This is a genomic window from Streptosporangium longisporum, from assembly GCF_039534895.1.
GTDB lineage: Bacteria > Actinomycetota > Actinomycetes > Streptosporangiales > Streptosporangiaceae > Streptosporangium > Streptosporangium longisporum.
Map to the genome: position 1 here is coordinate 513,729 of NZ_BAAAWD010000007.1, position 113,733 is coordinate 627,461.

Consider the following 113,733-nt stretch of genomic DNA (forward strand, 5'->3'; position numbering starts at 1 on the left):
CCCCCCTGCTGTTCATCGTGTTCCAGACCCGCTACCAGCTCCCCCTGGAGATGCTCGGCCGGCTGGTGCTGCTCAACTTCGCCACCCAGCTCGTCACCGACGTCGTGGCCGTGAGGTTCGTGGACCGGACCGGCTACCGCGTCCCGCTGGTGCTGGCCCACGTGCTCTCGGTGGCCGGGCTGGTGCTGCTGGCGCTGGCCCCTGCGCTGGCACCCTCCCCCTACGCCGGGCTGTGCGTGGCGATTGTCGTCTACGCCGTCGGCGGCGGCCTGCTGGAGGTCCTGGTCAGCCCCGTGGTGGACGCCCTGCCCAGCCCGCAGGAGGGCAAGGCCGCGGCGATGAGCCTGCTGCACTCCTTCTACTGCTGGGGACAGGTCGCGGTGGTGGCGGGCAGCACGCTGCTGCTGGCCTGGATCGGCCAGGACGCCTGGCAGGTGCTGCCCCTCGCCTGGGCGCTGGTCCCGCTGGTCAACATGGTGGCCTTTTTGAGGGTTCCGCTGCCCGCCACCGTGCCCGACGAGCACCGCACCTCGCTGCGCGCGCTCTTCTCCGCCCCCGCCTTCGCCGCCGCGATGGTGCTGATGCTCTGCGCCGGGGCGGCCGAGCTGACCATGTCGCAGTGGTCCTCGCTCTTCGCCGAGCAGGGGCTGGGCGTCTCCAAGGTCTGGGGCGACCTGGCCGGCCCGTGCCTGTTCGCCGTCCTGATGGGCGTCGGCCGGATCGTCTACGGGTTGTGGGGGGAGCGGATCCCGCTGGTGCCGGCCATGGCCTCCTGCGGCGCGCTGGCGACGGTCTGTTACCTCGTCGCCTGCCTGGCCTCCGACCCGCTGGTGAGCCTGATCGGCTGCGCGGTCTGCGGCCTGGCGGTCAGCCTGCTCTGGCCGGGGACCTTCAGCCTCGCCGCCGCCCGTTTTCCCCTGGGAGGCGCGGCCATGTTCGGGGTGCTGGCCGTCTTCGGTGACGCCGGGGGCGCGGTCGGCCCCTGGATCGCCGGAGCGGCCGCGGACGCCACCGCCTCCGCCGAGGGTCTTCTGGGGGGCCTGGCGGCCCTGCTCCCGGACGACGGCGGTTCGGGACTGCGCGCGGGGCTCCTCGTCGCGATCGTCTTCCCGGTGGCCGTCGTCGCCGTCACCCTCGCGTACGGTGCCTCGGCCGGGCGCGCGGCGGTGGCCTCCCGGGCGGGGGAGCACCTCGGCGGGTGATTCCGGGCGCGATGTCATCACCATCCTGCTCGGAAGGCATCCTTTTTCCTATTGCATCCGAAAGTATGGGGTCGACCGCAATCGTGCGGTCACCTCGGCGTACGCGCGGCCGGATGATCGGGGGCGCCGTCCTCATCAACCGCTTTAGTGACAGTGGGTAAACACCCCTGTCGAGCTGCGGGATCGCCGGGTCCGTGACCCCGGCGGGCGGCGTCCGGGGAGGCGCCGGGACCCGGCCGTCTCCCCGTGCGCGTCCGGTGCCGGGACGAGGGGCGGGAGCGCGCGTCCGGTGACGACGACGCGGAGCCGGGTTCCCGGTCCTCGCCGCGCTCTCCCCGGCCGGACCTGCCCGGACCTGCCTGGACCGGCGCGGACCTGCCCGGCCGGTGCCCGGAACCGGATCGGCGTCCGCTCAGGAGACTCCCGGGGACGACGGATCCGGACCGGGGCCGGGGCCGCGCCGTCACCGGGACGGGACCCGGCCCGCGAGGCCCGGACGCCCGCGCGTGCCGTCACGGCGGCCCGCGTCGCCGGACGGCACCGGACGCCACCGGGGCCGTGCCGTGCCCGGACGGGACACGTGTGACCCCCGGCGAAGGCGGTACCGGAATCACCGGAGAAACGCATATGTCGTTCCCGGAATTTCATCGGTCATATTCCCGGAGAAAGCCCGTACCCGGAAGACGGAAATGGCCGCGGAGGGCGTCGTTCTCCGGGCGCCGGGCCCCACGGTTCGCCGAAGATTTGAAATTGCCATTCTTTGCTATATCAAAAATAAGCAGTAAATGGTTCGTCGATAATGTTGTGCATCTCTGCCGTTGCCACCGCGAGTTTTCGGCGGTATACCGCACCGGCCGCCCGGCGACCCGGACGGGAATTCCTCCGCCCGGGAGCCTTCCGCGCGCCGCCCGCCCGTCGCCCGTGGCGTCACGGGGTCGCGGCCCGGTGCCGCACGGCCCCCGGGACGCGGCCGGTCCCCGGGCCGTCGTGAGGGAGGCGGCGTGGGCCCGCCGGGGATCCCGCGCCGTCCGTGCCGGCCGCTTCCTGCCTGGTGACGGCCGTCCGGGAGACGCGGGGCCGGCTCGTGCCCCCGTCCGCGGGCTCGCGTGCGGACCGCGAGGGGAGGGCCCGCGGAGTGTCCGCCGGGACGGCCCGCGGGGCGGTGGGCGACGGCCGCGGGCCCCCGCGGGTCGCTATGGATTTCACATCGATGTGGCCGGTCGCCACACCCGTCTGGACAGAACGTAAATTTCCTGTTAACTGCAGTTTTATCGAGCGTCAGGGCCTTATAGCGGCCTTTCGCCGGAAGTCAAGGTCTTGTAGATCGCTATTGATGCTGATAGTCAGTCTGGAGAGATAAGAAGCTGAACCGGCTCTCCGATAATCGGTTCTCCGAGAAGGGCTGTGCAGATGCGCGCACTCCTGCCGTACGGGATGGCGGACTTCGAGCGACGTGGTTTCCGGACCGATCGCCCGGAGGCGCGGGCGGTCCTGGAGGGGCGGGCCAGAAGTTTTCTCGACGGCTTCAACCTCGCCCTCTCCCGATGGGGGGACGTCCACGCGGCGCTCGCCACGGTGCCCGAGGAGAACCGGGGCTTCGCCTACGAGGGTGCGGGCATGTACGCGGCCTACCGGGACGTGACCGCACGCGGGCGGGACACGGCGCTGCGCCGGCTGCTCGACGGTCCCGGACAGGGCTACGTCCACCTGATCCACGTCGGCGCGGGATGGGGGCTGAGCCCGGCGCGGCTCCCCGCGCCGTTCCGGCTGCCCGGCACGCCGCTGCTGCGATGGCTGGCCCTGGACGGCGCCGGCTTCGGCGAGGTGTTCTTCGGGGGGACGCGCGCGCTGGAGCGCCGCGCCCGCCGCGCGCCCACCCCGCGAGGGGCCGCCCGCCTGGCCGGTTGCGGCCGCGCGCTCTGGTTCGCCGAGTCCGCCGACGTCACCGGGGTGACGCGGGTCATCGGCCGCCAGCCGGTCGCCGCCCGCGCCGAGCTGTGGAGCGGGATCGGCCTGGCGTCCGCCTACGCGGGCGCCACCACTGAGACCGGCCTGGAGGCCCTGGTGACCGCGGCCGGCCCGGCCGCGCCCGCCTACGCCCAGGGCGTCGTCTTCGGGGCCACCGCCCGGTTCCGCTCCGGTGTCGTCCCCGACCACACCGTCCTGGCCTGCCGCGTGGTGCTCGGCACCGACCCCGGGACCGCCTCCTCCTGGGCGGACGACACCGCCGCAGACCTCGAACACTCGCCGGACATCGCCGCCTACCAGGAATGGCGGACCCGGCTACGCGGCATCACGGCCGCCCGGCACGCCGCCTGATGCCCCGATCGGAGAACGGAATGGTCCAGACCGTCCTGCGCAAGAGCCTCCCCGCCGTGGTCGCGGTGCTGCTCTGCGGCACCCTGGGTTTTCTCACCATACGGCCGGGCATCGCCGCCGGAGAGGCCGAACGGCTCGCCGGGCGCTACGCGTTCCAGAGCGTGGCGCTCAACTCCGCCCCGGCAGGAGCCCGCACCGAACGCGTCGTCGCGCCGGGCCTGCAGAGGATCCGGGGCTGGATCTCGGCCGTCGGCGCGGCCGTCGCCCTGACCGACCTGCGCGGGCTCGGCCACGCCGGTGACGTCTGCCTGGTCGACCCCCGCGACGACAAGGTCACGCTCCGGCCGGCACCCCAGTCCGGCGGCACCTCCTACGCGCCGGTCGAGCTGCGCCCCTCGGGCGCCGTGCGCTACGACGCGACGATGGCACCGATGGGGTGCGTCCCCGCCGACCTCGACGAGGACGGCGACACCGACATCCTCGTCTACTACTGGGGCCGCTCGCCGGTGGCGTTCCTCAACACCGCACCCGGCGTCCCGTCCGCCGCGGGGTTCACCGCGACCGAGCTCGTCCAGCCCATGCAGGTGTGGAACAGCACGGCCCTCAACGTCGCCGACGTCGACGGCGACGGCCACCTCGACGTCCTGGTCGGCAACTACTTCCCGGACGGGGCCAAGGTGCTCGACCCGGCCGCCGCCGGCGACAGCCGCATGCAGATGCAGCACTCGATGAGCATGGCCCGCAACGCCGGCGTCAACCGGATCCTGCTCGGACGCCCCTCCGGCGCCCGCGACACCCTCCCGGCGTTCACCGACGCCAGCGACGCCTTCGGCGACGACGTCGCCCGCTCGTGGACCCTCGCCTTCGGCCTGCAGGACCTCACCGGCGACCTGCTGCCCGAGATCTACGTGGCCAACGACTTCGGCCCCGACTTCCTGCTCGCCAACGAGTCCACCCCCGGCGCGGTCAGGCTGCGGGCGGTGCCCGGCACCCGGACGCTGACCATGCCCAAGTCCAAGGTGCTCGGCCACGACTCGTTCAAGGGGATGGGGGTCACGTTCACCTACCCGGACGGGACCGGCCTGCCGATGATGATGGTCAGCAACATCACCGACGAGTTCGCGCTGCAGGAGAGCAACTTCGCCTTCGTGCCGACCGGCCCGCCCGGTGAGCTCGCCTTCCGCGACGACAGCGAGGACCTGGGCCTGGCCCGCAGCGGCTGGGCCTGGGACGTCAAGTCCGGCGACTTCGACAACGACGGCGTCGACGAGATGCTGCAGGCCACCGGATTCCTCAAGGGCGAGCGCGACCGCTGGCCCCAGCTGCAGGAACTCGCGATGGGCAACGACGACCTGCTCGACCTGGCCGGGGCGTGGCCGAACTTCGGGCCCGGCGACGACCTGTCCGGCCACCAGCACAACCCCTTCTGGGTCCGTACCGCGCAGGGCCGCTACGCCGACCTGGCCCCCGCGATCGGCATCGACCAGCCCGACGTCACCCGGGGCCTCGCGCTGGGCGACGTGAACGGCGACGGGCGGCTGGACGCCGTGGTCGCCAACCAGTGGGAGAACTCCAGGGTGCTGCTGAACCGCTCCGCCGGACCACCCGGCATCGACCTGGAACTCGCCCTTCCGGCCGCGGGCGGCGGGACCAGGCCGGCCGTGGGCGCGCAGGTCGAGCTGACCGGCGCCGTACGGCAGAAGACCCAGCTGTACCCGGCCAACGGGCACGCCGGCGCCTCGGCGTCGCGGGTCCACCTGGCGGCACCCGGCGGCACCGTCACCGGGACGGTCACCTGGCGCGACGGCGCGGGCCGGCACCAGGCCCCGATCTCGCTGACGGCCGGTCGGCACACCCTCCTGCTCAGCCCAGACGGAACGGCGGTAACGCGATGACCACCACGCTTCCCCAGCCGGGGGTCGAGACCCCGCCCCCGCCCCCGGCCGTGCCCGAGCAGGCCGCCCCCAAGGTCGACGTCCGCCTCAAGGCGCTGCGGCGGTTCGCCCTGTCGATCACCGTCCTCACCGTCGTGGGACACGCCGTGCTCGGCTTCGAGCAGGCGCCGATCACGCCGATCGTGGCCGTGCTGACCGCGTACGTCACCGAACTGCTGATGGAGACCGTCACCGCGTGGTCGCGCGGGCGCCGCCCCGGCTACGCGGGCGGCTGGAGGGCGCTGGTCACCTTCCTGCTGCCCGCGCACATCGTCGGCCTGGCCTGCGCCATGCTCCTGTACGGCAACGAATCGGTCTGGCCCTACGCCTTCGCCGTGGCGGTCGGCATCAGCCTCAAGCACCTGATCAAGGTCAGGGTGAACGGCTCGCTGCGGCACTTCCTCAACCCGTCGAACACCGGCATCGTGATCACCCTGCTGCTGTTCCCCTGGGTGGGGATCGCCCCGCCGTACCAGTTCACCGCGAGCGTGAGCGGCGCGGTGGACTGGCTCGTCCCGCTCGGCATCCTGATGCTCGGCACCATGCTGAACGCCAAGCTCACCGGGAAGATGCCGCTCATCGCCGGATGGGTGGGCGGCTTCATCGCCCAGGCGTTCCTGCGCTGGCTGATCCTCGGCCACTCCCTGCCCGGCGCGCTGCTCCCGCTGACCGGCGCGGTCTTCGTGCTCTACACCAACTACATGATCACCGACCCGGGGACGACCCCGGTCAAGCCGCGCAACCAGATGGTCTTCGGCGCGACCATCGCCGCGGTCTACGGCGTGCTCGTCAGCGTCGACGTCGCGTTCGGCCTGTTCTTCGCCCTGGTGATCACCTGCATGCTGCGCGGAGCGGTCCTCGTGCTCGCGCGCCGCCGTACCCCGGCGGTGGCGTGATGACCCCGGCGTCATCACCGGGTACGCGCGACACACAGGGCACAGGAACGGGCACGGGAACGGGCATGGGAACGGGCACGGGCACGGGCGGGCCCGGCGCGCGGGCCCCGCGGATCGCCGTCGTCGGGATGGCCTGCCGCTACCCCGACGCGGTCAGCCCGGGTGAGCTGTGGCAGAACGTCCTGGGCGGGCGGCGGGCCTTCCGCCGCTTCCCCGAGACGCGCCTGCGGGTGGCCGACTACGGCGGCGAGGGACCCGACTCGACCTACGCCGGTCAGGCCGGCCTGCTGCGCGACTGGGAGTTCGACCGCAGCCGCTTCCACATCTCCGGAGGGCTCTACCGGGCGGCCGACCACACCCACTGGCTCGCGCTGGAGACCGCGGCCGACGCCCTCGCCGACGCGGGCTTCCCCGGCGGCGACGGCCTGGACCGCGACTCGGTGGGCGTCGTCCTGGGCAACTCGCTGACCGGCGAGTTCAGCCGCGCCGCCTCGCTCCGGCTGCGCTGGCCCTTCCTGCGCAGGGCGGCGGTGGCCGCGCTGGCCGGCAGCGGCCTGGAGGGGGACGCCGTGGCCGGTGTCCTCGGACGGCTGGAGGACCTGGTCAAGGAGCCGTTCCCCGAACCCGGGGACGAGACGCTCGCCGGGGCGCTGAGCAACACCATCGCCGGGCGGATCTGCAACCACTTCGACTTCCACGGCACCGGCTACACCGTGGACGGCGCGTGCTCCTCCAGCCTGCTCGCGGTGATGACCGCCTGCCGGGCGCTGGCCGACGGCGACCTCTCCCTGGCCCTGGCCGGGGGCGTGGACCTCAGCCTGGACCCCTTCGAGCTGGTGGGCTTCGCCCGGGTGGGCGCGCTGGCCCGCGGCGAGATGCGCGTCTACGACGCCGACCCGACCGGCTTCCTGCCCGGCGAGGGCTGCGGCGTCGTCGCGCTCATGCGCGCCGAGGAGGCCGAGCGGCGGGGCCTGCGCGTCTACGCGTACGTGACCGGCTGGGGCAGCTCCTCCGACGGCGCGGGCGGGCTCACCCGTCCCACCGCGCCGGGACAGGCCCTGGCCATGCGCCGCGCCTACCGCCTCGCCGGGCTGGACCCGGCCGAGGTCGGCTTCGTCGAGGGCCACGGCACCGGGACCGCCGTCGGGGACCGCGTCGAGATCGAGGCCCTGACCGACGTCAGGGGAACCGGCGCCGCGGCCGCGGCCCTGGGCAGCGTCAAGGCCAACATCGGGCACACCAAGGCCGCGGCGGGCGTCGCCGGGCTGATCAAGGCCGCCCTGGCGGTGCACCACCGGGTGCTGCCGCCCTCGACCGGAACCCGCGAGCCGCACCCCCTGCTCGGGCGGGCCGGGGTGCCGCTGCGGCTGCTCGCCGAGCCCGAGCCGTGGGACCGGCCGGTGCCCAGGGCCGCGGTCTCCTCCCTCGGCTTCGGCGGGATCAACGCGCACGTGGTCCTGGAAGGACCCCGGCGCACCCCGGCCAGGTCGCTGTCGGCGTCCACCCGCCGCTGGTCCGCGCCGGTCCCCGAGCACCACGTCGTCGCCGTCGGCGCCACCGGCCCCGGCGCGCTGGCCGCGCGGCTGCGGCAGGTGGCGGACCTGGCCCCCGTGCTCAGCCTCGCGGAGCTGTACGACCTGGCCTGCACCTCGCAGGCGGACTTCGGCGGCGGCGCCGCCCGCGCCACCCTGGTGGCCGCGACCCCCGACGAGCTGGGCCTGGCCGCGGAGGCCGCGCTGGCCGGGATCGGCGCGTGGGACGGCGGGCTCCTCGTCGACGCGAAACGCGGCTACGCGCTCGCGTCCGGGCCGCCCGCCCGGGTGGGCCTGATGTTCCCCGGGCAGGCCGCGCCGGTCCGCGCCACGCTCCCGGCCTGGGCCGCGGGCCTCGGCGTCCCCGGCTCACCGGTCACGCTCCGGGACGGCGACGCCGACACCGCGGTCGCGCAACCGGCGATCATGCGCCAGTCGCTCGCCGCCCTGGCCTGGCTCGACGCGATCGGCTGCGAGCCGGTGGCGGCGATCGGGCACAGCCTCGGCGAGATCGCCGCGCTCGGCTGGGCCGAGGTCCTCACCCCCGGCGACGCCCTGCGCCTGGCCGCGGCCCGCGGCCAGATCATGGCCCGGTACGGCACGGCAGGCACCACGATGGCGAGCCTCGCGGCCCCGCCGGAGACGGTCGCCGACCTGCTCGCCGGGACCGAGGCGGTCGTCGCCGCGTTCAACGGCCCCGCCCAGACCGTCGTCGCCGGGCCGGTCGCGGACGTGCACGCCGTGGTGGAACGTGCCCGCGCCACCGGGATCGACGGTGTCGTCCTCGCGGTCTCGCACGGTTTCCACAGCCCCGCGATGCGCCCGGCCGAGGCGCCGCTGCGCGAACTGCTGGACACGATCACCACGGACGTGCCGCGCCGCAGGGTCATCTCCACCGTCACCGGCCGTCCGTACGGCGGCGCCTCCCCCACTCCCGACGGTGCCTTGTACGAGGCCTCGGAGATCGTCTCCGACGACGCGGTGGAGTCGCTGGTCGGCCAGCTCACCCGGCCGGTCAGGTTCGCCGAGGCGCTCGCACGCCTCGCGGACGAGTGCGACCTGCTGGTGGAGGCGGGGCCGGGGAGCATCCTGTCCGGCCTGGCCGCCCACCTGCCCGCGGTCGCGCTGAGCATGGACTGCGGCGGGGATCCCCGGCGCCAGGCCGTGGTCACCGCCGCCCTGGCGGTGTCGGGCAACGCCGACCTGACGGCGTGGGCCGCCGGGCGCGCCTACCGCCGCCTCCCGCTGGACAGCTCGCCGACCTTCCTGGCCAACCCGTGCGAGGCCGTCGCCGCGGACGTGCCGGTCACCGACGTCCCGGCCTCCCGGCAGGCGGCCGGACCCGTCCCGGCGGACCGCTCCGATCGGGTGAACGGGGCCGGCCGGACGGGCGGGCCGAACGGGTCGAACGGCGTGAACGGCGTGAACGGGTCCGGTGGGACCGGCGCGACGCCCGCGACCGTACCGGGTACCGAGCTGAGCCCCCTGGAGTGCCTGCGCGCGGAACTCGCGGCCGGGCTCGAACTGCCGCTGGAGACCGTCCGGCCGTCCAGCTCGTTCCTGGGCGACCTGCACCTGAACTCGCTCCAGGTCGTGCGCATCGTCAGCCGGACCGCGCAGGCCCTGGGGCGGCAGCTCCCCGCCGTCCCGCTCTCCCTCGCCGAGGCGTCGGTGGCCGAGGCCGCCGAGGTGCTCGCCGGCCTGCCGTCGGCGACCGAGGAGGGCGCGGAGGAGATCGAGGGCGTCGGCGGCTGGGTACGCGCCTTCCGGCACGAATGGGTCCCCGCGGGACCGTCGCCGGCCGCGGACGCCGGGACACCGGTGTTCTCGCTGGCCACCGGTGCCGGCCCCGAGGACGTGGCCGCCCTGCTCACCGAGATCACCGCTCGTTCCCCCGAACGGCTCGTCCTGCGCCACGACGGCCATCCCGCGGCCGAGGCCGTCGGCCGCAGCCTCGCGGTCGAACTCCCGCGCACGTCCGTGACGGTGCTGCGCGCCCCCGGCGACGACGGCCCCGCGGGCGCCGTCGAGCACGGGTACGCCGAGCTCAGACGGCTGCCGGACGGCTCGGTGGAGCGCCGCCGCACCGTCCCGTACACGCTGCCGGCACAGGACGGGGCGGCGCCCATCGGCGACGGCGACGTCTGCCTGGTCACCGGCGGCGTCACCGGCATCACCGCGCACAGCGCCGCGGCCCTGGCCGAGCGGACCGGATGCGTGCTCGTCCTGCTCGGCCGTACCCCCGCCGAGGACCCGGCGGTCGCCACCGCCCTGGCCGACCTGCGCTCCCGCACCCGCGCCGTCTACCTGCGCTGCGACGTCACCGACCCCGCGCAGGTCCGCGTCGCGCTCGCCGCCGCCGCCGGGCACGGCCCGGTACGCGGCCTGATCCACGGCGCCGGTGTCAACGTCCCGAGGCGGCTGGCCGCCGTGACCGGGGAGACGCTCCGCGCGCACCTGCGTCCCAAGGTGGACGGGCTGCGTGTGCTCCTCGACGAGGCGGGCGAGGACCTGAGCATGGCCGTGGCCTTCGGCTCGATCATCGGCAGGCGCGGTCTGGCCGGGCAGTCGGAGTACTGCCTGGCCAACGACTGGATGCGGCACCTGGTCGAGGACTGGGCGGCCGATCACCCCTCCTGCCGTACCCACCTGCTGGAGTGGTCGGTCTGGTCGGGGGTGGGGATGGGCGTCCGGCTGGACACGATCGACGCCCTCCGGCGCCAGGGCATCACCGCCATCACCCCCCGGGAGGGCGCCGACCTGCTGCTCGGTGTGCTCGGCGACGCGCGGGCCCCCGTCACGCTCCTGCTGACCGCCCGCTTCCCGGCCGGTCCCACCCTCGTCGTCGAGGGGCCGTCCGCCCCGCTGCTGCGGTTCACCGAGCGTGAGCTCGCCCGGACCTCCTGGGTGGAGGCCGTCTACGAGGCCGACCTGGGTGCCCGCACCGACCCCTACCTCGACGACCACCGCATCTCCGGCACCCGGGTGCTGCCCGCCGTCGTCGGCCTGGAGGCGATGGCGCAGGTCGCCACCGCCGTGGGCCACGACGGCGCGGCGCCCGAGCCGTCCTCCGGGGGAGCGCCCGGCGAGACCGCGGGGCCGTACGGCGGGTCCGCGGGGGGATGGTCCTTCGCGGACGTCCGCCTGCGCGCGCCCGTCATCGTCGAGGGTGACGCCCCGCACCCGGTGCGGGTGGCCGCGCTCACCGGGCCGGACGGCACCTCCGTCGTGCTGCGCGACTCGGCCGACGGCTTCACCACCGACCGGTTCACCGCCCGGCTGGTGCCCGCCGCGCCCGTCCCCCGGGACGACGGCCTCGGACGCCTCCCCGCGGATCCCGCACCGGCCGGGTTCGTGCCGAACGGTTCCGGGCCGAACGGTTCCGGGCCGGGGCCCGTCGCGCACGGCTTCTACGACAACGGCCTGTTCTTCCACGACGGCCGGTTCCGGCGGGTCGCCTCGTACGGGCTGCTGACCGCGTTCCGGGTGGAGGCGGTGATCGAGGGAGCGCCCGGGGACGGGACGGGGAGCTGGTTCTCCTCCTTCCACTCGCCCGAGCTGCTGCTCGGCGACCCGGGGCTGCACGACGCCACCATCCACGCGCTGCTGGCCTGCGTCCCGCACCGGGAGGCGCTTCCCGTCGGGATCGACAGGTTCACGGTCTGGCGACCCCCGGTGGGCCGCTGCCTGGTCCGCGCCCGGGAACGCGAGCACCACGCCGGCGAGTACGTCTACGACGTCGACCTCGTCTCCGCGACCCCGGGCGACCGGGACGTCCTGGCCCGCTGGGAGGGACTGCGGCTGCGCGCCACCGGCCCCCGGACGTGGCCAGGAGCGCTGCCGATGTCGCTGGCCGGGCCGTGGATGTCGCGGCTGCTCGACGAGAACGGCCTGGCCCGGCACGTCGAGCTGGCCGCCGTCCCCGGGCGCAGGGAGGACGACGCCGCCGCCGGTCTCGCCGCCCTGCTCACCGGTGACGCCGTACGGCACGACGCGCGCGGCGCGCTGCGGACCGGGCAGGGGGGAGTGAGCGCCTCCTACACCGCGGGCCACGTCCTCGTCGGGGTGGCCGACCACCCGATCGGGATCGACTGGCAGGACGTCTCCGGCATCGGCGACACCGAGTGGCCGGCTCTCGTCGGCGAGCGCGGCACCGCCGTCACCGAGGCCCTGGTGGCCAAGACCGGCGAGGACCCGGGCCTGTGCGCCGCGCGGGTCTGGACCGCGAGGGAGGCGCTGGCCAAGGCCGGGGCCTCCGTCGACGAACCGCTCCGCGTCCACGAGGTGGGCCACCACGGCCTGGTCGCGCTCACCGCGGGCGGCTGGTGCGTGGCCACCGCCTCCGTACCGGGAACCGCGGTCATGGTGGCCACCGCGCTCCCCGAGGAGGCCTGATGCGCGCCTACCGTCACGTCCACACCGTCACGTTCGACGAGACCAACCTGGTGGGCAACGTCTACTTCGCCCACTACCTGCACTGGCAGGGGCACTGCCGGGAGCACTTCCTGGCCGAGCACGCCCCCGGGGTGCTGAAGTCCCTGGCCGACGGCACGCTCGCGCTGGTGACCCTCGGCTGCGACATGACCTACTACGAGGAGTGCTTCGCGCTCGACGAGGTCGAGGTGCTCATGACGCTCTCCGCGGTCAGCGGCAACCGGATCTCGATGGACTTCGACTTCCGCCGGGACGGCGTCCAGGTCGCGCGCGGCTCCCAGGCGATCGCCTGCATGCGCAGGACCCCCACCGGCGTCGCCCCCGTCCCCATGCCCGCCGAACTGGCCACGGCCCTGCACGCCTTCGCCTGATCCGACGGAACGCCCCCCGCCCACCCACCCCCCGGGTCACGAGAGGTCCGACATGACATCGCTCAACACCACCTGGCACCGCCCCGCGCTCTTCGCCTTCCTGGCGATCGTGCTCGCGCACTGGGCCGAGCACATCGCCCAGGCCGTCCAGATCTGGGTCCTGGGCTGGCCGATCCCGCAGGCCCGCGGCGTGCTCGGCCTGTGGTTCCCCTGGCTGGTCACCTCGGAGGTGATGCACTACGGCTACGCCGTGATCATGCTCATCGGGTTCGTGCTGCTGCGCAGGGGCTTCACCGGACGGTCGCGGACCTGGTGGAACATCGCCCTGGGCGTGCAGGTGTGGCACCACTTCGAGCACCTGCTGCTGCTCCTGCAGGCGGTGACCGGCAACCACCTCCTCGGGCGGCCGGCGGTCACCAGCATCGCCCAGCTCGTCTTCCCCCGGGTCGAGCTGCACCTGTTCTACAACACCATCGTCTTCCTCCCGATGGTCGTCGCCATGGTGCTGCACCTGAGGCCCAGCCAGGCCGAGTACGACGCCATGCTCTGCTCCTGCGCGGTGCCCGCGCGGCGCGAGGCGGTCGCGGCTTGAGCACGGCGACGGCCCCGGCCGGGACCGTACCGGTCAGGAGGCCGTCGGCGTTCTTCGCGGTGCTCGCCACCCTCGTGGGGCTCGGGCTGCTCGCGCTGACCGTGCCGAGCCTGGGCCCCACGATCCGGGCCGCCCGCGCCGACGGGGCCAGGGGCACGTTCACCGCCGCCGACCTCAGGTGCGTGAACCACGGGGCTCACGAGTCGTGCTCCTGGTACGGGCGCTTCGCCCCCTCCCGCGACCCGGCCCGGGAGGTCTACCTGTACGGCAGCGACCGCGGCATGCTCCGCGCGGGGGAGCGGACCGCGGCGGTGGACGTCGGCCGGGGCAACCGGGTCTACGGGCCCGGCGGTTCACACGAGTGGGTCTTCGTCGGGCTGCTCGCCCTGACCGGTCTCGGCCTGCTTCTCCTGGGAGGACGGTCCGCCACCCGGCTCCGCGCGCGACGCCGCGAGTGGCGCCGTGAACGAGGCCTGAGCGACGCCGCGGACGACGCCGTGAACGAGGTCGTCGGTGTCGCCGGAACGAGGTCGTGAGCAAGGTCGTGGACGCGCGGACGAGGCCCCCGGCCGCTCCCGCCCGCACGCGCGGTGCCGTACCGCCGCACGCGCGGGCGGGGAGCGTCCGGGGACCCGGACGAGGGTGACCGCTGCGGGCGGTCGCTCTCGTCAGGAGACGCCGGTGGAGTCGCGTTCCGGCCGGGCCGACAGCCCCATCAGCTGCGTGCACCGCAGCACCGCCGCCGGGTCGCCCTCGAGCGACAGGCCGCCGGTGACGACGGCGTCGAACGGGCTGATCAGCTCGGCGCCGATCCGGACGAACGTCTCGGCGCTCGTCCGCACCACGATGACCGGCTTCTCCGCGGGGCCCCGCTGGGCCGCCGCCTTGCCGTCGGCCACGACGATGTGGAAGACGTCGTCGTCGATCCGGAACTCGTAGGACTCCCGCACGTCGGGCACGGGCCGTCCCTGGATCATGGCCTGCAGGGCGAAGAACCCCCAGGCGCTGCTGGTCATCCCCGTCTTGGCGTCCTCGTCGGTGAGGAAGCGCATCCCCCACCGGGAGAAGTACAGCAGGGGCTCGCGGAGCTGCTCCCCGACCGGGGTGAGCCGGTACCGCTTCCCGCGCGCGTCCCCCGGGACGGGCTCGGCCTCCAGGATCCCCCGCGCGCCGAGCGCCTTGAGGCGGTCGGTGAGCAGGTTCGGCCCGATCCCCGGAAGGTGTGACTGGATCTCGTGAAATCGCGCCGGAGCTATGATCAGCTCCCTGACGATCAACAGCGTCCAGCGCTCCCCGATGATGTCTAGTGCGGCGGCCAACCCACAGAACTGTCCGTAGTGCCGCTTGTCGGACGTAAGCACGCGCTCGTGCCTTCCTATGATTTTTTATAGTGACAGCGCGTCCGTCTCCCCTGCCGGACGCGTCGGGGTCAGGTCGGGACCGTTCGGGGCCCGCCGTCACCCGTTCCCGGGACGGCGCCGCACCCCGGTAACCGGAGGGCGGTCGTGCCAGGGCCCCGATCCCGGGCGGGGGTCCTGTGGTCGGAGCTCGCGGTCGTCATGAGGGCATCACCTCGTGGGGCCTGGATTCACAATCATTTTCGCCGAGTCGCTATGCACATTCAAATTATATTCCCATCAGAGCTGGGATGGGCTGATGATTTTTAATACTTCACTATAAGAAAAAATAGTGTCATATGCACTGCAGGGTGTGCCGGGGAGAGGGGGCGCGTTCGTGACGGAGAGGCCGCGGGCGGGGTCCGTCTCCCCGGGGCGAGGTCCGGTCCGGCCGGAGCGCGAAGGAGCGGACCAGGACACGGCGGGCGGAATCGCCCGGTGCCGGTGGTTCGGAAGGGTCACATGGGTATGACCAGCCATGTGCTCAGCTCTCTGCCCGCCTCCGCGCCCCGTCCCACGCCCTGCTCAGGGCCCCGTCCCACGCCCTGCTCAGGGCCCCGTCCCACGCCCCGCCCCGGGCTCCACAGGTCCGGGGAGGAAGGATGAACGAGCTTCACGAGCGGCTCCGCGCCGCCCTGCACGCCGAGCTGCCGGCCGCCTTCGAACTGCGCCGGGAGCTGCACGCCGAGCCGTACGTCTCCGGCAAGGAGGAGCCGACGCTCAAGCGGATGCTGGACGCGCTGCCCGAGGGCAGCGCGATGGAGCGGGTGGCGACCACCGGCGCGCTGCTGCGCGTCGGTGGTGAGGGCCTGGCCGTCGGCGTGCGGGGAGAGTTGGACGCCCTGCCGATCCTGGAGGAGACCGACGTCCCCTGGGCCTCGCGCAACGGCGCCATGCACGCCTGCGGCCACGACGTCCACCTCGCCGCGCTGGCCGCCCTGACCCGGGCGGTCGACCGGGTGCGGGCACCCGCGCCGATGGTCGCGGTGCTGCAGCCGCGCGAGGAGACCCACCCCTCGGGCGCCCGGGACATCGTCGAGTCCGGCGCGCTGCGCAGGAACCGGGTCGGCGCGATGATCGCGGCACACGTCCAGCCGGTGCTCGACGCGGGGGAGACGGCATGCACCCCCGGCGCGGTCAACGCCTCCGCCGACGAGTTCACCGTCGTGGTCAGGGGCCAGGGCGGGCACGCCGCCTACCCCCACCTGTCCCGCGACCCGGTCCTCGCGCTCGCCCAGATCATCGTGGCCGCGCAGCAGCTGGTCAGCCGGGACGCCGACCCGATGACGCCGACCGTGGTCACCTTCGGGATCGTCTCGGCGGGCACCGCGCCCAACGCCATCCCGGGGGAGGCCACCGCGCGCGGCACCCTGCGCACCATGTCCGAGCCCTGGCGCCACCAGCTGCACCACCGGTTCCGCGAGATCGCCGAGGGGATCGCCCGGGTGCACGGCTGCCAGGCCGAGGTACGGGTCATGCACGGCGAGCCGGTGCTCGTCAACGACGCCCGTCTCGCCGAGGAGACCGGCTGCATGCTCGTCGAGGCCGCCCACCACATGCCCGCCACCCTGCGCTCCTGCGGCGCCGACGACTTCGCCCACTTCGCCTCGGTGGTGCCGTCGCTGATGCTGTTCGTGGGCACCGACACGGTCTCCGGCCTGCACAGCCCGTACTTCCTGCCCGGGGACGAGACCGTGACGGCGGTCGCCGAGAGCCTGCTCGCCGCCTACCTGGCCGCGGCCCGGGTGATCGGCGCCGGGACGGGCTGACGGCGTCCCCGGTCAGTGTCCCGGTCAGTACCCCGTCGCGGGGTCGATCACCCCCTCCAGGGGGAGCCCGGCCCGCAGGTTGCGCACGTTCCGCTCGACCCGTTCGCAGAACATCCGGGCGACGTACTCGGCGGAGTCGGCGCAGTGCGAGGTGATGAGCACCCTGGGGTCGTCCCAGAGCGGATGCCCCTCGGGGAGCGGCTCGGGGTCCGTCACGTCCAGGCCGGCCGCGGAGATCGACCCCGCGCGGAGGGCCTCGACGAGCGCGTCGGTCCGGATGTGCCCGCCGCGGGCGACGTTGACGACGACGGCGTGCTCCGGCAGCAGCGCCAGCTCGGCCGCGTCGACGACGTGCGTGGTCTCCGGCGTCAGGGCCAGGGCCAGCACCAGCACGTCGGTGTCGGGCAGCACGGCGTGCAGGGCGGTGGGCGGCAGCGTCTCGCCGGCCCCCTCGACGCCGTCCGGGCGGCGCCGGATCACCCTGATCCGGCAGCCGAACGGCTCCAGCAGCCGGATCAGCTCGACGGCTATGCCGCCGCCCCCGAGGATCGTCACCCTCCGGCCGTGCAGCGACCTGGGGTCCACCGGATTCCAGCAAGGCGTCCGCGCCTGCCGCGAGACGCTGCGCAGGCAGGCCAGGATCAGCATGAGCGCGTGCTCGCCGACCTGCCCGGCGAACGACCCCTTGGCGCAGCTGAAGACCACCGGGAGGCCGAACACGCCGGACGGGACGAACTTCTCCACCCCGGCCCAGGGGAACTGCACCCACCCGATCCCGGGGTTGGCCTCCAGCGTCTTCCGCAACACCTCGGGCTCACCCGGGACGAGCCAGACCAGGCCGTCGGCCCCGGCGGGCGGGCCGACGGCACCGCCACCGGCGGACACGGCCCGCTCCACCATGGAGCGCAGATCGGCAAGACGGGGGGAGGCGGGGCGGCCGTGCGCCGCCCACACCTCCTCGGAGGGGAGGATCGCGATTCGGGCTTCCATAAACCATATTCTGTCGCGCCCCGCCGGTCGCGTGCCATGACCGCGCGCGATCCGTCCCGTTCCCGGTTTTCCGCCGGAGCGGGAATCGGAGGGCCTGCGCCGGCCGTACGGGAATCGCGTTCCCGGGCCGGTCGCGGCCCAATTCGATTTGACGGCAGGAACGGAACGCGGACCCGTCCGGCCCGCGGGCGGCGGCGCATTCGGCGTACGTGCCCGCTGGGGAAAGGCATGAATCATACCGCTCCGGCCTGCGTAAACGTCCGCACAAGACGCCGGTGCTCGGGGGACGCTACATTTTTCCCGGGGACCCGGGCATTCTGGAGGAGCGGATCGTTTTGAGCAGAGGGACGATCATCGGCGGACGCTACGAGTTGGACCCTCTGTCCCGCCGTACCGGTGGAATGGGAGAGGTCTGGTTCGGCTACGACAAACGGCTCGACCGGAAGATCGCTATCAAATTCATCAAAGTCGACAGGTTTCCCGACGGCCGGCCCGACGAGGAACTCGCCAGGCGCTTCATCCGCGAGTCGCGGATCACCGCGCGGCTGGAACACCCCGGGGTCCCGACCGTCTACGACTGCGGGCCGCACGGTGACGACCTCTACATGGTCATGCAGCTCGTCAAGGGCTGCCCGGTCTCGGCGCTGATCGACGAGACCGAGATGCCGGTGGCCTGGGCCGTGGCGATCGCCGCCCAGGTCTGCTCGGTCCTGGCCGTCGCCCACGCGAACTCGCTGGTCCACCGCGACCTCAAACCGAGCAACCTGATGCTCTGCCCCGACGGCACGGTCAAGGTGCTGGACTTCGGCATCGCCGCCGCGCTCGCCGCCGCCGACGCGACGAGCCTCACCCGGACGGGCGAGGTGCTGGGCACACCCGCCTACATGGCACCCGAGCAGGCCATGATGGGCGGCGCGGACCCGCGCAGCGACCTGTACTCCCTCGGCGTGATCCTGGACGAGATGCTCACCGGGAAGAACCAGTTCGCCGCGCCCACGGCACTGGCGGCGATGCGCAACCACACCGACGTGCCGCCCCGCCCGCTGCGCACCAGGCGGCCCGACGTCCCCGAGGGGCTGGAACGGCTCGTCCTGTGGATGCTCGCCAAGTCACCGGACCGGCGGCCCGCCGACGCCGGCGTCATCTGCGAGCGGCTGCTGGACTTCTGCCACGACCTGCCGCCCCTGCCCGGCTACGTGAACCTGGACACCCCCCACCCACTGCGGATGTACGCCACCGTCGTCGGCCGCATCACCTCCTCGGGGGAGCGTCACCGGCGGTCGGCCCACCACCAGCGGCCCACGCGGATCAGGAACATCGGGGGGCTGGCCCAGATCGAGCGCGCCGACCTGGAGCGTGCCCGCAGGGACGCCGAGGTCCTCAAGGTCCAGGGGCGTTTCAGCCAGGCGGCGGACCTGCTGGCGGAGGTGGCGGGCCCGGCCGCGAGCTCGTTGGGCGCGACCGCCTCCACCGTGATCGAGCTGCGGATCGAGCTCGCCGAGCTGCTCTTCCTCGCCGGGGACCACCGCCGGGCGGCGCCGGAGTTCCACCGGCTGGCCGTCGACGTCGCCGCGGTGGAGGGCCCGGACAACAACCTCGCCCTGCGCTGCCGGTTGATGGAGGCCGGCTGTCACGCGGCCACCGGTGACAGGAAACTCGCCCTGGCCCAGCTCCAGCGGCTCCTGGCCGACGAGCGGCGGTTCGGCGCGAGCGAGGAGCGGCTCCTCGAACTGCGCCGCAAGATCGGCATGGTGGAGCTCGACGCGGGCAACCGGGTGCGGGCCAAGCGGGTGCTGGGAGAGCTGCTGCCCGACCTGGAACGCAGGTACGGCCCGCAGCACGACGACGCGGGCGAGGTCCGGGCGATCCTGCGATCCCTCACCGGCCAATGACGCGCGGGGGACGTCAGGGGGTGACGACGACCTTTCCGCGGGTGTGTCCCCGGTGGAGGTAGCGGATCGCCTCCGCGGCGTCGGCCAGCGCATACGTCCGGTCGACGACGGGCGTCACCGTGCCCGCCCCGACGAGCTCTCCCAGCAGCGCGAGGTCCTCCCGGTTCCCCTTCGAGATCAGCCCGCGCAGCCGCTGCCCCACGAACGGCGAGAGCAGGAGCGCCCGGAGCTGGCGGTCCGTGCCGCCGAGCCACCGGCCGCCGCCCTCCGCCCCGACGATCACGAGGGTGCCGCGCGGGGTGAGCGCGCGCCGCAGGTGGGACAGCGGGCGGTTGCCCGCGGTGTCGACGATGAGGTCGTGGCGCACGCCCGTGGCGGCGAAGTCCTCGCGCGTGTAGTCCACGACGTGGTCGGCGCCGATCGAACGGACCAGGTCCAGCGCGGTCGTGCCGCACACGCCGGTGACCTCGGCCCCGAACGCCTTGGCGAGCTGCACCGCGAACGTCCCCACGCCCCCCGAGGCGCCGATGACCAGCACCTTCTGCCCGGCCCGGACGCCCCCGGCGTCACGAAGGGCCTGCAGGGCCGCGAGGGCGGAGACCGGGACGGCCGCGGCCTGCTCGAAGGTGAGGCGGGCCGGCTTGGGTGCGAGCCCGTCCTGCCCGGCGCGAGCGTACTCGGCCAGGGAGCCGTCACAGGTGCCGAACACCTCGTCGCCCGGCCGGAAGCGCGTCACGCCGCGGCCGGTCGCCTCGACGACGCCCGCGACGTCCGTGCCCCGGACGCGGGTCCCGGGCGCGCGGAGCCCGAAGCCCATCGCGCGCATCAGGTAGGGCCGTCCCGTCATGACATGCCAGTCGCCGACGTGCAGGGAGGCCGCGCGGACGCGGACCAGCACGTCGTCGTCACCGATCACCGGCATGTCGACGTCCTCCATCCCGAGGACGTCCGCCGAGCCGTAGGTGTCCTGGACGATCGCCTTCATGGTGCCTCCTGCTGGTCGGGAACGCTTCCGGCCCGTGGGGGCGGGCCGGGGGAGAACGCGGGTGCGCCGGTCACGCGGGGGTGTCCTCCGGGTAGTGGAAGACCCCTTCGAGCGGTACGCCGAACACCCGGGCGATCTGGAACGCCATCTCCAGGGAGGGCGAGTAGCGGCCCTGCTCGATGGCGATGACGGTCTGGCGGGTGACGCCGATCCGGTCGGCCAGCTCCGCCTGGGTCATCTCGCCGTTGGCGAACCGCAGCGCCCGGATCTCGTTGGTGACCCTGGTCGGCCTTCCCACGCTCAGAACCCCCGCCGGTAGGCGACGATCTTCACGACCGACGTGACGACGGCCGCGAGGACGAACGCCAGGAAGATCACGTTGGCGATCCAGAACGGGTCGGCCTCGGCCATGGCCAGGGCGAGCGCGGCCGCCGCGCCGGCGGAGACGACGTAGTACCCGACGTACTCGCCGTGGCGGTGGATGCCGATGTCGCGCTCGTCCGTCCGGCCCGCCGCGCCGGGAGAGGTCATCCCCATCACGATCTGGGCGACGATCGACACGACGATCCCGGCGACGATGATCGTGATCATCGGTCTCTGGTAGGCGGTCCCGGTGACGGACGCGCTCCGCGCGGGCCCCAGGACGACCACCAGATAGGCCGCGTACATGCAGGTCGCGCTGATGGCCTGAAGCCACGCGCTCTTCTCTTTGAGGGACATCCCGCTCCGATGTTAAACATCTTTAACATCACCGAATGTATGGCAGAGCGGACATGATGTCAAAAATATTTTACGTCGCGGGGGTGGTGGCGGCGTTCCGGCCGGTCATGGCCGCCGTCCTCGCCGCGCCCCGCTCTCGGTCCGGTCCCGCTCCCGGCCCCGCTCCCGGCCCCCGGGGCGGGGGCCGGGAGCGGGCGGGGACTCAGACGGGCAGGACCCGCAGGGCGGGGTAGCGGGCCGAGTTCAGGTACAGCTTGTCGGTGCCGTGCTCCTTCTCCAGCTCCAGGACGAACCGGTAGCGGTAGAGCCCCGCGCGCGCTTCGCTCATCACCGCCCCGGCCCAGTAGTAGTAGACGGCGGTGTACTGGTCGCGCATCCGGTCGGGAGCGCCGTAGACCTTGAGCTCGGTCATGATCCGGCGTTCGGCGACGTCGTCCTCGTCGCCCTTCTCGATGTCGAGGAAGACGATGTTGTTGATCTTCGGCATCGGGGGCCAGGTGCCGTCCGGGCGGCGGTGCATGTCGATCGGGCGGATGATCCAGTTGATCACCTGTCCCTGCTTGCAGACGGTCTCCAGGTGGTCGGTGCCCTGCCCGACCCCGCCGACGCTGTTGTCCATCATGTAGAGGCAGCCGTCCAGGGACTTCGTCGCGGCGGCCCGCTCCATGTCGACGAGGGTCACCACGTTCAGCTGGACGGAGTTGAGCTGGCCGCGCTCGGTGAAGTCCGTGGCCGCGTACGCCTGGGTCATCAGGCCTCCTTTCCGTCGCCGGCGGAACCGGCCAGGGCCGGTCGGCCGGTGGGGGTGAACGGCGTGGTGACGGTGCCGAGCAGGAACGAGAGCCGGTACGGGACCGGCTCGGTGAGGTCCTGCTTGACCTCGGCGGTCCAGAACACGATGTCGGTACCGGGATACACCTTTTGTTCGGGCTCGGCGATCTGCGGGTCGATCTCGACGTCGGCGAGGGACACGTAGGTCTCGCACTCCAGCGGGATCACGTTCCACAGCAGGGTGTCGCCCTTGCGGACCCGGCTGTGCAGCTCGGGGGTACCGAAACCGGTGGATCCCGCGGGCCTGTTGGTGTCGTAGAGGTAGAGGCTGCCGTCCAGGTTCTCCGACGCCAGCGCGGCCACGGGGTCGACCACCGCGGTGATCGTCACGGGCCGGGCGGACCGGGTGGACCGGCGTTCGGGCTGTCTGTTCCTCGGGGGCATGCGGCTCCTTCGCTCGAAGATGCTCCGGACCGGGTCAGCCGGTGACCGGGACGGGCGGCATGGGGAGGACGCCCAGTCCGGCACCGGTGAACCCGTTGCGCTTCGGATCGTTGATGATCTTCAGACTGGACTCGCAGGTCAGGTCCACCGACTCCCAGACCAGCTCGTCGTTGCGCTCGACCAGCTCGTGCAGCTGGACGTGCATCGTGTACCGGTAGACCCCGGGCCGGCTCGTGTCCACGGTCGCGGCCCAGTACCAGCCGTCGTAGATCATGTCGGGCGACCCGTACTGGGCCGGGTACATGATCTTCTCGGTGACGGCCGGGCCGGTGATGTCGGTGATCACCGGAGCCGGGTAGTTGTACGCGTCGGAGCTGGTCGTGGTCCTGCCGGTGACGTCCAGCAGCTTGGAGTCGGTGAGGCCGCGTCCGCTCGCCTGCTTGCGGGCCCGCTTGCCGACCCGTCCCTGCAGCCGCCTGACGTCGGTCTCGTTCACCCCGCCCGCGGCGTCGAGCCCGGCCAGCTCGTCCAGCGTGCGCCGGTCGTCGGCGCGTCCCTGTTCGGCCAGGTAGTTGCGCGGCACCGTCGGGGGGATCGACCCCAGCGCCGCGGGCAGCCAGTTCAGCACCTGCTCGGTCGCCTGCGACCCGTCGAGGTAGTGGGTGCCGGGCACGATCGTCTCCAGCCGCTCGGTGCCCACCCCCTCCGAGCCGAACAGCTTCATGTTGTCGAACCAGTACGTGTTGCCCTCGAGCGATCGCGTCCGGAGCGCGTTCTCGACGTCGAAGAGCACGATGATCCCGTGTTGCTGTGCCATGGAACCGCCTTTCGGGGAACGTGGCTCACGCGCACAGCAGTGCGGGCGAGTCGATGTGCAGCACGCTGTTGGGCCCTTCGTGGAGCCGCAGGGAGAGCCGGTACCGGTAGGGGACGCCGGGCGTCATGTCGTGGGGCACGATCCCCTCCCACACCAGCAGGTCGTAGTTCTCGCGCCCGTTGGAACCGGTGGCGTCGACCCCCGCCCCGGACACGGTCCCGGCCGCCGCCGCGGCCGTCCCGTGCGCGGCACCGGCCGCCGGCGCGGTGGCAGACCCCGCCGGACGCGGCGCCACGGCCCGGTCGGCCGGTGCCCGGACGGCCGCGCCGGACAGGAACTCGATGGCCTGGATCTCGACCGGGGTCTGCACGTCCACGTGGATGGGGGTCCACTGGACGACCTGTCCCGGGGACACGACCGTGACGAGGTCGGGGGTCCCCTGGTTCTTGCTCCCCGCCGAGCCGTCGTCGACCAGCGAGAGGTTGCCGTTGTGCAACGTCCGGTCGGACAACGCCCCGACGGCGTCGACCACCACGACGATGCTGATCCTGTGTTTCATCGATCCTCCTTGTCGGATGTCATTCGGGCGCACGAGCCACCGGGTGCTCAGCCCCGGTCGCGGACCAGCGGCGTCTTGCCGACGGTGGTCCGCTCGATCTGCGGTGAGGAGCGCGGGACGAACTCCAGCCGGAACCCGTATCCGGTCTGCTCGATGGCCGCGGCGTTGGCCTCCCGGTCGTTGAAGAGCGACAGGGAGCCCGGCAGCGCCTGGGTGAACAGCCGCCGCGTCCCGCCCGGCCCGAGGGCGTGCTCGACGGCCGCGGTGGTGCCCTCGGCGTCGTCCACCGCCGCCAGCAGGGTGAGGATCCGGTCCTCGCGGTGGTTGTGGAACTGGACCTCGTGCGCGACCAGGTCCAGGTCGACGCCGGTCGCCGAGCGCAGCCGCCCGCGCAGGGCCGCGTACGCCAGCGTCGCCGAGTACTGGCTGTCGTTGAGGTGCAGCACGTCGGCGCTGCGCCCGGCGAACTCGAACCGCTCGGCACGCGGCCCGGGCCCGTCCAGGGCGGGACGGCGGATCATCCGGTCGCCGAGCTTGAGCCGCAGCAGCGGCGTCTCGTCGGCGTGCAGCCGGGTCACGACCAGCTCGCCCTCCTCGCCCTCGGCGACGGCCCGGCCGTGCTCGTCCACGATCTCCACCAGGTGCAGCCCCGGCACGGCCGACAGCGCCGGCGAGGTGTGGTCGAGCTGGAGCCCGACGCACTCGGCCTGGGTCGCGGCGAAGTAGCTGAGGATCGACACGTTGGGGAAGAACGCCTGCAGCTCGTCGCGCTTGCGCTGCGGCAGGGAGCCGCTGCCGTACATGGCGACCCGGAAGCTCGCCCTGGCGTGCGGGGGCAGGCCCGCGCCCAGCTCGGGCAGGAGCGCGATGCCGGCGGTGATGCCCATCAGCGCCTTGTGGCCCGGGTAGGAGAACATGTGCTCCAGCACCGGCGCGCTCACCGGCCCCGCGCCGATGTAGTTGACCCCCGGGACGTGCGACAGGACACCGCCGACCATGGTCCCGCTGCTCCACATCTGGTAGTCGGCCAGCGTGGTGAACAGCCAGCGCGGCGCGGGGCCGCGCAGGTAGCGGCCGAGCTGGTAGGCGCCCATGAACGCCCCGGAGATGCGGTAGGTGTCGCGCAGCTCCCGCAGCGAGTACACGATCTCCAGGGGCATGCCGTCACCGGTGCCGCCGCTGGCCACCACCTCGAACCCGCCGCGCTCCAGCGGCACGACCATCCCGGCCCGCGCGCCCATGAACATGTCGCGCTGCACGGTCTTGTCCGACAGCGGGATCCGCTCCCACTCGGACATGTCGGCGGGGACGTCGCGGATCCCGAAGTGGTGCAGCCGCTCCCGCCACAGCGGGTTGAGCAGGGCGATGCCGACGAGCTGCCGCAGGCGCCGGAACACCAGCGCGTTCTGCAGGTCGAGCGGGGACTCGCAGTACGGGATCCCGGTGAGCCGCCCGCACTCCTCCAGCCTCCCCGCGAACGACGGCAGCCGGACGACGTCGTCCACCGAGCGCGGCCGCAGCTCCTCCTCGGGGATCAGCCGCTCCGCCAGCTCCGCCGAGGCGGCGATGTCCAAACCCGTCATGGTCATGAATGACTCCCGTTCGGCTGGTCGTGGCGGGCACCGGCGCTCGCGCGCAGCACCCGTTGCCCGATGTCCCTGATCTCGGCGATGAGCATGGCCAGGTGACCGGCGTCGATGAGGTGGTTCATCACCACCACGCGCAGCGCCGCCACCCCCTCGATGTCGACCTTGGAGATGAAGAAGCGCCCGTCACCCCGGATCCGGTTGCGGATCTCCAGCTGCAACCGGTGCACGGTCACCGGGTCCAGGTCGTCCGGCAGGTACCGGAAGCACACGATGTTGGACTCCGGCTCGTGCGCCACGGCGAAGTCCGGCTCCGCGGCGATCATCCGGTACGCCTGCCGGGCCGTCGCGCACAACCGGTCGATCTTCTGCGCGAACAGCGCCGGGCCGTAGACCGACCAGACCGCCCAGAGCGGCATGATCATGGGGCGCTTCGTGCACTCCAGGTTCTTGCCCGCGCTGTCGTAGGCGCTGTAGACGTCCGGTTCCTCGTCGAAGACGTAGCTGGCGCGCTGCCGGAACGCGTCGCGCGCCGCCGAGCCGTCGCGGTAGAAGAGCAGCGTGCACGGCGCCGGCATGAACAGCATCTTGTGGGCGTCCCAGGTCAGCGAGTCGGCCCGCTCGATGCCGCGCAGCCTGTCCCGGTGCCGGTCCGACAGCAGCAGGCTCGCCCCGTGCGCCCCGTCCACGTGCAGCCAGAGCCCGTACCGGTGCGCCACGTCGGCGAGCTCCTCCAGCGGGTCGAAGGCGCCCATCGACGTGGTCCCGGCCGAGGCCACCAGGCAGAACGGCCGCAGGCCGCGCCGCAGCGCCTCGGCCAGCGCCGGGCCGGCCAGATCGGGGCGGATCCGCCCGGCACGGTCGACCGGGAGCCGGATGATCTGCCGTTCCCCGATGCCGAGCACCCCGGCCGCCCGGGTGACGCTGTAGTGGGCCTCCTCGCTGACCGCGATGGCCGGACGCCCCGACATGTCCGCGGCGCCGCGCGTCCAGATCTGCGGGAAGGCGCGGTTGCGGGCGGCCAGCAGCGCGGTCAGGTTGGCCAGGGAGCCCCCCGAGGTCGTCACCATGGCGAACCGGTCGCGGTCCCAGCCGATGAAACGGTTGAGCTCCTCGGCCATGAGCCGCTCGGCGACGCTGGGGAGCTGCCCGGCCTCGTAGAAGGAGGAGGGCTGGTTGACCACCGAGCCGACCAGGTCGATGAGACCGGCCAGCGGCACCACGCCGGAGAACTGCCGCCCCATGTAGCCGGGCGAGTAGACCGGGATGCCGGTCTCGGTGTACAGGTCGACGATCCGGTTCACCCGGTCGGCGTCGAAGTCGGCGATGCGCTGCCGTTCCGGGGTCATCAGCCCCCGCGCGGCCTTCAGCAGCACGGCCGGGTCGAGGAGGTCGAGGCCCCGGACCGACCGGTCGCCCAGGTACGTCGTCAGGCGGCCGACGATGTCCACGGCGCCGTCGTGGAAACGTTCGGGGTCGAAGGCGGCGGCGAGGTCCGGCGTGGGTGATCGGGAACCCTCGCCGGTCGCGGGCTCGGTCGCGGGCTCGGGAAAGGGACTGTGGACATCGGAAAGAGAACTCGTCACGGGGTGCTCCAAACGATCCGGCGTACGGAACGCACATATGGTCGCGCCTGGACGGGAGATCGGACGTGGCGGACCGAACTCCCGGGCGATCACATCAGGGCTCTCGCGGATGAACGCGTGATCCGGGTATTGCGCCGAGCGGGGAGGACATCCTCGGCCTTGAGGGAAACGGGACGGAATTCGTGCCGCTCCGGTTTGTGGAACGTTCCAACATCGAAATTCGATATCGAGCGGTGATGCCTGGGGAGAGCGAGGGGGGCGGGCGGTCGTCTGTTCGCGCCCTGGTCACCTGGTTCGGATCGGTCCGATGGCGATGTCGCCGTCGATCAGGGCCCGGGGGAGACCTGTCGCGGCCGAATCGCGATTGATTCACTCTTAATTTCGTCCGCCGTATATCGTGGCGTGCGCTTCATGGGAGCGAGCTAACCATTGACGACAGGAGGGGCGCAAGGCCTCCGGCCCAGGTCGAGTGGCAGATTCCGGCCATGATTACCGCTGCGCCGACATTGGGAGAGAGGGGTTTGGGGGTTATGGGTTTCCGGCCGGTCTCGATCGGGTTCGGGAATTCGATCCCGCCCCTTGATCGGGGATCTTTCCGGAGGGTGTTTCCCGCCGTACGCAATGGTATTCAGTGAACTGCTGCAAAAGCGATCTCTCGGTCTTCTGTGACGAGTCTCGCTAAAGGGGCATTTCAGGGCCGTCGTGCTCCGGTGGGCGCTCCCGGGGCCCGGTGAGGGGCCGGCCCGGCCGGTCAGGCCCGCCGGTGGACGTCCTGCAGGTAGTGCAGGACGGCGGTGACGCGCCGGTCCGCCCGGTCGGTGGGCGGCAGGTCGAGCTTGGCGAAGATGCTGCGGATGTGCTTGTGCACGGCGCCGTCGGTGACGAAGAGCCGTTCGGCGATCGCCGCGTTGCCCAGCCCTTCGGCCATCAGGGCCAGAACGTCACGCTCACGGGGGCTGAGACGTTCCAGCCGCGTGTCGGGACGGGAACGCGTCAGGAGCTGCGCGACCACGTCCGGATCGATGGCCGTCCCCCCCGTCCGCCACCCGGTGCAGCGCGGTCAGGAACTCCTCGACCCGCCCCACCCTCTCCTTGAGGAGGTACCCCAGGCCGGAGCCGCCCTGGGCGAGCAGTTCGGTGGCGAACGCCTGCTCGACGTACGCCGACAGCACGAGCACGGCCAGGTCCGGCCGGCGGCGCCTGGCCTCGACCGCCGCGACGATCCCCTCGTCGGTGTGGGTCGGCGGCATCCGCACGTCGACGATGGCCACGTCCGGCTCGTGGACGTCCACGGCCTCCAGGAAACCGACGGCGTCGGCGGCGGTGGCCACGACGTCGAGCGCCTCGGCGCGCAGCAGCAGAGCGAGCCCCTCGCGCAGGAGCGGGTCGTCCTCGGCGATCACGATCCGCACGGCAGGCTCACGGTGAGGGTGGTGGGTCCCCCGGGAGGGCTGGTCAGCATGAACGTCCCATCGTGTGCTTCGGTACGGCGGCGGATGCCGACGAGCCCCGACCCGGTGCGCTCGTCCGCCCCGCCGTCGCCGTCGTCGGTGATCTGGAGGTGGAGCCGGTCCTCGTCGCGGCGGACGCTGACGGTGGCGTGCCGGGCCCGGCTGTGCCTGGCGATGTTGGTCAGCGCCTCGGCCGCCACGAAGTAGGCCGTGGCCTCGACGGACGCGGCACATCGTACGGGAATGTCGGCGTCGATCCTGCACGGGACCGGGCAGGCCGCGGCCAGGCCGGTGAGGGCGTCGGCGAGGCTCCGGTCGGTCAGCACGGGCGGCAGGATGCCGCGGATCACCCCGCGCAGCTCGGCGAGCGCCTGTTCGGCGGCGTCCTGCGCGCGCTCCAGGATCTCCCCGGCGCTCGCCGGGTCGCGCGCCAGCGCGCGGCGGGCCGCGCCCAGCAGGACGCTGACGGCGACGATGCGGTTCTGCGTCCCGTCGTGCAGCGACCGCTCGATGCGCCGCAGCTCGGCGGCGTGCGCGTCGAGCGCGGCGGCCCGGGTCGCGGTCAGCTGCGCGACCCGCAGCAGGAGGTCACCGCCCGGTTCGGGCCCCAGGAGGCGCCGGCCGGGCCAGGCCTGCAGCCGCGCGATCCCCGGGGTGAGGATCATCGCGATGACGGCCCACCCCAGGCCCAGCAGGCCGACCCCGAGGGCGCCGGGCAGGTCCCGCACGATCCACAGGCCCATGGCCGAGGTGGCGGCCTCCTCCGGGGGCAGCAACCGCCACCACAGCGGGAAGGTCAGGTTGGTGACCGCGCTGAGGGGCAGCGTGAGGCCGACCAGCGTGAGGACCAGCCCGAGGGTGCCGTGCACGGCCACCCAGCCCACCTCCCGGCGTGTGGCCGGGTCGGTGAGGGCGGAACGCAGACCGGGCGGCACCGGCCCCGGTTCGATGATCTCCGGACCCCAGCGGGAGAGCCGCGCGCGTTCCCGGTTCGCGACGGAACGCAGCCCGCGCAGCGCGGCGGGCACCAGCGGCACGCCCACGCCGATCAGGCAGGCCAGCGCGGTGGCGGCCACCATGAGGAACGCGAGCAGCGCCAGGAGCGTGGTGCCGAGCCCGCCGGCGAGGTGCTCGAACGCGTCCAGGGTGAGACGGGCGCGGGCGACCACGTCCCATCGGCGAACCGGCCCGCGACCGGCCGCGGGATCGGGGATCGGCATCCGCACCTCCTTCGGCCCTCGCGGCCCTCGTCGGTCCTCCTCGGCCGTCCTCAGCCAGACGATAGGGCACCCGCCGCCCCGTCACGGGGTCACCGCCCGAGAAGTACAGCCTGCTGTACCCCGGTCGTCCCCCTGACGGGATCGTCGCCGGGGACGGTCGTCCGTAGCGTCGAGGTACGGCAGCCGACCTGCCGATTCCCCGAGCGAGGAGCGCATCATGACCGATCTCCGGCACACCCCCGAGACCTTCGAGACCTCCGGGACCTCCGGGACCTCCTGGACGCGACGTCCGGCACGCCCGGCCGGCACCCGGGGCGGCATGGTCCGTCCCGTGCTGTGGGTCCTGCTGGCGGTCAGCGTGGTCCTCAACGTGGTGTTCTCGTCCACCGGCACCGACGTCCTCGCCGGTGTCGGGTTCGGGCTGGCCGCCCTGGCGTGCGCCACGGCCCTGATCGTCCACCACTACCGGTATATGCGCCGGTGAGCGTTTCCTGCGCCCGGCTGTGGTGGAAGGCGACAAACGCCATCACGGGTGCGAGCGAAGCCGGTTTCTGCAATATCCACGGACATGGTGTGTGTCCGATGAGGATCTTTGCTGCGGGACGGCCGTACAGCATATCACGATCATGCTGTCGGAAGGTGGTCAGGGACTCGTTCCGTCGCCGTTTCAGGCGTCTGCTCACGGCCGGTCGCGGGGCATCCTCCCGGCGGCCAGGCCGTCGGTCAGCCCGTCGACCAGCTTCCCGCCGACCGTCCCGGCCTCTCGCAGCGACCGCTCGAAAACTGTGAGCTGCCGGAAGGCCTCGCCGTAGCGGTGCTGCTCCTGGAGGGGAAGCCGCAGCACCTGCAGCCTGCGGATGTCGATGCGGGAGGAGGTCGAGGCGTGGGTCCCCGCCTGCCTGGCGTTGGCCGGGGCCCGCAGGCAGCCGGACAGGAACCACGGGTCGAGCAGGGTGGGATCCACCCGGAGGGCGAACAGCTGCGGACCCAGCACCGTGGGGGCGTCGGTGTCGACCCAGGCACCGAAGGCCCGATAGGCCCCGACGACGACCACCTCCCCGGGAACGGTCACGGTGAGGGTGCCCGCCCCCTCTCCCGCAGAGACCTCGTCCACAGGGAGCCAGCCGGACGGCCTGCCTCCGGCCAGCACGTCGGTGACGGTCAGCACGGACACAGCGTCGTCGGGAGCGTCGCCGGTGCGCACCGTCCCGTCCGCCGGTTGCTGCCCGCCCCGCAACGTCACCGCGCCCGCCCGGAGCAGGTCGCCCACGGTCACCGTGCCCTGATCGGCTGGCTCCTCCTCGCTCGGCTCCAGCACGGACAGGGTCTTGGTCAGATCCCGCAGTTCGTCGAGCAGGGTGCCGAACCGCCCCCACGAACGCCGCAGACCCTGATTCGCGGAGGTCCCCCTTTTCGGAACGTGACGTGCGGGGGTGAGGTCCACCTCGTCGTCCAGCAGGTCGATCACCGGGAGCACGGCGTGGTCGGCCGCCCGCTCCCTGCCCTCGTCGTCCCTGTCGTCCTCGTCGCCCGACCCGATGGCCGATATCACGCGCCGGTGCAGGAGGGACCAGTCGATCGCCGCCCGGCCCGTCCTGTGCGTCACCGTCGGCGGCTCGGACTGGACGTCGGCCGCGTCGACCAGGAGAACCCCGGCTCCCGCATCCGTTCCGCCTCCGGCCGGTGCGCGCAAGACCCACAGGTGCAGCGCGACGCTGTGCGGGGGCGCGGATCCCGGTGGCAGGGCGACCACCGCGCGCAGTACGCCGCTACGGAGCAGCCCGGCCCGGATCCGGCGCCCCGCCCTGCGGGAGGCCACACCGGGCGGCATCAGCAGTACGGCGGTCCCGCCGGGCGCCAGGCGGCTCAGCGCGTGCTGTGTCCAGGCGAGCTCCGGTTCGGTACGGGGAGGCAGGCCGTACGTCCAGCGGACGTCGGTGGCGAGTTCCTCGTATCCCCAGTCGCGCTCGTTGAACGGCGGATTGCACAACACCACGTCGGCGCGGACGTCGGGATGGGGATCGGCGCGCAGCGTGTTCCCGGCCCGGACGTTCACCTCCCACGCGGTCTCGAACCCCGGCCGGTGCCGGGCGAGCAGAAGGCGCACGGCGGCCAGCGCGGCCTGGGTCGGGTCGGCGTCCTGGCCGAGCAGTTTCAGCGGTGAGCGCGAGGCGTGCGCTCGCGCGGTGCCCTTTCCCGCCTTCTTCGCGATGCTCTGCGCGGCCCCCTCCGTGATACTCGCCCACCTTTGGGTGGCGGCGAGCAGCAGGCCACCGGTGCCGCACGCCGGGTCGAGTACCGTGCCGACCTCACGGGACTCGCCCTCGTACGACAGTTCGGCGATCTCGGCCATCAGAGCCGCCAGCGGGGCCGGAGTGACGCCGATCTGCCGGACGTGCGTGTCGAGCCAGCGGCCGAGCAGGAAGTCGAAGGTGTCCCGCGCCCCGTGCTTCCTCGCCAGACCGACCGCGCGGTCCACCAGGGAGCGCTGGGCGTCGGACAGGCCGGCGTCGTCCGAAAGCCCCGCGGCCTCTTCGGCACTCGGCGGATTTGCCGGGCCTTCCGCGTCCGGCGGATGCCCCGCCTCCGTCAGAAGGAGGCGGGCACCGGTCACGGCGATCGCCGTTCCCATCGCGTCACGATCCCCGAGCGCCTCGAATTCCGGCCACAACCGTTCCCGGCTGCCGACCTCGTCGAGCTTCCCCTTCTGTCGCAGCCACTCCTCCACCTGTGACAGGGCGAAATGCGGGCTGGTGTCCGTGCCGCCGACGGGCGCGGGAAAACTGTCGTGGCGGCGGCGCCAGTTGCTGACGGCCGCACGCCCGACACCGGCGATCCTGGCTATCTCTGCCAGGGTGACGGACACGGTCGGGTCGGCAGGAGGCATTATGTCTCCGGTCAGGGGACAGGACGGTGGCGGCCTCACAGCGGGAAACCGCGGTCACGAGGTACGCCAGGTGGACAGGTGTCGAGGCTTCCCAAGGGAGGCTCTGGCAGCCTATCCGTTGACTCAGTTCACCCGGGAGCCGACCCGGCCGTGGAGGTCCGGCCGAGGGCGACGGTGAGGCCGTTCCCGGCCCAGCTCGTACCATCCCGCCAGATCGTCGTGATGTCGAACGCCGTGGCCAGCATCGCCGGAGCCCAGGCGTGCTCGGGGGCCTGGGGGAGCACCAGGAACAGGTGCTCCGCGCGTGCCCCGGTGACGTGCTCGACCTCCATGATGCGGAGTACGGCCTCGCGCATGCGCCCGTAGGCGTGCCCGCCCTCTCCCAGCACCTCGTACAGGACCGAACCTTCCGGTCCCTCGCAGGTGATGTCGGCGAAAGGGGACTGCGAGGGGGCGAGCCGGGCTCCGTGCAGCTCGGCGATGAGCATGTGTCGCAACTGCTCGTGGACGTGGCACCGCCTGTCGGCGCGAACGCGTTCCTCCAGGGAGGAGACGAAGTCCTGGAAGCCGTCGTCCTGGGCCGACGTTCCGGCGTCCACGTTCGTGATCTCCTGTGACGACGGGCCGAGCGTGCCGGACGTGCCGATGATGGAGAGAGGCTCCTCCGGCATCGTGAGGGTCGGGGTGACCGGCCGGTCCGTCACAGTGAGCGTCGACGTGGGGTCTTCTCCCGAGACCTCGGCGACCGTGACCTCCGAAACCGTGACCTCGGAGACCGCGATGTCGGGGATCACGATGTTCGAGACCGCGACCTCCGGCATCGTCCCGGTCGTGCCGTCCGGGGTGCTCCGCACCTCGACGGCCGGGCCGCCCAGTACGGCCGGGAGCGGTGCCGCGTGCACCACGCTGAGCGACTGGGTACACCGGGTGATCGCCACGTACAGCCGGCGCGGCCCGGCGGGCCCCTGGGCGGCGATGGCCGCCGGTTCGACCACCACGACATGGTCGAACTCCAGGCCCCTGGCCAGGGTCGCGGGCAGCACGCTCACCGGCGGGACGTCGTTCGCCGGAACGGCTCCCTGTACCTCCGTGATCCTCCGCTCCAGCTCCTCCAGCAGCGCGGTGTCGTCGGGGACGATCACCGCGACCGACCGCGACCGCTCCAGGCCGGCGGTGGCGAGGTCGAGGGCCCGCGCGACGGCCTCGTCCACCAGCCGGTCCTGTTCCACCCGCGTGATCCTCAGCGAGGTCTCGTCGATCCCGCGCACCGACCGGGGAACGGCGGTCGACAGGGACACCGACCTGGCCAGAGGTTCCGCGAACCGCATGACCTCGTCGGGCACCCGGTACCCCTTGGTGAGCTCGGCCAGGTGCCAGCCGTCGTGCCCGCTCAGGATCCCGGCGAGCCGCTCCCACACGTCGTACTGCCGGGCGCCCGTGGTCTGGGCGAGGTCGCCGAGCACGGTCATGGAGCCACCGGGGCAGCGGCGCGCGATGGAACGCGCCTGCATGGGCGTGAGGTCCTGAGCCTCGTCCACCACGATGTGGCGGTAGCGGCGAGGCTCGTCGCCCGACAGCAGGTGGCGCAGCTCCTCGAGGCAGACCAGGTCGTCGAGCGTCCAGGGCTCCTCGGAGGCGCGGGCGACGCGAGGCCGCGTGACGGCCTCCCGCTCCTCGGCGGTCAGCAGGCCCGAGGCGGCCGTCCGGAGCACCTCCGCGTCGTTCAGCGTCCTGCGCAGGATGGTCTCGGCGTTCAGCGCGGGCCAGATGGCGTTGATCAGGGAGGCCACCCGGCCGTGCTTCTCGATGCCGGACCGCAGGGCGGCGTCCGATCGCTGACCGGGCGAGGCCTTGGCGTACCTGGTCAGCAGGCGGTCGACGAACATGTCGACGAACTTGCGGCGCCGGACCAGATAGGGGCCGCTGGAGTCGCGCGCGCCGACGGCGAGCGCCTCGATCTCCGCGGCGGGAAGCGTCAGCGCGGTGCCCCTGTACGGAGTGCTGAAGACGTCGTCACTGATGTGGGAGGCCAGCGCCTCGGGACGGATGCCGCTCTCGACGACGCGGTGCAGGACCTCGGCCATCCGCTCGTCCGACTTGACCAGATGCGCCTGCGGCGTGTCCTCACCGCGGACCTCGCCGTCCCAGAGCCGCGACACCTCCACGGTCGCCACCCCACGGCTGCCCAGCCTCGGCAGGACCTGGCCGACGTAGCGCAGGAATCCCCGGTGCGGTCCGATGACGAGGACGTCGTCGGGGGTGAGACCCCGGTTCGTCGGGTCCAGCAGCCAGACGACGCGGTGCAGGCCGACCGCGGTCTTGCCGGTTCCCGGACCGCCCTGGACGACCAGCACCCCGGGCCGCCCGTCGGAGACCAGTTCCAGCTGGTCGCGCTGGATGGTCTCCACGATGTCGCGCATGATCCCGTCGCGTCCCCGGTCGAGGTCGGCGAGGAGGAAGGCATCGGCGTCCTCGCCGGGCGGCTCGACGGCTTGCGGTGCCTGGGAGGACGGAAGGACGGAGTCGCCGGGAAGCGGTTCCTGCGTCCTGCGGTTCGCGACTCGGGGCCGGATGTCGTCGAGGTAGTCGGTCACCGTGCGCCCGTGCATGCGCAGCCTGCGGCGAAGCCGGATCTCGCCGGGACGGGAGGCGCGCGCCTTCATCCACCGGACCGCCTGCTCGGAGGTCCAGCTGATCACTACCAGGTCGCCCTCGGTGTCGCGGACCGAACGGCGCCCGATACGCCACGTCTCCCGCCCGTCGGGGTCGTCGGCGACGTCGACGCGCAGGAACACGAGCGGCTGCCCGTCGAGGTCGTCGGACGCCCCGAACTCCGGGGGGAGGTCCGGGACGAAGGGGAGGCCGCTGTCGGGATCCTCCAGGGTGCGCGCGCTCCGCACCCGCCCTGTGTCCAGCCGCCGCCACTCCAGGCAGTCGTACGCGTGGTCGACGGCGCGCTGTTCCTCGGCGATCGTCGCGGTCCGGTCGTTCGCGACGGCGACGGCGAGCTCACCCCCGGCCGCCAGGGCGGCGTGCCCGACGGTGGCCGCCAGGGCCGCGGGGTTACCGCCGATCGGCGCGGTGACGCGGTCGGCCCGGTTGCCGCCGGCCGCTCCCGTACCGCGATCGGCCCGGCCGCCGCCACCCGTTCCGGCGGCGCGCTCGGCGCGGTCGGCACGGTCACCGTGGTCGCCCCTCGTCGAGGTGGCGCGGTCGGTGAGGTCGGTGAGGTCGGCCAGGTCAGCCAGGTCGGCACTGCCCATGTTTCCTCCGAGATCGGTGCCCACCGGCACCTCCGGCCGGGGGTTCTTCGGTGGGACGCGCGGGTCACATCGGATCGGAGCGAAAAGACTGCGCTCGGTAACCCGATCGGCTGCGTGCCGCGTCACACTCATGAAACGTAGACTATTTCTTTACAAATGTGAACTAAGCGCACACTATTTTTTGCGTGGGTGCGAAACTCGGACGGGGTGACGTGGTTCGCGTCCCTGACGGTTGTCGACGTGACCTTCACGGGCAGGTGGTCGCGTACCGGCTTCCGGCGCCGTCGGTGCGGGCTCGTCATGGCGTGCCGGGACCGGCCGTAGAGAGATCGTCGCGCAGCGGTATCGATACCGGTGTCAGCGCTTGGCGTTCATGCTCCTTCTGTACTGTTCTGCTCCATGCGTACCCCCCATATCACCCTGTCGCTCGGGGTGCTGGTCGGCCTGCTGCTCACCGGCACCGCCCACGCCGGCGCCACCACCGGCGCCACCACCGGTGCTGTCATCGGTGCGCCGGTCCCCACGGGCACCAAGGCGCTGACCCACAATCCGCTGTATCGCAGTGGCAAGCTGACGCTGCCCTGCGACCGGCACCCCAAGGGCGCCGGCAGTGTCGCCGCCGCGAAGAAGCACCTGACGGCGATATCGGGCTGTTTGAACGCCTCGTGGTCCAAGCAACTGAAGAAGATCGGCGTGATGTTCAGGAAGCCGGGCATCCAGTTCATGACCAAGCCCGGCACCGCGTGTGGATCGGAATGGGGCAGGTATCACACCGGCCGCTACTGCACCGATGAGCGGCAGTTGGTCATCATGATCGGCGACTATGCCGTCAAAGCGCCGGCCGATCCGGTGATGTTGCACCTGATCGCGCACGAGTACGCCCACCACGTGCAGAACCTCACCGGCATATGGGGCGCTTACGAGGTCATGCCGGCCGACACCGAGTCGCAGGCGCTGGCCCAGAGCCGCCGCCTGGAGCTACAGGCCGACTGCCTGGGAGCGGTGTTCATGTCCAGCGTCTGGTCCTCGCAGAACTACCGGAGCGAGGACTGGAAGGAGGTCGTGGACCACTATCGGCTCAGCGGTGACGAGAAGGTCAACACCAAACGCAGCCATGGAACGGGCAGGAACCGGGCCGCCTGGCTGCAGCGTGGTTTCGCCGCGGCCTCCCCGTCCGCCTGCAACACCTGGAGCGCACCGGCCTCCCGCGTCGCCTGACGGCTCCGTCACGCCTTCCGGTGGTACCGGCTTCATCGCCGTCGGCCTGGCGCGTGAGGCCGACGGCGATGAGTGCCCGCACCGTCTCACGGCCGGCCTGGGAGGAAGTCCCGCAGATGGGCGGTGAGGACGGCGGGCTGGTCCTCGGGAACGAGGGTGTAGCTGTCGGCGATCTCGACGAGCCTGGCCTGCGGGAGCAGCTCGGTCAGGCGGTGGGCGTGGGAGAGGGGCATCACGCGGTCCTCGGCGGCCCAGGCGACGAGGACGGGGCGGTCGAAAGTGCGGAGCGCCTCGGACCAGGCGAGCAGCTCGGCCTTCGGCGGGGTGCTGGAGGAACTCGTCCACCAGCCGGGCCACACCGAGGATCGACAGGTCGGCGTCCGGGCGCATCGGACGCCGGTGCCCGCCGAGCGGGAGGACGGGGACGACGCAGCGGTAGTCGTCCCGGAGCCCGGCGACGACGTGACGCCACAGCGAACCGTCCATCGCGACGCCGTGCAGCAGGACGACCACCGGGCCGTCGCCGCCGGTGTCCTGGTAGTCGATGGTTCCCGCCGAGAGTTCCACCTCGGGCATGACATCCCCCTCGCGCTCGTGACGACGGCGCTCGCCGCCGTTGCGGCCCCCTGCGGTTCGGCGAGGCCGGACCGCCCTCTTCTTGGACTTTTTGGCCCATGACGGTCGAAAAACCCTCTCATGTGGGGTGGGTGGTGAGGTGAACGGCGCCGTCCGGCAGGAAGCGGCATCGATGAGCGGTCCACGGTTGAGGGGATTCTCAGCGTCTCTCAGCGAGGTCACAGGCCTGCTGTAGGAGGCTTCACCGGATCATCGTGTCGCGGGTCGAGGGGGCCGGATGAGAGCCGAGATGGTGAGCGGAGGGCGCGGACTGCCGTGCGTGGCGGCGATCTGGTGTTCGGTCTACGGTGCGGCCCACGTGTGGTGGCTGGCGAACCCGGGGGCGCCCTGGGCTCCTCCCGAGGAGGTGTTCTCGCCCGGCCGGTGGGTGGCGGTGACGCTCGCCTTCACGGCCGCCGCGGTGTGCTCGGTGATCGCCACCGGGATCGGGCACCACCGGGCGGCACCCGTGCGGTGGACACTGGTGGTATTGGCGTGGGTGGCCGGGGCCGGGCTGATCGCCTATTCGTACATGCTCGCCATCAGCCTCGCCACCATGCTGTTCGGCCAGGCCGACCACTGGGGGAGCCTGCTGACCCGCGCTGCCGGGATGACGGCGGGAGCGCTGACGCTGGCGTGTGCCGTCGCCGAGCAGCGCAGGGTCCGGCGGGCCTGCCCCCACTGCGCCCGGGTCCACGGCCGTTCGCCGGAGCGGCGTACCGATCCCGCACCGCGGTGGGCCTGTCTGGCCGCCTACGCCGCCATCGCCGGCTGCGCGGCCCGTGTGAGCGTGCTGGTGATCGAGTTCATCACGGAGGGCAAGCCGCTGCCGTTCGCGCTCGGCTTCTCCTTCGGGGTCTTCATCGTCCTGCTGATCCTGGCCGGCACCCTTCTGCCGCTGGCGTTGGTCCACCGGTTCGGCAGGATCTGGCCACGCTGGGTGGCGCCGCTGGCAGGACGCGACGTGCCGCGATGGCTCGTGCTCGGACCCGCCCTGTTCGTCGGCGCGAGCATGGCCGGCTACTTTGGCGTGGCCGGGATGACGGCATGGTTCCTCGGCAAGGGCAACCTGGCCCAAGCCCCGGTCTGGAAGGTGTCCCTGGAGATGTTCGGCTACACCGTGTGGGGCCTGGGACTGCTCGCCGCTGCCGTGTCCTACCACGCTCTGACCAGGCCGGACTGTCCTTCTCCCGGGCCGGCCGTCCCTTCTCCCAAGGTCACCGTCCCGCGGGCCCCGCGAACGTCGTCCTGATCGAACCGGCGATCGACCACCGGCTGAAGCGGGACGTTGTTTTCATCCGGCCGGTGCGGGCGGGATCCCCTGGGTCGTGACGGCCTGGTTCAGGATCACGTTCTCCACGCTGGGCTGGATGTTGTCCTGGTCGAGGCCGATCCGGCCGTCGTTGTTGCGGGAGTCCAGGGTCACTCTCGCGGGCTGTGCGGTGAGCTGGTAGCTGACCCAGTCGCTGCCCTCCCCGCCCAGGTAGAAGACCTGGCTCGTGGTCGGGGCCGTACCCCCATAGTAGGCGTCGGAGCCGGGGCCGCCGTCGACGTAGCTCGACATGGGGATGTCGATCACGATGGAGTCGCTGCCGTCGCCGAGCAGCGCGACGATCGCTCCGACGCCGTTCGAGGTGCAGCTCACCGTGGTGGCGTTCACCTCGTCGCAGCCGTCTCCCGGGGTGATGGGCACCGCGTCCTGCACCATGATCTTGGTGCCGCTCCTGGAGAAGCGGACGCGGTTGGCCTCTCCCGCTCCGGCGATGTGGCTGATGGTGTTCTGGTTGACCCGTACCTCGGCGCCGGTGGCGGCGTGGCCGGTGGAGGGGGTGGTGACGATCGCGGAGGTCGCGAGACCGGCCAGCAGGGAGAGGTGGAGTGCTCTGCGCGTCGTCCTGTTCCCTCGCGTCGCGTGCGGTCCCTTGCCGGGATCGATGTCGGTGGGCATGGCGGATCCTTCTCATCTCGAACGAACGCCGCTTTCGGCGCCGCGTTCGAAGATAGGGAGAGGAGACATCGGGTTCCCGGTACAAGCCGTCAGAGCACGTGTGCCCTTTCACCTGGACGTGCTCGGTGAAGCGCGCCTGGGTCTTCCGGGCACGCGGGAGTCGCGAGGGGTGCTGGAGCCGGGTCTCGCGGGTGCCGGATCCGGCCGGTCAGCGGATCGGCCGGTAGGTGGCGATCACCGTGCCGGTGCTGGTCGACTCCGAGGAGAGCAGTTCGAACGGGGTCGTCGGAGTGTCCTCGGGGAACAGGCGCTTCAGGCCGCGGCCCGCGACGACCGGGCTGGTCACCAGGGTGAGCTCGTCCAGCAGCCCCTCCGCGATCAGCGACCGGACCAGCGACACGCTGCCGGCGACACCGATCGTCCCACCCTCCTGGCGGCGCAGGCCGGTGATGAAGTCGGTCAGCGAGCCCTTGACCAGGGTGCTGTTCCCCCAGTGGTCGACGGAGTCCAGGGTGGAGGAGAAGACGTACTTCCGCGTGCCGTTGATCCAGCTCGCGAAGGGCTCGTCGGTCGACGTCGGCCAGTACCGAGCCCAGTCGGTGAACGTCACCCGGCCCATCAGCACGGTGTCCTGACCGTCAAGCATGCGGTTCAGCGCCGCGCCCATCTCCGCGTCGAAGGCGGGCTGCCACTTGTCGGGCGCCTCGACGACACCGTCGATCGAGCTGAACAGCCCCGCGTACACCTTGCGCATGTGGTGGTCCCTTGTCTCGGCCGGATGAGGCCACGGAACGGTACTGTTCCGTACTGTCACCCGGGCAGGGCGTAACCGTACACCTGTTCGAACGGTACTGTACAGTACTGCTCGCAGGAAATCGTCAGGAGAACCCGTGGATCCTCGGCCGAGTGCCACCGCGCAGACCGACCGGTTCGAACGCAGGCGGAAGGCGATCATCCAGGCGGCCACCGAGGTGTTCCTGCAGCACGGCTATCTGGGCGCGACCACGGACGAGGTGGCCGCCCGCGCGTCGGTGTCCAAGCAGACCCTCTACAAGCACTTCGCCGACAAGCGGCAGTTGTTCGCCGAGACCATCATGGACACGACGACCGACGTGGCCGACGGGCTGTCCGGCATCGCCGCCACGCTGCGGGACACCCCGCCGCAGGACGTGCGCCGGGCCCTTCGCAACCTCGCGGACGGTTTCCTCGGCAACCTGCTGCGGCCGGAGGTCCTGAGGCTGCGCCGACTCGTGATCGCCGAGTCCGAACGCTTTCCCGAGGTCGGGAAGGCCTGGTTCGACCGTGGTTTCGACCGCTCCCTGGTGGTCCTGGGCGAGGCGATGCGCCACCTCGCCGACCGCGGCCTGCTGCGCGGCGTCGACGACCCGACGCTGGCCGCCTACCAGTTCGCGGGGCTCGTCATGTACCAGCCGATGAACCGGGCCATGTTCGCCGGGACGGACGCGGTCCCGCCCGCCGAGACGCTCGACCGCATCGCGGACGCGGCCGTGGACACGTTCCTCGCCGCCTACGGGTGACGGTCACGACGCCCCCCGGGGGTCGTCACCGTCCGGCGGGAAAAGCCGTGGCGACCGACGCGTCCGGCTGCTACGAAGAGCGGCGTACGACAAGGGCGGGCGGAAGGCGACGGACGACATGGGCGTGATCAGGAAGGTCGTGGCCGGCGATGTGCGGATCACGGCGGAGGACCACGGCGGGCACGGCCAGGACGTGCTCCTCCTGCACGGCGGCGGGCGGACGCGCGAGGACTGGGACGCCTTCGCGACGCTCCTCCTGGGTGCCGGATTCCGGCCGGTGGCCATGGACCTGCGCGGCCACGGCGAGTCGGGCGCGGCGCCGTGGTCGTGGCGGGACGTGGCGGCGGACGTGGCCGCGGTCGCGGAGGAGTTCGGGCTTCACCGGCCCGTGGTCGTCGGCCACTCCCTGGGAGGCATGGTCGCCGCGCTGTGGGCCGGGGACCATCCGGAGTGCCCGCTCGCGGTCAACCTCGACGGTCACGGCAATCCCACGCGACCCGGACAGTTCCCCGGCCTGGACGAGGTGGCCGCGGCGCGCGCGTGCCGGGAGATGACGGCCTTTCTGGAGGAGATGGGACAGGGGCTCCCGGAGTCGTTCCTCCAGGTCATGCGGGAGATCGACGCCCTCGACCGGTTCGCCGCCTATCGCGCGGCCCGCTGCCCGCTGCTCGTCGTCAGCGGTGACGCGCGGGCCTTCGCGGGGGTGTTCCCCGACCGTCTCGTGCCCGCCTGGAACGCGTACTGCGCGTGGGTGGAGCGCGAGCTGGAGGCGGCCGTGCGGGAGACGCCGCTGGTGCGGGCGGTGTCCCTGCCCACCGGGCACGACCCGCACCGGGAGGACCCGGAAGGGCTGGCGCGCCTCCTGGTCGGGCACCTCGCCCGGTACGGCGGGACGTCGTCTCCTCGGCGATGACGTGAGCCGGAGCGGTTCTTCCCGGGACGGTGCCGTGACCGGGTCCGGCTACCGGATGCGGGCCAGCCAGATCACGATCGATGTCAGCATCGCATCGAGGACGCCCGCCGGACGTGTCCTCATCCAGGACAACCCGGCCGGGCGTGACACCGGCCAGAGCCCGCGCCCGCGTGCCCTGTGCCTCGGCGCGCTTTTACGATGACGCCCACGGGGTGATGCGGCCACGCCGGATCTGCCGCGCGCGACCGGGACCCGCGTCCGAGCGATCCGCGTCCCTGGGAACCGCTCCTTCGTGACCCGCTTCCGCGTGGCCCGCTCTTTCGTGACCCGTGGCGGCTCGTTCACGGTCCAGGCCGGCTCGTCCATGGTCCAGGCCGGCTCGTCCGCGACCCCGGTCCGCCCGCTCGCGGCCCGAGTCTGCTCGCGGACCTCCAGCAGGGCGACGCGCAGGTCGTCGATCTCCCTTCTGGCGATGGTCAGCTCGGCGCGCAGGGCCCGCGCCTGTTCGGTGGCCTCCTGGTGGAACTGGCGCAGTTCACTGACGTACCGCTCGCGCAGCGCGACCGCCTGGTAGTCGAGCTGGTGGGCGCGGATCCTCGCGGCCACGGCCTCCTCGCGCGAGGTGGCCAGCTCCTGCTCCAGGACGCGGTGGGTGTCCCGCAACCTCTGGTTGGTCGTGGCCAGGCTCTCGGCGCGCCGCCGTTCCTTCTGCTGCAGGCTCAGGGCGTACGTCGCGAACGCGGTCTGGTCGGTGGCCTTCCGTTCGGCGGCCGCCAGACGGCCCTCCCGCTCGGAGGTCTCCTCGTCGGGACGGATCTGCTCCGGCGGCCCGTGGTACTCCCGGAACGGTCCGGTGCCGATGCAGGTGGCATGGCGCTCGCAGTGGGAGTGGCCGCACGCACGGCTCGACAGCCTCGTCGAGCCGCTGGTGTCGATCGTGTCCGTCACACCGTCAAACTACCCATTTTCACTTATAGTGAAATTGATGACACATAGAGTGATATCAAAAGTTGAAAGTATTTTGATCCTCTGCCGCCGTATCGCGCTGCCGTCCGTGTCGTCCGCTGGTCCACGGGGTCGTGAGAGCGGCGTCCGGCGTCGTTTGTCCCCCGGACGCCGCCGGACGCGTCCCGCGTCGCCCGGGTGAGCCGTCTCGTCGCGGACGGCCTGGTGAGGAACAGGCTGCAGGCGTCCGGGGAGGCGCCGAGAGGATCTCGCCACGATGCGACACCGGTTCGCCGTGCAGGGCCACGGACATGGTGTGGTCGGGTCCGATGCTCACGGCGCCCTCTTCCGTTACCGCCTGCAGTAGATGTTGCGGCTCGGTGTGTAGAGCTTGCCCGGGTCGTCGGCCAGGCCGACCAGGTCCACGTCGACGACGCTACGCCATCCCGTCAGGCCGCTGTTGACGCAGGCCGCGCGCCCGGTCGCCCGGTTGCCCGCGCCACCGCCGGATCGCACCGTCTGGCTGCCCGCGGCTCCGGCGTTCCGCCAGACACCGTCGGAGTAGTACTGCTGGAGCTGCACGGTGACGACCGCCAGGGTCGCGCTGCAGTCGCCGTTCACCCACCAGCCGTGCCCGGAGGCCTCGAAGGCGGTCGAGGAGACGTGCACGTAGTCCCCGTAGGTCTGGAAGACGCAGTACGCGGACGCCGACCGGGCGTCCCGGGAGGAGGAGGGGCCCCTGCTCTCCAGGCGCGCCTCGCCTCTCGCGGCGGACCGTTCGGAACCGGGGGCCGGGGCGGGGGTGGGAGGGGGCGCGGGGGAGGACCGCGCCGGGGCCGCGAGCGCCACGGGCGGCGAGACCCCGAGGAACACCGCGCCTGCGATTCCGGCCGTGATGGAGATCGTACGAAGTGATCGACGCATGATCGTACCTCCGAGCTGGGTGGAGCGTGGGCAGAGGTCGTTCTGCGAACCTTGTCCGGTGGCCGAGAAAGGGCGCGGTTCCGATCTCACATGAATGGCGCCGGACATTGGTAAACGTGTCATTTCCGCCCTGCCGTGTCAATGGAAAGACCGTTATCGGCAATGTTCCGTCGGCCGGTTGACATGCGGTTATTCGCTGGAACGGGGCGTTTGTGAGTTATCGTGCTTTTTCCTTTAATGCACCATCAGGGAGGGGTGATGCTTTGGGGAAAATTCATCATAAATCTAGGAATGGGTGCTTCGTGTTCGGATGTCGCAGCGTACGGAATGCCGTCACCGCGAGCCGTGTCCCGGCGCCCCGGCGAACCCTCTCCGGTCACGGCGCCGGGTGACGAAGACGCAGAACGGATGACCGGCCACGTCGGCGTACACGCGCAGGGGCTCCTCGGGATCGTCGATGCGGTCCAGCAGCAGCCGGCCACCGAGGCGCAGGACGCGTTCGTGCTGGACCCGCAGGTCCTCGACCGATTCCACGGTCAGATCGAGGTGCAGCTGCTGTGGCACCCCGCCCTCCGGCCACGTCACCTCCGGCAGGTGGTCGACCTGCTGGACGGCCATCTGCGGGGCGCCGTCCGGGGTCCTCAGCACGAGCCAGTCGCGGCCACGCTCGTCCGCGTGCCCCTCCTCCGGCGGCTCGTCACCGGGCCGGTAGACCAGGCCCAGCAGAGATCGGTAGAACTCCGCCAGAGACCTGGCGTCGGTGGAGTCGAGCACCACCTGGCACAGCCTGGGCACGCTCTCCCCGTCGGCCACGTCGACCACCGCTCCCCGTGCTCGTTCCCCTGTCTCACCGACCTGGCCCCTGCGCGCCACGCCGGTGGTTAAACGCGGGGCTCCGCAGGACGATCACCGGAAACCGGTGCCCCGGGGACGGCGTGATCGCCCGTGCCCTCGTCCGTGATCGTGACCGGTGGCGGATCCTCACCGAGGACGTTCCGCCCGCGCGTTCTCCCGTCCGGACCGGAGCTGGTTGAGGGTGTGGCCGGTGGCCTGCTTGAACAGGTACTCGGCCCGCTCGTAGGAGAGCCTGCGGCGGCCGGTCTCCGGGCACAGGTCACCCGGGGCGGGGGGACGGCCGGGCCCCGGCCTGCGGTCGGACAGGAACAGCGGCCCCCTGCTGCGGCCCGCGACGAGGTGGGGAAGGAGCCCGGCGGTGCCCGAGCGCCAGCTGACCCAGCCGGAGGCCGTCCTGGCGCGCATCCCGGGCAGGTCGAGGTCCTCGACGTCGATGGAGAGCGCCGCACCGGGACCGGCCGCGCTCTCGTGGAGGAGCAGCCACAGGGTCCGCTCGCGCAGGGCGATGTCCTGCCGCTCCCACAGCGCCTCGACGAGGGACCGGTCGAGGGGACGGGTACGCCCCCGGGGCTCGTACCGGCGGGTGAGACCGGCGGCGAGATCGTGCTCCGGGGAGTGCTCCGCGTCGTGGCCGGAACCGTGATCCAGGGCGTGGCCAGGGCCGTGACCCGGGCCGTGGTCCGGATCGAGGGGCCTCAGGCCCCGGGCGACGGTCCAGGTGGAGAAGGAGCGGACGGCGCCGCGGTGCCGGTTCCAGGTCGCCGCGGCGGCACCGCCCCACGCGGCGGTGAACACCTCGGCGACCCGCCCGGCGCTCACCTCGGCCAGCGGGGTGTCGTCGCCGAGATCGCGGCGGAGCCGGTTCATCGTCTGCGTGTAGGACCGGACGGTCGAGGCGTCCAGATCGTCACGGGCGAGGAACGCCTCCGCGGCCTCGGCCAGGGTGACGGGCCCCGACGGCCCTCCCGCCTTCCGGGGGATCGCCTTCCGCACGGCCTCGTCGGCGCAGGCCGCGGCCCGTTCCAGGAGGATCGTGCGTTCGGGCACGTTCAGGGTGAGGGCCGCGGCGCGCTCGAACTCCCGCCGGGCCTCCTCGTGGCGGCCGAGCCGGAACAGCAGGTCACCGCGCACGCTGGGCAGGTGGTGGTAGGTCCTGAGCGCCGGTTCGCCGGACAGCGTGTCGACGAGCTCCAGCCCTCGTTCGGGGCCGTACGCCATGGCCAGCGCGACCGCGCGGTTGAGCTGCACGACCGGGGTGGGCAGCACCCGGGTGAGCGCCTCGTAGAGGGCGGCGATCCGCGACCAGTCGGTCTCCTCCGCCGTACGGGCCTGGGCGTGGCACACGGCGATCGCGGCCTGCAGCACGTACGGGCCGAGCGGGCCGCCGCACTGCCGGGCGCGCAACAGGGCCGCGACGCCACGGTGGATGAGAAGCCGGTCCCAGCGCCCGCGGTTCTGCTCGTGCAGTGCGACGGGCCGGCCCGACGGATCCGTCCGGGCGGCCGATCGTGACGCCTGAAGCTCCATCAACGCGACCAGGCCGTGCACCTCGGCCTCCCCGGGTGCGAGCCCGGCCAGCAGGCGTCCCAGGCGCAGCGCCTCGTGGCAGAGGTCGTGGCGCATCAAGTCGTCACCGGCGCCGGCCGCGTACCCCTCGTTGAAGATCAGGTAGACGACCTCCAGGACCGACGACAGGCGGCCCGCGCGGTCGGCACCCTCGGGAACCTCGAAGGGGACGCCGAGGGAGGTGAGGGTCCGCTTGGCCCGGACGACGCGCTGCGCCACGGCCGACTCGGAGACCAGGAACGCGCGGGCGATCTCCTCGGTGCTCAGGCCGCCGAGGAGCCGCAGCGTCAGCGCCACCCGCGCCTCGGCCGACAGCGCCGGGTGGCAGGAGACGAACATCAGCCGCAGGACGTCGTCGCCCACCTCGTCGTCGAGAGCCGCGTCGGCCTCGGCCTCGGAGGTGTCCTGCCGGGTGGTGAGCTCGTGGGCGAGCTGCTCGTGCCTGCGGTCGAGCCGCTCGCCGCGCCTCAGGTGGTCGACGGCGCGGCGCTTGGCGACGGCCATCAGCCAGGCACCTGGATTGTCCGGTACGCCGGTCCGGGGCCACTGTTCGAGGGCGGCGAGGAGCGCGTCCTGCGCGAACTCCTCGGCCAGCCCCACGTCGCCCACCATCCGGACGAGCCCGGCGACGATTCTCGCCGACTCCATCTTCCAGACCGCGTCGACCGCGCGGTGGGCGTCCCCGGATGTCACCGCTCGATGAGAGCACCCGTCCGACCGGGTGCGCAAGCGCCCGGCCCGGATGTCCGGCCGGATCACCTGCGGGAACGGCCGCCCGGCCGTCCTGCCGGATGTGCGGGCACGGGGGCGGGCCGGGCGGCGAGGGACCCCCCGGTGATCGCCCGACTCGGCCCGGGGTGCCCGGTCAGTTCTCGGGGCCGAAGACCTGCTGGATGGCGCCCTCACCGTCACCGATGATCTTCCAGAAGCGGCGGGAGAGCTCGATGGCCTCCTCCTTCGATCGCGCCTCGATGAGCGCGAAGCTGACGATCGCCTCCTTGGCCTCGGTGAACGGCCCGTCGGTGACGGTGACCTTGCCCCCCGAGGAGGTCAGGCGCGTACCGGCCGGGTCCAGGCCGCCGGTCGCCAGCAGCACCCCCGCCCGGGTCATCTCCTCGATGAAGGCGCCCATCTCGGCCATCGTCGCCTCGTCCGGAGGAGCCATCTCGCCCTTGGTGGTCATCAGGAATCGCATCTTCATATCTCCCTCTGGTGTTCGCAGGACCGATCCTCGCCGGTCCTCGGCCACGCGTCGACCGGGGCACCCCCATATCGACACGAACGTCCCGACCAGGGCGGCAGCTTGATGTGACAGGGAATGCGATGTGACAGGAAATGCGTAAGAAAACATGTATTCGCAGGTCATGGCTTTGACAGGCGACGGTGTCGAGTTCGGCCCGGCTCGTTCGACGCGTCAGCGAGGCCGGGAGAGACCGGCGACCACGAGCACGGCACCGGTCGAGGCCGGTGGACGAAGGAGAGCGACGGGATCCCGTCGCAGCAGAGAGGAACGACCATGACCGTCACCCAGCCCCCCACCTCCCACGACTCCGTTCCCCACGGCTCCACCGCCCGCCCCGAGGGCTCGGTGACGCGGGCCCTGCTCGCCGGAGGCGTCGTCGCCGCGCCCCTGTTCGCGATCGTGTCGCTGACGCAGGCCTTCACCCGGGAGGGCTTCGACCTGACGCGTCACCCGCTCAGCATGCTCGCCACCGGTGACCTCGGCTGGCTCCAGATCGCCACCTTCCTGGTCAGCGGAGCCCTGACGATCGCCGGAGCGCTCGGGCTGCGCCGTGCGATGCGGGGTACTCCCGGCGGCACCTGGGCACCCCGGCTGATCCTGGTCAACGGCGTCGGGACGATCGCCGCCGGGGTCTTCGTCATGGATCCGGGCGACGGCTTCCCCGCGGGCACCCCGCTGGGCCAGACCGGCACGCTGAGCTGGCACGCCCTCATGCACATGGTCGCGGGATCCATCGCCTTCACCGCGCTGATCGCCGCCTGCTTCGTCCTGGGCCGCCACTTCTCCCGCGCCGGACGACCCGGCTTCGCCACGGCCTCACGGCTCAGCGGCCTGATCTTCGCTCTCGGTGACGGCTGGGCCATGTCGGGCGGGCGGGCCGGATCGCTGACCCTGGCCGTCGGCGCGATCACCGCCATGACCTGGGTCGCCGTGACGGCGGCGGACAAGCGCGCCGCACTCCGACGGTGACCGTGTTCCGGAGCCCCGTCCACGTCAGCCGAGATTCAGGCTGACGTAGACGGGTTTGTGGTCGGACGAGCCGGCCTCCTGGGCCACGTGGCACCGCACCACGCTTCCCCTGGGGGCGAAGAGGTAGTCGAGCTTCCGTTTCACGACGCCACCGTTCTCGCGGACGTGCTTCTCGGTCCAGCGGCCGTCGCGGCCGCCCCTCTGGTCGCACTCGGCGTAGGCCGCGTAGACGGGTGCCAGGATGCGTCTCTTCACGGCGGTGCCCTGCCGGCTGTCCGGTGGGGGCAGGTTGAGGTCCCCGCCGAAGACGGCGCGGTGGCCGGGCTTGACCACCGCCGCCAGCAACTCCCCGACCTGCTTCCTCCGGAAGGGGGCACCCGGCCGGCTGTCGTCGTAGGACAGGCCGGAGCTGAGGTGGGTGCCGCAGACGTTGACCCTCCTGGCCGGGATCGCGGCGCAGAGCGCCATGCGCCTGGCGTACCACGGGGGAGAGGTCAGCACGTGGGCCTGGAAGGTGGCGGTGTCGTCGGCGACCGCGACGGCGACGGCGACGGCGATGCCGCCCCGCGAGAGCCCCTGCCGGTCGGGCGCGCACGCCTTGGGCGAGCCGTCCTTCAGCGTGAGGACCGAGGACCGCACGGTCCAGGCGCGCCGGGTCGCCTGCTCCAGTACGCCCTCCAGCACGGCCGTCCCGCCCGAGCAGAACTCCTGCAGGAGGATGACGTCCGGCCTGATCGCCTGGCCGGTCGCGTACCGGCCGATCTCCACGGCCACCTCCCGCATGTCCCTGCCGTAGAAGCGGCAGGCGGGGTTGGTGCCCGCGCAGACGTTCCAGCTCATCACCGAGAGGGGCGGGGAGGACGTCCGGGCCTCGGCCTGTCCCGCGTGGAGAGGGACGATCGCGACCACCAGGGCAGACGCCGCCATCAGCTTCCTTGTGGTCATGACCGGTATTGAAGCATGCCTGAACGACCATGTGAGGCGGAGGTTCTGCTATCAAATCAGAAGACGAGTTGGTTCGGTCAGGATCGAGCTCCGGCGGGGAAGTCGGCCAAGCGGGCGGCCAGTGACTCGATAGCGAGATCGTGCGGCAGAGCGGCATTGAATTTAGCCCCTTCAGCGTCTTATCTGTCCACTTGCGGGTGCTGGAGCAGGGGCGCTCATATCTTGTCGTGCCAAACCGGTCGGGTTAGGAAATCGAGCAGCCTGATGCGCAGGTCGTCCGTGCATCCCGGGGGCACCCTGATCACCAGGGCGGGTGACGACGTGCGGTGGTTGAACGTGGGCCGGCTACCGCGCGAACGCGACGCTCGCCGCCACACTGCCGTCGATCACCGACCCGGTTCAGCGACCTACGGACTTCACCGTACGGCTCCGCGAGGACCTGAGCCCCGACGCCTGGCGCGAGGCTTGTGACGGCGCGGGGAACGGTGAGCTCCTGGTGCTGCCGGACGTCGACCGCCGCGCCTTCCAGGGGCTGAAGTTCTCGGCCGTCCTGCCGGAACGGCTGGCGGTGGCGACGGTCGCGGCCAGGCTGGCCGACTTCGAGGGCGCGTGCTGCACTGGCCGAGACTGTTCGCCTGCAGATTGCGGCCTCCTCCTGAGAGGTCATTTGGAGCCCTGGCAGGCGCTCTCCAGGACTCGGAGGACGACCCTGTGTCTCAGTGAGGGCTTCAGGAGATACCGTCGAAGTGGCCGCTCTTGATGCCGCCGACGAAGGCCGTCCACTCGTCACGGCCGACCACGAGTGTGCCACCCTCGCGGTTCTTGGTGTCGCGGACGGCGACATCGTTGCCGACGAACGCCATCTCGACGCAGCTCGGTCCGTCGGCACTGAGGCTGCTCTTACGCCAGCGTGCACCGGATAGATCTGGTTTCATCTCGGCTCCTCTCGCTAGTGATCTTTCTGTAGAGATGCGAGTAGCGCTGCTGTGTCAGCGGGGCTGAGCGCCACCGCGCGAAGATGCTGACACATATCGTTATACCGCTGAATATCCGTTTCTTCCTCAAGGAAAAGGTCGCCAGCCATGCTGTCGATGTGAATGACGTCGGGGTTGCCCGCGGCGAATTTCAAGACGATGAAGCTGCCGGGCATACCCGGGTGAGCACCAGCGGAGAACGGGATGACCTGGACGGTGATGTGCGGGCGTTTGGCTTGCTGGGCGAGATGTTCGAGCTGAGCGCGCATGATGATCTCGCCGCCCACCAGCCGGAACAGGGCTGCCTGATCCAGAATCGCCCACAGGTGAAGCGGTGTGTCTCCTTCCAGGAGAGCCTGTCGCTGTATTCGAGCAGCGACACGATGCTCGATTTCGGCGTCCGTAATGGTTGGTCGGACACCGCGCGTCATCGCCCGCATGTAGTCCTCGGTCTGCAACAGGCCAGGCACGAACAGGGACTCATAGTTGATCGCCTGCTGGGCTTCGGCTTCCAGGCCGATATAGGCGCTGTACTTGTCGGGAAGGTCCGCTTCAACGCCATACAGCCACCCGCGCTGTTTGGCCTCTTTCTGTAGCGTCACCAGGTCGGTACGTCGGTTGCCGGTGACACCGTAGGCGTCGAGCAGTGCGTTGAGTGTCCGGAGCTGCGGCTTGGCTTTGGCGGTTTCGATCCGGTGAAGCGTGGCGAGGTTGACGTTGGTCTTCTCGGTCACCTCGACCTGGGAGAGTCCGGCTTCCTGGCGGAGGCGGCGCAGCTCGGCTGCCAGCCGCCGCAGACGCACCGTCGGCGGTTGGCGCTTGGTACGTGACGAGGGTGCAACTACCTCCAACTCGCCCTTCTCCTGCATTTTTGGCACCTCTCTGGATTATGCGGGCAGTGTAAGAGCCTGCATTGCATTTACTCACGGTGATAGTGCATGCTCTCTCCGTAAGCCTTCCAGGCGGGCTTCCCCCTGGAGGTGAAACGCACGATTTCCCCAGACGGCCGGGCGGACGATCTTCCCTCCCGAGGCGGCCCACCCCGTACCGGGTGCCCGTCCGGCCCCAGCGGCACGACCGGCGACACACCTGCGACGCTCCCCGGCCGTGCTTCCCCGTAGGACCGGCGCCGTGCCCCCATCCCCCCGGTGGGGTGAGCGGCGTCCCCCGTCTGCGAACGGCGCCGGTCCTACGTCCGACGTACCGACCAGGAGCGGGTGAAATGACAGGTGTAACCACCGAGCACTATCTGGAACTCTCCGTCTTCTCGACCTCGCCCTACTACGCCCGCGTGCACGTCCAGCGGGTGCTGGAGGGCTGGCGGCGAGATGACCTGGTCGAGACGGCCCGGCTCCTCGTCTCCGAGCTTGTCTCCAACGCGGTCAAGGCGCACGCCTCGTGCCGTGCCGTCGCCGAGACGGCCCATCTCGGCCCGGACCGCATCTGGATGGACCTCTACCTGGTCGGTGAGACGGTGGTGCTCCGAGTCTGGGACGCCGACCGCAACCCGCCCGTCCTGTGCACGCCCGGCCCGGACGACGAGAGCGGCCGTGGCCTCCACCTCGTGGACCTTCTTGCCACCGACTGGGGCTACTACCGCCCAATCCCCGGCGGCAAGATCGTCTGGTGCGCCTTGACGGCCCCGCCACTCTCTCCCGAGGAGCCGGCCGTACTGGCCCGTGAGCACTGAGAGCTGTTCCGGTGAAACTCCGCCCGCCACCTGCACTGCCCGCCCGCACCGATGAGAGAGAACAGCCTTGGAAGCCTTCGAACGTGCCCGGCTGGACGCCTATTTTGCCAAGATCGCAGCTCGGTTCGTTCCCGACGAGCGGGTCACGTCCTTCCTGGTCACCCATCTGCTGCCCGAACGGCCCTGCTTCGTTCGTGCGGTCGCGGCGATGGGCCGTCTGCGGGCGGTGCTGCCCAAGCCCAAGTCGATCGACCCTGCCGCCCGGCGCGAGACCGAACAGACCGTCCCGGTCGACGTGCTCTCCCGTGAGCTGTTCGCCGATCCCGTCACGGCCCTGGACTACTTCGAGTCCCGAGCCGCCACCGAGCCGATCGTGCTGCTGGACGTCGGCGGCTACTTCGCGCCAACTCTGGCCGAGGTGCACGAGCGCTTCTCCGGACGGCTTCTCGGGGTGATCGAGGACACCGAGAACGGCCACCGTCGCTACCGGGATCTCGACACGCTGCCCTGCCCGGTGGTCTCGGTCGCCCGGTCGCCACTGAAGGACCCGGAGGACTACCTTGTCGGCCAGTCCGTGGTCTTCTCCACCGAAGCCGTCATGCGCGGCAGGGGTGACATCCTGCACGGCCGCCCGGCCCTGGTGATCGGTTTCGGCAAGCTCGGCAGCTCGATCGCCCGGCTGCTGCACGCCAAGGGTGTCCAGGTCACCGTCTTCGACATCGATCCTGTGCGCCGTACCCAGGCACTGTCCCAGGGGTTCACCGTCGCCCGCGACCGTCACGGCGCGCTGACCGGAGCCGGGCTCGTCCTCTGCGCGACCGGTGCCGTGTCCCTGCGCGGCGAGGACTTCCCCCACCTGCGCAACGGTGCCTACGTCGCCACCGTCACCAGCAGCGAGGACGAGCTGGAACTCGACGGGCTGCCGGACGTTTACACCCGCACCATGGTCGGCGACCACATCACCCGCTATCAGACGACCGGCCACTACTTCTACCTGGCCAACGGCGGAAACGCCGTCAACTTTTTGCACGGCGCCGGCGTCGGGCCGTTCATCTTCCTCGTGCAGGCCGAGATACTCGCCGGAATCGGGATGCTCACCCGCGGAGACCTCCCACCCGGTATGCATGAGGTCTCCGCGGCCGACCGCGCCGCCGTCGCGGCGATCTGGCTCTCCTACTTCAACAGGTGATCGACTTGGCCATCACGGCAGACCACATCCGCACCGTCATCGGCGACTACCTCGACGCGTACCCCGAGGAGAAGCGGAGCCTCGCCCCCGTCCTGGAACTGCTGGACGACGGCGCGGACCTCACGAGCCGCGGGGAGTTCCGAGGGCACGTGACCGCCGGCGCGATTCTGGCCGACCCCGACGGGCGCATCCTGCACATCCACCACCTCGCCCTGGACAAGTGGCTGCTGCCCGGCGGTCATGTGGAGGCATCGGACGACACGCTCCTGGACGCAGCCCTGCGCGAGCTCGCCGAGGAAACCGGCATGCCCGCCGCTGCCGTCACCCCGGCCGGTGACCGTCCCGTTCACGTCGACATCCATCCGATTCCCGCCAACCCGGCCAAGGGCGAGCCGAACCACCGGCACATCGACTTCCGGTTCCTCCTCCACACCGCCGACGCAGTTGGGCCGCTCCAGACCGAGGAGGTCACCGCCGCAGCCTGGCGCGAGGTCGACGACATCAGCGACCCTGTCCTGAAACATCGCATCACCGAGGCACTTCGCTGAGACCCTCCAGCCGGGCTCCAAGCTCGACAGGCCAAGCCCACACGTCAGGAGCCGGGACCGTCGCGGAGGCCTCACTTCGCGGTTGGTACTCGACCACGCGCCACTCACCAGGGCCGGATCACCGCTCCTGTCCAACCGTGCCGAAGATCGCACCGATCGGTAGCCAGACGGCAGGAGCGGCTCGGCCCCACCGGGCAGCGTGCCGGACCCTCAACTCGCGATCATGCCGCGACCAGCGGCCCGGCCTCCCGGGATGAAACGGGTTCACTCGGTGCCGGTGCCACTGACGAGGCCGGAGAGGAACTCTTGAGTCTCGGGATCCACCGCGTACAGGACCACCCCCGTCAGCCCCCTGGTGAGCAGCACCTTGTAGGTGTTGCGGATGAGGCGGTCGAACTGTTCGGGGGTGACCGACGACTTCGTCAGGTCCTTGTCCTTGCAGCTCTCACGTTCGGTGACGAGCCTGCCGCCACGGGCCAGCAGGTCGGGGCCGATGATCACTCCGGCCCAGTCGAACTCCAGGCCCTGGGCGGTGTATACGCAGCCGATCTGGCCGAACCCGCCGGGCGCGCTGGCCCAGATCTGACTCGGCGGGGCGTCACCGACCTTGGAGGGGCTCTTCGCGTTCCAGGGGCGCTCCCAGTCGCCGATCTTCACGTCGGGTTCGAGGGTCTTGTCGGGGTTCGGGTCGCTCCACGGCCAGCAGAACCCGGCGGTCATTCGGGCCGTCCAGCCCTCGGAGATCTTGGAGGCCAGGGTGGCCTCCATGTCCGCCGGAGACTCGGCCACGATGACCTCGAAGTTCTCGTCACCGGTCCAGGGCTGTGGTCCCGCGTCGCCGTCCCACTCGCCGTCCTCGTCACCGAGGGCGAGAAGCCTGCGCACCCACAGGTCGTAGGCGATGCTCCCGCCGCACCGCCACTGGCCCTCGAGGGAGATGTGCTGATGGCTTACGTTCAACTGCTGCGCGTACGCCTTGATCGCCGCCAGAGTGCCGACCTCACCGGGCTTCACCACCTGATGCTCGTCGAGGAAGAAGACGGGCACCCGCGCCGCGTTGATCAGGTCCTGGATCTGCGGGCGGTCGCTGCGCTTGCTCGCGTTGAACCGGTCGAAGGACTTCAGTCGGGCACGGTGCGCCTCGTCGGCGATGAGGATGTCGGCATCGTTGGGCTGGACGGTCGCGAAGTCGTTGAAGTACTTGAAGAGACTCTTGAGATCCTTGTCGCTCCCGGTCACGAAGCGGCGCATCGTCTCGGTGAAGGCACGGGAACCGGTGGCGTACCAGGCGCGGCGCTTGGCGCTGGCCATGTAGTGCAGCAACTCGATGGCCACGGCGGTCTTCCCGCTCCCGGGGCCGCCGGTGATGGTGACGACCCGCTTGGTGTTCGCGGCGAAGGCTCCCTCGACCGCGTGCCGCACGGTCTCGAACGCCTTCTGCTGCTGGTCCACGAGGATGAACTTGTCGCGTCCCTTGAGGACGTTCGCGGCCTTTTTCAGAAGCGGCTGGTTGGGCTGGATCCGCCCGTTGACGAGGCGTTCGGCCGCGGGGTGTCCCTCGGCGTTCTCGAACCGGTCCCGGAGATAGCCGACGAACGCGCTCCGCTCCGTCTTGGTGAACAGCCGGACGTTGCTGTCCAGTGCCAGATCGAACAGGCCGGGTACGCTCTGCCGCGTCGCGTTGTGCAGGTAGGCCACGCCCTCCACCGCCTCGGGCTCCCCGTCGAGGGCGCTGCAGTTCTCGGCGAGCTGCTGGCAGTAGTTGGAGACCTGGATCGCAGGGTGGGTGTCGTAGTCGTTCCAGCTTCCCGGCACTGCCACGAGCTTCTCGTCTTCCTCGTAGAGCTCGGCCTCGCTCCACTGCTTGAGCTCGATGACGACGAACAGGTCCTTGCCGGTGTGACGGTTGACGCCCGCGAGGACGACGTCCGCCGCGCTTTTCCTGTTGTGCGGCATGGGGAACTCGACCATCACCTCGATCCCGTCGAGGCCCGCGTCGTTCAGGTCGCGTGCGAGGGCCGAGAGGCTGTTGGTCCACGCCCGTAGCTGGCTCTTGCTCGCGGGCCTTCCCGTCTCCCGCTTCGTCGCTTCGGCGAGTGCCGCGGTGAACGCCTTCTCCATCTCGGAGGCCGGCGTGGAAAGGGCCGTGAAGAACGTCGCCGCAGAACCCCGGTAGGCGGGTCCGAGCTGCCTGGCCATGCGTATACCCCCAGGGCACGAAGATTCGTGCGGTGTGGGGGCGTGTCCGTCGCCGGAAGCCCGTCGGGCCGCGCTGTCGGTGGTGCGGAAGTCGTCGCTCGTTCGGTGTTTCTGCGGACCCTCAGGCCCGCATCAGTTCCTCGATGAACTCTTGGGTACGCGCATCGACGGACCAGACGTAGGTTCCGGCCATTCCGCGGGTGAGCAGGACCTTGTAGGTGTTGCGGATCAGCCGGTCGGCCTGCTCGTCGGTGGTCCCTCGGGTGAGGGCGGGATCCTTGCTGGCCGACCGGACGGTGACGAGCCTGCCGTCGCGGTAGACCAGGTCGGAGCCGATGATCACGCCGTTCCAGTCGTACTCGAAGCCCTGGGCGGTGTAGACGCAGCCGACCTGTTCGAAGCCGCCCTTCTGGGTCGCCCACAGTGCGCTCGCGGGTGCCTCGCCCACGGCCCGGTCGCCCTTGACGTTCCACGGGCGGGACCAGCCGTCGAGCCGGATGTCGTGGACCAGCGTGCCGTCCTTGGCGGGTTCGCTCCACGGCCAGCAGAACCCGGCCGTCATCCGGGCTGAGCGGCCCTCGTCCAGCTTCGCGCGGAGCAGGGTCTCCAGCTCTTGCGGTGACCGGGCCGCCGAGACCGCGAAGTGGTCGTCCCCGAGCCATGGCGCGGGCCCGCCGTCCTGAAGGCCGAGGAGCCGCAGCACCCACTCCTCGTACGCGCGGCTGCCGCCGCAGCGGAACTGCTCGTCCAGGGCGATCTCGTGCACCCGGAAACCCCGCCCCTCCGCGTGGGCGCGGATCTCGGCCACGGTGCCCGACTCACCGGGCCGCACGACCTGGTGCTCGTCCAGCAGGAAGACGGGCACCCGGGCGGCGTCGATCAGCTCGTCGATCTGGCGGCGGTCGCTGCGCAGACGGGCCGGGGTGTAGCGATTCTGCGAAGTCTCGCGAATCCGGTGCGCCTCGTCGCAGACGAGAACGTCGAGGTCGTTGCGTCCCGCGCTCGTGAAGCTGTTGAAGTACTTGAAGAGGCTCTTCACCGCCGTGGAGCCCTTGCCCGGCACCCGGCGCAGCGTCTCGGTGAACGAGCGGGACCCCGTGGCGTGCAGGACCGCACGACCCTGCCGCGACAACTCGCCCAGAAGCGACAGCGCGATGACGCTCTTGCCGCTTCCGGGGCCGCCGGTGACGACGACGACCTCCTTGGTGTCGGCCCTGCGCGCCCTGCCGACGGTGTTCAGCACGATCTCGTACGCCAGCCGCTGCTCGTCGAGCAGGACGAACTGCTCGCGCTCCCTGATCTCCCGGGCGGCGAGTGCGAGAAGCTGCTTGGAGGGGCGGATTGCGCTGTTGAGGAACCGATCGGCCGCTGCGGCACCCGACTCGGGGGCGAACCGTTCGCGAAGGTGGTCGAGGAACGCTCCACGCCGGCTCTTGGTGAACAGGCGGCTTCGCTCGCTCCGCGCCTCCCCGTAGAGGTCCTCGACGTCCGGATCGGCCGCGTTGTGCAGGTAGGCCACGCCCCTGACAGCGTCGTCCCGGCCCTCCAGGGCGCCGACGAAGTCGACGATGTAGTCGCAGTAGGTCTGGACCTGGAGGGCCGGATGCAGGCGAGGACCGGCCACGCCGCCCACGAGCACCAGGTTGGGGTCGTCCTCGAACAACTCGGCCTGGCTCCACTGCTTCAGCTCCACCACCAGGTACGCGTCGTCACCCGTGCGGCGGTCGACCCCGGCGAGGACCACGTCGGCGCGCTTGCTGGTCAGCGGCAACCGGTACTCGACCAGCATCTCGACCGCGCCCAGCCCGGCGTCGACCAGGTCGCGGGCGAGGACGGGGAGGCTGCGGTCCCAGGACCTGCGCTCGGCGTCGGAGGGGTTGATGCGCGCGGTCCTTCGGAGGTGCTCGGCGATGACCTCGCTCAACCGCCGTTCGGCGACCGAGTCGCCGGTCGTCAGCATGGCCAGACTTTCGGCGGAGTGCCGAAATGCCGTCACGGACCTACCCCCAGGCAGCACGAGAGACTCGTGCGGTGTGGGGGCGTGTCCGCGCTCAGACGACGCGCGGAAGCCCGTCGGGCCGCATCACTACGCCAGGCACATTACAGCGATCATCGGACAAAATCAGGAGAGTGCGGTGCCTTCTTGATCGTCCTTCGGCGGATCCGCGCGTTGCGGTATTCGCCGATCTGATCCAGCCAGGTGCTCCTCGCCCCCCGCAGTGGTCGGAAATGAGGAAGAAGAAGGCGATATGGCGGTGCTAGCCTTCCCAAGGTCGGCCGCGGGACTCAGGTGCGACTTCCGGAACCCGTCTTTGAAGCGATGATTCGCAGCTCGTTCCCCCATTCCCCGGCCGGCCTCGTACGTGAACCCCGGAGGCGGCGATCGAAGCGCACATCGAGACCGGTGCGGACCTCATCGCCGCCGAGGACGTCCTGCTGTTCGTGAACGCGGCGATCACCTCCACCGGCCAGCGTGAGTTCCACTCCGGCGCCGGCGAGCAGGGTCTCTCGCTGGGCTTCCTGCACGACTACCTGATCGGCAACTACCGTGATCTGTACGCGGCCACCCTCGCCCTGAACGTCAACGACCACAACGTCGTACTGATCGTCAGGAACCTGCTGGTCACGGCGGGGGAGGCGGACGGCGAGCAGCGCCGGGCCGAGGGACGGCTGATCGCCCGGCGGCTAGCCCTGCTCCCGCCGCAGCGGGTGTACGGGCTGTTCCGCGAGCTGCGCCGCGCCAGGGTCAACAACCGGCGGACCAGGGCGATCATGCGGGACTGGCTGGCGGCCCGCCCCGACCCCGCGTTCGACGCGGTGAAGTACCGGGGCGCCGTCAAGGACGCCGTCCGCCACGCCCACCTGAGCCCGCCCGGGGAGCTGGGGCCGTTCCTGTTCACCCCGCACCGGCAGGCCGCCTACGCCACGCCGATCCTGGAGACCTGGCGGCGGGCCCACTACGAGCAGGCGGCGCTGTACGAGCTGCCCTACACGGTCGCGGAGGGGTTCGCGGCGAAGCACCGCATCGCCCGCGCCACCTTCCTGGAGCGCATCGCGCCACGGCTCACCCGGCTGGAGCGGCTGCGCCTGCAGGAGTCGGCGCGCGACCTGAAGGCCGACGCGGTGCGGGCCGACCTCACCGCGATGCCGTTGACCCGGCTGGCGTCGTACGTGCTCGCCCTCCCGGCGGACGACCGCGTGCGCCGCCGCGCCGAGCTGACGGAGGCGCTGCGCGCGGCGGCCGGGCGGGTCGCGGGCGATGAGGCCGGGAGCTGGGGTGCGGTGGCCGCCGTCCTCGACGACAGCTTCTCCGCCTACGGCTCGGGGCAGAAGCGCCGCCGCCCGCTCGCCGTCGCGCTCGCCTGCCACTTCCTGCTGGAGGCGCTGGCCGCCGAGTACACGCCGCTGTGGCTTTCGGGCCGTACGGACTCGTTGCTCGTCCGTCCGTACGGGGCGACGCCGCTCGGCGAGCGCATCCTCGACGCCCTCGAACGCGGACCCGGACGCCTGGTCATCGTCTCCGACGGATGGGACAACTCACCGCCGGGGCTCGCGGGAGAGGTGCTGCGGATCTGGCGCACCCGGCTCGACCCGGACCGTACCTGCGGCATCGTGCACCTCAACCCGGTGTACGACGCGGCCGGCTTCGACGTACGGCGGCTGGCGCCCACCGTCCCGACCGCCGGGATCCGGGACGCCGAGAACCTGGTCGCCCTGGTGGAGCTGGCCCGGTTCGCGGAGGGGCGTACCGGGATCTCCGAGCTGCGTGCCCACCTGGAGCGCCGCGTCGAGGCGTTCCTGCGGGAGGACGCGTGACGAGGCCCGCCCACCTGACGTGCCGTGCCGAAGGGTTCCCGGGGGAGGACGCGTGACGGATCTCGCCCTCACCGGGCTGACCACCCACCCCGCGCAGGCCTGGGGTGGCGTACGGCTCGTCCCGCTGGTCCGCGCCGAGCCGATCGAGGACCTGCGGCTCGACGCCCGCCTCTACGACACCGAGCTCGGCGTCGTCGAGGTGGGCCCGCGGACCGAGTACGTGTCCTACATCCCGCACGGGTTCGTGGCGACCTGGACGGACGACGGCACCCCGGCCTCGGCGTACGGGACCCAGCTGCGGGGGCCGCGGGAGCGTGACCGCCCGCCCGGCCGGATGCCGCTGCGGTTCCACCGCCGGATGGCCCGCCGGGCCGGCAGGAACCGGCTGCGCTTCCTGCCCCTGCACCTGGCGCTCGAAGGGTATCTGGCGCTGCACTTCGGCGGGCCGGAGATCGTGTGGGAGGAGTGGTCGCAGCGCGCGATCAGCCACGGGCTCTCGCCCCGCGCCGAGGAGGCCTACACGGGCGCGCAGGTCGGCGGCCTGGAGGACGCCCTTCGCGTCTTCGAGATCCATTCGGGCCAGTGCGGCGTTCTCGTCTACGTCGCGGACGCGCTCGCCGCCGCGTTCGTGGTGCCGCACCCCGACGACTACCGCGCGTTGCACACCACCCTCGTGCACGACCTGTACGGCGAGCTGATCTTCCACTACGCGATGTTCGGCGGGCCGGTGGCCGATTTCCGCGCCCGTATCGAGGACGCGACGGTGCGCTCGCTCGCCGACCTGCGCGCGGGGGCACGCCGGCAGCGGGACGAGTGGGCGGCCTTTCACGACCGGGTCATGGCGGGCGGGTTGCTGGACGGGGATCACACCTACCAGCGCGTCCACGAGATGGGCGGGTACCGCCTGTCGCGCTTCCTGCCGTCCTTCGAACGGAGGCGGGAGAACCACATCGGCGAGCTCATCACCGACGGCGCCGGCCGGCTCGCGTACCTCAAGACGTTCCGCCTGTCGGAGAACCAGGTCCGGCGCGGTCACCTGCTGACCAGCCTCGCCGCCACGGGCTGGAACCTGGCGGACGCAGCCGCCGCGCTCGGCGTGACCGAGCCCCAGCTCGGCCTGCGCATCGAGGCCGCGGGCTTCGGCCACCTCCTCCGCCAGGACATTCTGGATCACTACCGTGCCCGGGCCCGCCGCGATCGCCGGTGACCGTGTCGCCATGCCGTCCGGCCCGGTGCGGTGACCGGTCCTGCGACGAGGGATCCCCGTCCGGCCTCGCATCTCGGGAGACCGGCCGGACGGTCGGACCGGGCCGGCCCGGCGAAGCGCCACCGGGGATGAGGATCTTCATTGCCGACGGGGCGCCGTGACGGCGGCCTGCCGGGACGGCAGACCGCCGCGCGGCGAATCCCTCTGACCTCGACCCCGTGCAGGCCTCAGTAGTAGCCGTGCCAGGGGTGATGGTGATGGTGGTGGTGACCGTGCCAGGGGTGATGGTGGTGGTGACCGTGCCAGTGGTGATGGCCGTGCCACGGGTGGTGATGGTGGTGACCGTGCCAGTGGCCGTGGCCGTGCCAGGGATGGTGATGGTGGTGGTGACCGGGGGGAGGATCGTTCAGAACCACCGAGGACACCTGAGCGGCCTCCTGGGTCATCGCGCTCGCCCCCGCGGGATGCGCTGACATCGTCATGGCGACGATGAAGCCGGAAGCCACCAATGTGCCGGCGGCGACAGCATGCTTGAACATAAAAGATCACTCCGCGTCTGATGGTCGATCCCGACGTGTTCCCCGCCCTCGAAGGGCACCAAGGCCATTGCCGGGAATGTGACGGATTGATGTCGCATAAGACGCTAGTCCAGTTATATATGGACGCTCATCCCAGATAGGACAAAGCCTTGGTCCGGGGGCATCCTCGAAAAGGAAGCCGAAGGTCACGCGAGAGCGGGCATCGCGATTCCGGCCCCAACGACAAATACGTAATAAATGCATATATCCATGCAAATGCGGCCTGAGGGAACCGGTCCTGTACGGCCTTCGCAAGGCCATGTCATTACCGGTCTCCGCGCCGCTCCTCGATCCGGTCGATGCGCGTCGCTCGACCGTGGCGTGCTGCTCACAGGGATCAGGGGAGCGGCGGAGCCTTCTTGATGGTTCCCCGGTAGGTCTCCACGTCGTAGCGCCGGTCGCCCTCGTCGAGCTTGGCGTGGGCCGCCTCGACGAGGTCGATCCCCAGCGTGTCGGCCAGCCGGGAGAGGTAGATCATGACGTCGGCGATCTCGGAGCGGACGCGCGCGGCGGCCTCGGGGTCGCCCATGACGGCCGCCGACTCCTCGGGCGTCAGCCACTGGAACTCCGCGACCAGCTCACCGGCCTCACCGGCCAGCGCCATGGCCAGGTTCTTGGGGGTGTGGAAGCGCTGCCACTCCCGCGCCTCGGCGAACCGCCGGAGTCTGCCGGCCAGCTCCTCAAGCTCCGTCATGGGAGGACACGGTACAAGGCGGAAGCCGGAGGGGCCGGGCCGGTGACCGGATCGCCGTCCGACGGTACGGTTCCGGCGGCGCGGCTTTGACTGACGGTTCGGTGGTACGGCCTTCGGCGGGGCTCTTCCGTGCTCCTCGTCAGGGGCGAGGTGGGTGGGAGTGCTTCGCCAGGGCCGTCACGCCGTGCGTTCGACGATCACCACGGGGATGTCCCGGTCGGTGGTCTCCCGGTACCTCTCGTAGGACGGCATGGTCGCGACCATGAGCCGCCACAGGCGAGGTTTCTCCTCCGGGGTGGCGGTCCGCGCGGTCACGGTGAACGTCTCGGTGCCGATCTGGACGGTGGCAGCGGGGTCGGCGACCAGGTTGAGATACCAGGCCGGGTGACGGTCCGCCCCGGCGTTGGACGCGACGAGGACGTAGCGGTCGCCGTCGCGCGCGTAGATCAGGGCGGTACGGCGGAGTTTGCCGGACTTGCGGCCGCGTGTGGTCAGCAGCAGGTCGTTCATGCCCGGCCGGGCCTGGCCGCCGGTCTCCACGAAACGGCGGATGTGCTGGGCCACCCACTCGTTCGGGCTGTCGACGATCTCCTCGTCCATCAGCGCTCCCCGGTGCCGGGGTTCTCCTCGGCGCCGGAGCCCTTGCGGCCGCCGGGGCTCTCGCCGGTGCCGGGGTCGCGCTCGACGCCGAGGTGGACGCGGTGGTGGGCGGGGGAGTCGATCTCGTCGAGCAACGCGATCGCGAAGTCGGCGTAGGAGATGCGGCTGTCCGCCTCGGCCGGGGCCGTACGGTAGCGGCCGGTGCGGGGGCCGCCGTGGTCGAAGTCCCCGCTGGGGCTGACGACCAGCCAGTCGAGCCCGGTGGTGGCGGTGCGCAGCACCTCGTTCCCGGCCGCGTGCCCCAGGTAGAACGACCGGTACTCCTGCGGATAGCCGGGGGTGTCCATGAGGAGCGTCCCGGACGCGGTCTCCAGCACCGACGCCAGGCCGACCGCCAGCAGCCGGGGGACACCCGCCGAGGACAGCCCGTCGAGCAGGGCCCGAGCGGCACCGGCGAAGAAGACGTCGGGCGGCGTACCGAAGTCGTAGGCGGCGGCGATCGCGGCGTCGTGGCCCTTGGCGAGCCGCGCGACGTCGTCCGCGTCCAGGATGTCGCCGGCGACGACCCGCACGCCGTCCGCCGACAGATCGTCGCCTGCCGTCACATCGCCGTCCGCCGCCAGGTCGTCGTACTTGGCCGGGTCGCGGACGACGGCGGTGACCCGGTGGCCACGTCGGCGGGCCTCCTGGACGGCCGCCCGGCCCGCCCTGCCGCCCGCTCCGAAGACGATGACGTCGCTCATTCGACCACCCCGTGTTCCCGGCCGGATCCGATCACCGGCCACTGCCGGAAAGGTAGCTGACCAGGTGGTTACCGATGGGATACCGGTTACCGTGGAGTCGTGACAGAACCTCTTGATCCAGACATGTTCGACACGGTCTGCCCGTCTGGCCTCGCGCCGATCCGCTTCGGCGACAAGTGGGCAGGCATGATCATCCGCTGCCTTCAGGACGGTCCGCGGCGGTTCTCGGAGCTTCGGGTCCCGTTGCGCGGCATCACCGCGAAGGTGCTCGCCGGGTCGCTCCGGACGCTCGTGCGCGACGGCCTGATCGTCCGCACCGCCCATCCCGCTCCCACGCAGCGGGTCGAGTACGCGCTGACGCCGCTCGGCCGCAGCATGATCGGGCCGATGGACGCGGCGTGCGCCTGGACGCGGGAGCACTGGGACGAGCTTCTGGACGCGCGCGAGGCGTCCTCGGCCCCGTCGTAGAACCCGTCACGAAGGCCCGGCCGCACGGACGGACGAGACCTGGACGGACGAGACCGGACGGACGGACGAGACGGCACGGACGAGATCGCGCGGGTGAGGTCGCGGCCGAGGCCGTTCGGAGGACGAGCCGTGCAGGCCGCCCGTCGATCCCGGCTTCCCCATGGTGTTGAAGGTTTAAGCCTCTTCACCACGCTACGAGCGATGAAAGTCTCAACAAAGGCTTCAACGATACGTTTGAAGGTGCTGCCAGACCATCGAACGGACAGGAGCCGCCATGGCCGCCGACCCCCCGATCCGAGACGGCGCGTGGGCCTTCCCCGCCGAAAGCGACGCCGATCTCGGCTCCGCGATCACGACACTGCTCCGGTCGCTCCCGGCCAGGCCCCGCCTGCTCGGCCTGGGGGAGCCCATGCACGGCGAGGAGGCGCTCACGCGGCTGCGCAACGAGGTCTTCCGGCATCTCGTCGAGCACGAGGGCTACCGGTCGATCGCGCTGGAGAGCGACTGCCTGTCGGGCCTGATCGTCGACGCGTACGTCACGGAGGGGACGGGAACGCTCGACGACGTCATGGCCCGCGGCTTCAGCCCCGGTTTCGCCGGGTCGGCGGAGAACCGCGAGCTGGTGCGGTGGATGAGGGAGTACAACCGCGACCGTCCCGTACAGGACAGGATCGCCTTCTTCGGGTTCGACGCCCCGATCGAGATGACCGGGCCGGACGGCCCCCGGCGGGCGCTCGTCGCGCTGCACGACTACCTCTCCACCTGGCTGGACGCCGACCTCGTCCCGCACACCCTGGACGTCGTCGAGGACCTGATCGGCTCCGACGACCGGTGGACCGATCCCGCGATCCTCACGGACCCCTCCCGCTCCGTGGGGCTGTCCGCCGACGCCGGGGCACTGCGTCTCGTCGCGGACGACCTGATGGCGTCGCTCACCGCCCAGTCACCGCGTCTGATCCACGCGACCTCGCATGACGACTGGTGGCGGGCGTGCCTGTACGGGCGCAGCGCGGCGGGGCTGCTGCGCTACCACGCCGCGATGGCCGACACGTCCGAGACGCGCATGGTGCGGCTCATGGGCCTGCGCGACGCGATGATGGCCGACAACCTGCGGGCCGTCGCGGAGCAGCGGTCGCCGATCGGGCCGACGCTGGTCCACGCCCACAACCGCCACCTCCAGCGGGACGAGAGCGTCTGGCGGCTGCCGCCGGGCTGGGGACCGCTGGAGGGCCGGACGCTGAGATGGTGGAGCGCGGGCGCGATCGTCTCCGCGCGGCTGGGCGACGCGTACGCCTTCGTGGCGTCGGCACTGGGAACCGCGCCGCTCCAGGGGCTCGGGGTTCCGCGTCCGGACACCCTGGAGGGGATGCTGTCCGCGCTGCCGGGGAACCGCCACGTCATCGACCCGGCGGGCCTGGCCGCGGCCCTCGGCGCCGCCGGTACGCGACCGGCCCCGCGTACCGACACGTCGGCGGACCACGGCTACTTCCCGCTGGACCCCGGCCACCTGGACCGGGCCGACGGGCTCGTCTTCGTCGAGCACGGCGCCCCCGGGCCGGACGCGTGACCTGACCGAGTGGTCCGCGCCGGCCGGTCCCGCCGGACCGGAAAAGACCGGGAGCAACCGGAACGGCCGGGAGCGCCGGAAGCCAGCCGAAGCGGCTGGAAACGGCTGAGAGCGACCCGAAGCAATCGAAAGCGGCCGGGGGCGGGTCGCCCCACAGGGAAAACCGGTTTCCCGCCCGTTCCGCCCTCACCTACACTCGCCACTGACCACGCGCCGCCGCGTACCGCGGGCGCGTCTCGACCAGTGAGGGGAGCAGGCCGTGCGCGACGAACGCACCGCCGCCGTCGTTTCCCCGTCGCGCTATGACGTGATCCTGGTGTCTTCCCCGGTGTCCGGTGCAGGCCGCGCGGCCTGCACCGAGTCTCCGTGACGAACCTCTGACCCCCGCCCGCCCGGTGCCGAACCGGCCGCCGGCGCATGCCCTCGTACGGTCGCGCCGTGCCGGGGGTCGTCGGGCGACCTGATCCCGGGTCGTCCCGTCCGGACATCGCGCTGTTCCGTCGGATCCTCCCGAAGGGCCATGAGCCGTGCGCACCGACCTGCACCGTCATATCACCGACTCGCCGACCGGGGTCCGCAACCTGGGCATCCTCGCCCATGTCGACGCGGGCAAGACCACCGTCACCGAACGGATCCTGTACGTCACCGGCGCCACCCACAAGCGTGGCGAGGTGCACGACGGGACGACCGTCACCGACTTCGACCCTCAGGAGCGTGATCGTGGGATCACCATCTTCGCCGCCGCGGTGAGCTGTGCCTGGGACGGCCACCGCATCCACCTGATCGACACCCCCGGTCACGTCGACTTCTCCGACGAGGTGGAGCGCTCGCTGCGGGTGCTCGACGGCGCGATAGCGGTGTTCGACGCCGTCGCCGGGGTCGAGCCGCAGAGCGAGTCGGTGTGGCGGCAGGCCGACCGGCACGGGGTGCCGCGGATCGCCTTCGTCAACAAGCTGGACCGCGCCGGCGCCGACCTCGACGCGGCGGTCGCGTCGATCCGCGGGCGGCTGGGCGTGGTCCCGCTGGTGGTCCAGCTGCCGATCGGGCGTGAGGACGCCTTCACCGGGGTGGTGGACCTGCTGCGCATGCGGTCGCTGGTCTGGGCCGGGGACGGCGGCACGTTCGAGGAGGGGCCGGTGCCCGGTGCCCTGCTGCCCGAGGCGCTCCGGCGCCGCCGGTCGCTGGAGGAGGCCGTGGCCGAGCTGCACCCGCTCGCGCTGGAGGAGTTCTGCGCGGACTCGGCGATCTCCGGGCCGACCCTGGCCGCCGCGCTGCGCGACCTGACCCGTACGGGTGAGGGCGTGGTGGTGCTGTGCGGGGCGGCCTACCGCGACCGCGGGATCGAACCGCTGCTGGACGCCGTCGTCGCCTACCTGCCCTCGCCGCCGGACGTGCCGCCGGTACGCGGCACGCTGGCCGACGGCACGGTGCAGGAGCGGCCCGCCGACCCGGAGGCGCCCGCCGTCGCGCTGGTGTTCAAGGTGGGCGCGACCGCCGCCGGGCGGCCGGCCTACCTGCGGGTGTACTCGGGGACGATCAGGAAGGGGGACACGGTGCTGGACGCGGGCACGGGACGCACCGAGCGGATCGGCCGGATCCTGCGGGTGCAGGCCGACCGGAGCACCGAGGTGGACCGGGCGGTGGCCGGGGACATCGTCGCGGTGGTCGGGCTGAAGGCGGTCCGTACCGGGGCCACCCTGTGCACGCCCTCGGCGCCGCTGGTCCTCGAACCTCCGTCCGTGGCCGACCCGGTGGTCTCCGTCGCGGTCGAGGCGCGCAGGAGCGCCGACGCAGGCCGGCTGGCGTCGGCGCTGGCGCGGCTGGTCGAGGAGGACCCCTCGCTGGTGGTCCGGGCCGATCCCGAGACCGGCCAGACGGTGCTGTCGGGCATGGGCGAGCTGCACCTGGAGGTCGCGGTGGAGCGGATCCGTCGTACCCACGACCTGGACGTCGGTGTCGGCAGGCCGCAGGTGGCCTACCGCGAGACGGTCGGGCGCGGGGTGTCGGGGCTGCTGTACCGGCACGTCAAGCAGGACGGGGGCGCCGGGCAGTTCGCCCACGTCGTCCTGGACGTGGAACCGCTGCACAGCGTCCCGGACGCCGCCGGTGACGCCGGTGGCGCCGGTGGCGGTACGCCGGGCTTCGTGTTCGGCTCGGCCGTCGTTGGCGGGCGGGTGCCCCGGGAGTACGTCCGGGCGGTGGAGGCCGGATGCCGGGACGCCCTGTCCGAGGGCCCTCTCGGTCATCCGGTGACCGGCCTGCGGGTCACGCTGACCGACGGGGCCACCCATCCCAAGGACTCCTCGGAGATGGCGTTCCGCACGGCCGGGCGGCTCGCGCTGCGGGAGGCGTTGCGGTCCTGCGCGATGGTGCTGCTGGAACCGGTGGTCGAGGTCACGGTCGTCGTGCCCGGTGACTCCGCGGGCGGGGTGCTGGGCGACCTGTCGGCACGGCGCGGCCGGGTCTCGGGTTCGGCCGCTCGCGGGGGGACGGTGGTGATCACCGCGACCGTGCCGCTGGCCGAGCTGTTCGGCTACGCCACCCGGCTGCGCGGCCGGACCCGGGGCCGGGGGACCTTCACCACCCGTGCCGCCGGGTACGCCCCGGCCGCGGGGGGCGCCGCCCTCGTGCGACCGGGAACGGCCGACCGGTAGCCGGGGACCTCAGGAGAACGGCTCACGGGGACGCCTCGGGCGGCGACCCGGGCGGCGACCCGGGCGGCGACCCGGGGGACGGCCCGGAGGACGGCCCGGGCCGGGCGGGACCGGCGTCGCGGGCCAGGGCCGCGGCCGTGCCGTCGACGAGGACGCTCAGGCCGTGTTCGAAGGCGTCCTCACCACCCTGGCCACCGCCCTCCCGGAGGGCGGTGACCAGGGTGGAGTCCTCCCCCCGGTCGAGCAGCCCGGCCAGCGCCGCCAGCCGCTCGGCCGGGGCGCCGTCGGGCACCTGGCGCTCGGTCTGCTCCTGCAGGACGAACCCGTTGACGTACCGGGTGACGGCCGTGATCGTGCGCAGCGCCAGGACCGGGGTGAACCCGAGGCCGACGAGGGCGGTCAGCTCCTCGTCGAACGTCCTGACCGTCCGCGGGCTCAGGCTCGCCGCGTTGGAGACGAGGCGGGCGCCGTCGCGGTGGGCGAGCAGCGACCGGCGGTAGGCGCGGGCCCGGCGGCGGAGCCAGTCCTGCCAGGGCTCGCCGTCGCGCGGCGGGCCCATGCCCGCGGCCAGGACGATCGCGTCGGCCATCGCGTCGAGCAGTTCCTGCTTGTTGCGCAGGTGCCAGTACAGCGCGGGCGACTGCACGCCCAGCTCGGTGGCGAGCCTGCGCACGGTCAGCCCGTCCAGCCCGGTCTCGTCGAGCAGCCGGAGCGCCGTCTCGACCATCGTCCGCCGGGTCAGCCCGGCTCCCCGCCTGTTCTCGCCCATCCATTGACAGCTTAGCAGCGCTAAGGGAACATGACCGTCAGCACGCACTTAGCGCTGCTAAGGACGTCGTACGCGGGGAGGGTTCATGCCGGGAGCGTCCGAGCGGTCACCGACCGGGGCTCTGCTGACCTGCGGTGCCGTGGCCGGGCCGCTGTTCCTCTTCGTGGTCGCGGTCCAGGACTACACCCGGGAGGGGTTCGACCCCCGGCGGCACCTGCTCAGCATGCTGAGCCTGGGCGACGGCGGGTGGGTCCAGGTGGTGAACTTCGTGCTCGCGGGGCTGCTGAACCTCGCGTTCGCCGCGGGGCTGTGGCGGATGCCGCGCCCGGGACGCGGCGGCGCCTGGGGAGCGCTGCTGATCGGCGGATACGGTGCCGGCCTGGTCGGCGCCGGTCTCTTCCGCACCGAGCCCGCGTTCGGCTATCCGGCCGGGGCGCCGGAGGGCCTGCCGGAGGAGTACGGGCTGAGCTACGTCGTGCACGGCGTGTCGTTCTTCGTGGTGCTCCTCTCGCTCGTCGCGGCCTGCGCCGTGTTCGCCCGCCGGTTCGCCGTGGCGGGGGATCGCGGCTGGGCCCTGTACTGCGCCGCCGTCGGCGTGGCGCTTCCCGTGATCTACCTGCTGGCGGGGGTGCTGTCGGACCGGGGGCAGGACGCGCGGCCGCTGAGCCTGCTGCTGCGCCTGCTCGCCCTGGTCGGCTGGAGCTGGGCCGCGCTGCTCGCGGTACGGATCCGCCGGGAGGTACGCGGCGACGGCGGGCGGCGACGGGGTCAGCCGGCGGGGTAGCGGGCGAGCCAGGTGTCGGTGACCCGGTGGCCGTCCCCGAAGCGGGCCGCGAGGTCGTCGGCCAGTCCGGCGATGGCGTCGCGGCCCTCCAGGTGGGCGAGCCAGTCACCGGGAAGGGCGGCCTCGCCGTGCAGGGCGCCCAGCAGGTTGCCGCAGACGGCGCCGGTGGAGTCGCTGTCCCCGGAGTGGTTGACCGCGAGCAGCAGGGCCCGTCCGACGTCGCCGGGCCCCGGGTTCAGCAGGGCGCAGTACACCGCGATCGCCAGCGCCTCCTCGGCGACCCAGGCGCCCCCGAGCGACTCCACCTTCTCCGGGGTCGGATCCCCCTCGGCGGCGAGACGGACGGCGTCGCGCAGCGCCCCGGTGGTCTCCTCGTGCGCGGGACAGGTCGCCAGCAGGTCCATCGTCTCCCGTACGGCATGGACCAGGGGTTCGTCCCGGCCCGGGGTCTCGTTCTCCACGAGGAGACGGACGAGGGCGGCGAGGGCTCCGGCGGCGAGGTAGCCGGTGGGGTGGCCGTGGGTGATCTGGGCGCAGTCGGCGGCCAGGTCGAAGGCGCGACGGGCATCGGGCGCGCACAGGCCGAAGGGGGCCGAGCGCATCACGGTCCCGCAGCCCTTGGAGTGCGGGTTCACCGGGCCCGGCTCGCCGAACGGCGACGGCACGAAGGCCGGGGCGCCGGCCCGCGGGCGGCGCAGGTCCCGCAGGCCCGACAGGCAGGCGTTCCCCGGGGCCCGCTGCGCGTAGAGCCAGCCCTGCTCGCGCAGCGCGCCGGTGCGGAACGCGTCGTCCGGCGCACCCGCGGGGACGGCGGAAGGCGGGGGGGAGGGATGCTCCTGGGTGTCCAGCCAGCGCAGGTAGGCACGCCGGACCGCGTCGACGTCCCCGCCGCGGAGCAGTCCCTCCACGGTGAACAGCGTCATCTGCGTGTCGTCGGTGATCAGGCCGACCTTGCCCCGCCAGTCCGGGACCGGGCCGGTCAGGCCGTCGGGGCCGTACTGCCTGCGGATCCTTCCGATCGATTCGAACTCGACGGGCGCCCCGAGCGCGTCGCCGAGCGCGCCGCCCAGCAGGCAGCCGCGTACCCGGTCGCGGTGGTCGAGCGAGCCGGTCGTCACGATCGCCCACCTTCTACGGAAATGTCACACCATGGCATGCCGACCTTTGTACACCTCTTCACCTGGGCCGGTGACGACATCGAGGTCACCCGGACCGGTGACGACATCAAGGCCGCCCCCGGGTGCGGCTCGACCCGAGGGCGGTGCTCTCGGAGCTCTCGGTGCTTTCCGAGCTTTCGGTGCTCTGGGTGCTCTCGGGGCGGGACCGGCATCCTCAGGCGAGGGCGAACGTCCACAGCCTCCGGCCGCCCTCGTCGCCGGGCAGCACCACCAGCGGCCGGTCGGTGCCCGTCTCGGTCACGTAGCCGCCTCCCTGCGGGGTGGCGATGGTGACCCGGCCGGCCTCGGCCTCGCGTACGAGCCAGTTGTTGGTCGTGCCGCCCACCTCGCACGGCACCGTGGCGACCCTGGGGGGATAGATCCGCTCCAGGGCGTAGGCCATGCAGTTGCCGGTGTCCGCGTGCCGGATCACGACCGACCCCTTGTCGTCGCCGGGAGCGACCTTCCACCTGGTGTCGCACCCGCCCAGGGTGACCTTCTCGTTGAAGTCACCACCGGTCCGCAGGCACCGCCCCTCGGGGTTGGTGATCACATAGGTGCCGGGCCGGACCGGGTCGGACGCGGAGGCCGAGGCGGGAACCACCAGGGCCAGGGAGGTGGTCGCCAGCACTGCGGCGGCGACCGGGACGAGATGAACACGCATGGGAGACCCCTTTTGTTCGACTACTCTGCGTGATCGAGTATCGCTGAGCGTCGATGCCCGGGGGCGGCGACATGCCCGGCGTGTCCCTCATGAACGAACATGGGCGGACCCAGGCGGGCCCGGACGGGCCCCGGACGGACGTGAACGGGCGGGGACGCCGGGCCGTCGTTCCCCGCCACGGATCCCACCGGTGCGACCCGGCGGCGCCAAGGGCCGGTAAAGCGTGATGGGGAGGTTTTCGCGTACGGGCGGACGCCTCGCCGGAGTGGCGGAGCGGGAACCGGGCACGTCACCCGGCACGTGGAGCCGGTGGCGCGGCCCCTGGGGCTCCGGGGGCCGCGCCACCGGCTCCACGACGCTCCGCCGACCTCGACCTTGGGAGGAACCCGATGGCCGCAAAAGTTCGCCAGCCCGTCACCGACGACAGCATCGCGGTGCGCCAGCTGAGCCACTACCAGTTCAGCTGGGTCGCGGGAGACCCCGGCCGGCCCGGCACGTACACCCTGCAGCTCGTCCTGGACCAGGGCGCCTGGGAGGAGGTGCTGACCCTGGACCCCGACGACGCCGACAACCTGCAGGACCTGCTCTCGGTCGCGGGGACCGTCTTCTACGACGTCCGCCGGCGCACGCTGATGTTCGGCACCACCCCCGTCGGCCACGGCTGACACCCGCACGCGCCGGTACGACTCGGAGAAACCGGTACGGCCGGAAGAGACCAGAAGAGACCGGTACGACCGGAAGAGACCGGTACGACCGGAAGAGAATGGACGTTCGGAAGAGGGAACGCGCACGAACCGACGGGACCGGCCGGGACCGGCCGGAGGTCGCCGTGTCGGTCCGGGGAACCGTTGCCGCCCGGGAAGGCAACAACGGGTGACCTGACCGAGAGCCGAGAGGCCGGATATGAGCGACACGAGCCGGATCGGGGCGGAGGCCGACGACGCCTCCGTCATCGAGCGGTCCCGGTACGAGCCCGAGGCGTTCGCCGCGGTCTTCCACCGGCACGCGCCGGAGATCAAGCGCTACGTCACCCGCAGGCTGGGAGCCGACGTGGCCGAGGACGTGGTGGCGGACACCTTCCTGGTGGCGTTCCGCGGCCGGGAGGGGTACGACCCGTCCCGGCCCAGCGCGCGCCCGTGGCTGTACGGCATCGCGACCAACCTGATCAGGCGGCACATGCGTGTCGAGCTGCAGCGGCTGCGCGTTCTCGAACGGACCGGCGTCGACCCGGTGACCGAGCCGTTCACCGAGCGCAGCGACGAACGGGTGAGCGCGGGCGCCGTACGGCGGAACCTGGCGGCGGCCCTGGCGGGGCTGCCCGCCGGTCACCGGGACGTGCTGCTGCTGGTGGCGTGGGGCGGCCTGACCTACCCGGAGGCGGCCCAGGCACTGGGCGTCCCGGTGGGCACGGTCCGTTCGCGCGTCAGCCGGGCGAGGGGCAAGGTGCGCGAGCATCTCGGCGGGGTCGATCCCACATCCGTCAGCGAGGAGAGCGTCCATGGATGAGATGACCCAGGTGAACCGGCTGCGTTCCGAGGTGCCGCTGCCCGGACCGGCGGAACTGCGCGCCGAGGAGTCGCGGCTGTTCGCGGAGATCGCCGCCTCCGTCGCCTCCACCGCCACGCCGTCCGCCGGTACGGCCACGCGCGCACCGGCCCGTACGGTGAGGGACGCGTCCGCCACGGCGAGGGGCGCGTCCGCCCCCGGAGCCGCGCCCGCCTCCGGCTCCCCGGCCGCGCGGCCCGGCACGACCCGACGCCTCGGGGAACGGCCGGGGGGTCCGAGGCGGCCCGGCGGCCTGCGGGCGGCACTGCTGGGGAACCTGCGCCGGAGCCTGGCCGTCGGGACCGGAGCCGCGGTCGTCGCGCTCGCGGGAGCCGTGTACGTCACCGCGGTCCACCCCCCGTCCGCCGGGCCCGCCCGGGTGGCGCCGTCCGTCCGGATGGCGCCGGTGGCGGTGACGGAGGTCCTGCGCCGCGCCGCCGAGACCGTGAGCACCGAGGGCGACCTGCGCCCGCGGCCCGGTCAGTTCCTCTTCCTGGAGTCGCAGGTCATGTGCCCGGCCGAGGTGGAGGAGGACGGGCGGACACGCCGGTACCTCGACCACAGCGTGCACAGGGTCTGGCTCCCCGCCGAGGGCTCCCCGCTGGACGGGGGCGTCATGTCGGTCCGGCACCTGTCGCCGGAGCCGTACCCGGGGGAGTCGCTGCCCGCCGAGGCGCTGCGACGGGCGGGGAGCCGCTCCGAGCCCGCCAGGGTCACCGGCCGCGACGACCGTCCCGACCACCTGCGCACCGACTACGCCTACCTGAGCCGGCTGCCCGCCGACCCCGCCGGGATGCGCGAGCACCTCTTCACCGGCCTGACCGGGGGAGCCATCGACCACTACGAGGCGTGGGGCAGGGCCGGCGCGATGATCACGCAGGCGTACATGCCGGCCGCGCAGCGGGCCGCGCTGTTCCGGGTGATCGGGACGATCCCCGGTGTCCGGACCGTCGAGGGGGTCGAGGACGCCACGGGCCGCAGGGGGGTCGCGGCGGCCATGTCCAACCCGGAGAGCGGGATACGGCACGAGTACATCTTCGACCCCGTCACCTACCGTTACCTGGGAGAACGTGTCGTCGTGGTGGACGCGGCCAGGGCCGGGGCCCCGGCGGGGAGCGTCCTGACCTCGACGGCGCTGCTCAAGGTGGAGGTCGCCGACAGGGCTCCCGAGACCGCTCCCGGGACGGCCTCCGACGGCGTTCCCGAGGTCTCCCACGACGTGTCCGAGGACGCCCCGGCGATGCGGCCCTGACGGTCACGTCTTCCCGGTGACACGGAGCGGCCGGGCGCGGTGACGAGGAACGCCCGGCCGCCGGTCGATGTGAAACGTGCACCGTGCAACGGTCCATGTTCGTCAAAACAATCAAGGGGCTGGCGAATTCGCCATTCTCTGTCACCATTACGGCATGTACGTCCTCCGCTCCGTTCGCGCCGCGGTGTTCGCGGTCGTGTGCGTGACGGTGTCGCTCGCCATGCACGTGCTGGCCGGTGGCGCCCCGGTGGGGGCGGACGTGCTGGCCTGGGCGGTGCTGCCGACCGCGGCGGGGGCGTTCGTCCTCGCCCGGAGGAGGCGCGGCTTCGGCGTCCTGATGGGGGCGGGTTTCGCCGCCCAGTACGGCATGCACCTGTGGTTCACCGCGGGCGCCGTCCCGCCGCCGACGACCGGGCACGAGCACGGTGACGGCGGCCTGTCCGCCGGCCTGTTCATGCTGCTGGTGCACACCGTGACGGCGCTGCTGTCGGCGCACTGGCTGGAGCGGGGGGAGCGCGGCCTGGCCACGCTCCTGCACCTGCTCTTCGCCTCGATCCTCACCGTGCTGTGGCGGTACGCGCCCGCCGTCCACCACCCCGTCGCCCCGCCCGCCGCACCCGCCGACCGGGTGCCGCTCGTCGCGCGGATGCTCGCCGCCGCCGTCTCCCGCCGCGGCCCGCCCGCGTTCTCGTACGCCATCTGACATCGGGCCGCTCCGCCCGGACGCCGTCGTGCCCCGAGGGGCCGCGTCACCGGCCGCCGCCCGGTCCCGTCACCGGCTCCGTCATCGGCCCCGTCGGCCCTGACACCGGTCCCGACACCGGTCCTGTCACCGGCCCGCAACCGGTCCGGCGACCGGCTCCGTCACCGGCACCCGCTCCTGCACCGTCACCGGTTCCGTCACCGGCCGGGTGACCGGACGCGTCACCGGCACCGTCGCCGCTCACGCCACCGGTCACGTCACCGGTCCGGTCACCGGCCCTGGTGTCGGTCCCGGTCCTGGTTCCGGTTCTGTCGTCGGGTCCTGTGCCCGGACGCCGCCGTGGTCGTCGCCGGGGCGGGCCGTGCCCGGGTGACACCGCGTCGTTCCGGCGGGTGAGACCCGGTACCGCCGTGCCCGCTCGCGCGTCCGTGTCACCGTGCCCGGCCGCGCGGACCCTCCCCGTGCCCCCGTACGTCCCCATACGTCCTTTCCCTGTCGTCGACACACGCCCGGCACGCGTTCTCACCCCGTGCCGGGCCGGACCCCGTATCGCGATGGCGCGTACCTGCCGGTACGCGCGCTCCCTGCCGAGGAGAAACCCCGTGACCTCTGACGTCGAGATCCAACCGGCGGCCGGGCCGTCCCTTCCCGCCCCGCCCCCCGCGACCTCCACCTGGACGACGCTGCGCGCCCTCCTGCTCCGCCTGCACTTCTACGCCGGAATCCTCGTCGCCCCCTTCCTGCTGGTGGCGGCCACGACCGGCCTGCTGTACGCGGCCTCCTTCCAGCTGGAGAACGTGATCCACTCCCAGGAGCTGACGGCTCCCGTACCGGCCGGGGCGCAGAGGCTGCCGCTGGCGCGGCAGGTCGCCGCGGCCACCGCCGCACACCCCGAGGGGACCGTCGGGGTCGTACGCACCTCCGACGAGCCCGGTGTGACGACCCAGGTGCTGCTCGACGTGCCCGGCCTGGCCGAGAGCACCCGCCTCGCGGTGTTCGTCGACCCGTACACCGGCCACGTCCGGGGAGCGCTGGAGAGCTACGGCGGCTCGGGCGCCCTGCCCGTGCGGACCTGGATCTCCCAGCTCCACCGCCACCTGCACCTGGGCGAGCCGGGACGCGTCTACAGCGAGATGGCGGCGAGCTGGCTCTGGCTCGTCGGGCTCGGCGGCCTGGTGCTCTGGCTTTCGCGCCGTCGCCGGGGCGGGCGGCGGCTGCGCCGGATCGTCGCCCCCGAACGCGGCGTCCGCGGCCTGCGCGGGACGCTCTCCTGGCACGGTTCGGTCGGCCTGTGGGCGCTGGTGGGCCTGCTCGCGCTCTCGGCCACCGGCCTGACCTGGTCGAAGTACGCCGGGGCCAACGTGGACGTGCTCCAGAGGTCGTTCGGCTGGTCCACGCCGTCACTGCCCGTCCCCTCCGGCGGGCACGGTGACCACGGGGGTCACGCCGCCGGTGACGCGGAAGGAGCGGCCGCCCGGTCCGCCGACGCCGACCAGGTCGTCCGGGCCGCCGCGGGCGGCGGGCTGTCCGGCCCCCTGGAGATCGTCTGGCCCGCCGAGCCCGGGAGCCCGTACGTCGTCAAGGAGATCGACCGGCTCTGGCCGCAGCGCAACGACCAGGTCGCGGTCGATCCCGTCGACGCCCGGGTCACCGCGGAGCTGCGCTTCGACGACTACCCGCTCGCGGCCAAGCTGACCCGCTGGGGCATCGACGGGCACATGGGCGTGCTGTTCGGCCTGGCCAACCAGATCCTGCTGGCCGTGCTCGCCCTGGCGCTCGTCTCGGTCATCGTGTGGGGGTATCGCATGTGGTGGCTGCGCCGCCCGACCCGCGGTTTCGCGACGCCCTACGAGCGCGGCGGCCTGCGCCGGCTGCCGGTGGGGGTGACCCTGCTCCTGGGGGCGGTGGCGATCGCCGTGGGGGTGTTCCTCCCGCTGCTGGGACTGTCGCTGCTCGCCTTCCTGGTGGTCGACCTCGTCCTCGCCAGGACCGCGGCCTTCCGGGCCCGCCGGTCCCGGGTGGACGGGTAGGGCTCCGGCGCGCCCGGCTCTCCGGGTGCGCCGGACCGGCCCCGCGGGTTCCCGGCTGGCCCCGCGGGCTCCCGGCCGGTCCCGCGGGTTCCCGGCCGGGGGTGCGGGCGGACGTCCCGCGCCCGTCCTGCGGGGTCCTCGACGGCGTGGTGCCGGTGGCGCGGACGGGCGGACGTCCCGGGTGTCCGTCCGGCGGGACTCTAGTCGGGGTGGTGCTGCTGCTGCAGGTAGGCGGCGGTCTCGGGGTTGGCGGGGAAGTACGCCTCGATGGCCAGCTCGGCGACGGTGATGTCCAGCGGGGTGCCGAAGGTCGTCATCGTGCTGAAGAAGGTCAGCTCCCGGTAGCCCCGGCGGATCTTGAGCGGGATCACGATGTCACCGGGACCCGGCCGGTCGATCTCGGGTTCGGGCTGGTCGCAGGGGTAGTCGTCGAGCTCGCGCCAGAGCGCGGCCAGCTCGGGGTCGGCGGTCAGGCTCATCTGGCGGCGGAGCCGGTGCAGCAGGTGGGCCCGCCACTCGCCCAGGTTGGTGATCCGCTGCGCCATGCCCTTGGGGTGCAGGCTCAGCCGGAGCACGTTGACCGGGGGGACCAGCAGCTCGGGGGCGACCCCGCGCAGCATCACCCCGGTGGCGGAGTTGCGGTCGATGAGGTTCCAGCGCTGGTCCACGACCACCGCCGGGTGCGGTTCGTGCCCGCTGAGCACCTGCCGCAGGGCCTCCCGTACGGAGGTCATGTGCGGGGAGTTGAGCGGGGTCTCCGAGTACACCGGGGCGAACCCGCCGGACAGGAGAAGGTGGTTGCGCTCGCGCAGGGGCAGGTCCAGCTCCTCGGCGAGGTGCAGGATCATGTCCCTGCTCGGTTTGGACCGCCCGGTCTCCACGAAGCTCAGGTGCCGGGTGGAGATGTCGGCCTGGATCGCGAGGTCCATCTGGCTCATCCGCCGGCGCTCGCGCCACTGGCGCAGAAGCTCACCTACCGGTCGGGACGCGCTGGTGGTGGTCACGTACGCCACGATAACCATCACCGGACGGCGAAACCATTACCGGACACGTAACGAGGATCATGATGTGGGGCTTCACGGTGAAGGCCTGCCGCAGGTCGTGTGCGGCGGTGTACCGGTCGGTCGCGCGGAAGGCCCCGCACTCTCCGGAACGGCCCGGATCGCTGGCCCCGGCCTCAGAGGTTGGCTAGAATTATGTACATGACGCTTCTTCCGTTGGCCGAGGCACGAAACCGGCTCTCCGGCCTCATCGAGTCCGCCGTCACCACCCATGAACGATTCGAGATCACCCGTAACGGTGTGCCCGCGGCCGTGCTGCTGGCCGCCGACGACTACGAGACGATGCGCGAGATGATCGACATTCTCGCCTCCACGGAGGCCGTGGAGGCCATCCGCGACGGTCTCGCCGATCTGGAGGCGGGACGCACCTTCTCGCAGGAGGAGGTGGAGGCCGAGCTCCGCCGGACCGGTCGCCTGTGAGCGAGCGGTACGAGCTCAGCCTCACCCGCCGCGCCCGGCAGGACCTCACCGAGCGGTTACCGGCGAAGGTCGTACCGGCGATCTGGGAGTTCATCACCGGTCCGCTCCTGGACAACCCCCGTCGAGTGGGCAAGCCGCTCGACGAGCCACTCGCCCCGCAGTGGTCCGCGCGCCGGGGCGACTACAGGGTGCTCTACCTGATCGACGAAGGCCGCGTCGTGGTCCAGGTGATCACCATCCGGCATCGGGCGGACGCCTACCGGTCGCGGTGAGCGGCGGTCCGGTCAGCGGCGGCGGACCTTGTTGGTGAGGCGGTTGAGGATGCGGTCCCACTCGGTGCCGAACGGGTTCTCCTGCACCAGGTAGGTCCAGGTGGCGGTGGGACGCTTGAGCCCCGCGCCCTCCAGGTCGAGCCCCTCGGCGGTGACCGCGGCGGTCTCGAACGTCTCGACCGAGCGCGTCTCGATCTCGGCCAGCAGCCGCTGGTAGGCCGGGACGGCGTCCTTGTGGAACTCGTCGATCGGGTTGAGCCGGCCCAGCACCCGCAGGTGGATGCCCTCGCGCAGCTCTCCCAGGTAGGCCAGGTGGTCGGCCCAGCAGCGGTCGACGTGGAACAGCACGATCTGGCGGGCCGCCTCGTGCAGCACGTCCTCGCCGACGGTCTCCGACAGCTCCGCCCACCGCTCGGGGGCCGCCGCGGCCAGGGCCTCCCCCGCCGTCCGCTCGCGCAGCACCCTGTCGCGGCGTTCCAGCAGCAGGCCGCGCTGGCGTTCCAGCAGCCGCGTGTAGCGCCAGGTGTTGCGGTGGATCTCCATGTTGACGCCCTCGGCGACCCGCTGGGCGTGACCCACCAGCGAGTGCTCCGGCACGCCCTTGGCGTACTCGTCGGCGACGTAGTGGGTGATCAGATCGTCCTCGCCGCTGACGAAGAAGACCGAGCCGCCGGGGTCGCCCTGGCGGCCCGCGCGCCCGCGGAGCTGGTCGTCCAGGCGGCTGCTGGTGTGCCGTCCGGAACCGATGATGTACAGGCCGCCGAGCTCCTCGACGCCCTCGCCGAGCCGGATGTCGGTGCCGCGACCGGCCATCTGGGTGGAGACCGTCAGCGCGCCGCGCTCCCCGGCCCGGGAGATGATGGCCGCCTCCTCGGCGTCGTTCTTGGCGTTGAGGACCACGCACTCCAGCCCCCGGCCGCTCAGCGTCAGCGCCAGGCGCTCGGACTCGGCCACGTCCAGCGTGCCGACCAGGATCGGCCTGCCGGTCGCGTGCACCTCGGCGATCTCGTCGACCAGCGCGAGGTCCTTCTCCATCCGGTACTCGAAGAGCCGGTCGGGTTCGTCGGTCCGCACGCACGGCCGGTTGGACGGGATCACCGCGACCTTGAGGTCGTAGAACTCCCGGAGCTGGTCGCCGACCGCGACGGCCGTGCCGGTCATGCCGCACTTCTCCGGATAGCGGGTGATCAGCGCCTGGACGGTGATCGAGTCGAGGATCTCACCGGTCTCCGACGGCGACAGCGCCTCCTTGGCCTCCACCGCCGCCTGCAGGCCGTCCGGCCAGCGCTGCAGCAGCGCCACCCGGCCCCGGGAGGCGTTGATCAGGTGCACCCGGCCGTCGCGGACGATGTAGTCGACGTCCTTGGTCAGCAGGGCGTGGGCGTGCAGGGCGAGGTTGACCTCGGTGAGGGTGGCGGGGGTGTCGTAGAGCTGCACGCCGAGCGCCTGCTCGACGGTGTCGATGCCCTTGCCCGTCAGGTGCACGTTGCGCGCCTGGTCGTCGAGCTCGTAGTGGTAGCCCTTGACGAGCTGCCTGACCAGCGCGGCCATCTCCGGCACCGCGTCACCGGGGTCGGCGGCCCCGGCCAGCACCAGCGGCACCCGGGCCTCGTCGACCAGCACCGAGTCGGCCTCGTCGACCAGCGCCACGGCCGGGGCCGGGACGATCAGGTCGTCCACGTCCGTGGCGAGCCGGTCGCGCAGCACGTCGAAGCCGATCTCGCTGACCGAGCCGTACGTCACGTCGGCCGCGTAGGCCGCGCGGCGCTCCTCGGGGGTGGAGGTCTGCCCGATCCAGCCGCAGGAGACGCCGAGCGTCTCGTACAGCGGGCCCATCCACTCGGCGTCGCGCCGGGCCAGGTAGTCGTTGACCGAGATGACGTGGACGCGCTTGCCCTGCAGGGCGTGCCCGGCCGCGGCCATCGCGCCGGACAGGGTCTTGCCCTCGCCGGTCGCCATCTCCGCGACGTTGCCCGAGAGCATCGCGAGCATGCCGACCAGCTGCACGTCGTACGGACGCAGGTCCAGGGAGCGGCGCGCGGCCTCCCGCACGACCGCGCAGAACTCGGCCAGGTCGTCGGCCGAGGGACGGGGGAGCTCGTCGAGCGCGCGGATCCGCTCCTCGCGGGCCCCCGCCTCCGCCACCACCCGCTCGAACGCCGACAGGTCCACGGTGCCGGGGCGTTCCAGAAAACGCCGGAAGAGCTGAGTTATCGAGGCCACGTTCCCTCCAACGCCCTTTCCCGGGCTCGCGTTCCGTCTCTTGGGACATTGTGGTGTAAAGATCGGTCGTGTACAGAGTGGAGGACCACCCGCGCGCGCCGATCCGCACCCGTACGGGGACGGGACCCGGACACGCCGGGCCCGCTCGCCCGGGAACGGATCGGGAGCCGGACCTGTCCACTCAGGCGTGGACATTCTCCTCGATCGGCACAAAGGTTGGGACATGTCGTTCTCCGATTACCAGTACGAGATCTACCTCAACGGCCTCGCCGGGCAGCAGCCCCCGTACTCGACCTCGTTCGCGGAACTGGAGCGGGTGGCGCGCGAGCGGCTGGAGCCGGGACCGTACTGGTACGTGGCGGGGTCGGCGGGCATCGGCGCGACCCAGCGCGCCAACCGCGAGGCGTTCGACCGGCGGCGGATCGTGCCCCGGATGCTGCGCGACGTCTCGGTCCGGGACCTGGGCGTGGAGCTGTTCGGCAGGAGGTACCCCGCGCCGCTGCTGCTGGCGCCGATCGGGGTGCAGTCGATCGTCCACCCCGACGGGGAGATGGCCACCGCCAGGGCCGCCGCCTCGCTCGGCGTCCCCATGGTGCTCAGCACCGCCGCCTCGCACACGATCGAGGAGGTGGCCGAGGCCGGAGGCCCCCGCTGGTTCCAGCTCTACTGGCCGCACGACGACGAGGTGACGCTCAGCCTGCTGCAACGGGCCGCCGGGAGCGGCTACGACACCCTGGTCGTCACCCTCGACACCTGGACGCTGGCCTGGCGCCCGCGCGACCTCGACCTCGCCTACCTGCCGTTCCTGCGCGGCACCGGCCTGGCGATCCCGTTCTCGGACCCGGTGTTCCGCTCCCGGCTGGAGCGGCCGGTCGAGGAGGACCTGAACGGGGCGATCATCCAGTGGGCGCCGATGTTCAACGGCCGCTCCCACACCTGGGAACGGCTGTCGCTGCTGCGCGACAACTGGGACGGGCCGATCGTCCTCAAGGGCGTGCAGCACCCCGACGACGCGCTGCGCGCCGCCGACGCGGGCATGGACGGCGTGGTCGTCTCCAACCACGGAGGCCGCCAGGTCGACGGCGCCACGGCGTCGCTGGACGCGCTCCCCGCGATCGCGGCGGCCGTGGGCGACCGGCTGACCGTGCTGTTCGACTCGGGGGTGCGCACCGGCTCCGACGTCGTCAAGGCCCTGGCCCTCGGCGCGCGGGCCGTCCTGCTGGGCCGCCCGTACGTGTGGGGGCTGGCGGTCGGCGGGGAGGACGGCGTCCGCCACGTCCTGCGCTCACTGCTCGCCGAACTCGACCTCACCCTCGGCCTGGCGGGCCACGACGGCCCCGCCGGCCTCGACCCTTCCGCCCTGGAGGCATCATGAGCCTGTCCGACCTGCAGCCGATCCCCGGCGACCAGCTGATCTTCCGGCTGCCGCAGACGTTCGCGACCGCCGAGGAGGAGCGCCGCCACCGGCAGGAGCGCCTGGTCGCGGCACTGCGGCTGTTCGGCAGGTTCGGCTTCGAGGAGGGCGTGGCCGGTCACATCACCGTCCGCGACCCCGAGCACACCGACCACTTCTGGGTGAACCCGTTCGGCATGTCGTTCAGGCACGTCACGATCGCCGACCTGATCCTGGTCAACCACGAGGGCCAGGTGGTCGAGGGGCGCTACCACGTCAACCAGGCCGCGTTCGCGATCCACTCGATGGTCCACCAGGCCCGGCCGGACGTGGTCGCCGCCGCGCACAGCCACTCGGTGTACGGCAAGGCGCTGTCCTCGCTGGGCACCCTGCTGGAACCCCTCACCCAGGACGCGTGCGCCTTCTACGAGGACATCGCCCTGTTCGACGACTACACCGGCGTCGTGCTGGAGACCGAGGAGGGGCGCCGCATCGCCCAGGCCCTCGGCTCCGGCAAGGCGGTCATCCTGCGCAACCACGGGCTGCTGACGGTCGGCACGAGCGTGGACGCCGCCGCCTGGTGGTTCATCACGCTGGAGCGCTCGTGCCAGGCCCAGCTCCTGGCCAAGGCGGCGGGCCCGACGGTCCCGATCAGCCACGAGAACGCCAAGCTCACCCACGGCCAGATCGGCAACGACACGGTCGGCTGGATCAACTTCCAGCCGCTGTACGACCAGATCACCGCCGCCGAGCCCGACCTGTTCGGCTGAGGTCCCGCGCGGCCGGTGTCCCCGCCGGTGTCCCCGCCGGTGTCCCTGCCGGGCCTCGGCCGAGGCCCGGCAGGGCCGGTCCTCAGGCCGGGACGCCCGTGCGGCCCCTCTCGTTCAGGGCCAGCAGGGCCACCGCGCCGAGCAGCAGGCACCCGCCGCACACCGCCGCCGGGGTGAGCCGCTCACCGAGCAGCAGGACCCCCAGCAGCGCCGCGCCCACCGGCTCCACCAGCGTGATCACCGAGGCGGTGGTGGCGCGTACCGCGCCCAGGCCGATGAAGAACAGGCCGTAGGCCAGGGCCGTCGGGACCGCGCCGAGGTAGACGATGATCGTCCAGAAGACGAGCGGGTCACCGGAGGGCAGCAGGCCCTGGACGAGCGCGATCGGCAGCAGGCAGAGTCCGCCGACGACGAAGCCGCCCGTCGCGGTGGCGTACGGCTCCGTCGCGAAGGCCCGGTTGAGCAGCGTCACCCCCGCGTAGCCCGCCGCCGACAGCAGGGCCCACCAGGTGCCGGACGCCGAGAAGGACCCCGACCCGTCGTCCAGGGTCAGCAGGACCAGACCGGCCAGCGCGACCGTGACCGAACCCAGCCTGGCCGCGCCGAGCCGTTCGCCCAGAAGCAGCCGGCCCCCGGCGGCCACCAGGACGGGGGTGGCGCCGATGGTGACCACGGTCGCCACGGCCAGGCCCGAGTCCGCGATCGCCGCGAAGTACGCGGTCTGGTAGACGGCCATCCCGGCGCCGGTGACCAGGATCGCGCCGAGGTTGCGGGGCCGGCCGGACCGGCGCCGCTCCCCGTTCCCGACGGAGGGCCGATCGGACCGGTGACCGTCCGGCCCGTTCCCGATGGAGGGCCGGGTGGAGCGGTGACCGTCCGGCCCGTTCCCGGTGGAGGGGCCGGCGGGTGAGCGGTGTCCCGGGGTTCCCCCCAGGCCGAACAGGCGGGTGGCGAGCAGGAGCATGGCCGCCCCCGCGGCGAACCGCCAGAAGGAGACGGCGACGGGGCCGATCCCGCCGCTCAGATCGAGCAGCGCGCCGGCGGCACCGCCGGTGCCCCAGGCGGTCGCCGCGATGGAAACGTACAGCAGGCCCCGGCGTACGGAGACATGCGTCATGAGGGTCTCTCCAGATGAGGTGTTCGTCGTCAGGTCGCACGTGTGCGGACGGCAAGCACCCACCGGACCGCCCGGGTCCGGTCTGTCAGGAGAGAGGGCCGCCCGCTAGCGGGCGGGGGGCGGAGAGACGATCAGGAACACGGGGCCACCCTAACCGGGTCCGCCTCCCCGGAGCCAGGAGGTATCCGGCCACCACCCGCGCCGGGCCACCACCCGCGCCGGGTCACCGGGTCCGCCGGACGGCCGGAGGCGTGGACGAGCAGGCCGTTCCCCTCCGGAAACCTGACATCAGGTGACAGGTACGGGCGGGACGATCGGCACATGACCACGAAAGCGCAATTCATCGCGGTGAGCATCGACTGCGCCGAGCCCAGGCGGCTGGCCGAGTTCTACGCGACCGTCCTCGGTTACGAGGTCCAGTACGCCGAGGACACCTACGCCGGCATCGGTGACGGCACGATGAGCATCTACTTCCAGCAGAACCTCGACCGCAAGCCGTCCACCTGGCCCGGCCCCGACAAGCAGTTCCACCTCGACGTGCGCGTCCCCGACCTGGACCGGGCCGTCCAGGACTACCTGGAACTCGGCGCCACCAAGCCCGACTTCCAGCCCGGGGAGGGGAACTGGGTCGTCCTGGCCGACCCGGAGGGGCACCTGTTCTGTCTCTGCCCGCCCGCCGCCGAGTAGCCGGCCCGCCCGCGCACCGCTCTCCCGGACGTCTCCCGCGGTGGCCGGACAGATCCCCGGGAGGACCGGGCCGCTCTTCCGGACGTCCCCGGGTGACCGGGCCGGTTCGTTCCCGTGGACGTTTCCGGCGGGATGCGGTGAAGTTTCCCCCATGAGGCGATGGGGGTGGCGGCCGGGGCGCCGGGCGGCCGGCGTGGGGGTGCTCGTCGCGGCGGGGGCGGCGGCGACGGCCACGCCGGTGGCGGCCCTGGCCGGGGCGCCGGACGTGGCGGCCTACGTACCGCTGTCCGGGGTGCTCGCCCTGACGGCCGCGGTGCTCGCGGTCGCGGGAGCGGGCCTGGTGAGGCGGTCCGGCGAACAGGGGCGTGCGGTGCTGCGCGTCCTGCCCCGGCGGTGGGTCCTCGCCGGAGCCGTGCTCGTCGCCGTGTCCGTCTGGGGGACCACGGCCGTCCTGCTCTCCCTCGCCGACACGGCGCCGGACGCGGCCAGGCGCGTCGAGCTGCGGCTGGACGCGGTCAAGACCGGCCTGACCGTCGGCGCGGGAGCGGCCGGGCTGGTGGCGCTCCTGCTCGGCGTACGCCGGCAGTGGCTCGGGGAGCGGACGCAGGCCCACCAGGAGTACGACGCCGCAGAGAAGCGCGTGACCGAGCTCTACATCGGGGCGACCGGTCAGCTCGGCCACGAGCGGGCCGCGGTGCGGCTGGCCGGGCTGTACGCGCTGGAGCGGGTCGCCCAGGACAATCCCGAGCATCGCCAGACGGTCGTCGACGTGATCTGTGGCTACCTGCGGATGCCTTTCTGGGCCGGACCGGCGGAACCGTCCGACGAGGAGCGGGAGACCGGTCCGTCCGTCGACCCGCAGGAGCTCCAGGTCCGCGTCACGGCGCAGCGGATCCTCGGCGAGCACCTGCGCTGGAGCGGATCGGAACCGGTGCCGCCCGTCCGGTTCTGGCCCGGCATCGACCTCGACCTCACCGGCGCGCGACTGGTGAAGCTCGACCTCGGTGACTGCCGGATGCGCCGGGCCGGGTTCGGCGGGGCCGTCTTCGAGGGGGGTGCCGTCTTCGCAGGGGCCCTCTTCGCGGAACGGGCGGTGTTCGGGGGAGCCGTCTTCACCGTCCCCGAACCGGCGGGGCACGTCTCCGGCGCGGCGGGGAGCCCCTCCGGTCCGGAGGGGAGCGTCTCCGGCCGGGAGGAGAGCGTCTCCGGCCCGGCAAGGTACGGCGACCGTGCGGCGACCTTCAGGGGCGCGCGGTTCGCACGGGAGGCGGTGTTCCGGGACGCGGTGTTCGCGGTGCGGGCGAACTTCGCGGGCACGACGTTCGAGGGGGCGGCGCTGTTCGGCGGAGCGGCCTTCGAGGACCGGGCGACCTTCCGCGGGGCCGTCTTCGCGGAGGCCGCGCTGTTCGGCGGTGCCGCCTTCACCGGTGAGGCCGTCTTCCGCCAGGCCACGTTCGAGGGGGCGGCGTTCTTCGGCACGGCCACGTTCCGTACCGGCCCCTCCTTCGCGGAGGCGAGGGCCCGTACCGTGCCCGGCACGCAGCGGTCCTGGCCCGGCGGGTGGAGCGAGGCCGCCGACGACGGCTCGGACATCTCACGATTGGTGGAAGGGGGGTCCCTACCCGTTCCCCCGGCGCCCTAAGCTTGCGGGATGACCCGAGAATCGCTTCTTTCCGTATGCCCTGTCCGCTCTGGGGGGTGGCGATGACCTGGGTCGGGATATCGATCGCGCTGGTCGGCGCGCTGGGCTACGCGCTCGGGGCCGCGCTTCAGCAGTTCGAGGCCGTCTCCGAGGGCGCCTCGCTCAAGCTGATGAAGCGGCCCCGCTGGTGGCTCGGCGGCGTCATCGGTTTCACCGGGGCCTCCCTGCACGCCGTCGCCCTCAGCTTCGCGCCGCTGATCGCGGTGCAGCCGATCAGCGTGGCGACGCTGGTGTTCGCGGTGCCGCTGGCGGCGTTGCTGCACGGCAGGCGCCCGCACCGGGCGGAGATCCTCGGCTCGCTGGCGGTGGCCGTGGGACTGCTCGTCCTGATGCTGCTGGTCCCCTCCCACCCGGTGAGGCCGCACATGACGAACCAGGAGGCGCTGGGCTTCCTGGGCTGTGTCGGGCTGGTCGTGCTGGTCACGCACCTGCTGAGCCGGAGGATGACCGGCTCCCCCCAGGCGCTCGTGCTGTCGGTCGGCGCGGGGGCGGTGACGGCCAGCGTCTCCACCTTCGTCCGGGTGGTGGGCGGCACCTTCGAGGGTGACCTGTCCATGCTGGTCCACTGGTTCACCCTGGCGATCCCGGTGCTGCTCATCCTCGCGGTCGTGCTGCTGCAGAAGACGTACGAGGTGGGATATTTCGGGATCTCGTATGCGGCCGTTCAGGTGGTGGACCCGGTCACCTCGATCCTGGCGGGCACGCTCCTGCTCGACGAGGCCGTCCCCCGCGGCTGGGCGAACGTGATCCCCGCGCTGGGCGCCGCCGCGCTGCTGGTCTGGGGAACGGTCACCCTGGGAAGGCTCTCGCCGGACCACGGCGTCCCGGCCGCGGTCCGCGAGAAGGAGTCCGTCTCCCCGTAGCCGCCCCCGTAGTCGCCCCGTGGTGAGGGCGTGTCCGTCCCGTCGTGGACGTCCCCTCCCGAGGCCGTCCCTCTCACCCTGGGCACCCCGATCGGTCAGTCCGCGGGCGGTGTCCAGCCGAGCACCTCGTCCATGGCGCCGTTCACGCGCGACGGGGCGAGCCGCCAGCCGACCGCCAGCGCGGTGTCACGCAGCCGTACGGCCAGGGGGTTGCGCATCCGGCTGACGCGGCAGATCGTCGCGGACCTGGCCATGATCTTCGAGGTGCGCTCCAGGCGGGCGGCGGTGTAGGCGGCAAGCCCGCCGTTCTCCCCGCCGAGGGTCCCCTCCCGCCCGCCGCGCGAGCCGTCCGGCACGGCGTGTCCGGGGGAGCCCATCGCATGGGCCAGGACCACCGCGTCCTCGATCGCCTGGCAGGCCCCCTGGCCCATGTTGGGGGTCATGGCGTGCGCGGCGTCGCCCAGCAGGGCGATCCTGCCCCGGTGCATGGCGGGCAGCGGGGTGGCCAGGTGATACACGTCGTTCCTCAGCACGTCCCGCGGCGAGGCCGCGGCCAGGAGCTCCGGGATCGGGGAGTGCCAGTCCCCGAACAGCCGCCGCAGCTCGGCCAGCTGATCCCCGCCGTCGCCGTTCGCGTCGCCACTGGCGTCACCGTCCGCGCGGCGGTCGCCACCCGCAGGGACGGTGTCGGTGGCGTAGCAGTAGACCCTTCCCGCGGCCAGCGGCATCACGCCGAAGACCCTCCCGTGTCCCCAGCTCTCGTGGGCCCGGCCCGGGACGTGGTCGGCCGGGACGAGCAGCCGCCAGCTGGTGACGCCCGCGTAGCGCGGGCCGGGGTGCCCGGGGAACAGCGTGGACCTGACGGGGGAGTGGATGCCGTCGGCCGCCACCACCAGGTCCGCCGTCACCTGCTCCCGCGCGAGGACCACCAGCCCGTTGTCCGGATCGACCCGGAGGACGGGCGTGCCCAGCCGGACCGTGCCCGCCTCCAGCCGCGAGAAGAGCACGTCGACCAGGTCCGAGCGGCGCAGCAGCACCAGCGAGTCGCCGCCGTTGCGCGCGGCGGTCGCCTCCACGGTGGTCCTCAGCAGCCACCGGCCGTCGGAACGGCGGAAGCCGCCCGAGCCCTGGACCGCCGACAGCGCGCGGACGTCGTCGCCGGCGCCGATCGTGTCCAGCGCCCTGAGCGCGTTCGCGGCGATGCCCAGGCCGGAGCCGACCGGCTCCAGGGACGCCGCCCGCTCGAACACCGTCACCTCCCAGCCCCGGCGGCGCAACGCGACCGCCGCCGTCAGCCCGCCGATGCCCGCGCCGATGACCACTGCGTGTGCCATGACCCATCCCCTCACTACGGATGTAGTGAAATTTACTACATCCGTAGTCCAACTACAAATGTAGTATGGAAAGGTGACGTCACCGCGTGCCGACCTGGTCGCCGACACCGCCATCACCCTGCTGGCACAGCGAGGCATGCGCGGTCTGACCCACCGGGCCGTGGACGAGGCGGCGGGCCTGCCGCCGGGGTCGACCTCGAACCTGGCCCGCACCCGGTCCGCCCTGCTGGAGCTGACCCTCGCGCGGCTCGCCCGGCTGGAAGCCGGCGCGTTCGCGCCGCTGCTGAACGCCGCGGAGACGGACGTGGTGGACGTCCTGGTGGAGATGACGGCCCAGGCGCTGCGGACGCAGCTGACCGCCGGCCGCGAGATGCTGATCGCCCGCTACGAGCTGGCCCTGGAGGCCACCCGGCGCCCCGAGCTGCGCACGATCTACGACCTGGCCGGGCAGCGGTTCCGCGACCCCGCGGTCGCGATCCTGGCCGCCGCGGGATCCTCCGATCCGGTACGGCACGCCCGCCTGCTGGTCGCCTTCAGCGAGGGGGTGATGTTCGACGCCGTCGTCGGTGCCGGTGTCGAGCCGAGCCTGGACGACCTGCGGCTGGGGGTCAGGGAACTGCTGCGCGGCGTGCTCGGCCGGGAACCGCGGGCCTGACGGGCCCCGGTGGCCGGGACCCGCGGACCCGTCGGCCCGGTGGATCGGCGGATCGGCGACCGGAAACCGGAAACCGGAAACCGCCGACCTCAGCGGCCGGTGAGGCGGGCGCGGTGGGCGGGCCATTCGTCGTCGAGGATGCCGAAGTAGACGGTGTTGCGCCAGGTGCCGTCGGCGCGGCGGCGATGGCGGCGCAACGTGCCCTCGTGGACGCCGCCGATGCGCCCGATGGCGTTCTGCGAGCGGAGGTTCAGGTCGTCGGTCTTGAGCTGCACCCTGCTCATGCCCAGCACGTCGAAGGCGTGGTCGATCAGCAGGACCTTGCACTCGGTGTTCACCGCGGAGCGCCACACGGACCTGGCGTACCAGGTCCAGCCGATCTCGATGCTCTCGGCGTACCCGGGGGTGTCGATGTAGGTGGTCCAGCCGGTCGCGCGGCCGGTCTCGCGCAGGATCACGGCGAACGGGACGTGGTCCGGCGCCTCGATCAGGGCGGTCGCGATCTCGGCCAGCTCCGCCTCGGTACGAGGGGGGTCGTAGGTCACCCAGCGCCAGATCTCCTCGTCGCCGCCCCCGGCCAGGAACAGGTCGGGGAAGTGGCCGGGGGTCAGCGGCTCCAGGCGTACGGTGTCGCCCTCGAGAACGACGGGGTCGGGCATCTTCGCGGTCATGGGGCGACTCTAGGATCCCGGGTGGACCTGTCCGTAGGTCCACTCGCAGCGCGTTCGCGAGGACCACTCGGCGGACGGACCGGCCGGGTCCGTCCTCCCGGCCTGTCGACACTCATACCGTCCGGTCGGTACGCTCACGGGAGACCGTGAGGAGACCCCATGGATTTCGCGTTCGACGCCCAGACCGAGAAGCTGAGGGAACGGCTGCTCGCCTTCATGGACGAGTGCGTCTACCCGGCGGAGGAGGCGTTCGAGGCCCAGGCCGCCGAGAGCGGGTGGGCCGCCCCGCCGCTGCTGGAGGACCTCAAGGAGGAGGCGCGCAAACGGGACCTGTGGAACCTGTTCCTGCCCGGCGAGCACGGCGCGGGTCTGACGAACCTCCAGTACGCGCCGCTGGCCGAGATCATGGGCCGCTCGCCCAGGATCGCCCCGGCCGCGACCAACTGCGCCGCCCCCGACACCGGCAACATGGAGGTCCTCTCCATGTTCGGCAGCCGGTGGCAGCGCGAGCAGTGGCTGGAGCCGCTGCTGCGCGGTGAGATCCGGTCGGCGTTCGCCATGACCGAGCCGGACACCGCCTCCTCCGACGCCACGAACATCGCCCTGTCCATCGTCAGGGACGGCTCCGAGTACGTCGTCAACGGCCGCAAGTGGTTCGCCTCCGGCGCGATGAACCCCAACTGCAGGATCTTCATCGTGATGGGCAAGACCGACCCCGAGGCGTCCTCGCACCGGCAGCAGTCGATGATCCTCGTCCCGCGTGACACGCCCGGGATGCACGTCAAGCGGGGCATGCACGTCTTCGGCTACTCCGACTCCGACCACGGCGGGCACGCCGAGATCGTCTTCGAGGACGCCCGGGTGCCGGTCGACAACCTGATCGGCGAGGAGGGCGGCGGCTTCGCGATCGCCCAGGCCCGCCTGGGGCCCGGCCGCATCCACCACTGCATGCGGCTGATCGGGATGGCCGAGCGGGCGGTCGAGCTGATGTGCACCCGCACCCTGGAGCGGACCGCGTTCGGCAGGCCGATCGCCCAGCAGGGCGTCGTCCAGGACTGGATCGCCGAGTCGCGGGTGAGGATCGAGCAACTGCGGCTGCTCGTGCTGAAGACCGCCTGGCTGATGGACACCGTCGGCAACCGGGGGGCCCACACCGAGATCCAGGCCATCAAGATCGCCACCCCGCGCGACGTGGAGTGGATCCTGGACAAGGCCATCCAGGCGCACGGCGCCGGAGGGGTCAGCCAGGACTTCCCGCTGGCCGGCCTGTGGGCGGGCGCGCGCTCGCTGCGGCTCGCGGACGGGCCCGACGAGGTCCACAAGCGCTCCCTTGCCTACCGGGAGCTCAAGAAGTACATGCCCTGACCGCCTCGCCTCCCCCCTGCCGTACGGGAACCGGGGCGGTGAGGCGGGGGCGGTGACGGCGGGGCGTCCCGGGGCCGCGGGGCGCGCGAATCGACGGAGATCGACGAAGGGAGCGCCCGTGGCGCTGGACGAGAAGGCGGTCAGGGAACGCGTCGCCGCGTTCCTGGCCGAGCACGACCCGGCCGGGGACCGGCTGGAGTTCCTGCGGGCCCGGTTCGACGCCGGGCTGGCCTGGGTGCACTTCCCCGAGGGCCTGGGCGGGCTCGGGGCCGCCCGCGAGCTGCAGAACGTCGTCGAGCAGGAGCTCGCCGGGACGCCGCAGATCAACCCGGGACTGCAGACGATCGGGCTGGGCATGGCGGCGCCGACGATCCTGGCGTTCGGCACCGAGGGGCAGCGCAGGCGGTTCCTGCGCCCGCTGTGGACCGGCGAGGAGATCTGGTGCCAGCTCTTCAGCGAGCCCGGCGCCGGGTCGGACCTGGCCACGCTCGGCACCCGCGCGGTCCGGGACGGCGACGAGTGGGTGGTGGACGGGCAGAAGGTGTGGACCTCGGGTGCGCACCACTCCCGGTGGGCGATCCTGGTCGCCAGGACCGACGTGGACGTGCCCAAGCACCGCGGCATGACCTACTTCGTGTGCGACATGCAGGCCCCGGGGGTCGAGGTCAGGCCGCTGCGGCAGATCACCGGCGAGGCCGAGTTCAACGAGGTCTTCCTCACCGGCGTACGGCTCGGTGACGACCTGCGGCTGGGCGAGGTCGGCGACGGCTGGCGGGTCGCGCAGACCACGCTGATGAACGAGCGGGTCGCGATCGGCGGCGCGCCGGTCAAGCGGGGCGGCGGCGTGGTCGGCCTGGTGTCGGAGACCTGGCGCTCCCGGCCCGAGCTGCGCACCCACGACCTGCACCAGCGCCTGCTCCGCCTCTGGGTGGAGGCGGAGGTGACCCGCCTGGCCGGGACGCGCCTGCGCGAGCAGCTCTCCGCCGGGCAGCCGGGCCCCGAGGGCTCGGGGATGAAGCTCGCCTTCGCCTCCCTCAACCAGGCCCTGTCCGGACTGGACGTGGAACTGCGCGGTGAGGAGGGGCTGACCTACGACGACTGGACCTTCCGCCGCTCCGACACCGTCGACTTCTTCGGCCGGGGCGCGGGGTACCGCTACCTGCGGGCCAAGGGCAACTCCATCGAGGGCGGCACCTCGGAGATCCTGCGCAACATCGTGGCCGAGCGCGTGCTCGGGCTGCCCTCGGAACCCCGCGTCGACAAGGACGTGCCCTGGAAGGACCTGCCGCGGTGACGGCGGGCGGAAACGAACGAGGAGCGGTGAGCGACCTGTGACGCTGTTGTATACCGAGGTCGAGGAGGAGCTCCGGGCCTCCGTGCGCGACCTCCTCGCGGACCGTAGCGGGTCCGGCGCGGTGCTGAGGCGCGTCGAGTCCGAGACGCCGTACGACATGGACCTGTGGAAGACGCTGTCCCGGGAGATCGGGGTGGCGGGCCTGCTCGTGCCGGAGGAGCACGGCGGCGCCGGGGCGTCGGCCCGGGAGGTCGCGGTGGTGCTGGAGGAGCTGGGACGGGCCGTGGCGCCGCTGCCGTTCCTCACCAGCTCCGTGCTGGCCACCAAGGCCCTGCTGCTGGCGGGCGAGGGGGACCTGATCCAGGAGCTCGCCTCGGGGGAGACGACGGCGGCCCTCGCGGTGTCGCTGGCGGCCTCGCCGTACCGGCCGCTGCCCGCGACCGTCACCGTCACGGACGGTGCCCTGAGCGGGGAGGTCGGGGCGGTGGCGGGCGCGGACGTGGCGGACGTGCTGCTCGTGCCCGTCGGGACGGCGCTCTACCGGGTCAGGGCCGCGGACGTCCGGATCGAGACGGTGCCGTCGCTCGACCTGACGAGGCCGGTCTCCACCCTCACGTTCTCCGGCGTGGCCGGGGAGGAGGTCGGCGCGATCGACGTGCGCCGGCTGCTGAGCTTCGGCGCGGGCCTGCTCGCCTCGGAGCAGCTCGGCGTCGCCGAGTGGTGCCTGAACACCACGCTCTCCTACATCAAGGAGCGCCACCAGTTCGCCCGGCCGGTGGGGTCCTTCCAGGCGATCAAGCACCGCATGGCCGACCTCTGGCTGGACGTGGTGCGCGCCCGCGCCGCCGCGAGGAACGCCGCCGACCTGCTGGCCGAGGACGCGGGTGTGGCCCACACGCCCGAGGACCGCGAGCTGGCGGCCGCGGTGGCCGCGTCGTGGTGCTCGGAGGTGGCGGTGCACGTCGCCGAGGAGAGCGTCCAGCTGCACGGCGGGATCGGGATGACCTGGGAGCACCCGGTGCACCTGTACCTCAAGCGCGCCAAGGCCACCGAGATCGCGCTCGGCACCCCCGGGGCCCACCGGGAGGCGCTGGCGACCCTGGCGGACCTGCCCGCGCCGGCCTGACCGGTCCGTTCCGGGGCCGTCCCTCCCGGGGCGGCCCCGGCCGGTCACCGCGACCGGGTCGGCACATGCGGGTCTGCACGGGCGGTCGGCGCGTGCGGCCGGAGCGGCCGGTCACCGCGAGCGGCCGGAGCGGCCGGTCACCGCGGCCGGTCACCGCGTCCGGCTACTGCGGCCGGAGCGAGGTGAGGAGCAGGTCGGCGAAGTGGGCCCCCAGCGCGGCACCCGAGAGGGGGCCGTCGGGGCTGTACCAGGTGCCCAGGTGGTGCACGGACCCGAAGAAGAAGTCCACGACGATGTCGGCGGGCACGTCGTTCCTGAAGGTGCCCTCGCGCTGCCCCTCGGTGACCAGGTCGCGGAAACGCTCGTGGTAGTTGCGCCGCTCGGCCCGGACGACCTTGCGCGTGTCCGGGGCGAGCAGGTGCATCGAGCGGAAGAAGATCTTGGAGTCGTCCAGGTTGTCCACGGTGGTCGTCACGACGTCCGCGGCGGCGGCGTGCAGGCGCTCGGACACCGACCCGGGGCCGTCGGCGATGTGGGTCAGCCGCTCCATCTGCATGCGGAGCACGCGCCCGTAGATCTCGTGGAGCAGGTCGTCCTTGGAGTCGAAGTAGTGGTACATCGCGCCCTTGGTGACGCCGGCCGCCGAGACGACCTCCTGCACGGAGGTGCTCTCGAAGCCCTGCTCGGCGAACAGGCGGGTGGCCTCGCCGAGCAGCCGCTGCCGTACCGGCTCCTGGTCCTGAGTCATACGTCCCCCATGATGTGGTGAGGGAAAGCATACCGACTGGTCGGTTCCACCGTGGTCCTCTGGCGAATGCGTGTTAGTTGCGTCACCTTCACGGGCCGGGGATAGCTGGAGCTCCAATTTGGGTATTTCATAGCGCAGGGATCTTCAGCGTGGCAGATCCGCCTCCTCCCTTCCTCGGCCGTTCAATCATGGGGGTTCGCTATGCCCGGCGGATCTATCTACGTCACCCCGGTCGACCAGGTCCACGGCCTGTCGCCCCAGGTCATGTACGAACAGTTCTGGATCAAAGAGGCCGGCGAGCGCAGGAAGATGCGCGCGGTCAAGGCCGTGGCCGGACTGGTCGTGGGCGTCGCGCTGGCCTACCGGTTCGACCTGTTCATGCCGGTCGTCGGCCTGCTCTGCGGCCTGCTCGTCGCCGCGGGGGACGCGCTGTGGGCCTGGAGGCAGTACGACGCCACCGCGGTCTGGCGCGGCAGGCGCAGGGGGGCGACGATCACCGGCAAGCTGCTCCGCCGCAGGCTGCGCAGGGCCGGGTACCAGATCCTGGACGGCCGCTCCGTCCCGGGCAAGGCCTCGATCGACCACCTCGTCATCGGCCCCGGCGGCGTCTGGGTGGTCGACAACGAGGCGTGGGACCCCGACACCGAGATCGCCCGGTACGGCGACCGGCTGTTCCTCGGCGAGAAGTACGGCACGAAGACGGCCAAGGCGCTCGTGGAGGTGTCCGAGGCGCTGGCCGAGGTGCTCTCCCGCGAGTCGGGCGTCCCGGTGACCATCGAGCCGCTGATCGCCGTGCACGGCGGGCAGCTTCGGCGGTCGGTCACCGCGGAGGGGATCACCCTGCTCAAGCCCCGCCTGGTCGCGCGCTGGATCCGCAACGGCCCGCGGGCCGAGTTCGACGAGACCCAGGTGGAGCTGCTGGCCAGGACCGCCGCCCGGGTGCTGCGCCGGATGAGCTGACACCACCCACCCGTCCCGGACGGGTCCCGCTCAGGCGAGTTCCTCGATGAAGGACGCGAGCTGCGCGACGTTGCGGCACTCGTACATCGGCACCACCCCGCCGTACGCCGTGGCCAGGGAGTCGCCGGTGTCCCACTGGGCGGTCGGTTCCGGATTGAGCCAGTAGGCGTGCCGGGCGTCCCGGGCCAGGCGCTTCAGCGTGGCCAGGGCGGGGGGCTGGTAGTTGGACCGGGCGTCGCCCAGGATCAGCAGGGAGGTCTTGGGCCCGACGCTGTCGCCGTAGCGTTCGGCGAACGCCTCCAGCGCGTGGCCGTAGTCGGTCCGGCCGAACCGCACCATGTCGGCCTCCTTCGTCAGCCGGGTCATCGCCTCCACCACGTCGGCGCCCGGCACGAAGAACCGGGTGATCTCGTCGACGGTGTCCACGAACCCGAACGCCCGCACTTTGGCGAACTGCTCGCGCAGCGCGTACGTCAGCAGCAGGGTGAAGTGCGCGAAGGAGGCGACCGAGTCGCTGACGTCGCACAGGACGACCAGCTCGGGCTTGTGCGGCCGTCGCGGCCTGTTGAAGGTGGTCAGCGGCACCCCGCCGCTGGAGAGCGAGGCCCGTACGGTCCGGCGGAAGTCCAGCCGGCCCCGGTGGCCGAGCCGGTGCTTGACGGTCAGCCGGGCGGCCAGGCGGCGCGCCAGCGGGTGCACCTCCCGGCGGAGCCTGGCCAGATCGGCCTTGGTGACGCGCAGGAAGTCGAGCTGCTCCAGCGGCGGGCGTACGGAGGAGCGGGCGATCCGCTCGATCCCGGAGTCCTCGGCGATCCGGCGGCGCACGTCGGTGGAGACCGCCTCCGCGAAGCGCTCGATGTTCTCGCCGATGCGCTGCCGGGCGACCTTCTCGGCCAGCCCGCCGCGCTCCCGGCCCGCCAGGACCTCGGCCAGCAGCCGCGCCATGAGCGTCTCGGGGGACAGGGTCCGCATCACCGGGTAGGAGAACCAGTTCTGCCTGCCGGGCCCGGCGGGCTGGCGGCCGAAACGGCCCACCATGGCCCGCGCGAACGCGTTCATCCCCTGGCTGTGGCCCTTGCGGTCCTCGGCCTCCAGCAGCAGCTCCGCCAGCCGGTCGCGCAGCTCGGGGACCCCGGCGCTCTCCAGGTCCGGCCCGTCCTCGCGCGCGGCCTGCAGGCCGGTCGTGGAGGCGGGGAACCACAGGTCGAACAGCGTGTCGAAGCCCGGACGGTGCGAGGGCCGCTTGACCAGCGTCGCGGCGTACGCGGCGCGCAGCGACTCCCGCTCGGCCAGGTCGATCACCTCCAGCGCCCTGGCCGCGTCCAGGCCCTCGGCCGGTGAGACCGGCAACCCGGCCTCGCGCAGCGCGTGCACGAACCCCACGTGCCGGTCGAGCAGGCTCATCGCGGCCCTCCCGTCCCGGGTCCCGTCCTCGTCCGAGGTCCCGTTCCCGTCCCCGCTTCCACCCGAGGTCCGGACCCCTGTCCGGGGGTCACAGCGCGAGCTCCTTGCGCGCCCGGGTCTGGTCGGAGGCGTGCTTGAGCACGACGCCCAGGGTGGCCCCGATCGCCTCCTCGTCCAGTTCGGTCCTGCCCAGGGCGATCAGGGTGTTGGCCCAGTCGATCGTCTCGGCGATCGAGGGCGCCTTCTTCAGCTCCAGGGTGCGCAGGGTCGCGACCGTGCGGGCGAGCTGCTCGGCCAGGCTCGCCTCGATCGAGGGCACCCGGGCCAGCACGATGTCCCGCTCGCGCTCGGGCGTCGGGTACTCCAGGTGCAGGTAGAGGCAGCGCCGCTTGAGCGCCTCGGACAGCTCCCGGGTGGCGTTGGAGCTCAGCACCACGTACGGCCTGCGCACGGCGGTGATCGTGCCGAGTTCGGGGATGGTGACCTGGTAGTCCGACAGGATCTCCAGCAGCAGCCCCTCGACCTCCACGTCGGCCTTGTCGATCTCGTCGATCAGCAGGACCACCGGCGTCTCGGACCGGATCGCGGCGAGCAGCGGCCGTTCCAGCAGGAACTCCTCGGTGAAGATGTCGTCGTGGGTGGCGTCCCAGTCCTCGCCCTGCCCGGCCTGGATGCGCAGGAGCTGCTTCTTGTAGTTCCACTCGTACAGCGCCCTGGCCTCGTCCAGGCCCTCGTAGCACTGCAACCTGACCAGCCGCGCGCCGGTGGTCTCCGCCACGGCCTTGGCGAGCTGGGTCTTGCCCACCCCCGCGGGACCCTCGGCGAGGAGTGGCTTGCCGAGCGCGCCCGCCAGGAACACCGAGGTCGAGATGGAGTCGTCGGAGAGGTAGTCGACGGCGCCGAGCCGCTCACCGGCGTCGGAGGGCGAGGCGAACCACATGTGAGCTCCCAGTACAGGACCGAATTTTGTTCTAGCTTAGCGGGTGATCGTCCCGGATTTCGAAGCCCTGCCCGATGTGCGCTATCCTTCAAGGGCTTCACGCGCCGCTAGCTCAGTTGGTTAGAGCAGCTGACTCTTAATCAGCGGGTCCGGGGTTCGAGTCCCTGGCGGCGCACCTCGACGACACGGGCACCCCGGCCTCAGGCCGCGGTGCCCGTATCGTTCTCCTCAGGCCGGACGGCCCGCGTCGTCTCCCGCGCAGGCGTCCAGCAGGTAGCGCCGCAGGGTCGCCGCCTCCCGCGACAGCACCGCGGGGTCGTCGCCCGGGACGAACTCCAGGGACGTGTCGATCCGCCGTCCCGTCGCCGCGACCATGGCCAGGGCACTGCGCCACAGCGCCTCCCGGTGCTCCAGCGGCCACCGCTCCCGCGGCGTCGGCCACCAGCTGAACACGTGCACCCCGTCCACCCGGTCCAGCACGGCCTCCAGCCCCGCCAGGGCCTGCTCGTCCGGCATCCCGTTCGGCGGCTGCCAGTACGTCCGCAGGCCCGGGACGTCGTCCAGCATCGACCGGGCCGAGACGATCTCGTCGGTGAGGGTGCCGTCGTGGAACTCGGTGGCGACGGTGACGCCGGTCCCGTCGTCCGTCGTCGTCTCCGCCGCGCTGTCGACGCACCGTCTCAGGCCGTCCAGGATCCGGCGGCGCCCGGCCGCGTCCACGGCCGCCGAGGCGGTGTTCCCGGCCCAGACCCTGATGCGCGGGGCGCCGAGCGCGCGCGCCGCGCCGAGCACCTGCCGCCACACGCGCCGGTCCTCTTCCGGGTCGGTGACGACGCCCGCCCGGTAGTAGGAGCCCAGGGCCGACACCTCCAGGCCCGCGGCCCTGGTCGCCTCGGCCACGCGCCGCGCCTCGGCCTCGTCGCCCAGCGGGACGTGCGCGTCCTGGCCCCACTCGACGCGGTCGAGCCCGGCACCGGCGGCCAGCTCGACGATCCGGTCCGCGCTCAGCGGCCGGTAGGTGACACTGCACATCCCCGACGTCAGGAACGGCACCCGTCTCATCGCACCCCGTCTCCCACGACCCGGCTCCGTGCTCCCGGCCCGGCCTCGCCCCGTCGGGCCCCGCCTCGCGGGACGCCGGCCCGTCGGGCACGCTCACCGTATCCCGGCATCCCGTCGCACCGGGCGCGGAACGACGGGGCCCCGGCGGGGACGGACCGGCCCGGGACGTCCGGGCCGGTCCGTCCCCCTGGGGTCCGGGAGACGGGGGCCGGGAGACGGGAGACGGGAGACGGGTCAGGGGGCGCTGAAGCCCAGGGTGTAGGCACCCGAGCCGGCCGTGGCGGTCACCTTGTAGCGGTAGCGGCCCGGCGTGCCGGTGTAGCTGATCCTCTCGTCCGGGCCGGCGCCGTCGGCGGTGGCCACGGTCCTCCAGGTCGTGCCGGTCAGCTTCTGCAGGTACAGGTCGAGGTCGGCGCCCAGGGGGCCGTCCAGGCAGCCGAGATGGGGCCCCGCGACCTTCGTCGTGTAGGGGACCCTCCTCGGCTGGTAGGCGGACTCCCCGGCGCCCAGGGCCCCGTCGTGGGTGACGGAGTAGCCGGTGCAGGTGCCGGTGCTCGGCGGCGGGGGGTTGCCCGCGGTCGTCCTCAACTCCAGGCCGTAGGCGAGCAGGACCTCCAGCAGGGGCTGGAAGTAGGTGATGCCGCCCAGACTGCAGTCGCCCGAGCCGCCCGAGGCGATGCCCTGGGCCTGGTCGGCGGAGATGAGGGAGCCGCCCGAGTCGCCGGACTCGGCGCAGACGCTGGTGCGGGTCAGCCCGAAGACGGTGCCCTGGGGGTAGGTGACGCTGGCGTCACGCTGCTGGATGAGACCGCAGTGCCAGTCGGTGGTGGAGCCGGCCCGGCAGACCGAGGCCCCCTCGATGGCGGGCTTGGCACCGGAGACCGGGACCGTGCCGCCCTGGCCGTTGTTCACCGCAGGGGTGGCCGTCCAGGCGGAGTTGACGCCGACCCAGGCGTAGTCGTCGACGGGGAAGGACGACGCCTGGAAGACCCCCTGGGTGACACGGTTGTAGCCGGTGGTGACCGCGCCCTTCTTGCCGCAGTGACCGGCGGTGACGAACCCGGCCTGGTTGTCCTTGAGGACGGAGAAGGCGATCGAGCAGCGCCGGGTCACGCCGATGTAGAAGGCGTTGCCGCCGACCAGGTCGAACAGCGGCTGAGGGACCTCGGTGGAGGGCAGGATGAGCACCGCGCCGGTGTCTATGCCGGAGGCTTCGATGACGGTCTCGGCCTCGTCGGGCCGCGGGGTCAGCACGACCACCCGGTTGCCCTTGACGTCGACGTAGCGAACGCTGGAGATCAGCGGTTTCGGCGGAAGGGTGGCATCCAGTCTCGCCTTGACGGTGTTGAGGAACGTCAGCGATCTGGTGACCACGTCGGCCTGGGCGCCCGCGGCGAGGATCACCGGGATGTCGGCGGCGCTGGTGGTCGCCACCACCAGCGTGTGCGCGGTGTTCCCGCGCAGCCACGCGCCGGCGAACCGGGGACCGAGCAGCTTGCCCAGCCGTTCCGCGACCGGGGTGAAGCGGGCCTCGTTCAGCAACCGGGTCTGAGCTTGTTCGGCGTTCAGGCCCAGATCGCGCTGAAGGGCCTCCAGCATGCCCGGCGGCGGTGCGATCCGCACGGCCGGTGCCGTCCGGGTGCCCGGCGTCCCGGTCGCGGCCGTCGTCCCCGGCGAGAACGACGTCCCCGATGTCCCCGATGTTCCGGGTATCCCCGACGCCCCCGACGCGGTGGCCGGCTTGTCGGCCGGGCCGGTCGTCCGGTGGTCGGCGACCGCGGGAACGGTGGCCAGGACGAACGCGACGGTCGCCAGGACGCATCCCGCCGTGGTGGTACGGCTGCGAGACATGGGCCTTCTCCTCGAACCTCTGCGTGCGGAGTCTTCGAGGGGATTCGCTCCATGTCACCGGCGGACCACATGACACGGACACCACCACCTTAGATCACGGACCGGGGCCGGGCCGGTGAAGGCCTCGCGCCACGCGGACGCCGACCCCCGCCGGTCCTGACACCCCACGCGCCACGCGGATGCCGATCCCCCGCCGGTCCTGACAGCCCGCACGCCACGCGGGCGCCGACCCCCGCCGGTCCTCACACCGCGCGCTCCCCGTACCTCGCCCGGCCGGGCCGTGCAGGACGGCGCAGGGCGTACCGTGTCCGGCCACGTCACGGGGAGTCGAGGACCGGATCGAGGGTATGGCGTAGCGCTGTGCCGGTCGGGGTCCCCCGTCCCGGCGCGCGGATCTGCTTGTACCCGAACGTGATTCTCGGTCGCGGTGGCGGTCCCACCACACCGCGGCCGGAGGGGATGGATAGACGATGGAAGAGTCCCACCCGGTGAGGGAAACGGTTCACAAGGTGATCGACACGGTGGTCGGCGCCGTATCCGGCGACGAGCACGCCGGAGAGATCCCCGGCCGGCCGGGCAGCGCGCCGCCGTCCCTGGAGGAGCCGACCGAGCCCCGTCCGCCCCTGCCGCCCAAGCCCGACCAGAGCGGACCCGCCGTCCTCAGCGCCACCGGACGGCCCCTCGACGAGCCGCCGACGGCGCGCTCCCAGAGCGGCGCGTACCTGACGACGGCCCAGGGCCTGCGGCTGCCGGACAGCGACCACTCGCTCAAGGCCGGCCCCCGGGGCCCGGTGTTGCTGCAGGACCACCACCTGCGCGAGAAGATCATGCATTTCGACCACGAGCGCATCCCCGAGCGCGTCGTGCACGCCCGCGGCGCCGCCGCGCACGGCGTCTTCCGCGCCTACGGCACCGCCTCGACGGTGACCAGGGCGGCCTTCCTCGCCAAGGACGTCGAGACGCCGGTCTTCGTGCGCTTCTCCACCGTGCTGGGCTCGCGCGGGTCGGCCGACACGGTACGCGACACACGCGGGTTCGCCACGAAGTTCTACACCTCCGAGGGCGTCTACGACCTGGTCGCCAACAACATCCCGGTGTTCTTCATCCAGGACGCCATCAAGTTCCCCGACATCATCCACGCGGCCAAGCCGCACCCGGACCGGGAGATCCCCCAGGCGCAGAGCGCGCACGACACGTTCTGGGACTTCGTCTCCCTGCACACCGAGGCCACCCACCACACGCTGTGGAACATGTCCGACCGCGGCATCCCCCGCTCGTACCGGACGATGGAGGGTTTCGGCGTCCACACCTTCCGGCTGGTCGACGCCGCGGGGGAGACGACGCTGGTGAAGTTCCACTGGAAGCCCAAGGCCGGGGTGCACTCGCTCGTGTGGGAGGAGGCGCAGATCGTCAACGGCGTGGACCCGGACTTCCACCGGCGCGACCTCGCCGACGCCATCGAGGCCGGCGCGTACCCGCAGTGGGAGCTGGGCATCCAGGTCTTCCCCGACACCCCCGAGCAGACCTTCGAGGGCATCGACCTGCTGGACCCGACGAAGATCGTGCCCGAGGAGCTGGCCCCGGTACAGCCGATCGGCCTGCTCACCCTCAACGCCAACCCGACGAACTTCTTCGCCGAGACCGAGCAGGTCGCCTTCCACCCGGGTCACCTGGTGCCGGGCATCGACGTCACCGACGACCCGTTGCTGGCCGGTCGGCTCTTCTCCTACCTGGACACCCAGCTCACCCGGCTGGGCGGCCCCAACTTCGGGCAGATCCCGATCAACCGGACGCACGCCCCGGTCAACGACATGCTGCGCGACGGCTTCCACCAGACGGCCGTGCACGCCGGGGTCGCGCCGTACAAGCCCAACTCGCTGGACGGCGGCTGCCCCTTCTTCGCCGGGAGCCAGGAGGGCGGGTACGTGGAGACGCCCGTCCAGGTGCCCGCGGCGCGGAAGGTGCGCGAGGCCCCGGCGTCGTTCGACGACCACTTCGGCCAGCCCCGCCTGTTCTGGCTGAGCCTGACCCCGACCGAGCGCGAGCACGTCATCTCCGCGTACACCTTCGAGCTCGGCAAGGTCTACGAGCAGGCGATCAAGGAGCGCACCCTGAGGGTGCTCGCCCGGATCGACCCGTACCTGTGCGAGCAGGTGGCGCAGGGTCTGGGCCTGCCGGCCCCGGCGGCGGAGGGCCCGCTGCCGTCCCCCGTGCCCAGCCCGGCCCTGTCCCAGCTCGGGAAGGCCTGGCCGGTCACCGGACGGATCATCGGCATCGTCGCCGGCCCGGACGGTGACCTGGACGCGGTCCGCACCGTCCGGCAGGCCGTCCTGGACGGTGGCATGGTGCCGCTGGTGATCGCCCCGGTGGGCGGCACGCTCGCCGCGGACGGCGGCACTCCCGTCACCGTGCAGCGCACGTTCGCCACCGCCCGGTCGGTCGAGTTCGACGCGTTGCTGCTCGCCGGTACGCCCGCGCCCGGCGCGGACGCCTACGGCGCGCGGGACGCCAAGGCCGGGAACGGCACGCCGGCCGGGGCGCCCGTCGACCCGCGGGTGCTGCTGATGCTCGGCGAGGCGTTCCGGCACGCCAAGCCGATCGGCGGCTGGGGTGACGCCGGACCGGCGCTCACCGCGGCCGGGGTCGACCCGGTGGCGCCCGGCGTGGTCGTGGGCGGCAGCGGCGAGGCCGTTCTGGCGGAGGTCGTCCGGCTGCTCGCGGAGCACCGCGTCTGGGACCGCTTCCCCACCGCGGCCGGTGTCGTCTGACCCGGCGCGACGAGGACTCGTGACGGGGACTCGTGACGGGTCCCGCGACGGGGACTCGTGACGGGGAGTCGTGACGGGGTCCCGCGGTGAGGTTCCGGTGTGACGCCGAGGGCCCCGGCCCCCGCCCTCGCGGGCAGGGCCGGGGCCCTCGGTCGTGGAAGGGACGCGGAACGGGTCAGGGTGCCGTGAACCCCGCGGTGTACGCGCCGCTACCGGTCGCGCTGACCACCCGGTAGCGGTAGAACCCGGGGGTGCCGGTGTAGGCGAGCCTCTCGTCCGGGCCGGGACCGTCCGAGGAGGCGACGACCTGCCAGGCGGAACCGCTCCACTTCTGCAGGTACAGGTCGAAGTCCGCGCCGTTGGGGCCGTCCACGCAGCCGGAGTGGACGCCCCTGACCCTCGCCGGATAGTAGGCGTTCCTCGGCAGGTAGGCGGACTGGCGAACGCCCAGGGTGCCGGTGGGGGTGCTGGCGTACCCCGTGCATGCGGTCACGACCGGAGGCGCGGGCGGCGGGGTGCCACCGCCCGCGGCACCGGTGGTCTTCAGGGTCAGCCCGTAGGTGGTGAGGATCTCGGTGATCGGCTGGAAGTAGGTCGTGCCCCCCGAGGCGCAGTCGCCCGAGCCTCCGGAGGTGACCCCCTGGGCCTGGTCGATGGCGATGAACGAGCCTCCCGAGTCGCCGGGCTCGGCGCAGACGCTGGTGCGCGTCAGCTCCAGGACGGCGCCCTGGGGGTAGGTGACGCTGGCGTCACGCTGCTGGATGACACCGCAGTGCCATTCGGTGGTGGAGCCCGACCGGCAGACCGAGGCTCCCTCGATGGCGATCCGGGCCCCGGCGACGGGGACGATGCCGCCCTGGCCGTTGTCCACGCCGGCGGTGGCCGCCCAGTTGTTGTTGACCGCGACCCAGGCGTAGTCGCTGCCGGGGAAGGACGATCCCTGGAACACCCCCTGGGCCAGGCGGTTGAAGCCGGTGGTGGCCGCACCCTGGTTGCCGCAGTGGCCGGCGGTGACGAAACCGGTCTGGGCCCCCTTGGTGACCGGGAAGCCGACGGAGCAGCGGCTGGCGGTGCCGACGTAGTAGGCGGTGCCGCCGATCAGGTCGTACAGCGGCAGGGGCGCCTCGCTGGAGGGCAGCACGACCACCGCGTTCTGCTCCACGTCGGAGGCCTGCACGAAGTTCTCGGCGGCCCGGGGTTCGGAGGTCAGCACGACCACCTTGTTCCGCTTGACGTCGACGTAGCGCACGCTGGAGACCGCCGGTTTCGGCGGCAGGGTGACGTCGAGCTTCGCCTTGATGGCGGACAGCTCCGTCAGCGACCGGGGGACGACCTCGGCCTGCGCGCCCGCGGCCACGATCTGGGGGATGTCGGTGGCCTTGGTGCTGGCCACCACCAGGGTGCTCGCGGTCTTGGTCCGCAGCCAGGCGCCGCCGAAGCGGGCACCGAGCCTCCTGCTCATCTGCTCGGCGACCGGGATCAGCCGCGCCTCGTTGACCAGCCGGGCCTCGGCCTCGGCCCGGGTCAGGTCCAGGTCACGCCGGAGGGCGTCCACCAGGCCCGGCGGTGGTTTCACCGCCTTCACGGCGGCAGGAATGGGCGGGGTGCCCGCCACCCGGCCGTCGGCGCCGACGGCGGGTACGGCGGTCAGGGTGAGCGCGGACATCGCCAGGACGCACCCGGCGGTGACGATGTGTCTGCGGGACATGTGGGTCTCTCCTCGACCTCGGCTCCAGAGCTGAGGGGGGAGATCGCCGCATGTCACCGGAGGACCGGATGATGCGGGCAACGCCACCCTAATGCAGCCGTCGCCGATCGATGCCGTGCACGCCACGCGCCACGCGGGGGAATCTGGGACGTGTCGGCCGCAACCGGCCGGGGACGGTTCAGGGGCGGCTCAGGGGCGGCTCAGGGGGCGGTGAACGCCAGGGCGTAGGGGCCGGAGCCGGCCGTGGCGGTCACCCGGAAGCGGTACCGGCCCGGCGTGCCGGTGTAGGCGATCTTCTTGTTCGGGCCGGGACCGTCGGAGGAGGCGACGACCCGCCAGGCGGAGCCGTTCCATCGCAGCAGCTCCAGGTCGAAGTCCGCGCCGGCGGGACCGTTCAGGCAGCCGGAGTGGAGCCCGCCCTGCCTGGCCCGGTAGTAGACGCCCCTCGGCTGGAGGGCGGACTGGCCGACGGCCAGGGTGTCCTGGTAGAGGGAGAGATACCCGACGCAGGCCTCCGGGCTCTGCGCGGGAGCCTCGGTGGGGGCCGCGGTGGTCTTCAGGGTCAGGCCGTAGGCGGTGAGGATCTCGTCGACCGGCTGGAAGTAGGTGACGCCGCCGGCACCGCAGTCGCCCGAGCCCCCGGAGGTGACACCCTGGGCCTGGTCGATGGCGATGAACGCCCCGCCCGAGTCGCCTGGCTCGGCGCAGACGCTGGTGCGCGTCAATCCGAAGACGGTGCCCTGGGGGTAGGTGACGCTGGCGTCGCGCTGCTGGATGAGGCCGCAGTGGAAGTCGCTGGTGGAACCGGACCGGCAGACCGAGGCTCCCTCGATGGCGGCCCTGGCGCCGGTGACGGGCAGGGTGGCGCCCGCGCCGTTGTCCACGGCCGCGGTGGCCGTCCAGCCCGGCTTGGCCGCGACCCAGGCGTGGTCGTCGACGGGAAAGCTGGACGCCTGGAAGACGCCCTGGGCGACGCGGTTGAAGCCACTGGTGACCGCGCCCTTCTTGCCGCAGTGGCCTGCGGTGACGAAACCGGTCTGGGCCCCCTTGGTGACCGAGAAACCGATCGAGCAGCGGCTGGCGACGCCGACGTAGTAGGCGGCGCCGCCGATCAGGTCGTACAGCGGCTGCGGGGCCTCGCTGGAGGGCAGCACGACCACCGCGTTCTGCTCCACGTCGGAGGCCTGCACGAAGTTCTGGGCGGACTGGGGCTCGGAGGTCAGCACGACCACCTTGTTCCGCTTGACGTCGACGTAGCGCACGCTGGAGACCAGCGGTTTCGGCGGCAGCGTGATGTCGAGCTTCGCCTTGATGTCGGCGAGTTGCGTCAGCGACCGGGGGACGACCTCGGCCTGTGCGCCCGCGGCGACGATGGCCGGGATGTCGGCCACGCTGGTGGACGACACCACCAGCGTGTTCGCGGTCTTGGCCCGGAGCCAGGCGCCGCCGAAGCGGGTGCCGAGCATCGTCCTCATCCTCTCCACGATCGGCGCGAGGCGCTTCTCGTTGAGCAACCGCTCCTCGGCCTGTTCCGCGGTCAGGCCCAGGTCACGCTGGAGGGCCTCCAGCATGCCCGGTGGTGCCACGACAGCCGCGGCTCGCACCCTCGCCGTACCTGTCGCGTCCGGGGCGCCGGATGCTCGCGACAGGGGCGACGCGGGATCGGCGGGGACGTCCGGCCGGCGGTCGGCGCCCGCCGGGACGGCGGCGAGGGTGAGAGCGGTGATCGTCAGGACGTATCCCGTGGCGACGGCGTGCTTGCGGGACATGTGGGTCTCTCCTCGATCTCGGCTTCCGGAGCGTTCGAGGGGAGATCGCCTTGTGTCACCGGCGGATGTGCGATGCGGGCGCCACCACCCTAAATCAGCTGACACCGGCCAGGGGAGGAAAGCGGCTCGCCACGCCGACGCGGTCAGCGCTTCGTGGAGAGCCTCAGCACGGCCTTGCTCCCGGAGAGCGACACCAGCCGCACCTTGATGCCGTTGACCGTGCCCGAGCCGCCCATGCCGAACATCGTCTGTCCGCTCACACCGGGCCCGGTGCCCTTCACCCGTATGAAGTTCGAGGTGAAGGAGATCGACAGTCGGGTGACACCGAACCGCGGGTTCACCCGGAACCTCACGGTCTTCCTGATGGTGAGTTTGCAGTTCCCGTCGTAGCAGGCACGCAGGTTCGGGGCGGCCGTCTGCGCGCTCACCCGTACCCGCTCCGGGGACGCCTGCGGTGTGCCGCCGGCGGCCGTCCCACCGTTCACCGTCCCGCCGGACAGGAGGGAGGCGAGCACCAGGAGGGCGGCGGTGGTCTGGGCCATGATCTTCCTTTCGTCGTTCCTCCGCGCGTCACGGCCCGGCGACCGTGTCGCCGCCCGGACTCCGCGGAGGTCGTACGTCGGCATGGAACCTGTTGAACCCGGCGGAATCCATGGAGACCGCCCTTCGCTCACCTTCTAATGATTTTTCGTGTTTTTCCAGATGTGTCATGATGCATTTCTGCGCTTTTCGGCATTTGTCATATATCGGCCGCCGTAGAGGCACCATCACCGTGGAACCGGGACGCAGCGGGGTAGGGTGGAGAGACCGAGGACATCTCGCGCGCCGGCATTCAGGCCGGCGTCGCCCGAGGCGATAGGCAACCCCGGTCCCCACGGGACCGAGACGGGCCGGCCGATCATGGCGCCGAAGCGCTCTCCTCTCCACACGCTCCTCGACGCCGTCGCGAACATCGACCACGGGACCGCCCCGGAGACCGCCCCCGCGACCCCCGCGACCACCACGGGCGCCACGCCCGACGCCGCCTCACCGGCCCGCGTCAGCCTGGACCCCGCCCTCGGCCGCGAGGGAGCCGTGGACGGGGCCTGGTGGCCGCGCTCCAGGGACGCCGCCGCGGAACTGCCCGGCCTCATCGCGGACATCGACCGCCGTCTGGACCGGCCCGTCCTGCGGGTGGGCCTGCCGCTGGACTCCTGGGACGACATCCCGCACCGCATCGCCGCCCCCGGCCGTCAGGTCAAGATCGGCTGGTTCCGCCACATGGACGCCCACGTGGTCACCCTGATCGGCGCGAACATGGAACCCGTCAACCTGCGGGTGATCCCGCCGGACACCGAGGAGGGCGTGGCCGGCGAGGCGCTGACCGCCGCCGCCTCCGGCGCCTGACCCCGACCGGTTCCACGCGTTCCCCGGTCCGGTGAGGGCGTCGGCCTGCCGGGCCTGCTCGCGCTCATCGGTTCCATGCGTTCCCCGGTCCGGTCTCCGTCCGGCCCGCGCCGCCGGCCCTGCCCGGCTCCGGATCCCGGCCCCGCCGTTCCCTCACCAGAGCGTGAGGGAACGCCGCAGGATGCCGGTGACGTCCTCCTCGGTGACCGGCCGGGGTGCGGTGGTCAGCAGCCGCTGCTGCTTCATCGCCCCCTCGGCCAGCGCCGGGACGTCCGCCTCGGTGTAGCCGACACCGCCCACGCCGTTGGGCAGGCCGACGTCCCGCATCAGCCTCGTCAGCACGCCCGGCAGGAACTCGGCCGGGTCGTCGGGCCTGACGGCCGACGGGTCGAGCAGCTCGGCCGCGCGCAGGTGCCGTTCCGGCCGCGCCTCGAAGGTGAACCTGAACGCCTCGGGAGCGGTCAGCGCCACCGCCATGCCGTGCGGCACCATCGGCTCACCGGCCGGGTATCCCGAGGGGTGGAAGTCCCTGACACGCCCGGCGATCGGGTAGGCGTTGGCGTGCGGGATGTGCACCCCCGCGTTGCCGAACCCCAGCCCGGCGAACGTCGCCGCCAGCGCCATCCGCGCCCTCGCGTCCACGTCCTCCCCGTCGCGTACGGCCGTCCTGAAGGAGTGCGCGAGCAACTGCATGGCGCGTTCGGACCACATGTCGGCCACCGGGTTCGCACCGCAGTACGGCACCCGCTCCTCGGGACGCTTGCGCTCGTAGGAGGTGTAGGGCCGGGCCGTGTAGCTCTCCAGGGCGTGGCAGAGGATGTCCATCCCGGAGGCCGCGGTGACCTCGGGGGGCTGGGACATCGTCAGGTCCGGATCGACGACCGCCAGGACCGGGCGGAGCCGGGCGTGGCTGATACCGGTCTTGACCTTCAGGTCGAGCACGTCGAGCACGCAGATCGTGGTGCTCTCCGCGCCGGTGCCGGTGGTCGTGGGCACCGCCACCAGCGGCTTGAGCGGCCGGGAGGGTGCCAGGCCGCCTCCCACCGGGGCGTTGACGTAGTCCATCAGCTCACCGGGATTGGTGACGAGCAGGTTGACCGCCTTGGCCGTGTCGATGCTCGACCCGCCCCCGACGGCGACGAAGGCGTCCCAAGGACCGGAGGCGCGGGCGTGCTCGACGGCCGCGAGCAGGCTCTCGTCCGTCGGCTCGACGCGTACGCCGTCGTACACCGACGCCTCCATGCCGAAGCCCTCGATCTGCTCGGCGATCCGCGCCGGTGCCCCGGTCGCCGCCACCCCGGGGTCGGTGACGACCAGGACGCGGCGGACGCCGTACTGCCCGAGATCGAAGCCGATCTCGGCCGAGGCGCCCGGCCCGAACTTCAGGGCGGGGGCGCCGTAGGTGAAGACGGACTCGGGATTGCCCGGAGCGGTGTACACGCCCGGCTCCTCTCGCTGGTCCTGCCGATGTCACGGGCGACGACCGCCTCGGGGTGTGCCCGCCGCTCACGTCAGCGAGGGTACTTCGTGGTCCTCCGCCCATCGACGCCGGATCCCGGCACGAGCCGGCCGAACGGGGCCGGCGTCCGGAGGCGTCTGGCGTCCGGCGGCATCCGGCGTCCGGCGCGACGGCGTTCAGCGCGATGGCAAGAGGAACGCAAACGGATCGCAAGTCACGATCCCTAGCATCGCCGTCATGACGAGAAGAACGATCACGCTTGCCGCGGCCGTCGCCGCCGGGGCGCTCACCATGACGACCCAGCTCCCCGCGACCGCGTCCGCGACCACCGCGACCGGGTCCACCGCGACCGTCACCTCCGCGTCCGGGTCCACCGCGTCCGGGTCCACCGCGACCGTGACCTCCGTGACCTCCGTGACCTCCGTGACCTCGGCCACCGCGCTGCTGCGCCTGCGCGGCGGGCTGACCCTGGAGATCCCGGCCTCATGGCGGGTGTACGGGACCGCCGACCGGGTCCGGGTGGTGACCGGAGCCTGCGCGCGTCCCGGCGGCGACTTCTTCCAGCCCCGGTGCGACAGCTTCTGGGTCATGGGACCCAAGGCGCTGAAGAACGGGGGAGAGGGACTGCGGCGCTACGACCCCACCCAGGGACCGTTCTTCCCGGCGGGCGACGTACCGCCCTGCCCGACCAACCCCAGGTACGGCCATGTCATCGGCAAGGCGACCACGGTCGGCTACCGCACCGTCGGCGCCGGGCACAGGGCGCACTACCGGGTATGGCCGGGCCGGTGCATCACGTACAACGGCGCCGTGCAGAAGTCGACGTTCGACCAGCGCGAGTGGTACCTGCCGACGTCGAAGATCCTCGTCATCGACAAGTGGTCCACCCCCGGCCTGGACAGGATCCTGAAGAACGCCGTCTGGGCCCGCTGACCCGCGCGTCCCGGAGAACACAGCCCAGGGCCGCTGACCCGAGCGTCTCGGAGAACACCCTCCAGGCCCGCTGACCTGCGGTGCGCTACCCCGTCACCCGGAACCAGACCGACCTGCCCCTCTCGTCACGGTACGACCCCCACCCGGCCGCGACCGCCTCCACCAGCCACAACCCCCGCCCGCCGTCGTCGTCCGTCCCCGGGACGCGCGCGGCGGGCGCGCTCGTGTCCGATCCCTCGTCGGTGACCTCCACGTGGACCGTCCCGGGAAGGCGGGCCACGTACACCGTCACCCTCCCGTCCGCCCCGCGCCCGGAGTCGGAGTGGGTCACCGCGTTCGTGGCCAGCTCGCTGAGCAGGAGCAGCACGTCGTCGAGCACCGGGACCGTGAGCCGCCCGGCCAGCAGGCCGCGCGCCCAGGCCCGCACCTCCGGCACGGCCGCGACCCGGCCGGGGAAGACCTTCCGCCACACGCTGTACGGCCCGTTCGCGCGGCAAGGCCCGTCCGTTTTGTATGCCCCGTCCATGCGGCACGCTCCCGGCAGGGTGTTCCCGTCCTGACATCCGGGCCTTTCCCGAGGCGGTTCCTCCTCCGCCCTCACGCGGTCACCGCCGACATGACGACGTCGGCCGCGTTGTCGGCCTCCGCCCACACCCATTCCCCGCGCCGCCACAGACGGGCCCACCACGGCCGCCAGACGTACGCCCACCCGCAGTACCGCCGGACGACGGTGATCCGGGCCACCGTGCCGGCGGTCGAGTGGATCTCCAGGATCGGCTGCCCGGCCACCGGGAGGACGAGCGAGGTGCGCACCCCGAGACCGTGCAGGTCCCAGCCGAGCCGGGTCAGATGGACGAACCGCGCGCGCCGCTCGACCGCCGTCACGCTCCTGTCCTCCGGACGCTCCCGGCCGGCACGCCCGAGGCGTGAAAGGTCGCCGTTCTGATCGTGCATCGCTCGTTCCCGTCCCTGTTTCAAAGACCATCGGGTGCTTTCTTTTTCGTCCTGCCGAATCGACGTGACGTGTGCTTAGATTGCCCGCATGGCAGGTGAATTCAGGGCCGGATCGGCATCTCGCCGGATGACCCGGAATGACGGGTGAGGGATTCCCCATACCGACACCGGGAATGGCTGAAAAGGCAAAAGTCCGTTTTCTCTGATTCAGGAGGAATGCGATGAGCGAGGACGTCCCCCCGGACCCGGGAACCCCCCGCGCGCTTCGCCGCCGAGATGCGCCGTCTGCGCGAGGCCGCCCAGCTCTCCCAGGCCTCCGTGGCCGCGCGCCTCGGCTGCACCCAGGCCCAGGTGAGCCGCCTGGAGGGCGGCAGCCGGACCCCGTCGAAGTACGACGCGGAACAACTGGACCGCCTCTTCGGCTCAGGCGGCAGCACGCACTTCGCGGACCTGCGCAAACACATCGTCGCCCGCCCCGGAGGCCCGGCCTGGTTCATCGGCTGGGCCGAGGAGGTGGAACCGATCGCCCTCGTCATCCGCTCCTGGGACCCGCTGCTCGTCCCCGGCCTCCTGCAGACGGAGTCCTACGCGCGGCACCTTTTCGCCAACGGCCCCCGAGCCACCCCCGACGAGGTGGAGGAACGTGTGCAGGCCCGCATGCGGCGACAGCGGATCCTCGACAAGGAGGACCCTCCGATGCTCCTGGTCCTCATCGACGAGGGCGTTCTCCGCCGTCGCGTCAACGGCCCCGAGGTGATGCGGGAGCAACTCGGCCACCTGCTGGAGGTGGCCCAACGCCCCTCCGTGACCGTTCAAGTCGTCGACCCGGACTGCACGGCAGGCATGCTCGGCGCTTTCATGATTGCCGAACTCCCGATAGGACAGCCGGACACCATCCACGTGGACTCTTCGGCGGAAGGCTACGTCACTGCTGATCATGATTTAGTGACTTCGATGTGGGAAAGATATGAAGCGATACGACGATGGGCTTACCCTGACCGCATGTCCCTCAAAATGATCGAAGAAGCGAGGCAAGAATGGACCTAAGTGCTGCAGTGTGGCGAAAGTCATCACTGTCTGGAGACAACGGTGGGCAGTGCGTCGAAGTCGCCGCGAACCTGCCCGGCGTTGTGGCGGTCCGCGACAGTAAGGACCCCGGCGGCCCCAGCCTGGTCCTCACCCCTGCCGAGTGGCAGTCCTTCGTCCGTGGCCTCAAGTCGGGCGAGTTCGACCGCCTGACCTGATCGCTCCTGAGAATCCGATGACCGTCGTCTTCTCCTCCGGTTCCGGCCCGGGCGCCGTGACGGTGCCCGCTCGGATGGCGGCCACCGTCGGCGACACCCCGGGCCGTGCACACTCCCACCGGGCGGTCCGCCATGCGTCACGAAGCCACGATCCCCACGTTGCCGCAGTCGGCGAACGGCTGTGACGTCGTCTTCTCGGATACGGCCTATTCCTCCAGCTTGGTGGTCACCTTGCTCGCGGGGGGAGCCTTGATGGAGACCTTCGTTCCCCAGCCGGTGAAGCGGGTGTCGACGGTGATGGTCTTGCCTTCCCAACCCTCACTGTCGAATATGCCCGTCATCAAGTGAGAGGTGGTCAGACGCTGCGGGAGGCCGCTGCGGTTCACGGTGAGCTTGAAGGTCACCACGGTCTTGTCGCTCGACCGAAGCGGCAGGGAGGCCCGGAACCAGGGAGAGACCTTGGCGAG

Annotated in this window: 98 protein-coding genes, 1 tRNA gene and 3 pseudogenes (2 of these 102 running past the window's edge); 51 read left to right on the forward strand and 51 right to left on the reverse strand. The window is 72.1% G+C overall.

Going from position 1 to position 113,733, the window contains the following annotated elements; translation table 11 throughout:
• The 8 genes from ABD832_RS15240 to ABD832_RS15275 all read left to right on the forward strand — a co-directional run.
• Positions 1-1,202, forward strand: partial view of an MFS transporter gene (locus ABD832_RS15240; protein WP_344894733.1) — the 3' portion only. The gene continues 73 nt to the left of window position 1, outside the view; 1,202 of the gene's 1,275 nt are visible here — the last part of the coding sequence; the start codon falls outside the window, past its left edge; the stop codon is at positions 1,200-1,202.
• 1,410 nt (positions 1,203-2,612) lie between these two features.
• Positions 2,613-3,521: a DUF1702 family protein gene (locus tag ABD832_RS15245; RefSeq protein ID WP_344894736.1), complete on the forward strand. Its 909-nt coding sequence runs from the start codon at positions 2,613-2,615 to the stop codon at positions 3,519-3,521.
• A gap of 20 nt (positions 3,522-3,541) precedes the next feature.
• On the forward strand, positions 3,542-5,416 hold the full coding sequence (locus ABD832_RS15250) for an FG-GAP repeat domain-containing protein (protein ID WP_344894739.1): 1,875 nt from the start codon (positions 3,542-3,544) through the stop codon (positions 5,414-5,416).
• Complete coding sequence (locus tag ABD832_RS15255; protein WP_344894742.1) at positions 5,413-6,351, forward strand: enediyne biosynthesis protein UnbU; 939 nt, start codon at positions 5,413-5,415, stop codon at positions 6,349-6,351. Before ABD832_RS15250 ends, ABD832_RS15255 begins: the two co-directional genes overlap by 4 nt.
• 65 nt (positions 6,352-6,416) lie before the next feature.
• Positions 6,417-12,278 carry a type I polyketide synthase gene (locus ABD832_RS15260; RefSeq protein WP_344894745.1) on the forward strand — a complete coding sequence of 1,954 codons (5,862 nt, stop codon included), beginning with the start codon at positions 6,417-6,419 and terminating at the stop codon, positions 12,276-12,278.
• Positions 12,278-12,688: an acyl-CoA thioesterase gene (locus ABD832_RS15265; RefSeq protein WP_344894748.1), complete on the forward strand. Its 411-nt coding sequence runs from the start codon at positions 12,278-12,280 to the stop codon at positions 12,686-12,688. The genes ABD832_RS15260 and ABD832_RS15265 overlap by 1 nt, the downstream gene beginning before the upstream one ends.
• A gap of 52 nt (positions 12,689-12,740) precedes the next feature.
• Positions 12,741-13,280 (forward strand): hypothetical protein, encoded by a 540-nt coding sequence (locus tag ABD832_RS15270; protein ID WP_344894751.1) that lies wholly within the window; start codon positions 12,741-12,743, stop codon positions 13,278-13,280.
• Positions 13,277-13,816: a hypothetical protein gene (locus ABD832_RS15275; RefSeq protein WP_344894754.1), complete on the forward strand. Its 540-nt coding sequence runs from the start codon at positions 13,277-13,279 to the stop codon at positions 13,814-13,816. Before ABD832_RS15270 ends, ABD832_RS15275 begins: the two co-directional genes overlap by 4 nt.
• Positions 13,817-13,948: 132 nt before the next feature.
• On the opposite strand, the gene ABD832_RS15280 is transcribed toward ABD832_RS15275, so the two are convergent.
• Positions 13,949-14,599 (reverse strand): winged helix-turn-helix transcriptional regulator, encoded by a 651-nt coding sequence (locus ABD832_RS15280; protein ID WP_344894757.1) that lies wholly within the window; start codon positions 14,597-14,599, stop codon positions 13,949-13,951.
• Between the two features lie 680 nt (positions 14,600-15,279).
• On the opposite strand from ABD832_RS15280, the gene ABD832_RS15285 reads away from it, so the two are divergent.
• Positions 15,280-16,446, forward strand: coding sequence for a M20 metallopeptidase family protein (locus ABD832_RS15285; RefSeq protein WP_344894760.1), 1,167 nt, complete (start codon positions 15,280-15,282; stop codon positions 16,444-16,446).
• A gap of 24 nt (positions 16,447-16,470) precedes the next feature.
• Here ABD832_RS15285 and ABD832_RS15290 read toward each other — a convergent pair whose 3' ends face one another.
• The gene (locus tag ABD832_RS15290) at positions 16,471-17,436 is read right to left on the reverse strand and encodes a D-isomer specific 2-hydroxyacid dehydrogenase family protein (protein ID WP_344894763.1); all 966 of its coding nucleotides are present in this window, start codon (positions 17,434-17,436) and stop codon (positions 16,471-16,473) included.
• Positions 17,437-17,771: 335 nt separating this feature from the next.
• Between ABD832_RS15290 and ABD832_RS15295 the strand changes: the two genes are divergently transcribed.
• Positions 17,772-19,328, forward strand: coding sequence for a serine/threonine-protein kinase (locus ABD832_RS15295; protein ID WP_344894766.1), 1,557 nt, complete (start codon positions 17,772-17,774; stop codon positions 19,326-19,328).
• A gap of 13 nt (positions 19,329-19,341) precedes the next feature.
• Here the strand turns inward: ABD832_RS15295 and ABD832_RS15300 are convergent, their stop codons facing one another.
• The 11 genes and pseudogenes from ABD832_RS15300 to ABD832_RS15350 all read right to left on the reverse strand — a co-directional run bounded on the left by ABD832_RS15300 (position 19,342) and on the right by ABD832_RS15350 (position 29,467).
• A complete protein-coding gene (locus ABD832_RS15300; RefSeq protein WP_344894769.1) occupies positions 19,342-20,313 on the reverse strand; it encodes an NAD(P)-dependent alcohol dehydrogenase in 972 nt (323 codons plus the stop codon).
• 70 nt (positions 20,314-20,383) lie between these two features.
• Positions 20,384-20,611, reverse strand: a complete 228-nt coding sequence (locus ABD832_RS15305; RefSeq protein WP_344894771.1) for a helix-turn-helix transcriptional regulator — start codon at positions 20,609-20,611, stop codon at positions 20,384-20,386.
• A gap of 2 nt (positions 20,612-20,613) precedes the next feature.
• Positions 20,614-21,033, reverse strand: coding sequence for a hypothetical protein (locus ABD832_RS15310; protein WP_344894774.1), 420 nt, complete (start codon positions 21,031-21,033; stop codon positions 20,614-20,616).
• A gap of 202 nt (positions 21,034-21,235) precedes the next feature.
• The gene (locus ABD832_RS15315) at positions 21,236-21,784 is read right to left on the reverse strand and encodes a hypothetical protein (protein ID WP_344894777.1); all 549 of its coding nucleotides are present in this window, start codon (positions 21,782-21,784) and stop codon (positions 21,236-21,238) included.
• On the reverse strand, positions 21,784-22,248 hold the full coding sequence (locus ABD832_RS15320; RefSeq protein WP_344894780.1) for a hypothetical protein: 465 nt from the start codon (positions 22,246-22,248) through the stop codon (positions 21,784-21,786). Before ABD832_RS15320 ends, ABD832_RS15315 begins: the two co-directional genes overlap by 1 nt.
• A gap of 34 nt (positions 22,249-22,282) precedes the next feature.
• The gene (locus ABD832_RS15325) at positions 22,283-23,065 is read right to left on the reverse strand and encodes a hypothetical protein (RefSeq protein ID WP_344894783.1); all 783 of its coding nucleotides are present in this window, start codon (positions 23,063-23,065) and stop codon (positions 22,283-22,285) included.
• A gap of 25 nt (positions 23,066-23,090) precedes the next feature.
• The gene (locus tag ABD832_RS15330; protein ID WP_344894786.1) at positions 23,091-23,624 is read right to left on the reverse strand and encodes a hypothetical protein; all 534 of its coding nucleotides are present in this window, start codon (positions 23,622-23,624) and stop codon (positions 23,091-23,093) included.
• A gap of 47 nt (positions 23,625-23,671) precedes the next feature.
• Entirely contained in the window at positions 23,672-25,213 is a 1,542-nt protein-coding gene (locus tag ABD832_RS15335) for a phenylacetate--CoA ligase family protein (protein ID WP_344894789.1), read from the reverse strand.
• Positions 25,210-26,796 carry a pyridoxal phosphate-dependent decarboxylase family protein gene (locus ABD832_RS15340; RefSeq protein ID WP_344894792.1) on the reverse strand — a complete coding sequence of 529 codons (1,587 nt, stop codon included), beginning with the start codon at positions 26,794-26,796 and terminating at the stop codon, positions 25,210-25,212. The genes ABD832_RS15335 and ABD832_RS15340 overlap by 4 nt, the downstream gene beginning before the upstream one ends.
• Before the next feature lie 751 nt (positions 26,797-27,547).
• A pseudogene (locus ABD832_RS15345) lies at positions 27,548-28,208 on the reverse strand (response regulator).
• Complete coding sequence (locus ABD832_RS15350; RefSeq protein WP_344894795.1) at positions 28,196-29,467, reverse strand: sensor histidine kinase; 1,272 nt, start codon at positions 29,465-29,467, stop codon at positions 28,196-28,198. Before ABD832_RS15350 ends, ABD832_RS15345 begins: the two are co-directional and overlap by 13 nt.
• Positions 29,468-29,684: 217 nt before the next feature.
• Between ABD832_RS15350 and ABD832_RS15355 the strand changes: the two genes are divergently transcribed.
• Positions 29,685-29,951 (forward strand): hypothetical protein, encoded by a 267-nt coding sequence (locus ABD832_RS15355; RefSeq protein ID WP_344894798.1) that lies wholly within the window; start codon positions 29,685-29,687, stop codon positions 29,949-29,951.
• 195 nt (positions 29,952-30,146) lie between these two features.
• Here the strand turns inward: ABD832_RS15355 and ABD832_RS15360 are convergent, their stop codons facing one another.
• Positions 30,147-32,333: an N-6 DNA methylase gene (locus ABD832_RS15360; RefSeq protein ID WP_344894801.1), complete on the reverse strand. Its 2,187-nt coding sequence runs from the start codon at positions 32,331-32,333 to the stop codon at positions 30,147-30,149.
• A 149-nt stretch (positions 32,334-32,482) separates the two neighbouring features.
• A complete protein-coding gene (locus tag ABD832_RS15365; RefSeq protein WP_344894804.1) occupies positions 32,483-35,617 on the reverse strand; it encodes a HelD family protein in 3,135 nt (1,044 codons plus the stop codon).
• Between the two features lie 399 nt (positions 35,618-36,016).
• On the opposite strand from ABD832_RS15365, the gene ABD832_RS15370 reads away from it, so the two are divergent.
• On the forward strand, positions 36,017-36,835 hold the full coding sequence (locus ABD832_RS15370; RefSeq protein WP_344894806.1) for a neutral zinc metallopeptidase: 819 nt from the start codon (positions 36,017-36,019) through the stop codon (positions 36,833-36,835).
• An 86-nt stretch (positions 36,836-36,921) separates the two neighbouring features.
• Here ABD832_RS15370 and ABD832_RS15375 read toward each other — a convergent pair whose 3' ends face one another.
• On the reverse strand, positions 36,922-37,068 hold the full coding sequence (locus ABD832_RS15375) for an alpha/beta fold hydrolase (RefSeq protein WP_344894808.1): 147 nt from the start codon (positions 37,066-37,068) through the stop codon (positions 36,922-36,924).
• A gap of 91 nt (positions 37,069-37,159) precedes the next feature.
• On the opposite strand from ABD832_RS15375, the gene ABD832_RS15380 reads away from it, so the two are divergent.
• Both ABD832_RS15380 and ABD832_RS15385 read left to right on the forward strand, forming a co-directional pair.
• Positions 37,160-37,513 carry a hypothetical protein gene (locus ABD832_RS15380; RefSeq protein ID WP_344894811.1) on the forward strand — a complete coding sequence of 118 codons (354 nt, stop codon included), beginning with the start codon at positions 37,160-37,162 and terminating at the stop codon, positions 37,511-37,513.
• Positions 37,514-37,688: 175 nt separating this feature from the next.
• Complete coding sequence (locus ABD832_RS15385; protein ID WP_344894813.1) at positions 37,689-38,702, forward strand: hypothetical protein; 1,014 nt, start codon at positions 37,689-37,691, stop codon at positions 38,700-38,702.
• Between the two features lie 42 nt (positions 38,703-38,744).
• Here ABD832_RS15385 and ABD832_RS15390 read toward each other — a convergent pair whose 3' ends face one another.
• Together ABD832_RS15390 and ABD832_RS15395 are read right to left on the reverse strand one after the other, a co-directional pair.
• On the reverse strand, positions 38,745-39,398 hold the full coding sequence (locus ABD832_RS15390; protein WP_344894816.1) for a hypothetical protein: 654 nt from the start codon (positions 39,396-39,398) through the stop codon (positions 38,745-38,747).
• Between the two features lie 208 nt (positions 39,399-39,606).
• Positions 39,607-40,152, reverse strand: coding sequence for a dihydrofolate reductase family protein (locus ABD832_RS15395; protein ID WP_344894819.1), 546 nt, complete (start codon positions 40,150-40,152; stop codon positions 39,607-39,609).
• Between the two features lie 136 nt (positions 40,153-40,288).
• Here ABD832_RS15395 and ABD832_RS15400 point away from each other — a divergent pair, with 136 nt between their 5' ends.
• The gene (locus ABD832_RS15400; protein WP_344894822.1) at positions 40,289-40,936 is read left to right on the forward strand and encodes a TetR/AcrR family transcriptional regulator; all 648 of its coding nucleotides are present in this window, start codon (positions 40,289-40,291) and stop codon (positions 40,934-40,936) included.
• A gap of 118 nt (positions 40,937-41,054) precedes the next feature.
• Positions 41,055-41,849 carry an alpha/beta fold hydrolase gene (locus tag ABD832_RS15405; RefSeq protein WP_344894824.1) on the forward strand — a complete coding sequence of 265 codons (795 nt, stop codon included), beginning with the start codon at positions 41,055-41,057 and terminating at the stop codon, positions 41,847-41,849.
• A gap of 48 nt (positions 41,850-41,897) precedes the next feature.
• Here the strand turns inward: ABD832_RS15405 and ABD832_RS15410 are convergent, their stop codons facing one another.
• From ABD832_RS15410 to ABD832_RS15430, 5 genes and pseudogenes are all read right to left on the reverse strand, one after another.
• On the reverse strand, positions 41,898-42,797 hold the full coding sequence (locus ABD832_RS15410; RefSeq protein ID WP_344894827.1) for a hypothetical protein: 900 nt from the start codon (positions 42,795-42,797) through the stop codon (positions 41,898-41,900).
• A gap of 348 nt (positions 42,798-43,145) precedes the next feature.
• A complete protein-coding gene (locus ABD832_RS15415) occupies positions 43,146-43,718 on the reverse strand; it encodes a hypothetical protein (RefSeq protein WP_344894830.1) in 573 nt (190 codons plus the stop codon).
• 333 nt (positions 43,719-44,051) lie between these two features.
• Positions 44,052-44,540 (reverse strand): VOC family protein, encoded by a 489-nt coding sequence (locus tag ABD832_RS15420; protein WP_344894833.1) that lies wholly within the window; start codon positions 44,538-44,540, stop codon positions 44,052-44,054.
• A 1,032-nt stretch (positions 44,541-45,572) separates the two neighbouring features.
• Positions 45,573-46,832 (reverse strand): annotated as a pseudogene (locus ABD832_RS42145) (RNA polymerase sigma factor); the annotation flags it as partial.
• A gap of 172 nt (positions 46,833-47,004) precedes the next feature.
• Positions 47,005-47,340, reverse strand: a complete 336-nt coding sequence (locus tag ABD832_RS15430; RefSeq protein WP_344894839.1) for a YciI family protein — start codon at positions 47,338-47,340, stop codon at positions 47,005-47,007.
• A gap of 315 nt (positions 47,341-47,655) precedes the next feature.
• Between ABD832_RS15430 and ABD832_RS15435 the strand changes: the two genes are divergently transcribed.
• Complete coding sequence (locus ABD832_RS15435; RefSeq protein ID WP_344894841.1) at positions 47,656-48,351, forward strand: DUF998 domain-containing protein; 696 nt, start codon at positions 47,656-47,658, stop codon at positions 48,349-48,351.
• A gap of 24 nt (positions 48,352-48,375) precedes the next feature.
• Here ABD832_RS15435 and ABD832_RS15440 read toward each other — a convergent pair whose 3' ends face one another.
• The 3 genes from ABD832_RS15440 to ABD832_RS15450 all read right to left on the reverse strand — a co-directional run bounded on the left by ABD832_RS15440 (position 48,376) and on the right by ABD832_RS15450 (position 51,139).
• Entirely contained in the window at positions 48,376-49,296 is a 921-nt protein-coding gene (locus ABD832_RS15440; RefSeq protein WP_344894844.1) for an endonuclease/exonuclease/phosphatase family protein, read from the reverse strand.
• A 728-nt stretch (positions 49,297-50,024) separates the two neighbouring features.
• Positions 50,025-50,231 (reverse strand): DUF397 domain-containing protein, encoded by a 207-nt coding sequence (locus ABD832_RS15445; protein ID WP_344894847.1) that lies wholly within the window; start codon positions 50,229-50,231, stop codon positions 50,025-50,027.
• 14 nt (positions 50,232-50,245) lie between these two features.
• Positions 50,246-51,139, reverse strand: a complete 894-nt coding sequence (locus ABD832_RS15450) for a helix-turn-helix domain-containing protein (RefSeq protein ID WP_344894850.1) — start codon at positions 51,137-51,139, stop codon at positions 50,246-50,248.
• Between the two features lie 353 nt (positions 51,140-51,492).
• On the opposite strand from ABD832_RS15450, the gene ABD832_RS15455 reads away from it, so the two are divergent.
• The 3 genes from ABD832_RS15455 (at position 51,493) to ABD832_RS15465 (ending at position 53,697) form a co-directional block, all read left to right on the forward strand.
• Positions 51,493-51,960, forward strand: a complete 468-nt coding sequence (locus ABD832_RS15455) for an ATP-binding protein (protein ID WP_344894853.1) — start codon at positions 51,493-51,495, stop codon at positions 51,958-51,960.
• Positions 51,961-52,027: 67 nt separating this feature from the next.
• On the forward strand, positions 52,028-53,149 hold the full coding sequence (locus ABD832_RS15460; protein ID WP_344894856.1) for an adenosylhomocysteinase: 1,122 nt from the start codon (positions 52,028-52,030) through the stop codon (positions 53,147-53,149).
• Positions 53,150-53,154: 5 nt separating this feature from the next.
• Positions 53,155-53,697, forward strand: a complete 543-nt coding sequence (locus tag ABD832_RS15465) for an NUDIX hydrolase (protein WP_344894859.1) — start codon at positions 53,155-53,157, stop codon at positions 53,695-53,697.
• A gap of 264 nt (positions 53,698-53,961) precedes the next feature.
• On the opposite strand, the gene ABD832_RS15470 is transcribed toward ABD832_RS15465, so the two are convergent.
• Positions 53,962-55,896: a DNA/RNA helicase domain-containing protein gene (locus tag ABD832_RS15470; RefSeq protein WP_344894862.1), complete on the reverse strand. Its 1,935-nt coding sequence runs from the start codon at positions 55,894-55,896 to the stop codon at positions 53,962-53,964.
• 121 nt (positions 55,897-56,017) lie between these two features.
• A complete protein-coding gene (locus ABD832_RS15475) occupies positions 56,018-57,856 on the reverse strand; it encodes a DNA/RNA helicase domain-containing protein (RefSeq protein ID WP_344894865.1) in 1,839 nt (612 codons plus the stop codon).
• A gap of 482 nt (positions 57,857-58,338) precedes the next feature.
• Between ABD832_RS15475 and ABD832_RS15480 the strand changes: the two genes are divergently transcribed.
• The 3 genes from ABD832_RS15480 to ABD832_RS15490 all read left to right on the forward strand — a co-directional run bounded on the left by ABD832_RS15480 (position 58,339) and on the right by ABD832_RS15490 (position 61,392).
• Positions 58,339-59,712, forward strand: coding sequence for a hypothetical protein (locus ABD832_RS15480; protein ID WP_344894868.1), 1,374 nt, complete (start codon positions 58,339-58,341; stop codon positions 59,710-59,712).
• Between the two features lie 52 nt (positions 59,713-59,764).
• Entirely contained in the window at positions 59,765-60,919 is a 1,155-nt protein-coding gene (locus tag ABD832_RS15485) for an ARPP-2 domain-containing protein (RefSeq protein ID WP_344894871.1), read from the forward strand.
• 257 nt (positions 60,920-61,176) lie between these two features.
• Complete coding sequence (locus ABD832_RS15490) at positions 61,177-61,392, forward strand: hypothetical protein (RefSeq protein ID WP_344894874.1); 216 nt, start codon at positions 61,177-61,179, stop codon at positions 61,390-61,392.
• Positions 61,393-61,834: 442 nt separating this feature from the next.
• Here ABD832_RS15490 and ABD832_RS15495 read toward each other — a convergent pair whose 3' ends face one another.
• The 3 genes from ABD832_RS15495 to ABD832_RS15505 all read right to left on the reverse strand — a co-directional run bounded on the left by ABD832_RS15495 (position 61,835) and on the right by ABD832_RS15505 (position 63,534).
• Positions 61,835-62,191 (reverse strand): nucleotide pyrophosphohydrolase, encoded by a 357-nt coding sequence (locus ABD832_RS15495; RefSeq protein ID WP_344894877.1) that lies wholly within the window; start codon positions 62,189-62,191, stop codon positions 61,835-61,837.
• Positions 62,192-62,368: 177 nt separating this feature from the next.
• Complete coding sequence (locus tag ABD832_RS15500) at positions 62,369-62,791, reverse strand: nitroreductase family deazaflavin-dependent oxidoreductase (protein ID WP_344894880.1); 423 nt, start codon at positions 62,789-62,791, stop codon at positions 62,369-62,371.
• Entirely contained in the window at positions 62,791-63,534 is a 744-nt protein-coding gene (locus ABD832_RS15505; RefSeq protein WP_344894883.1) for an NAD(P)-dependent oxidoreductase, read from the reverse strand. Before ABD832_RS15505 ends, ABD832_RS15500 begins: the two co-directional genes overlap by 1 nt.
• Before the next feature lie 99 nt (positions 63,535-63,633).
• Here ABD832_RS15505 and ABD832_RS15510 point away from each other — a divergent pair, with 99 nt between their 5' ends.
• From ABD832_RS15510 to fusA, 3 genes are all read left to right on the forward strand, one after another.
• Positions 63,634-64,002: a winged helix-turn-helix transcriptional regulator gene (locus tag ABD832_RS15510; RefSeq protein WP_344894886.1), complete on the forward strand. Its 369-nt coding sequence runs from the start codon at positions 63,634-63,636 to the stop codon at positions 64,000-64,002.
• Positions 64,003-64,276: 274 nt separating this feature from the next.
• Positions 64,277-65,569, forward strand: coding sequence for an erythromycin esterase family protein (locus tag ABD832_RS15515; RefSeq protein WP_344894889.1), 1,293 nt, complete (start codon positions 64,277-64,279; stop codon positions 65,567-65,569).
• A gap of 527 nt (positions 65,570-66,096) precedes the next feature.
• A complete protein-coding gene (gene fusA, locus ABD832_RS15520; RefSeq protein ID WP_344894892.1) occupies positions 66,097-68,223 on the forward strand; it encodes an elongation factor G in 2,127 nt (708 codons plus the stop codon).
• 22 nt (positions 68,224-68,245) lie between these two features.
• Here the strand turns inward: fusA and ABD832_RS15525 are convergent, their stop codons facing one another.
• Positions 68,246-68,992 (reverse strand): TetR/AcrR family transcriptional regulator C-terminal domain-containing protein, encoded by a 747-nt coding sequence (locus ABD832_RS15525; protein WP_344894895.1) that lies wholly within the window; start codon positions 68,990-68,992, stop codon positions 68,246-68,248.
• An 85-nt stretch (positions 68,993-69,077) separates the two neighbouring features.
• Between ABD832_RS15525 and ABD832_RS15530 the strand changes: the two genes are divergently transcribed.
• A complete protein-coding gene (locus ABD832_RS15530; RefSeq protein ID WP_344894899.1) occupies positions 69,078-69,776 on the forward strand; it encodes a DUF998 domain-containing protein in 699 nt (232 codons plus the stop codon).
• On the opposite strand, the gene ABD832_RS15535 is transcribed toward ABD832_RS15530, so the two are convergent.
• On the reverse strand, positions 69,761-70,894 hold the full coding sequence (locus ABD832_RS15535) for an ADP-ribosylglycohydrolase family protein (RefSeq protein WP_344894902.1): 1,134 nt from the start codon (positions 70,892-70,894) through the stop codon (positions 69,761-69,763). The genes ABD832_RS15530 and ABD832_RS15535 overlap by 16 nt on opposite strands.
• A gap of 214 nt (positions 70,895-71,108) precedes the next feature.
• The gene (locus ABD832_RS15540) at positions 71,109-71,597 is read right to left on the reverse strand and encodes a hypothetical protein (protein ID WP_344894904.1); all 489 of its coding nucleotides are present in this window, start codon (positions 71,595-71,597) and stop codon (positions 71,109-71,111) included.
• 389 nt (positions 71,598-71,986) lie between these two features.
• On the opposite strand from ABD832_RS15540, the gene ABD832_RS15545 reads away from it, so the two are divergent.
• The 5 genes from ABD832_RS15545 (at position 71,987) to ABD832_RS15565 (ending at position 77,127) form a co-directional block, all read left to right on the forward strand.
• Positions 71,987-72,262, forward strand: a complete 276-nt coding sequence (locus ABD832_RS15545; RefSeq protein ID WP_344894907.1) for a hypothetical protein — start codon at positions 71,987-71,989, stop codon at positions 72,260-72,262.
• A 238-nt stretch (positions 72,263-72,500) separates the two neighbouring features.
• The gene (locus tag ABD832_RS15550; protein WP_344894910.1) at positions 72,501-73,103 is read left to right on the forward strand and encodes an RNA polymerase sigma factor; all 603 of its coding nucleotides are present in this window, start codon (positions 72,501-72,503) and stop codon (positions 73,101-73,103) included.
• Positions 73,096-74,394 (forward strand): CU044_5270 family protein, encoded by a 1,299-nt coding sequence (locus ABD832_RS15555; RefSeq protein ID WP_344894914.1) that lies wholly within the window; start codon positions 73,096-73,098, stop codon positions 74,392-74,394. The genes ABD832_RS15550 and ABD832_RS15555 overlap by 8 nt, the downstream gene beginning before the upstream one ends.
• A gap of 154 nt (positions 74,395-74,548) precedes the next feature.
• Positions 74,549-75,097, forward strand: a complete 549-nt coding sequence (locus ABD832_RS15560; RefSeq protein WP_344894917.1) for a hypothetical protein — start codon at positions 74,549-74,551, stop codon at positions 75,095-75,097.
• A 602-nt stretch (positions 75,098-75,699) separates the two neighbouring features.
• Positions 75,700-77,127: a PepSY-associated TM helix domain-containing protein gene (locus tag ABD832_RS15565; RefSeq protein WP_344894920.1), complete on the forward strand. Its 1,428-nt coding sequence runs from the start codon at positions 75,700-75,702 to the stop codon at positions 77,125-77,127.
• A 200-nt stretch (positions 77,128-77,327) separates the two neighbouring features.
• Here the strand turns inward: ABD832_RS15565 and ABD832_RS15570 are convergent, their stop codons facing one another.
• On the reverse strand, positions 77,328-78,131 hold the full coding sequence (locus ABD832_RS15570; protein WP_344894923.1) for a helix-turn-helix domain-containing protein: 804 nt from the start codon (positions 78,129-78,131) through the stop codon (positions 77,328-77,330).
• 198 nt (positions 78,132-78,329) lie between these two features.
• On the opposite strand from ABD832_RS15570, the gene ABD832_RS15575 reads away from it, so the two are divergent.
• Complete coding sequence (locus ABD832_RS15575) at positions 78,330-78,608, forward strand: type II toxin-antitoxin system Phd/YefM family antitoxin (protein ID WP_344894926.1); 279 nt, start codon at positions 78,330-78,332, stop codon at positions 78,606-78,608.
• A complete protein-coding gene (locus ABD832_RS15580) occupies positions 78,605-78,880 on the forward strand; it encodes a type II toxin-antitoxin system RelE family toxin (protein WP_344894929.1) in 276 nt (91 codons plus the stop codon). The genes ABD832_RS15575 and ABD832_RS15580 overlap by 4 nt, the downstream gene beginning before the upstream one ends.
• Before the next feature lie 12 nt (positions 78,881-78,892).
• On the opposite strand, the gene secA2 is transcribed toward ABD832_RS15580, so the two are convergent.
• Positions 78,893-81,094 carry an accessory Sec system translocase SecA2 gene (secA2, locus tag ABD832_RS15585; RefSeq protein WP_344895977.1) on the reverse strand — a complete coding sequence of 734 codons (2,202 nt, stop codon included), beginning with the start codon at positions 81,092-81,094 and terminating at the stop codon, positions 78,893-78,895.
• Positions 81,095-81,326: 232 nt separating this feature from the next.
• Here secA2 and ABD832_RS15590 point away from each other — a divergent pair, with 232 nt between their 5' ends.
• Positions 81,327-82,478 (forward strand): lactate 2-monooxygenase, encoded by a 1,152-nt coding sequence (locus ABD832_RS15590; protein WP_344894932.1) that lies wholly within the window; start codon positions 81,327-81,329, stop codon positions 82,476-82,478.
• The gene (locus ABD832_RS15595; RefSeq protein ID WP_344894935.1) at positions 82,475-83,266 is read left to right on the forward strand and encodes a class II aldolase/adducin family protein; all 792 of its coding nucleotides are present in this window, start codon (positions 82,475-82,477) and stop codon (positions 83,264-83,266) included. The genes ABD832_RS15590 and ABD832_RS15595 overlap by 4 nt, the downstream gene beginning before the upstream one ends.
• Before the next feature lie 82 nt (positions 83,267-83,348).
• Here ABD832_RS15595 and ABD832_RS15600 read toward each other — a convergent pair whose 3' ends face one another.
• The gene (locus ABD832_RS15600) at positions 83,349-84,383 is read right to left on the reverse strand and encodes a DMT family transporter (protein ID WP_344894938.1); all 1,035 of its coding nucleotides are present in this window, start codon (positions 84,381-84,383) and stop codon (positions 83,349-83,351) included.
• A gap of 321 nt (positions 84,384-84,704) precedes the next feature.
• Between ABD832_RS15600 and ABD832_RS15605 the strand changes: the two genes are divergently transcribed.
• The 3 genes from ABD832_RS15605 (at position 84,705) to ABD832_RS15615 (ending at position 87,635) form a co-directional block, all read left to right on the forward strand.
• On the forward strand, positions 84,705-85,070 hold the full coding sequence (locus tag ABD832_RS15605) for a VOC family protein (RefSeq protein WP_344894941.1): 366 nt from the start codon (positions 84,705-84,707) through the stop codon (positions 85,068-85,070).
• Between the two features lie 151 nt (positions 85,071-85,221).
• Entirely contained in the window at positions 85,222-86,712 is a 1,491-nt protein-coding gene (locus tag ABD832_RS15610; RefSeq protein ID WP_344894944.1) for a pentapeptide repeat-containing protein, read from the forward strand.
• A 35-nt stretch (positions 86,713-86,747) separates the two neighbouring features.
• Positions 86,748-87,635 carry a DMT family transporter gene (locus ABD832_RS15615; protein ID WP_344894947.1) on the forward strand — a complete coding sequence of 296 codons (888 nt, stop codon included), beginning with the start codon at positions 86,748-86,750 and terminating at the stop codon, positions 87,633-87,635.
• A 95-nt stretch (positions 87,636-87,730) separates the two neighbouring features.
• Here ABD832_RS15615 and ABD832_RS15620 read toward each other — a convergent pair whose 3' ends face one another.
• On the reverse strand, positions 87,731-88,969 hold the full coding sequence (locus ABD832_RS15620; protein WP_344894950.1) for an FAD-dependent monooxygenase: 1,239 nt from the start codon (positions 88,967-88,969) through the stop codon (positions 87,731-87,733).
• Positions 88,970-89,042: 73 nt separating this feature from the next.
• Between ABD832_RS15620 and ABD832_RS15625 the strand changes: the two genes are divergently transcribed.
• Positions 89,043-89,624, forward strand: a complete 582-nt coding sequence (locus ABD832_RS15625; protein WP_344894953.1) for a TetR/AcrR family transcriptional regulator — start codon at positions 89,043-89,045, stop codon at positions 89,622-89,624.
• Between the two features lie 89 nt (positions 89,625-89,713).
• Here the strand turns inward: ABD832_RS15625 and ABD832_RS15630 are convergent, their stop codons facing one another.
• Positions 89,714-90,295, reverse strand: coding sequence for a GNAT family N-acetyltransferase (locus tag ABD832_RS15630; RefSeq protein WP_344894956.1), 582 nt, complete (start codon positions 90,293-90,295; stop codon positions 89,714-89,716).
• Between the two features lie 159 nt (positions 90,296-90,454).
• On the opposite strand from ABD832_RS15630, the gene ABD832_RS15635 reads away from it, so the two are divergent.
• The 3 genes from ABD832_RS15635 to ABD832_RS15645 all read left to right on the forward strand — a co-directional run bounded on the left by ABD832_RS15635 (position 90,455) and on the right by ABD832_RS15645 (position 94,080).
• Entirely contained in the window at positions 90,455-91,660 is a 1,206-nt protein-coding gene (locus ABD832_RS15635; RefSeq protein WP_344894959.1) for an acyl-CoA dehydrogenase family protein, read from the forward strand.
• 118 nt (positions 91,661-91,778) lie between these two features.
• Complete coding sequence (locus tag ABD832_RS15640; RefSeq protein WP_413224175.1) at positions 91,779-92,954, forward strand: acyl-CoA dehydrogenase family protein; 1,176 nt, start codon at positions 91,779-91,781, stop codon at positions 92,952-92,954.
• A gap of 37 nt (positions 92,955-92,991) precedes the next feature.
• Complete coding sequence (locus tag ABD832_RS15645; protein ID WP_344894962.1) at positions 92,992-94,080, forward strand: acyl-CoA dehydrogenase family protein; 1,089 nt, start codon at positions 92,992-92,994, stop codon at positions 94,078-94,080.
• Positions 94,081-94,243: 163 nt separating this feature from the next.
• On the opposite strand, the gene ABD832_RS15650 is transcribed toward ABD832_RS15645, so the two are convergent.
• On the reverse strand, positions 94,244-94,828 hold the full coding sequence (locus tag ABD832_RS15650) for a TetR/AcrR family transcriptional regulator (protein WP_344894965.1): 585 nt from the start codon (positions 94,826-94,828) through the stop codon (positions 94,244-94,246).
• A gap of 201 nt (positions 94,829-95,029) precedes the next feature.
• On the opposite strand from ABD832_RS15650, the gene ABD832_RS15655 reads away from it, so the two are divergent.
• Positions 95,030-95,788, forward strand: coding sequence for a nuclease-related domain-containing protein (locus ABD832_RS15655; protein WP_344894968.1), 759 nt, complete (start codon positions 95,030-95,032; stop codon positions 95,786-95,788).
• 30 nt (positions 95,789-95,818) lie between these two features.
• On the opposite strand, the gene ABD832_RS15660 is transcribed toward ABD832_RS15655, so the two are convergent.
• Both ABD832_RS15660 and ABD832_RS15665 read right to left on the reverse strand, forming a co-directional pair.
• Entirely contained in the window at positions 95,819-97,192 is a 1,374-nt protein-coding gene (locus ABD832_RS15660) for a vWA domain-containing protein (protein WP_344894971.1), read from the reverse strand.
• An 88-nt stretch (positions 97,193-97,280) separates the two neighbouring features.
• Positions 97,281-98,132, reverse strand: a complete 852-nt coding sequence (locus ABD832_RS15665; RefSeq protein WP_344894973.1) for an AAA family ATPase — start codon at positions 98,130-98,132, stop codon at positions 97,281-97,283.
• A gap of 101 nt (positions 98,133-98,233) precedes the next feature.
• On the opposite strand from ABD832_RS15665, the gene ABD832_RS15670 reads away from it, so the two are divergent.
• Positions 98,234-98,307: transfer RNA gene (locus ABD832_RS15670), tRNA-Lys, on the forward strand.
• Positions 98,308-98,360: 53 nt separating this feature from the next.
• Here ABD832_RS15670 and ABD832_RS15675 read toward each other — a convergent pair.
• Positions 98,361-99,194, reverse strand: a complete 834-nt coding sequence (locus ABD832_RS15675; RefSeq protein ID WP_344894976.1) for a sugar phosphate isomerase/epimerase family protein — start codon at positions 99,192-99,194, stop codon at positions 98,361-98,363.
• A gap of 234 nt (positions 99,195-99,428) precedes the next feature.
• Positions 99,429-101,045 (reverse strand): S1 family peptidase, encoded by a 1,617-nt coding sequence (locus ABD832_RS15680; RefSeq protein WP_344894978.1) that lies wholly within the window; start codon positions 101,043-101,045, stop codon positions 99,429-99,431.
• 470 nt (positions 101,046-101,515) lie between these two features.
• On the opposite strand from ABD832_RS15680, the gene ABD832_RS15685 reads away from it, so the two are divergent.
• Positions 101,516-103,813 (forward strand): catalase, encoded by a 2,298-nt coding sequence (locus ABD832_RS15685; protein WP_344894981.1) that lies wholly within the window; start codon positions 101,516-101,518, stop codon positions 103,811-103,813.
• Positions 103,814-103,988: 175 nt separating this feature from the next.
• Here the strand turns inward: ABD832_RS15685 and ABD832_RS15690 are convergent, their stop codons facing one another.
• The 3 genes from ABD832_RS15690 to ABD832_RS15700 form a co-directional block, all read right to left on the reverse strand.
• Complete coding sequence (locus ABD832_RS15690; RefSeq protein ID WP_344894983.1) at positions 103,989-105,521, reverse strand: S1 family peptidase; 1,533 nt, start codon at positions 105,519-105,521, stop codon at positions 103,989-103,991.
• 200 nt (positions 105,522-105,721) lie between these two features.
• Positions 105,722-107,290 (reverse strand): S1 family peptidase, encoded by a 1,569-nt coding sequence (locus ABD832_RS15695; RefSeq protein WP_344894986.1) that lies wholly within the window; start codon positions 107,288-107,290, stop codon positions 105,722-105,724.
• Positions 107,291-107,433: 143 nt separating this feature from the next.
• Positions 107,434-107,832, reverse strand: coding sequence for a hypothetical protein (locus ABD832_RS15700; RefSeq protein WP_344894988.1), 399 nt, complete (start codon positions 107,830-107,832; stop codon positions 107,434-107,436).
• 358 nt (positions 107,833-108,190) lie between these two features.
• On the opposite strand from ABD832_RS15700, the gene ABD832_RS15705 reads away from it, so the two are divergent.
• Positions 108,191-108,676, forward strand: coding sequence for a DUF5994 family protein (locus ABD832_RS15705; protein ID WP_344894991.1), 486 nt, complete (start codon positions 108,191-108,193; stop codon positions 108,674-108,676).
• 153 nt (positions 108,677-108,829) lie between these two features.
• On the opposite strand, the gene ABD832_RS15710 is transcribed toward ABD832_RS15705, so the two are convergent.
• Entirely contained in the window at positions 108,830-110,116 is a 1,287-nt protein-coding gene (locus ABD832_RS15710; protein WP_344894994.1) for a hydroxyacid-oxoacid transhydrogenase, read from the reverse strand.
• Positions 110,117-110,372: 256 nt separating this feature from the next.
• Between ABD832_RS15710 and ABD832_RS15715 the strand changes: the two genes are divergently transcribed.
• Positions 110,373-111,068 (forward strand): hypothetical protein, encoded by a 696-nt coding sequence (locus ABD832_RS15715; protein WP_344894997.1) that lies wholly within the window; start codon positions 110,373-110,375, stop codon positions 111,066-111,068.
• An 85-nt stretch (positions 111,069-111,153) separates the two neighbouring features.
• Here the strand turns inward: ABD832_RS15715 and ABD832_RS15720 are convergent, their stop codons facing one another.
• On the reverse strand, positions 111,154-111,540 hold the full coding sequence (locus ABD832_RS15720; RefSeq protein WP_344894999.1) for an ATP-binding protein: 387 nt from the start codon (positions 111,538-111,540) through the stop codon (positions 111,154-111,156).
• A gap of 125 nt (positions 111,541-111,665) precedes the next feature.
• Complete coding sequence (locus ABD832_RS15725; protein WP_344895002.1) at positions 111,666-111,953, reverse strand: hypothetical protein; 288 nt, start codon at positions 111,951-111,953, stop codon at positions 111,666-111,668.
• A 342-nt stretch (positions 111,954-112,295) separates the two neighbouring features.
• Here ABD832_RS15725 and ABD832_RS15730 point away from each other — a divergent pair.
• The 3 genes and pseudogenes from ABD832_RS15730 to ABD832_RS15740 form a co-directional block, all read left to right on the forward strand.
• A pseudogene (locus tag ABD832_RS15730) lies at positions 112,296-112,442 on the forward strand (helix-turn-helix domain-containing protein); the annotation flags it as partial.
• Between the two features lie 93 nt (positions 112,443-112,535).
• Positions 112,536-113,069: a DUF5753 domain-containing protein gene (locus tag ABD832_RS15735; RefSeq protein ID WP_344895983.1), complete on the forward strand. Its 534-nt coding sequence runs from the start codon at positions 112,536-112,538 to the stop codon at positions 113,067-113,069.
• Positions 113,060-113,266: a DUF397 domain-containing protein gene (locus tag ABD832_RS15740; RefSeq protein WP_344895004.1), complete on the forward strand. Its 207-nt coding sequence runs from the start codon at positions 113,060-113,062 to the stop codon at positions 113,264-113,266. Before ABD832_RS15735 ends, ABD832_RS15740 begins: the two co-directional genes overlap by 10 nt.
• 206 nt (positions 113,267-113,472) lie before the next feature.
• On the opposite strand, the gene ABD832_RS15745 is transcribed toward ABD832_RS15740, so the two are convergent.
• Positions 113,473-113,733: the 3' portion of a hypothetical protein gene (locus ABD832_RS15745; RefSeq protein ID WP_344895007.1), read on the reverse strand. It continues 522 nt past the right edge of the window; 261 of the gene's 783 nt are visible here — the last part of the coding sequence; its start codon lies beyond the right edge, outside the window — the gene reads right to left on this strand; its stop codon occupies positions 113,473-113,475.

Excerpts from the sequence above, each read along its gene's own strand:
- ABD832_RS15245 (WP_344894736.1), top strand. The coding sequence starts at position 2,613 with ATGCGCGCACTCCTGCCGTACGGGATGGCGGACTTCGAGCGACGTGGT.
- ABD832_RS15250 (WP_344894739.1), top strand. The coding sequence starts at position 3,542 with ATGGTCCAGACCGTCCTGCGCAAGAGCCTCCCCGCCGTGGTCGCGGTG.
- ABD832_RS15255 (WP_344894742.1), top strand. The coding sequence starts at position 5,413 with ATGACCACCACGCTTCCCCAGCCGGGGGTCGAGACCCCGCCCCCGCCC.
- ABD832_RS15260 (WP_344894745.1), top strand. The coding sequence starts at position 6,417 with ATGGGAACGGGCACGGGCACGGGCGGGCCCGGCGCGCGGGCCCCGCGG.
- ABD832_RS15265 (WP_344894748.1), top strand. The coding sequence starts at position 12,278 with ATGCGCGCCTACCGTCACGTCCACACCGTCACGTTCGACGAGACCAAC.
- ABD832_RS15270 (WP_344894751.1), top strand. The coding sequence starts at position 12,741 with ATGACATCGCTCAACACCACCTGGCACCGCCCCGCGCTCTTCGCCTTC.
- ABD832_RS15285 (WP_344894760.1), top strand. The coding sequence starts at position 15,280 with ATGAACGAGCTTCACGAGCGGCTCCGCGCCGCCCTGCACGCCGAGCTG.
- ABD832_RS15290 (WP_344894763.1), bottom strand. The coding sequence starts at position 17,436 with ATGGAAGCCCGAATCGCGATCCTCCCCTCCGAGGAGGTGTGGGCGGCG.
- ABD832_RS15300 (WP_344894769.1), bottom strand. The coding sequence starts at position 20,313 with ATGAAGGCGATCGTCCAGGACACCTACGGCTCGGCGGACGTCCTCGGG.
- ABD832_RS15310 (WP_344894774.1), bottom strand. The coding sequence starts at position 21,033 with ATGTCCCTCAAAGAGAAGAGCGCGTGGCTTCAGGCCATCAGCGCGACC.
- ABD832_RS15315 (WP_344894777.1), bottom strand. The coding sequence starts at position 21,784 with ATGACCCAGGCGTACGCGGCCACGGACTTCACCGAGCGCGGCCAGCTC.
- ABD832_RS15320 (WP_344894780.1), bottom strand. The coding sequence starts at position 22,248 with ATGCCCCCGAGGAACAGACAGCCCGAACGCCGGTCCACCCGGTCCGCC.
- ABD832_RS15325 (WP_344894783.1), bottom strand. The coding sequence starts at position 23,065 with ATGGCACAGCAACACGGGATCATCGTGCTCTTCGACGTCGAGAACGCG.
- ABD832_RS15330 (WP_344894786.1), bottom strand. The coding sequence starts at position 23,624 with ATGAAACACAGGATCAGCATCGTCGTGGTGGTCGACGCCGTCGGGGCG.
- ABD832_RS15335 (WP_344894789.1), bottom strand. The coding sequence starts at position 25,213 with ATGACCATGACGGGTTTGGACATCGCCGCCTCGGCGGAGCTGGCGGAG.
- ABD832_RS15350 (WP_344894795.1), bottom strand. The coding sequence starts at position 29,467 with ATGCCGATCCCCGATCCCGCGGCCGGTCGCGGGCCGGTTCGCCGATGG.
- ABD832_RS15355 (WP_344894798.1), top strand. The coding sequence starts at position 29,685 with ATGACCGATCTCCGGCACACCCCCGAGACCTTCGAGACCTCCGGGACC.
- ABD832_RS15365 (WP_344894804.1), bottom strand. The coding sequence starts at position 35,617 with ATGGGCAGTGCCGACCTGGCTGACCTGGCCGACCTCACCGACCTCACC.
- ABD832_RS15370 (WP_344894806.1), top strand. The coding sequence starts at position 36,017 with ATGCGTACCCCCCATATCACCCTGTCGCTCGGGGTGCTGGTCGGCCTG.
- ABD832_RS15375 (WP_344894808.1), bottom strand. The coding sequence starts at position 37,068 with ATGCCCCTCTCCCACGCCCACCGCCTGACCGAGCTGCTCCCGCAGGCC.
- ABD832_RS15385 (WP_344894813.1), top strand. The coding sequence starts at position 37,689 with ATGAGAGCCGAGATGGTGAGCGGAGGGCGCGGACTGCCGTGCGTGGCG.
- ABD832_RS15390 (WP_344894816.1), bottom strand. The coding sequence starts at position 39,398 with ATGCCCACCGACATCGATCCCGGCAAGGGACCGCACGCGACGCGAGGG.
- ABD832_RS15395 (WP_344894819.1), bottom strand. The coding sequence starts at position 40,152 with ATGCGCAAGGTGTACGCGGGGCTGTTCAGCTCGATCGACGGTGTCGTC.
- ABD832_RS15405 (WP_344894824.1), top strand. The coding sequence starts at position 41,055 with ATGGGCGTGATCAGGAAGGTCGTGGCCGGCGATGTGCGGATCACGGCG.
- ABD832_RS15415 (WP_344894830.1), bottom strand. The coding sequence starts at position 43,718 with ATGCGTCGATCACTTCGTACGATCTCCATCACGGCCGGAATCGCAGGC.
- ABD832_RS15430 (WP_344894839.1), bottom strand. The coding sequence starts at position 47,340 with ATGAAGATGCGATTCCTGATGACCACCAAGGGCGAGATGGCTCCTCCG.
- ABD832_RS15435 (WP_344894841.1), top strand. The coding sequence starts at position 47,656 with ATGACCGTCACCCAGCCCCCCACCTCCCACGACTCCGTTCCCCACGGC.
- ABD832_RS15440 (WP_344894844.1), bottom strand. The coding sequence starts at position 49,296 with ATGACCACAAGGAAGCTGATGGCGGCGTCTGCCCTGGTGGTCGCGATC.
- ABD832_RS15445 (WP_344894847.1), bottom strand. The coding sequence starts at position 50,231 with ATGAAACCAGATCTATCCGGTGCACGCTGGCGTAAGAGCAGCCTCAGT.
- ABD832_RS15450 (WP_344894850.1), bottom strand. The coding sequence starts at position 51,139 with ATGCAGGAGAAGGGCGAGTTGGAGGTAGTTGCACCCTCGTCACGTACC.
- ABD832_RS15455 (WP_344894853.1), top strand. The coding sequence starts at position 51,493 with ATGACAGGTGTAACCACCGAGCACTATCTGGAACTCTCCGTCTTCTCG.
- ABD832_RS15470 (WP_344894862.1), bottom strand. The coding sequence starts at position 55,896 with ATGGCCAGGCAGCTCGGACCCGCCTACCGGGGTTCTGCGGCGACGTTC.
- ABD832_RS15475 (WP_344894865.1), bottom strand. The coding sequence starts at position 57,856 with ATGCTGACGACCGGCGACTCGGTCGCCGAACGGCGGTTGAGCGAGGTC.
- ABD832_RS15490 (WP_344894874.1), top strand. The coding sequence starts at position 61,177 with ATGGTGGTGGTGACCGTGCCAGGGGTGATGGTGGTGGTGACCGTGCCA.
- ABD832_RS15495 (WP_344894877.1), bottom strand. The coding sequence starts at position 62,191 with ATGACGGAGCTTGAGGAGCTGGCCGGCAGACTCCGGCGGTTCGCCGAG.
- ABD832_RS15500 (WP_344894880.1), bottom strand. The coding sequence starts at position 62,791 with ATGGACGAGGAGATCGTCGACAGCCCGAACGAGTGGGTGGCCCAGCAC.
- ABD832_RS15505 (WP_344894883.1), bottom strand. The coding sequence starts at position 63,534 with ATGAGCGACGTCATCGTCTTCGGAGCGGGCGGCAGGGCGGGCCGGGCG.
- ABD832_RS15515 (WP_344894889.1), top strand. The coding sequence starts at position 64,277 with ATGGCCGCCGACCCCCCGATCCGAGACGGCGCGTGGGCCTTCCCCGCC.
- ABD832_RS15525 (WP_344894895.1), bottom strand. The coding sequence starts at position 68,992 with ATGGGCGAGAACAGGCGGGGAGCCGGGCTGACCCGGCGGACGATGGTC.
- ABD832_RS15530 (WP_344894899.1), top strand. The coding sequence starts at position 69,078 with ATGCCGGGAGCGTCCGAGCGGTCACCGACCGGGGCTCTGCTGACCTGC.
- ABD832_RS15540 (WP_344894904.1), bottom strand. The coding sequence starts at position 71,597 with ATGCGTGTTCATCTCGTCCCGGTCGCCGCCGCAGTGCTGGCGACCACC.
- ABD832_RS15545 (WP_344894907.1), top strand. The coding sequence starts at position 71,987 with ATGGCCGCAAAAGTTCGCCAGCCCGTCACCGACGACAGCATCGCGGTG.
- ABD832_RS15550 (WP_344894910.1), top strand. The coding sequence starts at position 72,501 with ATGAGCGACACGAGCCGGATCGGGGCGGAGGCCGACGACGCCTCCGTC.
- ABD832_RS15555 (WP_344894914.1), top strand. The coding sequence starts at position 73,096 with ATGGATGAGATGACCCAGGTGAACCGGCTGCGTTCCGAGGTGCCGCTG.
- ABD832_RS15560 (WP_344894917.1), top strand. The coding sequence starts at position 74,549 with ATGTACGTCCTCCGCTCCGTTCGCGCCGCGGTGTTCGCGGTCGTGTGC.
- ABD832_RS15575 (WP_344894926.1), top strand. The coding sequence starts at position 78,330 with ATGACGCTTCTTCCGTTGGCCGAGGCACGAAACCGGCTCTCCGGCCTC.
- ABD832_RS15590 (WP_344894932.1), top strand. The coding sequence starts at position 81,327 with ATGTCGTTCTCCGATTACCAGTACGAGATCTACCTCAACGGCCTCGCC.
- ABD832_RS15595 (WP_344894935.1), top strand. The coding sequence starts at position 82,475 with ATGAGCCTGTCCGACCTGCAGCCGATCCCCGGCGACCAGCTGATCTTC.
- ABD832_RS15600 (WP_344894938.1), bottom strand. The coding sequence starts at position 84,383 with ATGACGCATGTCTCCGTACGCCGGGGCCTGCTGTACGTTTCCATCGCG.
- ABD832_RS15605 (WP_344894941.1), top strand. The coding sequence starts at position 84,705 with ATGACCACGAAAGCGCAATTCATCGCGGTGAGCATCGACTGCGCCGAG.
- ABD832_RS15610 (WP_344894944.1), top strand. The coding sequence starts at position 85,222 with ATGAGGCGATGGGGGTGGCGGCCGGGGCGCCGGGCGGCCGGCGTGGGG.
- ABD832_RS15615 (WP_344894947.1), top strand. The coding sequence starts at position 86,748 with ATGCCCTGTCCGCTCTGGGGGGTGGCGATGACCTGGGTCGGGATATCG.
- ABD832_RS15620 (WP_344894950.1), bottom strand. The coding sequence starts at position 88,969 with ATGGCACACGCAGTGGTCATCGGCGCGGGCATCGGCGGGCTGACGGCG.
- ABD832_RS15630 (WP_344894956.1), bottom strand. The coding sequence starts at position 90,295 with ATGACCGCGAAGATGCCCGACCCCGTCGTTCTCGAGGGCGACACCGTA.
- ABD832_RS15635 (WP_344894959.1), top strand. The coding sequence starts at position 90,455 with ATGGATTTCGCGTTCGACGCCCAGACCGAGAAGCTGAGGGAACGGCTG.
- ABD832_RS15650 (WP_344894965.1), bottom strand. The coding sequence starts at position 94,828 with ATGACTCAGGACCAGGAGCCGGTACGGCAGCGGCTGCTCGGCGAGGCC.
- ABD832_RS15655 (WP_344894968.1), top strand. The coding sequence starts at position 95,030 with ATGCCCGGCGGATCTATCTACGTCACCCCGGTCGACCAGGTCCACGGC.
- ABD832_RS15660 (WP_344894971.1), bottom strand. The coding sequence starts at position 97,192 with ATGAGCCTGCTCGACCGGCACGTGGGGTTCGTGCACGCGCTGCGCGAG.
- ABD832_RS15665 (WP_344894973.1), bottom strand. The coding sequence starts at position 98,132 with ATGTGGTTCGCCTCGCCCTCCGACGCCGGTGAGCGGCTCGGCGCCGTC.
- ABD832_RS15675 (WP_344894976.1), bottom strand. The coding sequence starts at position 99,194 with ATGAGACGGGTGCCGTTCCTGACGTCGGGGATGTGCAGTGTCACCTAC.
- ABD832_RS15680 (WP_344894978.1), bottom strand. The coding sequence starts at position 101,045 with ATGTCTCGCAGCCGTACCACCACGGCGGGATGCGTCCTGGCGACCGTC.
- ABD832_RS15685 (WP_344894981.1), top strand. The coding sequence starts at position 101,516 with ATGGAAGAGTCCCACCCGGTGAGGGAAACGGTTCACAAGGTGATCGAC.
- ABD832_RS15690 (WP_344894983.1), bottom strand. The coding sequence starts at position 105,521 with ATGTCCCGCAGACACATCGTCACCGCCGGGTGCGTCCTGGCGATGTCC.
- ABD832_RS15695 (WP_344894986.1), bottom strand. The coding sequence starts at position 107,290 with ATGTCCCGCAAGCACGCCGTCGCCACGGGATACGTCCTGACGATCACC.
- ABD832_RS15700 (WP_344894988.1), bottom strand. The coding sequence starts at position 107,832 with ATGGCCCAGACCACCGCCGCCCTCCTGGTGCTCGCCTCCCTCCTGTCC.
- ABD832_RS15705 (WP_344894991.1), top strand. The coding sequence starts at position 108,191 with ATGGCGCCGAAGCGCTCTCCTCTCCACACGCTCCTCGACGCCGTCGCG.
- ABD832_RS15715 (WP_344894997.1), top strand. The coding sequence starts at position 110,373 with ATGACGAGAAGAACGATCACGCTTGCCGCGGCCGTCGCCGCCGGGGCG.
- ABD832_RS15740 (WP_344895004.1), top strand. The coding sequence starts at position 113,060 with ATGGACCTAAGTGCTGCAGTGTGGCGAAAGTCATCACTGTCTGGAGAC.